The organism is Actinoplanes siamensis, assembly GCF_016862395.1.
Taxonomy (GTDB): Bacteria; Actinomycetota; Actinomycetes; order Mycobacteriales; family Micromonosporaceae; genus Actinoplanes; species Actinoplanes siamensis.
Genome location: NZ_BOMW01000045.1, coordinates 1 through 109210 on the forward strand (window position 1 = coordinate 1; position 109210 = coordinate 109210).

The window sequence follows — 109210 nt, forward strand, 5'->3', positions numbered from 1 at the left end:
GCCCTTTAGACCCCCAGCTCCAACAGGTACACCGCGTTACCTCCGCAGCAAGATCCAGAACCCTTCCCCTCCCTCATCGGGGCCCCGGGTTCAGCGCCGCAAACACCCAGGTCAGAGGCGGTGTCACAGAAGTTGAACCCGGTGACACCAGTGGCCCGCACGCTTTCGAGGGCGGTTGCAGACCTGCACCGTCGTAACAACGGTGCAGGTCTGCATGGTGTTGTGACTATGCGCCTTCGGGGGCCCCGAGCGAGCTCGCAGAAACTACTCAACCGCGGGCGGCCGGGCGTACTTCGTCAACGTGGCCTTGCTGGTGCTGGGGTCCTGGAACGTCAGCGTCCACGGCCCGGTGTTCACATCCATGTCCTTGCCGAATCCGAGCCACTTGCCGGCCAGCCGGCGCCCGGTCGGCTCGGCAAGGAGTTGGATGGCGCCGTGATAGCGGGCACCCTTGTAATGCCCGTGCGGGTCGGTCTGCTCGGTCCACGTGCCGGTCAGCACGTTGCCCTCCACAGTCAGATCCATGGTCAGCGTCGACGCCGCCGACCCCTGCAGCGACCGCACGGTCAGCCGGTCGCCATGCTGAATCAGGACGACGTTGTGCAGCCCGGCATACGTTTCCCCGCGGCTGCTGCTGAAGTACTCGTACCGGCTGAGCCAGACACCCGAGTAGCCGCCCTGCGGCCGCGCAGGGCCGGTCGCAGGAACCGGGGAACGCCGCACCTCCAGGTCGTGACCGCCTCGACCATCATCCACCACCACCGCATCGACGCCAGCCGGGAAGCCGAGCGACGAGACCGGGAGCCGGGTGACGACTTCTAGTGCGCGGGCGCTGGCGGGCCGCGGGTTGACGATCTCGCCGGACTCGTATCGCTGGATCGTTCGTTTCGTCGTGCTGGCCGCACCCGCTTCCCGCATCCGCTCGGCAAGTTCGTCCTGAGAAAGCCGCAGGGCAAGCCGAGCGGCGCGAAAGGCGGTGTTCGGCCGGGGCTGCGTATTCATGGTCAACACGGTACGCCGCACGTCGCCGGAATGTCGCCTCATATGTCGCCGGAATGTCGCCCTGGGCGACGTCGCGGCCAGCATCGTTGCGAAGACATGGTGTTCATGGCGGCGGGCGGAAGTCCCTAGCTCGGTCTTTGCCCGCCGCTGCCCAGCGAGGCAGGCCGGTCGTCGAGGTAGCCCGTGGAAAATGCCCGGACCTGTCGCGCTGAGCTCTTCCCGGAGCGGCTCTGGCGGAGGCGATCAGCCATGGAGAAACAGCACCCGGCGTATGGGGTCCATCAGCCAACCTGGCCTGACGCGACCTGTGGCACGTGCGGTGAGGAGTGGCCCTGCGAACCGGCCGTCGGCGCGCTGGTCGCCGAGCACGGGACCGGGCTGCTACTCAGCGCCGCGCTCTGGCGGACGTTCGACGAGCTCGCCCGGATGCTCCCCGGCCGGAGCTTCAGTGAGCTCCGCTGGCGCTGCTTCGGCCAGCCGCTCGCCCACGTGGCCGACCGCCTGGAGGAGCCGCTGAGCTGCAACCACTGGAGCGAGGTGACGGCATGAGGACCCCCCGGTCAGGCGACGTGCTGGCGATCACCCGCCAGGCATCCGTGCAGTTCCAGATACCGTTCCAGTTCCGGGTCATCCGGATGCTCGATCTGATCACCTACGAGGGCTGGATCTGGCTCGACGGCTACCAGCTCAACTCGGCGGGCGACGCCATCGATCGGCGCTCCATCTTCGTGCAGATCCACGGCCTCCGGTGGGTCGGAGACACGACTCCCCGGCCTCGCAACGACCGGACCGGCCCGTACCGGCGGCCCGAGTCGCCTTCTCGGCGGGCCTCGTGATGTCGCCGGAGGCCATCCGAGCCGGCCTGAAGGTCAAGTGCCCGGGATGCGGCTCCTCCGCCGGCCGTCCGTGCGTCAACATCATCAGCGGTCGGCGGATTGAGGACCGGGTGCACCAGCTACGACGCCGCGCAGCCGAGCAGTTGGACAAGCCGAAGAAGCTGTGAGCGAACCGAATTGGGACGTTACCCCGGATGGCGATCGCTTGGGAGATGCCGCCCTATGGCCTGCGCCGCGGTGAGGTGTTTGGCCTGCGCTGGTGCGATGTCGACCTGATCAAGCCGACCATCACGATCCAGAAGACCCGCTCGGTGCTCGACGGCCGGAGCGGCGCTGACCGGGATGCTCCGTCCGGCACCGGATCGGACCCCCGAGAAGCCCGCGGCGTGAGATCTCACAGGGCCACCAAGCAGTTGTGAGATCTGGTGAGATTGTGGATCTCTGCGGGCACGAAAAAGGGCCCGACCGGAGATCCGATCAGGCCCTCTACCAGGGGTGGAGCTGAGGGGACTCGAACCCCTGACCCCCACACTGCCAGTGTGGTGCGCTACCAGCTGCGCCACAGCCCCTTGCTGTACTGCTTCTTACTCCGTCCCCGGGCGTTCCCCCCGGGCACGCTGGAAATACTACACACCCCGCAGAGGCCCTCTGCAGCACCCCCTCAGTTCAGCGAGACGTCCGGGGGGAAGTGTGCGACAGCAGCCAGGATGTCGCCCTGGCGGCGCAGCACCATGGCCCACAGGTCGTCCGGGCGGCTCACGAACGGGTCGCCGGGGAGGGCGTCGAAGACGAACCACGAGCCGGAGGCGATCTCCTCCTCCAGCTGGCCGGCCGACCAGCCGGAGTAGCCGGCGAAAACGCGGATGCCCGCCACGTTCTCCCGGAGGCGTTCCGGGTCGGCGGAGAGGTCGAGGGTGCCGAGCGAGCCGGAGACGGTATGAAAACCGGTCACCCGCTTCTTCACCTCGGGGCGGGTGCGGGCCAGGCAGATGGCCGACTCGGGCTGCACCGGGCCGCCCTCGAAGAGCACCGCCGGGTCGCCGGCCAGGTCGCCCCAGTTGCCGAGGACCTCGGCGACCGGCACCTCGGTCGCCCTGTTCAGCACCACCCCGAGGGCGCCGCCCGGCTCGTGGGCGACGAGCAGCACGACCGTACGGTCGAAGTTCGGATCTTTGAGGGTGGGGGTGGCAACCAGCAACTGACCGGTCATCGACTCCACCGACCGGCCTCCGATCCGCTGTCCCTCACCGTACACGGGATACCTGCCGCCCTTTCGACGTCAACGCCATGCTCAGCACATTAGCCGGAGTTTCCAGTCATGGATAAGGTCTGCACATGAACCCGTCACCCCCGGCAGCAGAGATCGGCGTCATCGGCGGATCCGGTCTGTACGCACTTCTGGACGGCGCCATTGAACACGAGATCGAGACGCCGTACGGTCCGCCATCCGACAAGATCACGGTGGCCGAGGTCGGGGGGCGGCGAGTAGCCTTCCTGCCCCGACACGGGCGCGATCACCGCTTTCCGCCCCACCGGATTCCATATCGGGCGAATCTGTGGGCGCTGCGGGCGATGGGCGTACGCCAGATCATCGCTCCGTGCGCGGTCGGCGGCCTGCGGCCGGAGCTGGGGCCGGGCACCTTCGTGGTCCCCGACCAGCTGATCGACCGCACCAGCGGCCGGGTCCAGACGTTCTACGACGAGGGCGCGGTCCACGTCTCGTTCGCCGACCCCTACTGTCCCGCCGGCCGCGCCGCGGTCCTCGATTCCGCCGCCCGGGTGAACGCGGTGGACGGCGGCACCATGGTCGTCGTCGAGGGTCCCCGCTTCTCCACCCGCGCGGAGTCCCGCTGGTTCACCTCGATCGGCGGCACGATCGTGAACATGACCGGTCACCCGGAAGCGGTCCTGGCGCGCGAGCTGGCCGTCTGTTACACCGCTATCGCCTTGGTCACCGACCTGGACGCGGGCGTGGAGGGCGACCACGGCGTCACTCAGGAGGAGGTCTTCGAGGTCTTCGCGGAGAACACGGCCCGCCTGCGGGAGGTGCTCCTGGACGCGGTGACCGGGCTGCCGGCCGAGCGCACCTGTGGGTGCGGGGACGCCCTCCAGGGCCTGAAGATCCCCTTCGACCTGCCCTGAGGCACTGATCGCGTGCGTTTTCCGGCTGTCGCCGCCGGTCTTCGGCGTGTGGCCGGCAGGGGGTCGTGACCGCATCGACGCGTGTCGAACAAGCGCGTCAACGAGGAACACCGGGTCGTGGACGCGCGGGATAATTGGAGATCCTGTCCTGCTGCTACCACTACTCGTCGTAGGCGGTGAGCAGGCGTTCGACCGCCTGCGCGGGCGTCAGTGAGCCGTCCCGGATCTCCTGTTCCGCGGCGGCGGCCGTGGAGCGGACCCCGGGATGGTTCAGGAAGCGGCTGACCACCGCGTCCTGCGCCATCGCCCACATCCAGCCCACCTGCTGCCGCCGCCGGCGCTGGTCCAGGTCCAGCGACTCGCGGTGGGCGGTGAGCTGCGCCCAGACCTCGGTCACCCCGGTGCCCTCGGCGCCGCTGCAGGTCAGCACCGGCGTGGTCCAGGAGCTGTCGTCGCGGAGCAGCCGCAGCGCCCCGGACAGCTCGCGGGCCGCGCGTTTCGCCTCCGGCTCGTGCGTGCCGTCGGCCTTGTTCACGGCGATCACGTCGGCGATCTCCAGGATGCCCTTCTTGATGCCCTGCAGCTGGTCGCCGGTGCGGGCCAGCGCCAGCAGCAGGAACGAGTCGACCATGTCGGCGACCGCGGTCTCGGACTGGCCGACGCCGACGGTCTCGACCACGACGACGTCGTAACCGGCCGCCTCGACGACCACTATCGCCTCGCGGGTGGCCTTGGCCACGCCGCCCAGCGTGCCGGCGGTGGGCGACGGGCGGATGAACGCGGACGGGTCGGCGGCCAGGCGCGCCATCCGCGTCTTGTCGCCCAGGATGCTGCCGCGGCTGCGGGTCGAAGAGGGGTCGACCGCGAGGACCGCGACCCGGTGGCCGGCCGCGGTCAGGTCACTGCCCAGGGCGTCGATGAATGTGGACTTCCCGGCGCCGGGCACGCCGCTGATGCCGACCCGGTGCGATTTTCCGGCGTACGGCGTGAGCATCCCGAGCAGTTCCTGCGCCTGGGCCTGATGATCGGGACGGGTGGACTCGACCAGGGTGATCGCCCGGGCGACCCAGGCCGGGGTGCGTTGCCGAACCCCGGCCGCCATCGCCGGCAGGTCGAGCGGCGGCCGGGCCGTCACGCCGCGACGGGGTGGCCGAGCCGGCCGGACAGGTCGGCGAGCAGGTCGAGCGCCGCGTCGGCGAGGACCGTTCCGGGCGGGAAGATCGCGGCGGCCCCGGCGGCGCGCAGCGCGTCGTAGTCCTGCGGCGGGATCACGCCACCCGCGATGATCATGATGTCCGGGCGGCCCTGGGCGGCCAGCTCGTCGCGCAGCGCGGGGACCAGCGTGAGGTGGCCGGCGGCGAGCGAGTTCACCCCGACGATGTGCACGTCGGCCTCGATGGCCTGCCGCGCGACCTCGGCCGGGGTGGCGAACAGCGGGCCGACGTCGACGTCGAAGCCGAGATCGGCGAAGGCGGTGGCGACCACCTTCTGTCCGCGGTCGTGCCCGTCCTGGCCCATCTTGGCCACCAGGATCCGCGGCTGCCGGCCCTCCGCCTCGGCGAACGCGGCGGCGGCGGCCCGGGCCCGCTCGATGTTCGTCACCTCGCCGGCCTCCCCGCGATAGACCCCGGAGATGGTACGGATCCGGGCGGTGTGCCGCCCGTACACCTTCTCCAGCGCGTCGGAGATCTCCCCCACGGTCGCCTTGGCCCGGGCGGCGTCGACGGCCAGGGCGAGCAGGTTCTGCTCCAGTCCGGGACCGCGGGTGCCGGCACGCTCGTCGGCGGCGGCCCGGGTCAGCGCGTCCAGCGCCGACCGGCACGCGACGTCGTCACGTTCCGCGCGCAGCCGGCGCAGTTTCTCCACCTGGTTGGCGCGGACCGCGGCGTTGTCCACCTTGAGCACGTCGATCGGCTCGTCGGCGTCCGGCCGGTACTTGTTGACGCCGATCACCGGCTGGCGGCCGGAGTCGATGCGCGCCTGGGTACGGGCGGCGGCCTCCTCCACCCGCATCTTCGGGATGCCCTCGTCGATCGCGCGGGCCATCCCGCCGGCCGCCTCGACCTCGGTGATGTGCTCCCAGGCCCGGGCCGCGAGATCGCGGGTGAGGCGCTCGACGTACGCGCTGCCGCCCCACGGGTCGACCACCCGGGTCGTGCCGGACTCCTGCTGGAGCACCAGCTGGGTGTTGCGGGCGATCCGGGCGGAGAAGTCGGTGGGCAGGGCGAGGGCCTCGTCGAGCGCGTTGGTGTGCAGCGACTGGGTGTGCCCCTGGGTGGCGGCCATCGCCTCGACGCAGGTGCGCATGACGTTGTTGTAGACGTCCTGCGCGGTCAGCGACCAGCCGGAGGTCTGGCTGTGCGCGCGCAGGTTCAGCGAGCGCGGATCCTTCGGTCCGAACTCGCGCACCAGCTTGGCCCAGAGCAGGCGGCCGGCGCGCAGCTTGGCCACCTCCATGAAGAAGTTCATCCCGATCGCCCAGAAGAACGACAGCCGCGGCGCGAACTTGTCGATCTCGAGTCCGGCGTCGCGGCCGGCGCGCAGGTACTCCACGCCGTCCGCCAGGGTGTACGCCAGCTCCAGGTCGGCGGTCGCGCCGGCCTCCTGGATGTGGTAGCCGGAGATGGAGATCGAGTTGAAGCGCGGCATCCGCTGCGACGTGTACGCGAAGATGTCGGAGATGATCCGCATCGACGGCGCCGGCGGGTAGATGTAGGTGTTGCGGACCATGAACTCCTTGAGGATGTCGTTCTGGATCGTTCCGGACAGCTGCTCCGGCGCGACCCCCTGCTCCTCGCCCGCGACGATGTAGAGCGCCAGCACCGGCAGCACGGCGCCGTTCATGGTCATCGAGACGCTCATCCGGTCCAGCGGGATGCCGTCGAAGAGCTGCCGCATGTCGTAGATCGAGTCGATCGCCACGCCGGCCATGCCGACGTCGCCGGTGACCCGCGGGTGGTCGGAGTCGTAGCCGCGGTGCGTGGGCAGGTCGAACGCGACGGACAGGCCCTTCTGCCCGGCGGCCAGGTTACGGCGGTAGAACGCGTTGGACTCCTCGGCCGTGGAGAAGCCCGCGTACTGCCGGATGGTCCACGGCTGGTTGACGTACATCGTCGGATAGGGCCCGCGCAGGTACGGCGCGACGCCCGGGTACGTCCGCAGGAAGTCCAGCCCGGCCAGGTCGGCGCCGGTGTACAGCGGGGGCACCGCGATGCCCTCGGGGGTCTGCCAGGTCAGCTCGTCCACCGGCCGGCCGGTCTCGGCCAGCACGGCGGCGCGCCACGTCGCGAGAGCGTCCGGGCCGGGAGCGGCGCCGGTCAGCTCGGCGGCGGAGAAGTCGGGGATCATTCCTGCACTCCGAGGTCGGCCAGCACGGTGGTGAGCACGTCGACGGCGTCGCATCCGATGTGGACGTACCCGTCGACGCCCGGGTAGTCGCCGCGGCCGGCCAGCAGGATCCGGCGGACGCCTGCCGCACGCAGCTGTTCGACGGCGGTGGCGGCCTCCGCCGCGTACGCCTTGTCGGGTCCGCAGAGGCAGACCACGGGCGACCCGGGCTCGGTGGTGACCGCGATGCCCCCGGCCGCGAAGAGGTTGGCGGCGAACGTGACGCGGGGCCCGTGCGCGGCCGGCGAACCGAGGGTGACCAGCGACACCGTGGGCCGGCTGCCGGTGGCCCGCAGATGGGCGTCGCCGCGGTCACGCAACTGTTCGAAGGCCTCCGCGTAGCGGCGCCGGGGCAGGCCGCCGGAGGCGGGCGTGGGAGCGGGTGGGCGCTCGGGCGGCTGCTCCTGGAGATTCGGGAACTCGCTCACGCCGGTGATCGGGGCCCGCCGGTGCGCGATGTCGGCCGCCCGCCGCTGCCAGGTGGCGTCCAGCCGGTCGGCGACCAGTCCGCTGTCCAGCGCCGCGGCCAGCCCGCCGGCCCGCTCGATCTCGGTGAACCAGCCCCAGCCGGCCCGGGCCAGTTCGTCGGTGAACCGCTCCACGTACCACGAGCCGCCGGCCGGGTCGACGACCCGGGCCACGTGGGCCTCCTCGACGAGCAGGATCTGCGTGTTGCGGGCCAGGCGCCGGGCGAACGCGTCGGGCCGCCCGAGCCGGTGGTCGAAGGGCAGCACGGTCACCGCGGCGGCGCCGCCCACTCCGGCGGCGAAGGTGGCGAGGGTGGTGCGCAGCAGGTTCACCCACGGGTCGCGGGCGGTCATCATCGCGGCCGAGGTGACCGCGTGCTGACGCTGCCCGCCGGCCTCGGCGGCCCCGCACATCTCGGCGATCCGCGCCCAGATCCGGCGGGCGGCGCGCAGCTTGGCGATGGTGGCGAACTGGTCGGCGGTCGCCGCGTACCGGAATTCCAGCTGGGCCAGCGCCACGCCGACCGGCAGTCCGGCCTCGGTGAGCGCGCGCAGGTAGGCCACGCCGGCGGCGGCGGCGAGGCCCAGTTCCTCCGCGTCCGATCCGCCGGCCTCGTGGTAGACGGTCGCGTCGACGGTGATCGCCCGCATGCCCGGCGTCTCGGCCGTGGACCGGCCGGCCAGGGTCGCGGCGTCGCGCAGCGCGCCGGCGAGCCCGGCCGTGTCGCCGGTGCGGGCCCGCCAGCCCAGCGGGTCGGCGCCGAACCCGCCGCTGACTCGCGCCGGGTCGGCCCCGCGGGCGGCGAGCAGCCGGAACCAGGCATCCGCCGCGGCGGTGAACTCGGGGCCGGGGTCGAGGACCACACCGGCCAGATCGAGGTAGACGCCGTCGAGCGCCTCGGGCAGGGCGTCCACCGGCAGGCCGGTGCCGCCGACGGCCAGCCACAGCGAGGTCACCCCGTGCTCGAGGTCGCCGAGAACTGCCTCGCGCACCTCCTTGGGGTCCGGCCCGGCGTGGTGCTGACGCACGTCCCACCCGGTCGCGAGGCCGCCGGAGGCGCGGGCGCCGCGCACGAACGGCCACTGGCCGGGCAGCCCGGCCGGCGCGGCGGGCGCGTCGTCGGCGGTGTGCAGCGCGGCGAGCCGCACCCCGTCGTACGTGACGGTGGCCAGCAGGTCGTCCACCTGCTCCGGATCGGTGTCCTCGGTCGCGGCGCCGGACTTGCGCAGCGCGGCCAGGGCGAGACTCCGCCACTGCTCGGCCGTCGCCGCGGGAAAGTCCGCACCGAGCGTGAACTCATCAGCCGACGTGGTCACGACGCCCCTTCCGTTCCCCTCGGGCGCCATCGTGTCGAACGGGACGCCTCGTTGCCAACCCCTGACCAGAAGCTTAGGGTCCCCCTTTCGGGGACGATCGCAGGGCCGCCGGGGACCGGCCCGGGTTGGCAAGAGAACGTGGCGGGCGGGCACGGCGGGAAGCGGACAACCAGCAGGCCGCCACCATCGGGGCCTCGGCCCGCGGTTCCGGTGGCAACGGCTCGGCGGACGTCAGCGCCTGCCCCGTGCGCTAGAACGAGCGCAGAATGTCGTCGACGCGCTCCTTCGCGTCGCCGAAGAGCATCGCGCTGTTCTCCCGGTAGAACAGCGGATTCGGCACACCCGCGTATCCGGACGCCATCGACCGTTTGAAGATGATCACTTCGCCGGCCTCCCACACCTTCAGCACCGGCATCCCGGCGATCGGGCTGGACGGGTCGTCGGTGGCCGCCGGGTTCACCGTGTCGTTCGCGCCGATGACGAGCACCACCGACGTCCGCGCGAAGTCCTCGTTGATCTCGTCCATCTCCAGGACCACGTCGTACGGCACCTTGGCCTCGGCCAGCAGCACGTTCATGTGCCCCGGCAGCCGGCCCGCCACCGGATGGATGCCGAAGCGCACGTCCACCCCCTTGGCGCGCAGCTTGCGGGTCAGTTCCGCGACGCCGTACTGCGCCTGGGCGACCGCCATCCCGTAGCCCGGCGTGATGATCACCGATTTCGCCTCGGACAGCAGCTTGGCCACCGCGTCCGCCTGGATCTCGCGGTGCTGGCCGTAGTCGGTGTCGCCGGACGGCGCGGCCGCGATGCCGAAGCCACCGGCGATCACCGAGAGGAAGGACCTGTTCATCGCTTTGCACATGATGTACGACAGGTAGGCGCCGGACGACCCGACCAGTGCCCCGGTCACGATCAGCAGGTCGTTGGAGAGCAGGAAGCCGGACGCCGCCGCGGCCCACCCGGAGTAACTGTTCAACATGGACACCACGACCGGCATGTCGCCGCCGCCGATCGAGGCGACCAGGTGCCAGCCGAGCAGCAGCGCCACAGCTGTCACCACGGCCAGCAGCCAGATCCCCGGGTCCCTCACGAACCAGACGGTGAGCAGCACGAACGCCACCAACGCACCCACGTTCAGAACGTTCTTGCCGGGCAACGTGAGCGGCCGCGAGTTGATCCGCGCGGACAGTTTCAGGAACGCCACGATCGAGCCGGTGAACGTCACGGCGCCGATGAACACCCCGATGACGACCTCGGCGCCGTGGATGCCGAGCAGGTCCTGGCCGGCGAGCGCGGCCGCCCCGGCGCCGCCCGGGTCGGCCTCGACGTGCAGGTACCCGTTCCAGCCGACGAGCACCGCGGCCAGGCCGACGAAGCTGTGCAGCAGCGCGATCAGCTCCGGCATTCCGGTCATCTCGACCCGGCCGGCGCGATACAGGCCGATCGTGGCGCCGACGCCGGTGGCGACCAGGAGCAGGACCAGCCCCGTACCACTCAAATCGCCCACCAGGGCCAGAGCGACGGTGGCGATCAGCGCCAGAGCCATGCCGGCGATGCCGAAGGCGTTGCCGAGCTTGGCGCTCTCGTGCCGGGAGAGCCCGGCCAACGCCAGGACGAAGAGCAGGGCGGCGACGAGATACGCGGCCTGGGCAGCCGTTTCGACAGTCATCGGGTCCGCTCCCGGGTTTCACTGATCATCGGGTCAGCTCCTGGTGAACATGGCGAGCATGCGGCGGGTCACCGCGAAGCCGCCGAAGACGTTGATGCTGGCCAGCAGGATCGCGGCCAGCGACAGCGCGGTGATCACCGGACCGCCGTGCCCGAGTTGCAGGAGAGCGCCCACCACGATGATCCCGGAGATCGCGTTGGTGACCGACATCAACGGCGTGTGCAGGGCGTGGTGCACCTGCCCGATCACGTAGTAACCGATCACGATGGCCAGCGCGAAGACCGTCAGATGTCCGCGAAGGGCCACCGGCGACAGCGCCGTCAGCAGGAACAGCACGGCCGCGCCCGCGGCGACCAGGGGCAGGCCGCGGCTCCGGCTCGCGGCCTGCGGCCCGGCCTTCGCCTCGACCGGGGCGGGCGGCGGCGTGGCCGGGGTCGCCGAGACCGGCACGGGAGGCGGTGGCCAGGTCAATTGCCCCTGGTGTACGACGGTTATCGACCGTTGTACGACGTCGTCGAGGTCGAGGACGAGTTCCCCGTCCCGCCCCGGGGTCATCAGTTTGACCAGGTTCACCAGGTTCGTGCCGTACAACTGGGAGGCCTGCGCCGGCAGCCGCCCGGCCAGGTCGGTGTAGCCGATGATGGTCACCCCGTGCTCCGTGGTCACCACCTCGCCGGGGACCGTGCCCTCGACGTTCCCGCCGTTCGCGGCCGCCAGGTCGACGATCACGCTGCCCGGCCTCATGCTGGCCACCATGGGCGCGGTGATCAGCCGGGGCGCCGGCTTGCCGGGGATCAGCGCGGTGGTGATGACGATGTCCACGTCGGCGCACTGCTCGGCGTAGAGTTGCGCGGCCCGCTCGTTGTAGTCCTCGGACATCTGCTTGGCGTACCCGGTCGCGGAGACCTCGACGTCCGCGGCCCGCACCGCGAGATACTCGCCGCCCAGCGACTTGACCTGGTCGGCCACCTCCGGCCGGGGGTCGGTGGCGCGGACCACCGCGCCCAGGCTGCCGGCCGCCCCGATCGCCGCGAGACCCGCCACCCCGACGCCGGCGACCAGCACCTTCGCCGGCGGCACCTTGCCGGCCGCGGTGACCTGGCCGGTGAAGAACCGGCCGAAGGCGTGTGCCGCCTCGACCACCGCGCGGTAGCCGGCGATGTTGGCCATCGACGACAGCACGTCCAGTGACTGGGCCCGGGAGATCCGCGGCACCGCGTCCATCGAGAGCACGGTGATCGGCCGCCGGGCGAGATCCCGGACCAGTTCCTCGTCCAGCCGTGGGTTGAAGACGCCGACCAGCGTCGCGCCGGCCTTGAGCCGATCCAGCCGGGCGGCGTCGGGCGCGTTGATCGTGAAGAGGACGTCTGCCGCGTACGGGTCGCCGACCGTCGCGCCGGCGTCCACGTAGGCCGCGTCCGAGAACGACGCGCGGCGGCCGGCGCCGGGCTCCACCACCACGTCGTACCCGAGCGCGAGCAGCTGCCCCACGGTCGCCGGAGTGGCCGCGACCCGTCTCTCTCCCGGGTCACCCTCCCCCAGAACCCCGATGATCATCGATCGCCCCCTCTTGTTACCAGCGGGTAGCTTAGCGTCTCGCCATGACCGCTGTCACACCCAATCTTCACTCCGCCTACCGGCGGCCACCGAGACAACTCACCGAGTAACCGGCTCAGCGGTGCTGAACTCAGGAGAAATACGTCAGGAGTGGAGGTGCTCGCTGTTCATGTGAACTCCAGGGACACAGGCTCGTCAGTTACGGACTTTCTCGGGAAGCCGGGCATCGTCGACCATCACCTAGGATGGGAGGACCGAGCGTGATCAGCGGGAGACACCAATGACGCGAACACTGACCGCCGCAGTTCACCAGGAAGATGACTGGTTCGTTGCGAGGTGCCTGGAACTCGACGTGGCGAGCCAAGGGGAGTCACTGGAACAGGCTCTGACGAACCTCCGAGAAGCGGTAGAGCTGTATCTGGAGCAGGTGTCCCAGCCGCAGATCGAGGCGACGCCGTTCGTAACTGCCTTCCAGATCGCCTCGGCGGCATGAGCCCCGCTCTGGCTGATCTCCCTCTCCGCAAGGTAGTAGCCGCCCTCACCAAGGCGGGATTCATCCACGTTCGCACCAAAGGCGGCCACGCCGTCTATCAGCACCCGAACGGCCGCGTCGTGGTGATCCCACAACACCCGACGGTCAAGCGCGGAACGCTCGCCTCGATCATCCGACAAGCCGGCCTGACCACCGCCGAATTTCAGCAGCTACTGCGATAGCGGCCTGCAAGCTCACTTCGCGAGCCGGACCAGCGGCGAAGCGGGACGGTCCGAGCATCCGCATTGCCTGCGTCCCGAGCTGCTACTTGACGACGCCGATGATGCCGGTCACCGTGCCGATGACTCCGCTGACGGTCGCCTACTTCGCAGAGGCGCCCACCGCCATGCGCGATTCTGCGGGCTCGGCAGTCGGTTAGGTAAACCGAACGGCCCCATGGCCCTCGCGTAACGCGTGGGCCATGGGGCCGCCTGCCAGTGGAGGTGCCGGGAATCGAACCCGGGTCCTTCGTTGTTTTGTCAGGGCTTCTCCGAGCGCAGCTCACTAAGTCCCTACTCGGCCCTCCGGCTCACGTGAGCGAGTCCGGACGACGGGCCCAGTCGCTGATTGATCTCGCCGCACGGTCCCCGCGACCGGGACCGATTGGCCAGCCTCCTAGCTGATGCCGGCAACTGGGACGGAGGCGCTCCCAGACCGACAGACCACGCTACTTGCCTCAGGCGGCAAGAGCGAACTGGTCAGCGTCAAACTTAGAGTTGGCGCTTATAAGTTTCCGACGACCGATTCTCGAGACGACGTCGGCTTCCTCGGCTCGCTTCCCCTGTCTCCACGTACGAAGTCGAAACCAGTCACCCCCTGGACAGTTTTAACTCTGCCCGGCAATCTTAGCTCACCTTGCAGGAGCCACCAGTCACCGTGCACCCCGTGGGCCTGAGCTGCCGGTTCGTCCGTTTGTCGGACTGGAACCCGACGGTGATGCTGCTGTTGCCGGCGAGCGGCGAGCGGCCGCGGACGACGATCTGGTTGCCGTTGACCGACGCCGAGGCGTTCCAGGCGCCGCGGATGGCGAGGCCGGAGCCGGACGGGTAGCTCAAGGTGATCGAGAAGTCGTGGGGCTGGGAGCCGCTGTTGGTCACCTTCAGCGCGGCGATGAAGCCGTTGTTCCAGTTGGCGCTGGTGGAGTAGGTGACGTCCAGGTCCTTGGCGGCCGGCGCCGTGGTCGTCTTCGTGACGCTCGGCTTCGGGCTCGCCGAGGTCTTCGACGGCTTCGGGGAGGCCGAGGTCTTCGACGGCGTGGCGGACGCGGACGCCGAGGCCGACGGGGACGCCGAGGGCGACCCGGGGACCGACGCCGGGACGGAGGCCGTCGTGGACTCGGGCACCAGCGGGAGCGCCGAGGACTCGGCGGCCGCGCGCAGGTCCGCGGAGGGCTGCACGAGAACAGCGTCGCGGGACGGTTCCGCGCCGCCGCCGGCGTGAACCGCGATGAAGACCACGAGGGCGACAAGGATGGCGCCGGCGAGGCCGAAGACCCCGCGGGCGATGAAGAACTGGCGGTCCCGGTGCTTGGACTTGGTGGTGGACAACGGCCGGTCTCCTCGAGGAAGAGTCGAGTCGAAGAAGAAGAGCGGGAGCGCGCCCGCGGATCACCGCGGGCGGGGTGCGATCAAAGAGTCTGGCCGCGCAGAATACCCCGTCAGCCCATGCCTTTGGCACGGCGGCCCAGGGCGCGGTTGATCTCTTTTTTCGCGTCCCGCTCGGCCATGTCCTGACGCTTGTCGTAGCTCTTCTTGCCCTTGGCGACGCCGAGCTCGACCTTCGCGTACCCGTTCTGGAAGTAGATCGAGAGCGGGACCAGGGTGATGCCGTCGTCGCGCAGCTTCCCCATCATCCGGTGGATCTCGTCGCGCTTGAGCAGCAGCTTGCGGACCCGCCGGGGCTCGTGGTTGGTCCAGGTGCCCTGCGAGTACTCCGGGATGTGCAGGCCGTGCAGGAAGATCTCGCCGCCGCTCTCGTGGCCGAACGCGTCGACCAGCGAGGCCCGGCCGGCGCGCAGCGACTTCACCTCGGTGCCGGTGAGCACCATGCCGGCCTCGTAGGTGTCGGTGATGGTGTAGTCGTGGTGCGCCTTGCGGTTGGAGGCGACGAGCTTACGCCCCTGTTCGCGTGGCATACCGAGGACTCCTTCGACACCGGGGATCCAACTGGTCGATCTTAGCTCGCGGTTCAACAGAGGCAGGGAGGCAGGTAATTCAGCGGATTCCGGGGCACACCACCGAAACGGGTCTCGAAATGCAGGTGTGCGCCGGTGGACGCGCCGGTACTCCCGACCAGACCGATGATCTCACCCTGCCGGACGTACTCGCCGACGTGGACGTAGATCCGGGACTGATGGCCGTAACAGGTGGAGAAGCCGGCACCCATGACCCGCCCGTGGCTGACGCACGTGTAGTTGCCGTATCCACCGTTCCACCCGGCCTGGATCACCCGGCCGGCCGCCGCGGCACGGATCGGGGTGCCGGATCCGGCCGCGAAGTCGGTGCCCGCGTGCAACTGCCAGACCCGGTAGTACGGGTCGTACCGGTTGCCGAAGTCGCTGCTCTTCCAGCCCTGCACGGGCATCAGCAGCCGGCCGCGGTACTGCCTGGAGTAGCCGGAGCGGGCCTCCCAGCCGCGCATGCTGGAGCGGATCTTGCGTTCCGCGGCGAGCGCCGCACGGTACTGGGCGAGCACGGTCTCCCGTTGCGCGTTGGCCGCGGCCAGCGCCGCCCGCCGGGCCAGCACCAGCTGGTACACGTCGCGCCGGGCCTGGACCGCCTCGGCCTGGGCGGCCTGCGCGGCGCGCAGCCTGCCGGCCGCCTCGGCCTCGGCCGCCTCCGCGGACCGTTGGGCCGCGCCGGCCCGGTCCTGGGCGGCACGGGCCTCGCGGCGGGCGTCGACCAACCGACGTACGTCCTCGTTCTCCTGCCGCACCATCTCGTCCACCAGGCTCATCCGGTCCATCAGGTCCACCGGGCCACGGGCCGAGACGAGCAGGTTGAAGCGGGTGACCGGGCTGCCCATGTAGCTGTTGCGGGCGATCTGGGCGACCCGTTCCCGGGCGCCGGCCACCCGTTCCTGGGCTGCCGCCCAGTCCGCGGCGACCTGCCGGTAGTTCTGCCGGGCCACCCCGGCGCGGGCCTGGGCGGTGGCGGCCTGCACCCGGGTGGCGACGACGACGCCGCGCGCGACTGCCACCCGGTTCTGCGCGGCCGGCAGCGCGGCCGAGGCGACGGCGAGCCGGCGGGCGGCGACGCGCGCGGTGGCCCCGGCGTTCTCCAGGAGCGCCTCGGCCTCGCGCACCGCCCGCGCGGCCCGGGTGGCGTCGTCCTGGTCGGCCAGCGCCCGGGCGGGCACGGCGAGGGTGAGCGCGACGGCGCTGAGCAGGCAGAGACAGAGGGTCAACAGCGGGTTCGGGCGGCGGTACCTCACGGGGAGTCACCGTACTCTGACTAAACGCTCGCTTTGCCGTAAACCGCCCGAAGGGCGCGAAGGCCGCGACCCGGCAGGGTCGCGGCCTTCGGCACAAAGGTCTCGGAGAGGGTCAGACCTTGAGGTAGAACCGCAGCGTGACCCAGGCGGTCACGGCGCTGACCAACGCTCCCACACCGGCCAGAAGTGGCAGCATCAGCCAGACGTTGCCGTTCGGCACGGGTGTCAGGATCGCGGTCAGGGCCTGCAGCTTGTTGTCCAGCAGGACGATCTTGCCGATGAACAGCGCGACGAAACCGAGGATGGCGCCGATCAGGCCGGCGACCACCGCCTCCAGGACGAACGGCGCCTGGATGAACCAGTTGGACGCGCCGACCAGTTTCATCACCGCGACTTCTCGGCGCTTGCTGTACGCGGCCACCTGGATCGTGTTGCCGACCAGCAGCAACGCGGCGAAGGCCATCACCGCCGCGACCACGAGGGACATCAGCTGGACCGAGTTGAAGATGTTGAACACCTTCTGCAGGAGCTCCCGCTGGTCGATGATCCGCTGGACGCCCGGCTCGCCGTCGAGACTCTTGGCGAACGAGTCGTAGTCCTCCGGGTTCTTCAGCTTCACCCGGAACGACTCGGGCAGACTGTCCGCGTTCACGGCGGCCACGAAGTCGGGCGAGTCCTGGTAGAGCACCTTGAAGCGCTCGAGCGCCTGCTCCTTGGTCTCGTGGTTGGACTCCTTGACCAGCGGGTCGCTCTTGATCTTGCCTTCGATGGCTGCGATCTGACCCTCGGTCACATTGTCAGCCAGGAAGATCGAGACCTCGATCTCGCCGTAGTAGAAGTCCTTCATCCGGTCGACCTGCAGGTACATCAGCACGCTGGCGCCCAGCATGGTCAACGAGACCGACATGGTGATGATCATGGCGACAGTCATCGTGACGTTCCGCCACAGGCCCACCAGGACCTCGTTGAGGACGTACTTCACGCGCATCGGGGGGATCCTTCCAGGACTCCGCGTGGTGCTGCTTCAGCGTTGAACATGTGGGCGGAGCGGGTCTCAGCCGTAGACACCGCGGGCCTGGTCACGGACGATCCGTCCGCTCTCGATCTCGATGACGCGACGGCGCATCTGGTTGACGATGTTGGAGTCGTGCGTGACCATCACGACCGTCGTGCCGGTCCGGTTGATCCGGTCCAGCAGCCGCATGATCTCGATGGACGTGTCCGGGTCGAGGTTACCGGTGGGCTCGTCGGCGAGCAGGATCAGCGGCCGGTTCACGAAGGCCCGGGCCACCGCGACACGCTGCTGCTCACCACCCGAGAGCTCGTGCGGGTACCGGTGTTCCTTGCCACCGAGGCCGACCAGCTCGAGGACCTCGGGAACGACGCGCCGGGCGACCGCCTTCGTCTTGCCGATCACCTCGAGGGCGAACGCGACGTTCTCGTACGCGGTGCGGTTGGGCAGCAGCCGGAAGTCCTGGAACACACAGCCGATGGAGCGGCGGAAATGCGGGATCTTCCAGGACCGCAGCGAAGTGACGTCCTTGGCGTTCACGACAACTTTGCCGTTGGTCGCCTGGACCTCCTTCAGCAGCAGCTTGATGATCGTCGACTTACCGGAACCGGAGGGGCCGATGAAGAAGACGAACTCACCCTTCTCGATCCCGACGCTGACATTGTCCAACGACGGCCGAGACGCCTTCGGATACGTCTTCGTCACGTTCTCGAGCTGAATCACGGGACTGGAGTCTACGCGGTGTAACGAAATCGCCAAGCCCACCGGGGTCGGGAATCTTCGCCACCTGCGGCAACAACAAAACGGTGCGACTCTGGCCTGACCGAGCGTTCAGACAGAGTCGCTCACCGTGATGAATCCCGTCAGACGGCTACCTGATTCTGCTTGCGCCACCGGATCCCGGCCTCGATGAAACCGTCCAGGTCGCCGTCGAAGACCGACGACGGGTTGCCGGTCTCGTGCTCAGTGCGCAAATCCTTCACCATCTGGTACGGGTGCAACACGTACGAACGCATCTGGTCGCCCCACGAGCCGGTGGTGTCCTGCTTCAGGCCGGCCAGCTTGGCCTCCTCCTCCTGACGCTTGCGCTCCAGGAGCCGGGCCTGCAGGACGCGCATCGCGGACGCCTTGTTCTGCAGCTGCGACTTCTCGTTCTGGCAGGTGACGACGATGCCCGTGGGAATGTGCGTCAGGCGGACGGCCGAGTCGGTGGTGTTGACGCTCTGACCACCCGGGCCGGACGACCGGTACACGTCGACGCGGATCTCGTTCTCCGGGATGTCGATGTGGTCGGTCTGCTCCACCACCGGCATCACCTCGACACCGGCGAAGCTGGTCTGCCGGCGGCCCTGGTTGTCGAACGGACTGATCCGGACCAGCCGGTGGGTGCCGGACTCGACGCTCAGGGTGCCGAACGCGTACGGCACCTTGACCGTGAAGGTGGCCGACTTGAGGCCCGCCTCCTCCGCGTACGACGTGTCGTAGACCTCGGTCGGGTACCCGTGGCGCTCCGCCCACCGCAGATACATCCGCATCAGCATCTCGGCGAAGTCGGCCGCGTCCACCCCGCCGGCCCCGGCGCGGATCGCCACCAGCGCCTCGCGGGAGTCGTACTCCCCGGAGAGGAGGGTGCGGACCTCCATCTCCTCGATCGCCTTGGTGAGCGTGGCGATCTCCTCGCCGACCTCGGCGATCGAGCCGGCGTCCCCCTCGTCCTCGGCCATCTCCAGCAGCAACCCCGCGTCGTCGAGACGGGTGCGCAGCCGCTCCAGCTTGGAGATCTCGCCGGCGACGTACGACAGACGGCTGTTGACCTCCTGCGCCCGCGCCTGGTCGTCCCAGAGGTCGGGCGCGGATGCCTGCTCCTCGAGCTCCGCCTTGTCGCGGCGCAGCTTGTCGACGTCCAGGACGGTCTCGATGTTGCGGAGGGTGGCGTCGAGCGCTTTGAGTTGCTCGGGGAAGTCGGCAGCGGTCACGACACCCAAGTTTACGCCGCCCGGCCAGATGGCTGGCCGGGGCGTCCGCAACTCATTCGGACGGCACGGTCTTCAGCCAGCTGAGCGCCGCCTTGTGGTAGGCGACGGCGAACTCCAGCGCCGCCGCACCGTACGGGTCGTCGTTCTTCTTCGCCTCCTTGGCCTGCTCCTTCGCCATCGCCAGCGCCTCCGAGTGGTACTGGTTGGCGTTGGTGTAGAGAGTCTGCAACTGCTCGGTGCTGTGCTGCTGGCCGAAGGCGACTCGCAGCGCGACCGGGTTCCGCAGCGCGTCCCGGCCGGGCGTCTCGGTGAGCCAGCGTCCGAAGGCGCGCTTCCCGGAGGCGGTGATCGCATAGGGCTGACTGGAACGCGGACCCGGCTTGCCGAGGCGTACATACCCCATTTCGGCCAGTACGGGCAATTCACGGTAGACCTGGCTCCGCGTCATCGACCAGTAGGGCCCGAGGCGGCGTTCGGCAGCCGCCATGAGCTGTCCGCCGGTCATCGGCCCCTCGTGAAGCAGGCCGAGCAAGGCGGCAGCCGTGGGATTGATCTGGAAGTCGGGCATGCCTTCTAAGCTGCCACTTTGTCGCTCCGGCGTCCAGGATTTCGCACGATCCGTCCAGTTTGCGCCTCCACAAACGACTGTCCCGCACAGACAGTCCGACAACGAGCGCCCAGACCGGGCGTTTCGCGCCCCATCGCGCGGTTGACCAGCTAAAATGGAGCACCTATTCGGTCAGACGGGCAGGCCGAGGCAGGAATCGCCCATACATACGCGAGTCGCCGTGCACATTCGGACAATTGCCCACAAGCGCCTCAGGGGCCGCTTCCCGGACCGGGCCGCCGGGCACGAGGACGGAGTCCGTGGTCCGGGTCCTCCCGAACCGATTGATTCGGTACGCCCGGAAGCGCTGGACGATGTCCGTTCCGTCCACCGTCGCGGTCCCGTACGGCCGGTCCGGTCCTCGCAGGTTCGCCTATTACCCTGGCCCTCATGACCGACCCCGAGCCCCAGTCCGCACCGGAGACCCGCGAGGTCTCGCGGCTCACCGCGATCCTGCTGGCGGTGGCCGCACTCGCGTGGACGGCTGGGATGCTCGCCTCGGCCCGCGCCAAAATCACCAGTTGGGCGGACGCCGCGATGGAGGTCACCTCCACGGCGTACGCGCTGCCCGGCGCGGTCTCCGCGGCCGTGGTGGCCGGCGCGGCCCTCCCCCTGTTGGCGCTCACCCTGCTCAGCGTCCGCCGCCCGCTCGGCGCGACCACCCGGTTCGCGCTGGGCACCGGCACCGGGCTGCTGGTCGGCGTGCTCTGCGCCATCCCGGTGGTCACCATCAACACCGACGGCACGATCTACGCCGCGGTCGGCGGGACGGTGGCCGCCGCGGCCACCATCGGCGGCGCGCTGGCCGGCCTGCGCATCCCGCCGGTGATCGCCGCGGCCGGGTGGGCCACGCTCGGCGTCTTCGTGGTCGGCCTGGTGCTCAACGAGCAGTTCGTCCAGGACCCGGTGCTCGACCTGCTCGGCAACGACACCACCGAGGCCGCGGCGCACGCCAACCAGTACTTCGCGTACGGGCAGGCCACGCTCAGCGGGGTGGCCGCCGGCCTGATCGTGTTCGCGGTGCTGCGCCGCGCCGGCCGGCGGGCCGGCGCGGACCTGCGCTGGCCGCTCTACCTGACGGCGGGCGCCGGGCCGGGCGTGCTGGCGGTGATCGCCGAGATCCTCACCCGGACCGCCGGGGCGCAGGTGCTCGACCTGGCCGGCAAGGTGAGCGAGCTGGAGAAGTCGGTCCAGCAGATCCTCAGCACCAACCGGCTCAACAGCGCGCTGATCGTCCTCTTCGTCGGAGCGTTCACGGCGATGGTCTCGGTCGGCCGCACCATCTCCCCCACGGACGACGAGGAGGAGGACGAGCCGGCCCCGGCGGCCCGGTCGGACACCCCGGACACCGCGCCCGCCGTCGCGGCCGTGCCCGCCAGGGGCCCCGAGGACACCCCGGCGGCGTCCACGAAGGCGGAGCCGGATTCAGTCGACGGGGAGAGGCCCGCCGGGGCCGCGGCCGGCGGCGAGCGGTCCTGAGGGTCCGGTCGTCAGAGCAGTTCGTCGAGTTCGGAGACGGCGTACCACTCCAGCTCGTGGTCCTCGGCACCGTCGACGGTGAACTGGGCGTCCGGGTCGCCGGCGAGGGCCTCCTCGACCACCTCGGCGGCGGACGCGACCGCCTCCAGCGCCTCGGCGCCGTCCACGTGGATGCTCGCGACCTGGGCCAGCTGGACCGGCTCGGGCAGCCGGACGGTGCTGGAGCCGAGCTCCACGTCCTCGCGGACCAACGTGGCGGCCGGCACGTCCGCCGAGACGACCACCCGGCGGCGCGGAGCCTCGCCGTCGTGCCGGAGCAGTCGCAGGGCGCCCTGGGCGGCGCGGGTGAAGGCCACGTACTCCAGCTCCTCCTCGTCACCCTCGGCATACCACTCCCGCAGCGCGGGGGTCACCGCGTGCGCCTGCGTCGCGCCGTCGCCGAGCCGGCCGTCCGCCCGCAGGGCCGCCAGCATCGGCAGGGTGGCCGGCATGTAGACCCGGACCAGCTCGGTGATCGGCACGTTCTCCTCCTGCTTCGCCATCCCGGTCAGTACACCGCCGCCGCGGGCCGGGAGAGGCCCATTCCACCAGGCCTCTCCGGATCGTGGTCACCCGGGATGTTGGTGGCGGCAAACGGTGGCAAACTCAAGCTGCCGTAGCGAAGAGAGTGGGAGGCCACGTGGAGGCCCGGTTCCTGTTGCTGTCCGACGTGGCCGCCGAGCTGAACGTCTCGGACTCGCAGGTCTATCACATGGTCCGCAGCGGCGAGCTGCCCGCGATCAAGATCGGCGGCCGCGGCCAGTGGCGGGTCGAGCGGGCCAAGCTGGAGGAATACATCCAGTCGAAGTACGCGGAGACCGCTGCCTGGGTGCGCGACAACCCGATGGGCGAGCGGGAGACGCCGCCTGCGGAATGAGGTTTTTGTGCCTCTTTCCGGATGCGCTCGGTGGCGTTGACGGGCAGTGGCGATCGGGAGCAGACTTCCTTCATCGCAAGCAAACGGAGGCAAACGCAAGATCTGCCGATGGAGGGATTGCCGATGCGGGGATTGGCGGTGGAGATGCGGTCGGCGGTCGCCAGCGCATCCGCCGGGGCGCGGCCGACGATTCGCCTGCGCCCGGTTCCTCGGTATGAACCACCCTTCGACGATGAGTCGATGCCGGACTTGTGGCCGGTGAGGCACCAGTTGGCGTTGGACTGGGCACAGCCGGCGGCGTCCGGGTGGGCGGGATCGACCGGGGCCGGGCCGCCCGGGTCCGCGGCGGCCGGAGCGTCTGGATCGGCAGGGGCCGGCTCAGCCGTGGCTGGAATGTCTGGATCGGCGGGGACTGGCGCAGCACCCGTCCTGGCTGGGGCCGGGCCGCCCGGGTCGGAGTTGGCCGGGTCGGCGGGCTTCGGCCACGGCGTCGGGTCCGGTGCTGTCGGTGGGCGCGCTCAGGGCCGGAAGCGTGAGCGAGCCGGGGGCGGTGCCGCGGACTGCGGGGTGGCGGTCCACGGGATCTCTCCGGTGCCGCGCGGCACGACGGCGGCGAGCGGCACGACGGCGGCGAGCGGCACGACGGCGCCGATGGGGGCTTCCGGGGACGCGAAGCTGGCCGTCAAGCGGTTCGTTCGCATGTGCGTCGAGGTGCTCAACGGGTACCGGCCGGCGGCTCACCTGCGGCGGCTGACGCTGCCGGCCGAAGCGGCCGAGGTGGTCGCGGAAGGGCTGGCCGGGGCGCGCCGGGTGGCCGAGATGCGGCGGTCCCGGCGGGGCGGCGATCGGCGGCTCCAACGCGCGGCGCCGGTGGCGGTGCTCAAGGTGCACCTCTGCGAGCCACGGACCGGTGCCGTGGAAGTGGCGGTCGCCCTGGTCACCGGCGAGCGCACGTGGGCCATGGCGCTGCGGCTGGAGCTGCACAAGGACGCCTGGTGCGCGACGACGCTGCGGCTCATCTAGGGCCGGTCGCGGGCAGGGCCGGTCGCGGGTAGGGCCGGTCGCGGGCAGGCGGCTGCCGCGGGTCAGCAGGGCAGGCCCCGGGGCGCCTGGCGAGCGACACAGGCGGTGGGCGCCCCGGGTTCCAAACTCCGCGTTCGCGGACGGTGCGCGGGCCCGCCGGGAACGCGGACGGCCCGCGGGCCGGCAGAAGCCGGGCGCGGGCCGTTCGGCAGATGTCGCGGGCGAGCCCTGGGTCAGGCGGCCCCGCCCGGGGCGCCGTGGCAGCGCTTGTACTTCTTGCCCGAGCCGCAGTAGCACGGCGCGTTGCGGGACGGGCCGTTCGACTCGGACTGGCCGGGCGCCGTGTGGCGGCCGGCCGTGGTGTGGGCCGGGTTGGCCGGGATCGGCGAGCCGCCCGGGGTGAACGCCGACGGCACCTCGGGCTGCTGCGGCTGCTGGATCACCGGGCGGCCGCCGCCCGCCTCGCCATCGATCGCCGGGGCCGTGTACTGCAGGTTCTGCGGGCGGGTGCCGCCGCCGAGACCCTTGGCGCGGACCTCGACGTGGTCGTGCGGCTCCTCGACCGGGGTGTCGTCCGGAACCTCGCCGACCTTGGGCAGCTCGAACGCCTGCGACGGGTCGAGCGTGACCGAGGGCTGCTCCTCGACCTGGACCTCCAGGTTGAAGACGAAGCCGACAGCCTCCTCCTTGATGCCCTCCATCATCTGGTTGAACATGTCGAAGCCCTCGCGCTGGTACTCGACCACCGGGTCGCGCTGCGCGTAGGCCCGCAGGCTGATGCCCTCCTGCAGGTAGTCCATCTCGTAGAGGTGCTCGCGCCACTTGCGGTCGATCACCGCGAGCAGCACCTGCCGCTCCAGCTCCCGCACCGCCTCGGAGCCCAGCTCCTCCTCGCGGGCCGCGTACGCCGCCTGCGCGTCCTGCTTGAGCTGCGCGACCAGGAACTCCTGGTCGATCGCGTTGCGCTCGCCACCGGACTGCTCGATCAGGTCCTCGATGGTGAGGGTGACCGGGAAGAGCCGCTTCAGGTTGGTCCAGAGCTGCTCCAGGTCCCAGTCCTCGGCGTACCCGTCGGAGGTGGCCGCGGTGACGACGTCCGTGATCACGTCGTCGATCATGTTGGTGACCTGGTCGTGCATGTCCTCACCGTCGAGCACGCGCTTGCGCTCGGCGTAGATGACCTGCCGCTGCTTGTTCATCACCTCGTCGTACTTCAGCACGTTCTTCCGGATTTCGGCGTTCTGCGCCTCGATCTGGGTCTGCGCGCTGCGGATCTGCCGGGTCACCATCTTGGACTCGATCGGCACGTCCTCGGGGATGTTGAACCGCTCCATGACGGCCTCGACCGCGCCCGCCCGGAACCGCTTCATCAGGTCGTCCTGCAGCGACAGGTAGAACCGGGACTCGCCCGGGTCGCCCTGCCGGCCGGAGCGGCCGCGCAGCTGGTTGTCGATGCGCCGGGAGTCGTGCCGCTCGGTGCCCAGGACGTAGAGCCCACCGGCGGCCTGCACCTCGGCCTGCTCCGCCTCGCAGGCCTCCTTGACGACCGGGAGGACCTCCTCCAGTGCCTTCGCGTACTCCTCCGGGTTCTCCACCGGGTCGAGCCCGCGCTGGGCCAGCTCCTGCGCGGCGAGGAAGTCGGGGTTGCCGCCGAGCAGGATGTCGGTGCCGCGGCCGGCCATGTTGGTGGCCACCGTGACGGCGCCCTTGCGGCCGGCCTGCGCGATGATCGTGGCTTCCTGCGCGTGGAACTTCGCGTTCAGCACGCTGTGCGGGATGCCGCGGCGGCGCAGCAGGTGGGAGAGGATCTCCGAGTTCTCCACGGAGACCGTGCCGACCAGGACCGGCTGGCCGGTGGAGTGCCGCTCGGCGATGTCCTCGATGACCGCGTTGAACTTGGCCTTCTCGGTCTTGTAGATGACGTCCGGGTGGTCGATCCGGATCATCGGGCGGTGCGTCGGGATGGACACCACGCCGACCTTGTAGACGCTGTTGAACTCGCCGGCCTCGGTCTGCGCGGTACCGGTCATGCCGCCGAGCTTGGAGTAGAGGCGGAAGTAGTTCTGCAGGGTGACGGTCGCCAGGGTCTGGTTCTCCTGCTTGACCTCCACCCCCTCCTTCGCCTCGATGGCCTGGTGCATGCCCTCGTTGTAGCGGCGGCCGTGCAGGATGCGGCCGGTGAACTCGTCGACGATCAGGACCTCGCCCTCCGGGCTGACGATGTAGTCCTTGTCGCGCTTGTACAGCTCCTTGGCCTTGATGGCGTTGTTCAGGTACCCGACCAGCGGGGTGTTCACCGACTCGTACAGGTTGTCGATGCCGATCCGGTCCTCGACCCGGGAGACGCCGCGCTCGGTGATCGCCACGGTGCGCTTGGCCTCGTCGACCTCGTAGTCGCCGGAGCCGTCCTTGCCGCGCTCCAGCCGTTTCACGATGGCGGCGAACTCCGCGTACCACCGCTGGGAGTGCTCGGCCGGACCGGAGATGATCAGCGGGGTGCGTGCCTCGTCGATGAGGATGGAGTCCACCTCGTCGACGATCGCGAAGTTGTGCCCGCGCTGCACCAGTTCGTCCTTCGACCAGGCCATGTTGTCGCGCAGGTAGTCGAAGCCGAACTCGTTGTTCGTCCCGTACGTGATGTCGCACTGGTAGGCGGCGCGGTGCTCGGCGGCCGGCCGGTTCGGCAGGATCACGCCGACGGTCAGGCCGAGGAACACGTGCACCCGCCCGACCCACTCGGCGTCACGCTGGGCGAGGTAGTCGTTGACCGTGATGATGTGCACGCCGTCGCCGCTCAACGCGTTGAGGTAGGCCGGGAACACGCCGGTCAGGGTCTTGCCCTCACCGGTCTTCATCTCCGGGATGTTGCCGAAGTGCAGCGCGGCGCCGCCCATCAACTGGACGTCGTAGGCCCGCTGGCCGAGCACCCGCTTGGCGCCCTCCCGGGCCACCGCGAACGCCTCCGGGAGCAGCGAGTCGAGTGACTCGCCGTCCCGATAGCGCTGTTTGAACTGCTCGGTGCACTCGCGCAACTCGTCGTCGGTGAGGTCGACGTAGTCATCCTCGATCGAGTTGACCGCGTCCGCGATCGCCTTGAGCCGGCGTACCATGCGGCCTTCGCCGGCACGGAGGATCTTTTCCAATATCGACACGGGTCAGCGCTCCCCTAGACAGTCTGCCGAACCATCGTAGGCACCTTCTCCGGGAGGCTGTGACCCGAGCCTCCCGCTAATCTCACAAAAGGGACTTAAGGTGTCAGGAAGTTCGCTGACAGCGGAGCTGACGACCGTTTGGAACCCGTTTGGCGCCCGGGCGAGTCTGAGAAAGGATGGCGCGGTGGATCAGCACGACGAGGTGAGCCTGCGCGCTCTCGGCCCGCTCGACGAGGTGAGCCTGCGCGCTCTCGGCCCGCTCGACGAGGCGGCGTTCGCCGCGACCCGCGACGACGCGCCGGGCCGCCGGTTCCTTCCGCGGATCACCGGGGAGACCAGCGACTTCTCGTACGCGATAATCGCCGGAGGCGGCCAGCCGGTCGGCGGCATCGATCTGGACCAGCTCCGCCCCGGTCGAGGCTCCGCCGAGGCCCGGTTCTGGGTGGGGCCGCACGCGCGACGCCGCGGGATCGCGACCGCCGCCCTGCGCGCCCTGAGCGAGCAGGTCCTCACCGGCGCGCCCGGAATGCCCCGTCTGGCGCGCCTGGAGCTGTTGATCCACCAGGACAACCCGGTGGCGCAGCGCGTGGCGCTGGCCGCCGGCTACACCCGTGAGGGCGAGCGGCGCGGCGCGCTGCCCAACCCGGCCGGCGGGCGCGACGACGTGCTGGTCTACTCCCGGCTGGCCGGCGACTCCGGCGAGCCGGCCGAGCGGCTGCTGCCCGACCTGCCCGGCGGCGAGCTGACCGACGGCGTGGTGACGCTGCGCCCGCTCGGCGAGGATGACGTGGCGTTCTACGCCGACCTGCACGGCCGGCCGGACGTGGTGGCCACCAGCGTGCCGCCGGTGGCGCCGGAGCCGGACGAGGTGCGCCTGCGCTGTTTCCGGGCGGCCGCGCACTGGCTGGCCGGCCACCGGGCGGACATGGTCGTGGTGGACGCCGCGAGCGGCGCGCCGGCCGGCGAGATCTCGCTCTACTACCAGGAGCCGCGCACCGCGCAGGCGATGATCGGCTACAGCATGCTGCCCGAGTTCCGTGGCCGCGGCCTCACCACCCGGGCGGCGAAACTGGTAGCGCTCTGGACCTTCGCAGAGACCGGGATCGCCCGGCTGATCGCCGGCACGCTGCCGGAGAACCTGGGATCGCAACGGGTGCTGGAGAAAGCCGGTTTCCGGCGCGAGGCATACCTGCGCTCGCGGCTGCCCGGCGTGGCCGGCACCCGTCACGACGACGTCCAGTTCGTGCTGTTCGCCGAAGACCTGCTCGCGCAGGCCTCCGGCGGAGAACTCACACAGCCAGGCTGAGGATCCCGTAGTCGTAGCCTCGACGGCGGTAGACGACGCTGGGGCGGCCGCTCTCCTTGTCCTGGAACAGGTAGAAGTCGTGTCCCACCAGTTCCATCTGGAAGAGCGCGTCGTCGACGGTCATCGGCTCGCCGGAGTGCTCCTTCTCGCGAACGATGCGCCACGGCTGGTTCTCGTCGTGCTCGGCCAACTCCTCAGCCTCTGGCTGGGCCGTCAGCGTGGTGGTGCCACCCCTGGTCAGGTCGGTGGGAAGGTTCGCGGTGGCGGCGGCGACCGAGACTGGCGCGTGCCGTCCGCGGTGGACGCGGCGCCGGTCGGCGGAACGGCGCAGCCGGGCGTCCAGCTTGTTGATGGCGCAGTCCAGAGCTGCGTAGAAATCCTGTGCCTGAGCCTCGGCGCGAACCACCGGGCCCTTGGTCATGACCGTGATCTCGACCCGCTGGCAGGTGTCGGACTGGCGCGGGTTCCGTTCGTGGAACAGCTCCACGTCGACCCGCATCAGCTTCTGGTCGTACCGCTCGATCTTGCTCAGCTTGTCGGCGACGTGCTCTCGATAGTGGTCGGGAACCTCTACGTTGCGGCCCTTGACGACAATGTCCACTCGTGACCTCCCCCAACGTGTTGTGCATGGGGCGCCGGCTGCCGGCGCATCGTGTTGCCTCCAGAAGGACGCCGCGCACTGAAGATGAGAGAGAGCAAGAGCGGCGCGCGGCAAAGTGGGTGAGACGACTCCTTTCCGGTGCGGCGAGAAACGCTCTCCCGGTGGGTGGGTGAGTTGATGAACCCTACCCTCGTCACCTAGACGCTAACCTGCCGATCCCTGCGAGTCACCCCTGGTTGGGGATACCGGAAGGCTGACCTTCGCCTCTATCGGCGCACCGAGGGTTGACCGCAGACAATGGGGGCGGACAGTTGCGGCGAAGTCGTGTCGCTGCCAATACCGCGGCGCCCGTGACCTGCATGTCCGCCTCCTCAAGACGACGTACCGCCGCGGCCAGCGTGGCCCCGGTGGTGACGATGTCGTCCACTACCATCAGGGTGCCTCGCATCGCGCCGCCGCGCCGCGGATTGCCGATTCGGGCCGGGTTGATTCGCAGCGAATTGACAGCGGCCGCGGACCTACCGGCGGCGTCCAGTGACGTGGAGTCGGGCCTGGGCAGCGCCCGCAGCGGCTGCTCGACCCGCGCCGGCCAGCCGGCGGCACGCAGCCGGCGCACGGCATGCCGGGTCAGACGGATCATGTGGTCGCCGTAGCGCTCGCGCCGGGCCGCCCGGGTGGACGGGACCGGGATGATCACTATCGGCTGTCCGGGTGGCGCGATCTCCGCGGCGGCGCCGGCCAGCAACGCGCCGAGCGGCCCGGCGAGGCGATGACGACCCTTCTCCTTGTACGCCAGAAGGGCTCCCCGCAGCGCGCCACCGTAGGGACCGACCGCCACGCAGGGCGGGAACCCGGGCGGCGGCGGGCTCGGCGCCGTCCGGTACGGCCGCAGGGCTTCCAGCTCGGCCACGCACACCGAGCAGGCGCCGTGGAGCAGCCGGGTGCGGTCGGCGCCGCAACCCGCGCACGTGCCCGGCAGGATCAGGTCCGCCAGGTCGCCGAGCAGGGTGCGCACGCCGGGGACCGTCAGTCGAGGTAGAAGGGCGCGGTGGGCACGGTGTTGCCGGCCGGACTGCCGGACGGGTTCGGCCCGGCGAGCCGGTCCACGCCGATCAGGGTGGGCCGGGACAGTGCCTCCCAGGCCTTGCCGTCGAACGAGTAGGAGACGAACCGGGTGTACGCCCGGCCGCTGCTCGGGTTCGACTCCATCGGGTTCGCCGGGTAGACGCTCAGCGAGTCGACAGGCTTGTCACCGAGGTCGGACAGCCGGCCGGACTGCAGCGCGCCGTCGATGGACACGTCGACGATCGTCACCCGCTTGTCCGCCGACCGGACGCCGGCCACGGTCAGCCAGCCCTCGCTGTTGAAGCCGACCGCGCTGACCGAGCGCAGGTCGGCCGGGCGGATCTGCTGCGGGGTGCCCAGCGACGGCGTGTCGCCGCTGGTGTTGAGCGCCGCCCGGTACAGCTTGCCGTCCACCACCAGGGCCACCCGGCGGCCGTCCGGCGCCACCGCGACAGCCGTGATGTTCGTCCCCTGGCCGGTCCACGGGATCTGGTGGGCGGCGCCCTTTCCCGGAGCGAACGAGTACAGCTTGCCGCCGCCGGTGATCAGGCCGATCGCGCCACCGGCCGAGCCGTTGCGGGTGATCGCCCAGGCCGGCTCGCCGAGCGTGCCGGGCAGGTCGCCGACCGGCTGCAGGGCCGCCCGCGAGCCGGTCGGGGCGGCCGCCACCCGCAGCGAGTCGGCCTTGCCGTGGCTCACCACGGCCGCGAAGTTGTGCGTGACCGAGGCGCTCATCGCGGCGGACCGGATGCCCTTGTTCTCCTCCGGCTCCAGCACCGGCGGCTGGGAGACCGCGCTGGGCGTCTCGGAGAGCCGGCGGATCCTGCCGCCGTACACCACGAACTGCTCCGGCTCGGCAGGCATCCGGGCCACCCGGTTGCTGTTCAGGTAGTCCTCGTCGGAATACGACCCGGCATCCTGGTGGCCGACCGTGAGCACCAGCTCGGCGTCGGGCAGCAGCGGCCGCAGCGACCACTGCAGCTGCCGGCGCAGCCGGTCCAGCGCCTCGGCGGTCTCGGTGGCCGGCAACGCCTGGGTGCTCAGGGTGATCCGGTACTTGTTGTCGCTGACCTCGACGACCTTGCCGATCAGCGTGGTCCCGTCCGCCAGGTCGGAGACCGACAGCCACGGGGCCGGGCCGTTGACCAACCAGTTCAGCACCGTGGTGGGCCGCTGCTCGGTGGGCACCGCGAGCGGCATGTACCGCACGTCGGGCACGAGCCAGGTGTAGTCGGTGTTCCAGAAGTAGATCGTCTGCTCTTCGTAGAAGTCGTTCAGCGCGCGGTCGTCGATCAGCAGGGCCGGCGGGGCCTCGGTGACGAACAGGCCGTTCTCCCCCGCGACATGACCGACCTTGATCTTGTACGTGTCCTGGCGGGTCTCCGTCGCCGGCTCCAGCAGCCCGAACTTGTCGAGCGTGCCGACCCGCTCGTAGGTCAGCTCGACCACGTCGCTGCCCGGCGTGTTGAGCGGCTTGTCGACCAGGCGGATCACCGACAGCTCGTTGCCGCTGGGCTTGAACTGGCGGGCCGCCTCCTTGGTCATGAACTTGCGCAGCCGGGCGGCCGCCGAGTCGAGGTCGCCGGCCGCTGCCTTCAGGTAGTAGTTCTGCACGAACAGCACCGGATCGATGGACGCGCTCTCCCGGGTCACCTCGGTGCCGCCGTGCGCGTCGTTGGAGCTGGTGCCGGTGGACGGCCCGGGACCGGCCACGGTGACCCCGGTGTCGTCAGGTATCCCGCAGGCGCCGGTCAGCATCGCCACCAGCGCCACCACTGCCGGCAACGCGATCGCCGAGGAACGCCGTCGCATCAGCTCACCTCCGCCGTGCGGTCCAGCGGGATCAGCGGCAGCGGGGCGGCGACCAGCCGGTCACCGGCCCGGACCGGCAGGGTGAGCCGGAACTGGGCGCCCTCGCCGGGCGCGCCCCACGCCTCCAGCCAGCCGCCGTGCAGCCGGGCGTCCTCCGCGCTGATCGACAGGCCCAGGCCGGTGCCGCCGGTCTGCCGGGCCCGGGACGGGTCGGCCCGCCAGAACCGGTTGAAAACGAGGCGCTCCTCGCCGGCCTTGAGCCCGATGCCGTGGTCGCGGACGGTGATCGCGACCGCGGCGTCGTCGGTGGCCATGGTGATCTGCACCGGCCGGGCCTCGCCGTGCTCGACCGCGTTGCCGACCAGGTTGCGCAGCACCCGCTCGACCCGGCGCGGGTCCACCTCGGCGATCACCGGGGAGTCCGGCAGGTGCAGCTCGAGCTCCACGCCGACCCGCTCGGCCAGCCCGGTGAGCCGGTCGGCGACCCGGCGCACGATCGGGACCAGATCGGTGTGCTCGGCGTCCAGCGCGGCGAACCCGGCGTCGAACCGGCTGATCTCCAGCAGGTCGGTGAGCAGGTCCTCGAACCGGTCCAGTTCGGCCTGCAGCAGCTCGGCGCTGCGCGCCACGGCCGGGTCGAACTCCTCGCGCTCCGAGAAGATCAGATCGGCCGCCATCCGCACCGTGGTGAGCGGGGTGCGTAGTTCGTGCGACACGTCCGAGGTGAAGCGCCGCTGCAGCCGGGACATCTCCTCCAGCCGGACGATCTGCCGCTGCAGGTTGGCCGCCATCTGGTTGAACGCGGCGGCGAGCAGGGCCAGGTCGTCCTCGCCCTCCACCTTCATCCGCTGGTCCAGCAGGCCGGCCGAGAGACGCTGCGCGGTGCGCGCGGCCACCCGCACCGGGGTCACCACCAGCCGGGTCACCAGGCCGGCCACCACGCCCAGCAGGATCACCAGGGCCAAGCCGGTGACCAGCACGGTGGTGCGGATCTGGTTGGCGGCGCGGTCCTCGGTGGTCAGCGGGACCGCGTAGTAGAGCTCGACGTGCCCGAACTTGGCCGGCACGGGCGACCCGTACACCAGGAACTTGGTCTGCCTGCCATTTATCCCGACCGTGCGGATCTGCTGCGCGACCTGCGCGTCGTCGGCGACCGAACGGATCATCGCCGGGGTGATCAGCTGGCCGGTGTCGACCGCCGGCACGGTCTGCGGCTCCAGCTCGGGGTAGTGCTGGGCGCGGATCGACACCACGGTGCCGCTGTCGCCGGCCTGGTCGCCGTCGTAGAGCTCGTTGACGGTCTCGCTGATCGTGGCGGGCAGCTCCGGGTCATACGCCTGGGGGTGCACGGTGAGCTGCTGGGAGGCCCACACCACCTTGCGCTCCAGGGACGCCGAGACCTCGTCCTGGGCGCGGTTGAGCAGGATCTTGGCGCTCTGCGCCGCGACGAACCAGCCGAACGTGCCGACCAGCAGGCTGGACGCGAGCAGCGTCAGGGTCACCACGCGGACCTGCAGCGAGCGGCGCCAGGAGCGGCGCACCGGCGCGGTGTACCTCTCCAGGCGGACGGCGACCACGCGCCAGGAGCGCCGCGCCACACGCAGGACGCGGCGCACGGGCAGGGGAAGCCAGGCCGGAGCGCGCATAACGCGGCAAGGTTAGCCCCCCGCGGCGACTAGCCGGTGCCCGCCTTGTAGCCGACACCCCGGACCGTCAGGATGATCTCCGGCCGCTCGGGGTCCGGCTCGATCTTCGCCCGCAGCCGCTGCACGTGCACGTTGACCAGGCGGGTGTCGGCCGCGTGCCGGTAGCCCCAGACCTGCTCCAGCAGGACCTCGCGGGTGAAGACCTGACGGGGTTTGCGCGCCAGCGCGACCAGCAGGTCGAATTCCAGCGGGGTGAGCTTCACCTCTTCGCCGTCCCGGGACACGGTGTGCGCCGGCACGTCGATGTTGATCTGGTTGCCGGGCGGGCCGATGGTGAGCATCTCCGGCGCGGCGTCCTCGCCCCGGCGCAGCCGGGCCCGCATCCGGGCGACCAACTCCTTGGGCTTGAACGGCTTCACCACGTAGTCGTCGGCGCCGGACTCCAGGCCGAGCACCACGTCCACGGTGTCGCTCTTCGCGGTGAGCATGACGATCGGGATGCCCGACTCGGCGCGGATCGCGCGGGCGACGTCGATGCCGCTCATCCCGGGGAGCATCAGATCCAGCAGGACGATGTCCGGGCGGTTCTCCCGGAAAGCGGCGAGCGCGCGTTCGCCGTCCGCCACGAACGAGGGCAGGAAACCCTCACTGCGCAGGACGATGCCGAGCATCTCGGCCAACGCGGGATCGTCGTCGACGACCAGTACCCGGGCTCTCATGCGGTCCAATATTGCACTGTCCTCCCGGCCCCCGCGCCACCCGGGGGCGATCTTGCCCGGCAGCCTACGCGAAAAACCACCCTGCCCAGAAGGCACGAGGGGCCGGAAAACCTGGGAAAACAGAAGAACGGGCGGTCCCGGTCCGGGACCGCCCGTGGCGCGCGAAACCGTCGTTACGCGCCGGGCCGGTCGAACTCTCCCGCGCGGACCCCGGCGACGAAACCGGTCCAGTCCTGCGTGTCGAAGCTGAGCACCGGGCCGGTGACGTCCTTGGAGTCGCGCACCATCACCGCTGCCGGAGTATTGGCGACCTCGACACAATGCCCAGCAGCGCCACTCCGGCTGCTCTTACGCCAAGTGATCGTGGCGTCCTGCATGGTTTCTCCCCTTCCATGGAAAATGCAGGTCCATTGGACCGCACCGCGGGGGTTCAACGAGCGAGACGATCCCTCGTCTCAGCGATGACCGTTCGGCTCTCTTCTTTCGACAAAGCGCGTTCTCGCAGGTCATCAAAGGCATCCTGGTAAACGTCAATTTCCTCGGGCTTCACCCGGAAGTGACCGCCGGTCAACCCTTCGGAGTGCACGACCGGGTTACGCGTCCCGTCCGGGAACTCCAGCACCAGGAACGATTCGGTGAGTCCGGCGTGCGCGCCGGCCACGAACGGCAGGATCAGCACCTCGACGCCGGGCCGGTCGGTGGCCTCGTGCAGCCGGGTCAGCTGGCGGACCAGCACGTCCCGGCCGCCCACCTCGCGGCGCAGGACCCCCTCGTCCAGCACCACCCGCAGCGTCGCCGGGGGCTCGCGGGTGAACACCCGCTGGCGGTCCATCCGCACGTTGACCCGGCGCTGGATCACCTCGCTGTCCTCGACGTCGGCGCCGGTCTCGATCACCGCGCGGGCGTACTCGCTGGTCTGCAGCAGGCCCGGCATGACCTGGGCCTCCCACTGGGAGATCGAGATCGCCTCGCCCTCCAGGGCCAGGTACTCGTCGTACGGGTCGGTGACGAACGAGCGGTAGGACGTCCACCAGGCCCGGGCCCGGCCACGTTTGGCCAGGTCGCGCAGGCGGCCGCGGTCCTGGGCGGGAACGCCGTACAGGGTGAGCAGGCGGTCCAGGTCCGCCTCGGTGATCCCGGTGTGCGCCGTCTCGATCCGGCTCAGCTTCGACTCCGACCAGCCCAGCGCGGTAGCCACATCCACCGCCCGGCGCTCGCCACGGAGCCGGCGCAATTCGCCGCCGAGTTCCCGGCGCGCTGTCGATGTCGGCCTCGCCACGGAGCCACCATATCGGCGCATCAATAGCCCATTGCAAGTTGCAGTGCCGATCGGTAAGGAAAGCGCGCTACTTCTCGGTTCGAACTCGGTGGCCGTGTGGAGTGTTTCCGCGACGATGACGGCCGTCGTTCCGCGGTGGCGGATGCCGGCTTTTCGCGATCAATGCCCAGGTAGAGGGCTTGCGGGGCCGCTCGGCGACGGGACGGTGACCGAATCCCGCCGCGCTCGGGCGGGGCTGGGGGGCCGCGTGGCCACGTGACGTAATCGTCATCCATACAGGTGACTAGTCGCGCCGGGCGCGCTGGCGGGACGGCGGCGTGATTCGTCACCGGCTGGCCGTCTTCGGCGGGTTTGTTGAGCGTGCGCCGTACGGCGGCCCCGCCGATCGAGGACAGCTCCGGGCCGCCGCAGCGGACCGGGCGCCGGAGCCCGCCATCGGGACGGCGGCCGGAGACGGGTTCGCGACGGTTCCCACTGCGTGGGCACAGGGCCGGGCGGCCGGCGCCGCCCACGCTCCGGCGAGTGGTGACACGGCTATGACGTCCAACATTTCCGTGGTTCGCCGGCGCGCGCTCCGGACGGTCCGGAAAACGCGTGCCGGAGGGCCCTGGAAACAGACGGGTTCCGGGGGTTGCAACGGATCGGCGGAGCGTTGGCGAATGGCCGGCGGTTCGGTTCCCGGGTCGCCGGGGCGGGCCCGGCGACGAAAAAGCGTGAGGGTCGCCGGAAATGGCGTGTCATCGGCGGGTCACGTGGCCGCCACCGATTCCGGAATCGGAGCGGAAAGGGCCGTGAAACAGACATCGGCCACCCCGGCGCCCGACCGTCCCGGAACCGGGCATCCGGAGATAGCGAACGGGGCGACAGGTCGAAACCCGCCGCCCCGTTCATCCCCCCGGTTTGGTACCGCGCGCGTCCGTGGGACCCCCCGATCACCAATGACGCTGCGTACTTATAGATTCACACTCCGCACATGCGATGTCAAGGCATTTCCTGAAATTTCCGGCGCAAAGTGTGGCCGACGATCACGGAAAGCAGTCACCGCACCTATTCGGGCGACAATCGGACACCCGATCGCTCAGTCCGGGACGGCGGCCACGAACAGCGTGCCGGCGCCCGCGGCGGTCAGCCGGCCGGCGCCGGCCGGCGCGAAGGCGGCGGTGCCCGGCGGCAACGTCACAGGAGTCCCGTGGTCCTCACCGACGTGGACGTCCCCGGACACGCCGAGCAGGATCCGCGGCCCGCCACCGGGCAGCCTCACCGGCGGGCGGCTGCCGCTGAGCTCCACCCGGTACATCTCGAAGTCCGGCACCGGCACCCGCCAGGCGGTCACCCCGGGCTCGACCTGCGTACCGTGCAGCAGCGGATCGTCAAGCGTCTCGAAGCGCAGCACCTTGAGCAGCTCGCCCACGTCCACCCGCTTCGGCGTCAGCCCGCCACGCAGCACGTTGTCGCTGGCCGCCATCAGCTCCACCCCGAGCCCGTGCAGGTAGGCGTGCAGGTTCCCGGCCGGCATCCAGAGCGCCTCGCCGGGAGCCAGGTGCACCAGGTTGAGCAGCAGCGCGACCAGCACGCCGGGGTCACCGGGATAGTGGCCGGCCAGATCGATCGCGAGCCGGAAGGACTCGGCGTCCGGATGCGAATCGGGGAAGCCCGCGGCCGCGGCCACCACCGCGTCGATCAGTGCCGGCCGCTCCTCGGCCGGCCAGGTGAGCAGCAGGCGGACCGCCTCGGACAGGTCGCCGGCCCGCAGGACGGACACCACCGGCTCCAGCTGGGGCAGCGACAGCTCGGCGAGGACCCGCGCCGACACACCGGCCGGGCGGAAGCCGCAGAGCGCGTCGAACGGCGTCAGCGCGACAAGCATCTCCGGCTTGTGGTTGGCGTCCGTGTAGTTCTTCGGCAGCGCGGGGTCGGCCTCCTGCCGGGCGAAAGCCTCGGCGGCGTACTTCAGATCGGGATGCGCCTGCAGGGACAGCGGCGCGCCGGCGGCCAAAACCTTCATCAGGTACGGCAGGCGGGGGCCGAAACGCTCGGCGACGGCCGGCCCGAGCTGGGCCCTCGGATCGCTGTCGATCAGGGTGGTCAGGGTGACCGGCCCGTCCGGGCCCGGCACAGTGGACGGGTCACCCGGGTGCGCGCCGAGCCACAGCTCCGCCTCCGGCCCCTCGGTGGGGGCAGGGCGGCCCTGGAGTTCGGCGATCGCGGTCCGGGATCCCCAGGCGTACGGCCGGATTACTCCGGTCAGCGGATACACGGTCATACCCGGCAAATTAGCAGCCCGGAGACGCCGCCGGCGCCGCGGTGGCCCACGACGCCGGCGCTACGAACAGCAGGAGTCAGGCGATGACCGGCGGCGCGGACGCCACCGTCTCGTCGCCGGCCGCACGGGCCCGGAAAATGTCCGGCTCGATGTAGATCACCCGCGCGATCGGAACCGCCTCCCGGATCCGCACCTCGGTCTCGTCGATGTGCCGGGCCACCTCGGCCGCGGTCTCCGACCTCGGCACCGCGATCTTCAGGGCGACGAGCAACTCCTCCGGCCCCAGGTGCAGCGTCTTCATGTGGATGATCCGCTCGATGCCCGCGCCGGTCAGCACGGCCTGCTTGATCTTCTCGACCGTCTCCGGGTTGGCCCCCTCGCCGATCAGCAGGCTCTTGGTCTCGACAGCCAGGATCGCCGCGATCGCCACCAGCAGGACGCCGATCGCCGCGGTGCCGATGCCGTCCCAGATGCCGTTGCCGGTGATCAGCGTCATCCCCACGCCGAAGAGCGCGAGCACCAGGCCGACCAGGGCGCCGGCATCCTCCAGGAGCACCACCGGCAGCTCCGGCGCCTTCGCCCGGCGGACGTAGTCGACCCAGGAGGTCTTGCCGCGGGTCCGGTTCGACTCGGTGATCGCGGTGTAGAACGAGTAGCCCTCCAGCGCGATCGCGACCACCAGGACCGCGACCGGCACCCACTTCCATTCCTCGATCGGCTCCGGGTGCTGGATCTTGTGCCAGGCCTCGTAGAGCGCGAACAGGCCACCCACGCTGAACAGCACGATGGAGACGATGAACGCGTAGACGTAGCGCTCCCGCCCGTACCCGAACGGATGCTCCGGGGTGGCCTGCTTCTTCGACTGCTTGCCACCGATCAGCAGCAGCAGCTGGTTGCCGGAGTCGGCGACCGAGTGGATCGACTCGGCGAGCATGGACGACGAGCCGGTGAGCAACCAGGCACCGAACTTGGTGACAGCGATACCCAGGTTCGCGCTCAACGCCGCGATGATCGCCTTGGTGCCGCCCTCGGCGCTCACGAAAGTCCCTCTGGCATCGGGTTGGACAGCTCCTTCATCTCGCTGATGGCGGGCACGGCCATCGGGTCCAGGCCATGCGCCAGGGCCAGGTACAACGACGCGAAGTCGGGCACCGCGACAAGCGAGGCCAGCCGCTCCAGCGTCGAACCGCCTTCGGCGGTCAGCACGTCGCAGCGTACGCCACGTCGATCGGCGAGAGTCTGGATGGCGTCCGCCCGGCGCTCCTCGACGGCGACCGGCTCGTCGGCGTCGTCCTCCGGGTTGAGCCCGCCGTCGCGGAGCACCACGAGACGCAGCCGGGTCAATGCCTCGTCCTCGTCGTCCGGGTCGGCGAAGATGTCCCGCGACCCCTCGGCCAGGCCGCCGAAGACGCCGTCGAGCAGGCCCACCCGGCCGCGGCCGGCCTCGCCCAGCGCGCCGGCCATCACCGGGTACCGCGCGTTCGCGGCGAGGGTGTCGGCGAAGCGCCGGGCCGCGACGGTGGCCAGCGGGGACGAGCCCCAGACGATCGGCACCGAGCCGGCCAGGCCGAGGGCGAGCGCCTTGGCCGGGTTGACGAACGAGTCGGCGCCGGGGCGGCAGCGCTCGGCGTCCGCGTCCAGCCGGGTGGCGGTCTCGGCGATGTCCGCCTCGGTGACCTTGACCAGGCCCAGCGCACGGCCGGCGAGCAGCACCGGGACGGCCAGGCCCCAGAGCGTGGCCCGAGCCGGGGCGCGGCGCGGCACGCCGATGAACGGCGCCCGGGCCCGCTCGGCCACCGCCTCGAGCTCGGAGTCCGGATTGCCGATGGCGACCAGCCGGGCGCCGCGGCGGGCCGCCGCCTCGGCCGCGGCCAGCGCCTCGGGGCTGCGGCCGGAGGCGGACACCGCGATCACCACGTCGGCAGCGCCGACCCAGCCGGGGATGCCGGCGCTGCGGTGCCCGATGATCGGCACCGGGCAGCGCGGGCCGGCGACGGTGGACAGGATGTTGCCGGTGAGGCCGGCGGTGCCGATGCCGGCGACCACGACGGCACGCGGCCGGCCCTCGTCGGCGAGCATGGTCAGGTCGACCTCGGCGGCCAGCGCCGCGGTCTCCCGGACCTGGGCGCCGGCCGACGCGGTGGCCCGCAGCATCCCGCCCGGGTCGTTGTCGAGCATCGACTTCTCGTCGTTGAGCAGCGACTCGTCGGCGACCCGGTGCCCGTTGACCCCCGAGGAGCCCTCCAACGGATTGACCATCAGTGGTCCTCCCCCTTCTCCCCGGCACCGGTACGGGCCTCGTCGAGAAGGAGGATCGGGATGTCGTCCTTGATGTCGAAGATTCGGCCGCACTCCGTGCACGTCAGCGTCTGCCCGCCGGCGTCGTAGTCGAGAGGCGCGTGATGAGTGTCCGGGCAGGCCAGGATTTCCAGCAACTGCGGATCGAGCGCCACCGATCTACTCCTTTTGCAACGGCCGAAGCGTGTCCCCGCGATCCTAACCGCGAACGATGGCGAGCACCTCGTCCCTCAGGGAGGCCATCCGGCCGGCGTCCGGCGCCTCCACGTTCAGCCGCAGCAACGGCTCGGTGTTGGACGCGCGCAGGTTGAACCAGGAGCCGTCCTCGAACGAGAAGGTCAGACCGTCCAAGTCGTCCACCCGGGCGTCCGGGAACGCGGCCCGCACCTCGAGGCTCTTGGCGGCGGCGTCGGCCACCGTGGAGTTGATCTCACCGGACGCCTGGTACCGCTCGTACTCCGCGGCGAACTCGGAGAGCGGCCGGTCCTGCCCGCCGAGCGCGGCCAGCACGTGCATCGCGGCAAGCATGCCGGTGTCGGCGAACCAGAAGTCCCGGAAGTAGTAGTGCGCCGAGTGTTCGCCGCCGAAGACCGCGTTGGTCTGGGCCATCTCGGCCTTGATGAACGAGTGGCCGACCCGGCTGCGCACCGGCTTGCCGCCGTTCTCCACGATGATCTCCGGCACCGCGGACGAGGTGATCAGGTTGTGGATGATCGTGCTGCCCGGGAACTTGGCCAGCTCACGGGCCGCGACCAGCGCGGTGACCGCGGACGGCGAGACCGGGTCGCCGTTCTCGTCGACCACGAAGCAGCGGTCCGCGTCGCCGTCGAAGGCCAGGCCGATGTCGGCGCCCTGCTCGCGCACCGCGCGCTGCAGGTCCACCAGGTTCTTCGGGTCCAGCGGGTTGGCCTCGTGGTTCGGGAACGAGCCGTCCAGCTCGAAGTAGAGCGGCACGATGGTCAGCGGCAGCGCGGTGAGGACCTGGTCGCCGAGCACGGCCGGGACGGTGTAGCCGCCCATCCCGTTGCCGGCGTCCACGATGACCTTGAGCGGGCGGATCCGGCTCAGGTCGACAAGCGAGCGCAGGTGCGCCGCGTAGTCGCCGAGCAGGTCGCGCTGCTCCACCCGGGACGGGCCGTCGGCCTCCGCGTTCAGGTCGCCGAGCAGCTCCTGGGCCCGCTGCCGGACCACGACCAGGCCGCTGTCCTGGCCGACCGGGCGGGCGCCGGCGCGGCACAGCTTGATCCCGTTGTACTTCGCCGGGTTGTGACTGGCGGTGAACATCGCGCCGGGCAGGCCCAGCGAGCCGGAGGCGTAGTACAGCTGGTCGGTCGAGGCCAGTCCGATGTTGATCACACCGGCGCCGGCCGCGTTGACCCCCCGGGCGAACGCGGCGGCCAGAGCCGGGCCGGACTCGCGCATGTCGTGCCCGATGACGATCTGGTCCGGCTGGTCACCGGACTCACGGAGCATCTCGATGAACGCCGTGCCGATCGCCCGGGCCACCGGCTCGTCGAGCTGGTCCGGGACGGTCCCCCGGACGTCGTACGCCTTGATGATCTGGGACAGATCGAGCACGAACCCACTCCTAACCGAAAGCCCTGTTGGGGCTGAGGCTAGCGGAGCGCCGGCCACGGCACGCTTTTATCCACACGACCGCGCCGGTCGGCTGAGCAGATCACGGCACGCCCGGTCCGCCGCCCGGGTGGTCTCCGGCAGCCGGTGGCGCGGAGCCAGCCGCAGGGTCAGCGCACACGCGTTGTCCAGGGCGATCCGGTGTCCGACCGAGACGAAGACCGGTTTCACGCCGGTCCGGGTACGCAGCACCGCGCCGACCGTCTCGCCCTCGTCGATCAACGCGGAACGGCTCCCGCGCTCCTCGCCGACCGGCTCCCATTCACCTACCAGCCTGGTCTTCCCGACCCCGAACGAGGGAAGATCGGTGAGCACGCCGAGGTGCGCGGCGAGGCCGAACCGCCGCGGATGGGCCAGCCCGTGCCCGTCGCAGACCAGCACGTCCGGTCGCACGGTCAGCTTCGCCAACGCCGCCATCAGGGCCGGCACCTCGCGGAAGGCGAACAGGCCCGGGACGTACCGGAAAGCGGGTCTGCCGTTGATCGTCACCAGGTCCCGGACCGTGAGGTCCGCGGCGTCCAGGACCACCACGGCCGCGCTCAGGCGGTCGCCGGAGTCGTCGTAGGCGACATCGAGGCCGGCCACGGTGGCCGGATCCGCCGGGCCGGGGGCGGAGACCACCCGGGCGCGCAGGGCGTCCTGCGTGGCCAGCGCCTCTTCTTCGGTACGGGGCCAGAACTCCACGACGGCAGCATAGACAGTGTTGTCTCCGGCGGTGACACACGTCACGATGAGTGGGTTTGGAGGTGCCCGCCCGTGAATCCGTGGCTTGCCCTGGCCCCCGGTGACGATCCCGCCGAGCGGATCCGCGAGGTGGGGCGCGCGCACGAGAGGTTCCTGGCCGGCAGCGCCCGTCCCGTGCCGGTCCGCGCCGTCGTCGCCGAGTCCTGGGCGCGGTCGGCCGGCTGGATCGGGGCGGACGGCACCGCGCCGATCGTGCTGCGCGACGACGAGCTGGAGGCCTACCGCTCGGCGCACCCGCTGGCCCGGGTCATGCCGATCTTCCGCGACCTGCTCGGCGGACTGGCCGACGACGGCGACCACATCCTGGCGGTCTGCGACGCGCACGGCCGGCTGCTCTGGGTCGAGGGGCACGCCGCCACGCTGCGCGGAGCCGCCTCGATGAACTTCGTGCCGGGTGCCCGCTGGGACGAGGCGCACGCCGGCACCAACGCCCCGGGCACCGCGCTCGCCGTCGACCACGCGCTGCAGATCTTCGCGACCGAGCACTTCAGCCGCTCGGTGCAGCGCTGGACGTGCACCGCCGCGCCGATCCACGACCCGGGCGGGCGGCTGCTCGGCGCGATCGACGTGACCGGCGGGAACCACCTGGCCAACCCGCACAGCCTGGCGCTGGTCCGGGCCACGGCGCTGGCGGCTGAGACGTACCTCCGCGGGCTCGCGCCGCCGCGGGCGGAGCCGGCGGTCGCGGCACTCGGCCGGGACGAGGCGGTGCTCGCGTCCGGGCGGACCCGGGCGAGCCTCAAACGTCGCCACTCCGAGCTGCTGGTTCTGCTCACCACGCATCCCGAGGGCCGGACCGGCGACCAGCTCGGCCTCGACCTGTACGGCGACGACGCGAACCCGGTGACCGTCCGCGCCGAGCTGTCCCGGCTGAGACGGATCCTCGGACCGGAACTGCTCGATTCGCGCCCCTACCGGTTGCGACGCCGCCTCACCACCGACTTCGACGCCGTGCTGGAGCACCTCGGCAACGGGCGGACGCCCCTGGCGCTGGACGCCTACCCCGGACCGCTGCTGCCCGGCTCGGACGCGCCGGGCATCGTCCGGCTCCGGCGGATGATCGAGGGCCGGTTGCGCACCGCGGTCCTCGCCACCGGCGACCGGCGCCTGCTGCGCGCCTGGATCGACAGCCAGTGGGGCGCCGACGACCTGGAGATCTGGGAGGCGTACACCCGGCTGGCCCCGAACGACCTGGCCGCCGCCCGCCGCGCCGCCGCACTGGCCGCCGACTACGCGTGCAACGTCCGTGCAACGTCGCCGTGACTAACGTCCGCCCCAAACGAGGAGGCGAGACCGTGACCACGTACACCCCGCCCGGTTCCGACGGCGCGATCGTCAACTACCAGTCCCGTTACGACCACTACATCGGCGGCGAGTTCGTCGCCCCGGCCAAGGGCCAGTACTTCGAGAACCCTTCCCCGGTCACCGGCCGGGCCTTCACCGAGATCGCCCGGGGCACCGCGGACGACGTCGAGAAGGCCCTGGACGCGGCGCACGGCGCCGCCGACGGGTGGGGCCGCACCTCGCCGGCCGAGCGCGCCAACATCCTCAACCGGATCGCCGACCGGATGGAACAGCACCTGGAGAAGCTGGCCGTCGCCGAGGCCTGGGAGAACGGCAAGCCGGTCCGCGAGACGCTGGCCGCCGACATCCCGCTCGCCATCGACCACTTCCGCTACTTCGCGGGCGCGATCCGGGCCCAGGAGGGCACCGCGGGCGAGTTGGACGAGGACACCGTGGCGTACCACTTCCACGAGCCGCTCGGCGTCGTCGCCCAGATCATCCCGTGGAACTTCCCGATCCTGATGGCCACCTGGAAGCTGGCGCCCGCGCTGGCCGCCGGCAACGCCGTGGTGCTCAAGCCGGCCGAGCAGACCCCGGCCTCCATCCACTACCTGTTCTCGCTGATCGGCGATCTGCTGCCGGCCGGCGTGGTGAACATCGTGAACGGCTTCGGCGTGGAGGCCGGCAAGCCGCTGGCCAGCTCGAACCGGGTGGCCAAGGTGGCGTTCACCGGCGAGACCACGACCGGGCGCCTGATCATGCAGTACGCCTCGGAGAACCTGATCCCGGTCACCCTGGAGCTCGGCGGCAAGAGCCCGAACATCTTCTTCGACGACGTCAGCCGTGCCGACGACGACTTCTACGACAAGGCGTTGGAGGGCTTCTCGATGTTCGCGCTGAACCAGGGGGAGGTCTGCACCTGCCCGTCCCGGGCGCTCATCCAGCAGAGCCACTACCAGGACTTCCTGGCCGCCGGCGTGAAGCGGGTGGAGAACCTCAGGCAGGGCAACCCGCTGGACACCGACACCCAGGTGGGCGCGCAGGCCTCCAACGACCAGTTGGAGAAGATCCTGTCGTACCTGGACATCGGCCGGCAGGAGGGCGCGCGGGCGCTGACCGGCGGCGCGCGCGCCGAGCTCGGCGGCGACCTGTCCGGCGGGTACTACGTCCAGCCGACGATCTTCGAGGGCCGCAACGGGATGCGGATCTTCCAGGAGGAGATCTTCGGACCGGTGGTGTCGGTGACCCCGTTCGCCGACTTCGACGACGCCATCAAGATCGCCAACCACACGCTGTACGGCCTCGGCGCCGGGGTGTGGACACGGGACATCAACACGGCGTACCGGGCCGGGCGCGCGATCAAGGCCGGCCGGGTCTGGACCAACTGCTACCACCTGTACCCGGCGCACGCCGCGTTCGGCGGTTACAAGCAGTCCGGCATCGGCCGGGAGAACCACCGGATGATGCTGGACCACTACCAGCAGACGAAGAATCTGCTGGTCAGCTACTCGCCCAAGGCCATGGGGCTGTTCTAGCGATGGCCACCCGCGTCGACGTGACTCCCGCAGCCGCCGAGATGATGCGGCGGCTGCGGGAGCAGCACGGCCCCTTGATGTTCCACCAGTCCGGCGGCTGCTGCGACGGCAGCTCGCCGATGTGCTACCCGGAGGGCGAGTTCCGCACCGGCGGTTCCGACGTGCTCCTGGAGTCCCTGGCGATCGACGGGGTGCCGGAGCCGATCACGTTCTGGATGTCGGCGGCGCAGTTCGAGCTCTGGCGGCACACGCACCTGACGGTGGACGTGGTCCCCGGGCGCGGCGCCGGCTTCTCGCTGGAGGCGCCCGAGGGGGTCCGTTTCCTGATCAGGTCCCGGCTGCTCACCGAGGAGGAGCTGGCCGAGCTGGCGAATTGAGAGCCTGATCCGGGGTACGGACCGGTCAGGTCAGGGGCGCCGGGTCGGTCCGCAGCCGGCTGTAGAGCACGCCGTCCTGCCACCCGCCGGCGCGAAACTCCGCGGCGCGGATCACTCCTTCCCGCTGGAACCCCGCCTTCACCAGCGACTTCTGCTCGGCGATGTTCTCCGGGTGGGTGCCGGCCTGGATCCGCTGGACCGGCCAGTGCCGGAAGAGGTAGTCGCAGAGCATCGCCTGCGCCCGCCAGCCGATGCCACGCCCCCGGAAGTCCGGCAGCAGCACGATGCCGATCTCCTGGTAGGACGCGCGCCCCGAGTAGAGGCCCTGGCGGTGCTGGACCAGGCCGGCGGTGACGCCGTCCACCTCCACGATCAGGTCGCTCCGCTCGTCGGACAGGTGACCGTTCTCGGCGAACCGGCGAGCGATCGCGCCGACGTCCCGGAAGCCGTTCCAGTCGAGCCCGAGCAGATCCGGCTCGGTTGCGAAACGTCGCAAAAGGTGCAGATCATCTTCGCGGAGGGGGCGCAAGCGGACGACCCCGGGCGGGTGAGGGACGGGACGGGCGGTCGCTTCCGGATCGATACTCATATCACCAGTGTGTCGCGGCACACTACATCCTTTTCCGGACATCCGGCGGCGTGCTGAGGGGGTGGACGAGGTGCGCCAGGATGCGGAGAACCACTGCGAAGGATGCGTACCGACTTGGCGACCCGCCGGTTCGCAAGGCATCCTCGTCAGTCGCCGATGATCTGGGGAGGTAATCGATGCGGCTGTCCCACACCCGGAAGGCCCTCCTGATCAGCTTGTCGCTGATCATGGCCGGTCTTCTCGGCCAGGCGGCTGCGGCCGAATCGTCCCACAGCGCGGCCACCCCACCAGTGGCGATCGCGCCGAGCACGATTCCCGCCGAGCCCCCGGTCACCCGGAAACCAACCCCCGAACCCAGCCGGACCAGCCCGCGTACGGAGAAGACCACCGTCCCCAAGAGCAGGAAGAAGCCGAAGGCGCGCACCGGCCCGGGCGGCGCCTGGCTCACCACCGGCTCCAAGGGCGTCGCGCTCACCTTCGACGACGGTCCCGACCCGGCGAACACCCCGGCCCTGCTGAAGCTGCTGGCCAAGCAGCGTGTGAAGGCGACGTTCTGCCTGGTCGGCTCGAACGTGAAACGCCACCCCGACCTGGTCCGCAAGATCGTGGCCGGCGGGCACACGCTGTGCAACCACACCTGGGACCACGACCTCAAGCTGGGCAGGAAGACGCCGGCCCAGATCCGCGCCGACATGTCCCGCACCAACGCCGCGATCCTGGCCGCCGCCCCCGGGGCGAAGGTCAAGTATTTCCGCTCCCCCGGCGGCAACTTCACCCCGCAGGTCGTGAAGATCGCCAAGGAGCTGGGGATGACGTCGATCTACTGGAAGGTCGACCCGCGGGACTGGGACCACCAGCGCGAGGAGTCGGACGGCGCGCACACCAACCGGGTGATCAATTCGGTGAAGCGGAACACCCGGCCGGGGGCGATCGTGCTCTCCCACGACTACGCCCAGCCGGACACCATCCGGGCCTACGCCACGTTGCTGCCCTGGCTCCGCAAGCGCTACCGCCTCATCGCCCTCCCCTGAGCGGGGCCACCGCCTCGGCACCACGGCCCGGCCCGCCGGCCCCGCTCAGGCCGGCCACACGCCACCGGACCCGGCAGGCCCGCCAGGAGTGTGCCGAGGACCCGGGACACCTCCCAGCAGCAGACCACAGCCGGCGGCTGGCCGCCAAGGGTTCCTCGATGGCGCGGAGACACCTCCCAGCACCGGCTGGGGGCTTGTGGCTGGGATTCGGGGGCGGCTCCGGGGGTGGAGGGTTTTCCGGGCCTGAGCGACACGACGGCTTGGCCCCGCGCCCGCCGGGCGGGCGGCGTGCGGGGCCGGTGGGGCGCCGGGGGCTCGGGTCAGTGGGGGGCTCTGACACAGTGGCCGAGGGCTCCGGGTCAATGCCGGGGGCTTCGGGTCAGTGGGCGAGGGCTCCGGGTCAGTGGGAGGGCGGGATGACCCGGAGGTGGCCTCGGCGACCGGTCTGGTGGCCCGGCTGAGGGTCCTGCGTCTCCGGCCGCGGGGGCGGGGCCGGGCGGGCCGCTTCCCGGACGGCCTCGGCCAGCGCGACCAGATCGTCCGTGGTGGGCGGCGGCGGGGCGAAATCGCCGTCGTGCCGGACGAGCTCCCAGCCTCGGGGGGCGGTGAGGCTGCGGGCATGCGGCTCGCAGAGGTCGTAGGTGTGCGGTTCGGCGAACGCCGCGAGCGGTCCGACGACAGCTGTCGAATCGCTGTAGACGTAGGTCAGGGTGGCGACCGCCTGTCGGGGACAGCCGTTCCGGGAGCAGCGCCGTGGTGACCTCACGGCGGCACGTTATCTCTCCGCCGGGCTTTCTGGGGAGCGTTACCCCGCGACACGCCGGCCCGCGATGCATCACGATTCGGCCATGGTCGGGCGACACGCCGTCTCGATGGGACGAATTAACGGGTCAGACACACGGTCAGGAACGGGCTGACCACTGATGTCGCCCGGGTGGGGATACGCTCAGCGTGTGACCACCAGTCCCGAACGCCGCCGCACCGACGCGAAGGCGGCGCGTACCTCCGGCCCGGGTCATCCGGCACGGCGTGATCGCCACGGGCGCGGCCTGCGTGGCCGGCTGGTGCCGGCGACCGTGCCGCTGGCCCGCACCAAGGCGGAGATTTTCGACGACCTGGTGCTGGACACCGTCGAGAGCCTCGAGCGGCGTTATGCGAAAGAGCTGGCCGGCGTCGAGTTCGCGGTCGAGGACGTGCCGCCGGAGCTGAACGTCTACGACTCGGACGTGCTCGAGGACGGCGAGGTGCCCCTGGCCCGGCTGCTGCCCGGCCGCCCGGGGCGACACGAGCTGCCGCCGCGGATCGTGCTGTACCGCCGCCCGCTGGAGTTCCGGGCGATGGACCGCGAGGACCTCGCCGACCTCGTCCACGATGTGATCATCGAGCAGGTTGCCAACCTGCTCGGCGTCGACCCCGACGAACTGGCCTGACGCCTGCCGGCGTTTCCCGCGGCCGCCGATCCCGTGCCGGTCGATGGCCGGGGTTTCTGACCGGTTACCGGCCGGTTCCTGTCTTCTACCCGGTTGTCGCTCAGCGTGCCCCGCCCACAGCCGGCACATCCGGTCCTGCGCATCCGCGGCGCCGGCCCCTACCCGATCACTTGCCGCGCCCCCTCGCACGGGTGATGATCAGGCGACGCGGCGCTTCAACTTGCGACGCTCACGTTCGGACAGTCCACCCCAGATCCCGAAACGCTCGTCGTGGCCGAGTGCGTACTCCAGACATTCGGCCTTGACCTCGCAACGGCCGCAGATGCGCTTGGCCTCGCGCGTCGACCCGCCCTTCTCCGGGAAGAAGGCCTCCGGGTCGGTCTGCGAACACAGCGCCCGCTCTTGCCACTCGGGCGCGTCCCCGAGCAGGTCTACCCCTTCAACCTGCGCTTCCATCGGCGTGCCTCCAAATTTCTGCGCCGGCAGCAGTGCCGGCGCTGACCCCCCACGCACGCGGCGTGTTTTTGCGGGTTCGACGTAAAAGTCGCACATCGCCCCCACAACCCCACCAAAATTACACGCGTGTAAGACGTGCGTCGTCAAGCCGAACCTGATAAATAGGCCCGTTTCCCCTCGGCGCCAGGGCGCGTCGAGGTCCCGTTCCTGCCCTATCTCCCGGAGCCACCGGAAGGTGACGCGAACGTCGGTCTCCACGTCCAATTTAACCCGTTTTGTTACGTCAGTAGAAGGGGGGTCCCGCAACCGGGCCGGCTCCGGCGCCGTGCCCCCCTCCTACCAGGCAGGACACGCCCCGGCGGATCGTCTCGCATCGATCGGCGACAAGCATTTCCGGCGCCCGTCCGCCAGGTGGGACAGTCCGGCCCGGACCGCCCCGATGAGACGGTCCACAGCGTCCCAGATTCGAGGTTGCGGCGGCAGATGCCCAGTCATCGGTAAATCGAAACCCACGACATCCGTGTCGTATCCCACCCCCGTGCCGCGGGCGGAATCTCACCCGCTCGTGGAACACCCGTTCCCGCGCATTGGGAGCCGACCCACCAGCGGTGGGATGGGACGGCGGAAAGGCGATGAGCCCGGCACGGCCGAGACGACAAGCGACAGCGCGACGGACCGCCCAGGAGCCGGAGCGACCAGGAGCCGGAGCGGGGGGATGGCCGGCGGCCGCGGCCAGCAGGGGCCGGCTGCGTGGGGGTCAACGGTGAGCAGCCCCAGCCGGGAAGACCGGCCGCGCTGAGGTCAGCGGTGACCAGCCGCAGCCGGGAAGGCCGGCTGCGGCTGGGAGTGGACGGGGCGCCTCAGCGGCGGCCGTAGACCGTCGTCCGCTCGACCGCCGGACGGCCGGCCGCCGCCGCGAGCTCCTTCAGCTCCGCGACCGTACGTGCCGAACCGTGCTCCGAGCCCGCCATCCGCGAGATGGTCTCCTCCATCAGCGTGCCGCCCAGGTCGTTGCAGCCGCCGTCGAGCATCGCCCGGGTGCCCTCGTCGCCCAGCTTGACCCAGGAGCACTGGATGTTGTCGATCCGGCCGTGCAGGAGGACCCGGGCCATCGCGTGGACCACCCGGTTCTCCCGCCACGTCGGGCCCGGGCGGGAGATGCCGGCCAGGTAGATCGGGGCGTTCGTATGGATGAACGGGAGCGCGACGAACTCGGTGAAGCCGCCGGTGACGTCCTGGATGCCGGCCAGCACCCGGAAGTGGCCGAGCCACTGCCGGGGGTGGTCGACGTGCCCGTACATCATCGTGGAGCTGGAGCGGATGCCGACCTGGTGCGCCGTGGTGACCACGTCGACCCAGGTGGCGGTGGGCAGCTTGCCCTTGGTCAGCACCCAGCGGACGTCGTCGTCGAGGATCTCGGCGGCGGTGCCCGGGATGGTGCCCAGGCCGGCCTCGCGCAGCTCGGTGAGCCACTCCTTGAGCGAGACGCCGGCCTTGGACGCGGCGGTGACGATCTCCATCGGCGAGTAGGCGTGCACGTGCATGCCGGGGACCCGCTCCTTGACCGCGCGCACCAGATCCGCATATGCCGTGACCGGCATCTTCGGGTCGATGCCGCCCTGCATGCACACCTCCGACGCGCCGTCGCGCCAGGCCTGCTCGGCGCGGTCGGCGACCTGCTCGACGGAGAGCCGGTAGGCGTCGGCGTCCTTCTCCCGCTGGGCGAACGCGCAGAACCGGCAGCCCACGTAGCAGACGTTGGAGAAGTTGATGTTGCGGTTCACCACGTACGTGATGTCGTCGCCGTTGACCTCGCGGCGCAGGTCGTCGGCGATCCGGGCGAGCTCGTCGAGTGCGCTGCCGTCCGCGTTGAACAGGGCCATCGCCTCGTCCTCGTGCTCCGGCAACAGCAGCGCGGCCGGATTCGTGGAGGCGAGTCGGAGACCGGCGAGCACATCGGTCGGCACGGTCCGGGGCGCGCTCTTCACGTGCGCGGCGACCTCGTCCCAGTCGCCGTAGACGAAGTCGAAGTCGGAGCGGCGGTCGCCGGTGCGCCCCTCGGTGTCGATCGCGGCGTGCAGGTCGGTGCGCCCGGTCCCGAACGCGTCGTCCGGCTCCTGCCAGGGCAGCCCCTGCGGCAGGGCGTCCTCGCGGGCCAGCCCGTCCGTGTCGGCCAGCGCCGCCACGTGGGCGGCCAGGCGCGGGTCGAGCCAGCCCTCGCCGCCCCGGCGCACGAACTCCGGGTAGATGGTGAGGCGCTCGCGCAGGGTGAACCCGGCGGCCGCGGACTTCTCGGCCAGCAGGGCGATCTGCGGCCAGGGGCGTTCCGGGTTCACGTGGTCGGGAGTCACCGGGGACACCCCGCCCCAGTCGTCGATGCCGGCCCGCAGCAGCAGCGAGAACTCGTCGTCGATCAGGTTGGGCGGGGCCTGGATGCGGGCCCGCGGACCCATGATGATCCGGCCGACGGCCACCGTGGCGGCCAGCTCACGCAGCTCGGCGTCGGGCATGCCGCGCATCGCGGTGTCCGGTTTGGCGCGGAAATTCTGGATGATGATCTCTTGGATGTGCCCGAACTCGCGGGCCGCCCGGCGCATCGCGAACAGCGAGTCCACCCGCTCGGCCGGCGTCTCGCCGATGCCGATCAGGATGCCTGTGGTGAACGGCACCCCGACCCGGCCGGAGTCGTCGAGCACCCGGAGCCGGACGGCCGGCTCCTTGTCCGGCGAGCCGAAGTGCGGGCCGCCGGGCTCGGACCAGAGCCGGGTCGCGGTGGTCTCCAGCATCATCCCCATGCTCGGCGCGACCGGCTTGAGCCGCTGCAGCTCCGCCCAGCTCAGCACGCCCGGGTTCAGATGCGGCAGCAGGCCGGTCTCCTCCAGCACCGCGATGGCGCAGGCCCGCACGTAGTCGAGGGTGGAGTCGTAACCCCGCTCGTCCAGCCACTGCCGGGCGGCCGGCCAGCGCTCCTCGGGGCGGTCACCGAGGGTGAACAGCGCCTCCTTGCAGCCCTGCGCGGCACCCTGCCGGGCGATCTCCAGGACCTCGTCGCGCTCCAGGAACGCGGCCGGCAGGCGGTGCGGCACGGTGGCGAACGTGCAGTAGTGACATCGGTCCCGGCAGAGCCGGGTGAGCGGGATGAAGACCTTCTTCGAGAACGTCACCACGCCGGGCCGCCCGGCCTCGCGCAGCCCGGCGTCCCGGATGCCGCCGGCGATCGCCAGCAGCTCGCCGAACTGGTCGCCGGTCGCCGCGAGCAGCGCGGTCGCCTCGTCGACGTCTATCGCTTTACCGTCGGCGGCGCGCCGGAGCGCACGTCGGATGCTCGCCTCGGTCGGTGCCTCGTTGACCTCTACCACGAAAACAACCTAGACCGGAATTGTTCCGGCTGCCGCCGCCGTCCACAGGCCCGCCCAGTGTCGTGTGACACGGAGCGGACCTGTGGACCGGAAATCAGATCAGTGGCGCGGCGGGTCGGCGTCGGCCGGCCCGAAGCCGGGCCGCTCGTCCGGCAGCTTGCTGGTCCGGTCGATCGGGGGCGGCGTGTCGCGCGGCACCACCTGGGTGGGCTCGGAGAACGGCGCGCCGGGTGGCGAGGAGACCGGCGGCGCCGGGTAGGCCGCGGGCGGCGCCGAGGCCGGCGGCGGCGTGGCGACCGGCGGCTGGTTCCAGACCGGCTGCGCCGTCGGCTGGCCGTAGGTGGCCGGCTGGCCGGGCGCCGGAGTGGCGGCGGGCGCCACCGGCTGGCCGTAGGTGCCCGGCTGGGCGGGGAACGGCGGCTGCGGCGCCCCGTACGGCTGCCCGTACGGCGCCTGGCCGTACGGCTGTTGCCCGTACGGAGGCTGCGGCGCCCCGTACACCCCGGGCGGCATCTTCGGCTTCACCGGCGCGTAGTTTCCCCGCCAGATCTGGTACATCGCGTACGCGGCCAGCCCGTAGACGGCGAGCCAGGCGACCCGCACCAGCAACGCCTTGAAGGCGCCCCCGGCGTCGTACGACGCGATGTTGATCACGCCGAACAGCAGCCCGAAGATCACGGCGAAGAAGCCCATCACCGCGTACTCCACGACGGCGGCCAGCGTGATCAGCCGGGCCTTCGGGTGGACCGGCCGGAGCCCGAGCGCCAGCAGCACCGCGGCCAGCGGCATCCCGATGGTCTCCAGGCTGATGAAGTTGCCGAAGCCGGCCGCCGACCGGTTGCCGAAGTTCTCCCCGAACAGGTTGAGCACGGCGACGAGCAGGAACACGGCCGGCGCGCCGACCAGAACGTACGCGGCAAGGTCGCGCAGCGGCGTCAGGTACTGGCCGATCGGCTTGCCGTCAGCCGGCGTGGGCGGCGGTGGACTGGTCACGGTATCTCCCGGACGTACGGTGATCGAGGTTCGCCCAGAGTAAACCGCGACCCGGCAACTGGCCCGGCGACGCGGGTGGGAGAGGATGAGCTGATGCGGATCGTGGTCCTTACCGGGGGTATCGGCGGCGCCCGGTTCCTCGTCGGCGTGCGCGCGCACGCCCGTGCCATCGGCGCCGAGGTGACAGCTGTGGTCAACGTGGGCGACGACGTCCGGATGCACGGGCTGCAGATCTGCCCGGATCTGGACAGCGTGATGTACACGCTGGGCGGCGCCGCCGACCCGGAGCGCGGCTGGGGCCGGGTCGGGGAGACCTGGGTCGTCAAGGAAGAGCTGGCGAAGTACGCGGTGGAGCCGTCCTGGTTCGGCCTCGGCGACAAGGACACCGCCACCCACCTGGTGCGCACCACCATGCTGAGCGCGGGCTACCCGCTCTCCGCGGTCACCGCCGCGCTGTGCGAGCGCTGGCAGCCGGGCATCGGGATGCTGCCGGCCACCGACGACCGGCTGGAGACGCACGTCGTGGCCGACGTCGACGGCGAGCGCAAGGCGATCCACTTCCAGGAGTGGTGGGTGCGCCACCGCGGCGACGTCCCGACGCACCGGTTCGTCTTCGTCGGCGCGGAGAACGCCAAGCCCGCGGCCGGGGTGCTGGACGCGCTCGGCCAGGCCGACGTGATCCTGCTGGCGCCGAGCAACCCGGTGGTCAGCATCGCGCCGATTCTGGCCGTCCAGCAGATCCGGGAGGCCGTGGCCGGCGGCCCGGCGCCGGTCGTCGGTGTCTCCCCGATCATCGGAGGTTCACCCGTGCGGGGCATGGCCGACAAGTGCCTGGCCACGCTCGGGGTGGAGGTCAGCGCGGCGGGCGTCGGCCGGATGTACGGCCCGCGGCGCGACGGCGGCCTGCTCGACGGCTGGCTGGTCGACACGGCGGACGCCGGCACCGAGATCCCCGGGGTGGCCACCCGCGTGGTGCCGCTGTGGATGCGGGACGAGACCGCGACCGCCCGGATGGTCGCCGACGCGCTGGAGCTGGCCCGATGAAGCTGGAGATCCTCCCGGTGCCGGGTATCGGCGACGTGACGGCCGGCGACGACCTCGCCGGGCTGATCACCAGCGCCGCGCCGTGGCTGCGCGACGACGACGTGCTCGTGGTGACCAGCAAGATCGTGTCGAAGGCGGAGGGCCGGCTGGTCGAGGTGCCGGCCGACGGCCCGGAGCGCGACGAGGCCCGCCACCGTGTGCTGGAGTCGGAGACCGCCCGGGTGGTGGCCCGCCGCGGGCCGACCACGATCGTGCAGACCCGTCACGGGTTCGTGATGGCGGCGGCCGGCATCGACGCGTCGAACGTGGACAAGACCCATCTGGTGCTGCTGCCGGCCGACCCGGACGCTTCCGCGCGGCGGCTACGCGCCGACCTCGCCGCCCGCGGGCTGGACGTGGCCGTGATCGTCTCCGACACGATGGGCCGGGCCTGGCGCAACGGCCTGACCGACGTGGCGCTGGGCGCCTCCGGGATCGACGCCCTGCTCGATCACCGGGGCGAGATCGACCCGTACGGGAACGAGTTGAATCTGACCCAGATGGCGATCGTCGACGAGCTCGCGGCCGCTGCGGAACTCGTCAAGGGCAAGTGCGACCAGGTGCCGGTGGCGGTGGTGCGCGGCTACCCGCGCCGGCGCGGCGACACCGATCGGGGAGTCTCTGTGCTGATCCGGGACGGCGAGAGCGACATGTTCAGCCTGGGCACCGCCGAGGCCCGGGTCGAGGGGCTGCGCGACGCCGCCCGGCTGGCCGGGGCCGGCGGCCCCTTCGAGCGCGATGCGGCCGACCGGGCCCTCGGCCTGGTCACCGGCCTGATCACGCCGGGCACCACGGTCACCGCCGGCGCCGGCGTGCTGCGGATGACGCCGGCCGGGTCCGGGCCCGCCGACCTGATCCGGCTCGGCGCCGATGCCCACCGACTCCGCGCGGCCCTCGCCGCCGAAGGTCTGGCCAGCGGCATCGAGTTCGGCGACGACGCGGTGACGATCACGTTCGAGGGAGCATGAGCCTGTACGAGGACGCCGTGCGTGTCCTGACCAGTTGGACAGCCACCTCCGACGCGGCGGAGGTGAACCGCAAGCGCACCCTCGGCCTGCTCGCCGACGGGCCGGTCGCGATGACCCGCGCGCACCGGGCCGGGCACGTCACGGCCAGCGCCCTGATCGTCGACGACGCCGGCCGGGTGCTGCTCTGCCTGCACGGCCGGCTCGGGCTGTGGATGCAGCTCGGCGGGCACTGCGAGGCCGGCGACGAGACCCTGGCGGCCGCGGCGCTGCGCGAGGCGACCGAGGAGTCCGGCATCGACGGGCTGCTCCTCGACCCGGAGCCGATCGACATCGACGTCCACGAGGTGCGCTGCGGCGCCGCGGACGGAGCGCCGGCCGGGCCGTCGGTGCACTACGACGTCCGGTTCCTGCTGCGCGCCCCGGCCGGTGCGGTGGAGCGCGTCAGCGCGGAGTCGGCGGAGCTGGGCTGGTTCACCACCGAGGCGCTGCCCAGCCCGCTGGCCGCGGGCGTGGTGCAGCAGATCGGGCCGGCGAGGGCCCGCCTCGATCAGATGTAACCGTGCTGGCCCAGCTCCTTGAGCTGATCGACCAGGTGCTTGACCTCCTGCGCGCGCTCGCGCGGGCAGATCAGCACGGCGTCCGCGGTGTCGACGATGACCAGGTCGCGGACGCCCATGGCGGCCACCAGACGGCCCGAGCCGGGCACCACGACCAGGTTCTCCGTGTCGCGCAGCAACACGGTGGGCCGGTCCGCGGTGATGTCGTGGCCGACCACCACGTTGCCGGCCGGGTCGGCGGTGAGCACCTCGCCCAGGGTGTGGAAGTCGCCGACGTCGTTCCACCCGAAGTCGCCCGGGACCGTGGCGACCCGGCCGGCCGAGGCCGCGCCCTCCATCACCGCGTAATCCACCGAGATGCGCGGCAGGGTCGGCCAGACCTCGCCGAGCACCTCCTCCTGCTCGGTGGTGCCCCACGCCTGGGCGATCCGGCTCACCCCGGCGGCCAGTTGGGGCTGCTGCCTGGCCAACTCGGCCAGGAACACGTCGACCCGCCAGACGAACATGCCGGCGTTCCACAGGTAGTTGCCGGACTTCACGTACGCCTCGGCCACGTCGTACGACGGCTTCTCCTTGAATTCCTCGACCCGAAGGATCGGGCCCTCGCGCAGCTCGGGGCCGCAGTGGAGGTAGCCGTACCCGGTCTCCGGCCGGGTCGGGGTGATGCCGAGCGTCATCAGCAGGCCGTCCCGCGCGCCCACCGCGGCCCTGCGGATCACGGAGGCGAACTCCTCCTTGTCGGTGATCAGGTGGTCCGACGCGAAAGAGCCCATCACCGCCTCCGGGTCGCGGCGCGCGATCACCGCGGCGGCCAGCGCGATCGCCGCGCAGGAGTCCCGCGGCGACGGTTCGACCAGGACGTTCTCCTCCGGCATCGCGGACAGCTGGCGGGAGACCGCGGCGGCGTGCGCCACCCCGGTCACCACGAACACCCGCTCGGGCGTGGTCAGCGTGTCCAACCGGTCCACCGTGGCCTGCAGCAGGGAGGCCTCGGTCCCGGTGAGCGGGTGCAGGAACTTGGGATGACCGGCGCGGGACAGCGGCCATAGGCGGGTTCCGGTGCCACCCGCCAGAACCACTCCGTACAGCACATTCTGTTCGTCGCTCATGCGCGCAGAGTTTAGTGGAGGCTCAGACCGCAACCCGATTCCACGTTGTCACATGTACTTCCGCGCTCGACGCCCAGGTGAATTCTTTCGCCCGATCGAAGCCGGCCTTGGCGAGGGTCTGCCGGCGCTGCTCGTCGTGCAGTAGGTCGGCCAGGTCCTCGGCGATCCGCTCCGGGGCCTCGGTCGTGTAGGCCACCGCGTCGCCGCCGACCTCGGGCAGCGAGAGGCGCGGCGTGGTGAGCACCGGGGTGCCGCAGGCCATCGCCTCCAGGATGGGCAGGCCGAAACCCTCACCGAACGAGGGATAACACGCGACCAGGGCGCCGCCCAGGAAACCGGGCAGATCGGTGTAGCGCAGATAACCGGGGCGCAGCAGCCGCAGGCGCGACGGCACCTCGGCGACCGCCCGGTCGATGTCGTCGTCGTGCCCCTGACCACCGGCGATCACCAGGGCCGGCGGGTGCGGCCAGTCGGCGACCGCGCGGGCCCAGCCGCGGATCAGGTTCGGCACGTTCTTCCGGGGCTCCTTGGCGCCGACGAACGCGACGTAACCGGAGTCGCCGAGGCCCAGCCGGGCGCGGACCCGGGCCTTCTCCTCCTCGCTGGGCAGGTGGAAGGCGGTCTGGTCGACCCCGTGGTACGCCACGTCGATCCTGGTGGGGTCGGCGTCGAGCAGCCGGATCAGCTCGTCGCGGGTGGCCTTGCTGGGCACGATCACCCGGGCGGCCCGGCGCAGCGACGTCTTGATCGCGCTGCGGAAGAACGTCCGCTTGGTGTTGTCGTAGTGCTCCGGCTCGGTGAAGAACGTCGCGTCGTGGACGGTCACCGTGACCGGACAGCTCGCCCGCAGCGGGCAGGTGTAGAACGGCGAGTGCAGCACCTGGGCGCCGACCTGCTGGGCGAGCAGCGGCAGACCGGTCTGCTCCCAGGCGAGCCGGGCGGGCCGGTGCGCGATGGCCGCCGGGCCCGGGATCACCTCGGCGTCCGGGAGCATCCGGCGGTAACGCTCCGCATCCGAACGCTGGGCGACAACGGCCAGGTTCGAACGCTCGGGGCCCAGCAGCGCAAGGGCGCCGAGCAATCCGTCGACATATCTGCCGACACCACCTCTGTCGGCGGGCACACTAGTGGCGTCGACCAGCACTCGCGGGGGGCGACCGGGGGTCACGAGGCATCTCCTTGGCGTCTCTGACGTACCGATGCTGCGGTGTAACTCGGGCGCCGTGGGTCGGCGGCGTCCACCACGAGCGTACGCCCGGAAGGCTTCCGGCAAGTGTCCGCGACGCCGGTGGTTGCCTTACGTTGCCGTAATCGAGGCCGGATGGATGCACCGGCACGATCACACAGAGTGACCCACCTAGGCTGAAGCACGATGAACACCACTATTCCCCAGGCGTTCGCGGGCTGGGTCCGGCACGATCCGGCCGCGCCCCTGCTGACCTGGTACGACGACGCCACCGGCGACCGCACCGAGCTCTCCGGCGCGACCCTGGACAACTGGGTGTCCAAGACCGCCAACCTGCTGGTCGACGGCGTGGGCCTGGGGCACGGCGACAGCGTCGCCCTGCTGCTGCCGCCGCACTGGCAGACCGCGGCGATCCTGCTCGGCGTGTCGGCCGCCGGCCTCGCCGCCGACCTGGCCGATCTGGGCGGTGACCCGCAGCCGGTGGAGGCGCTGTTCACCACCCCGGAGCGGGTCGACCAGGCGGCCGCCTGGGCCACCGCTGACCGGTTCGCGACCGGCCTGCTCCCGCTGGCCATGCCGCTGCGCGAGCTGCCGGCCGGATATGCGGACTTCGTCACCGAGGTGCGCAACCACGGCGATCACTTCCGCGGCGAGCCGGTCGCGCCGGCCGACCGGGCGTTCGCCGGCCCGATCGAACTCAGCCACGCGGACGCGCTGGCCGCCGCGGAGGACCGGGCCGCGCAGCTCGGCTTCGGCGCCGGCGACCGGGTGCTGATCGACGTCGCGATCCACCCGGACCCGGTGGACTGGCTGCTGGCGCCGCTCGTGGTGGGCGCCTCCGCGGTGCTCTGCGCGAACCTGGACGAGAGCCGGCTGGACGCCCGCGCCACCGCGGAGAAGGTCAGTCTGGTCCTGGCCGTGTGACCGCCCGCTCCCGGGCCAGCTCGGCGAACGCGGTCAGCGACTCCGGGTTGGCCAGGGCGCCCCGGGCCGCGGCCGACTCCACGGGCGTCCCGGTGAGGATGCGCTTCACCGGGACCTCCAGCTTCTTGGCGGACAGGGTGCGGGGCACCGCCCGTACCGCGTAGATCTGGTCCGGAACGTGCCGCGGCGACAGCGAGCCGCGCAGCTCCCGCGCGATCTTCGCGCGCAACGCGTCGTCGACCTCGCCACCGTCCGCCGGGACCACGAAGAGCAGCAGCTCGCCGTTCGGATCGCCGGCCTTGTCCAGGTGCACCACCAGCGCTTCGGCGATCTCCGGCAGGCCCTCCACCACGGAGTAAAACTCCGAGGTGCCGAGCCGGACGCCGCCCCGGTTCAGGGTGGCGTCCGAGCGGCCGGTGATCACGCAGGCGCCGTCCGCGCCGATGGTGATCCAGTCGCCGTGCCGCCAGACGCCGGGGAAGACGCCGAAGTACGCCTCGCGGTAGCGCGAGCCGTCCGGATCGTTCCAGAAGCCGACAGGCATGCTCGGCATCGGCGCGGTGATCACCAGCTCGCCCAGCTCGCCGACGACCGGCTCGCCCGCCGGGTCGTAGGCCTCGACGCGGGCGCCCAGGCTGCGGCCGGAGATCACGCCGGCGCGCACCGGGAGCAGCGGTGCGCCGCCGACGAAGCCGGTGCAGACGTCGGTGCCGCCGGACAGCGACAGCAGTTGCAGGTCGCGGCCGACCGCCTCGTACACCCAGGCGAAGCCCTCCGGCGGTAGCGGCGCGCCAGTCGAACCGACGCCCTTGAGGGTCTTGTCCGGCCGCAGACCGGCCTTGCGGCAGGCCATCAGGAAGGGCGCCGACGTGCCGAAATACGTGATCCCGGCGGTGTCCACCAGATCCCAGAGGGTGTGCAGGCCCGGCCAGCCCGGGTTGCCGTCGAACAGCACGATGGCGGCGCCCACCGCGGGGCCGCTGACCAGGTAGTTCCACATCATCCAGCCGGTGGTGGTGAACCAGAAGAACCGGTCGGACGGACCCAGGTCGTGGTGCAGCGCGAGGATCTTGAGGTGCTCCAGGAGGATGCCGCCGTGTCCGTGCACGATCGGCTTGGGCAGGCCGGTGGTGCCGGAGCTGTAGAGGACGTAGAGCGGGTGGTCGAAGGGGACCGGCTCGAAGGCGAGCTCGTCCGGGCCGGTCAGCTCGGAGAAATCCTCCTCCTCCGCCAGATGGCCGATGGTGATGACGTGCTCGACCGACGGCAACGACGCACGGATCTTCTCGACCTCGGCACGCCTGTCGACGGACTTGTCCCCGTATCGGTAGCCGTCGACCGCGACCAGCACCTTCGGCTCGATCTGGCTCCAGCGGTCGATCACGCTGCGCGACCCGAACTCCGGCGCACAGGACGAGAAGATCGCGCCGAGGCTCGCGGTGGCCAGCATCAGCGCGTACGTCTCCGGGATGTTCGGCGCGTAGGCCGCGACCCGGTCGCCCCTGCCGACTCCGCGGGCTTTCAGCCCGGCACGCACGCGCCGCACCTGCTCCCGCAACTGCCGCGCGGTCCAGGTGATCGCCTCGCGGGATTGGGAGTACGCCAGCACGGCCGGCTCGTCGTCCCCGATCCCGGGCATGCGCAGCACGTTCTCCGCGTAGTTGAGCGTGGCGCCGGGGAACCACCGCACCCCGGGCATCTCCGCGCCGTCGAGCACCGCGGCCGGCGGGTCGTGCGCGACGACGTCGAAGTACTCCCAGATCGAACCCCAGAACCCGGAGAGATCGGTGACCGACCACTCCCACAGGGCGGCGTAGTCCGCGAACGTCAGCCCGCGCTCCCGCTCCAGCCAAGCCAGATAGTCGCCGATCCGCGAGGTCTGCCGGGCATCCGCCGGCGGCTCCCAGAGGACTGTGCCCGTCGTCACCGTCATGCGCACACCCTAACGTTCATTCAGCCCGAGCCTTCTGGATGGCCGCGCGGCGGGCCAGCCGATGGTCACGGCGGATCAAAGCCTCCTTGAACCGGCGCCTGTCGTCCATGTCGTCCGGCAACACAGGAGGGACCGGACGGGGGTTGCCGGCCACATCGACAGCGACGAAGACCAGGTAGGCGGTGGCCACCCGGATCGGGTCGCCGACCGCGTCCCAGCGCTCCCCGGTCACCTTGACGCCGACCTCCATGGAGCTCGTGCCGGTCCAGTTCACCTGCGCGTACGCGTGCACCAGGTCGCCCACCCGGACCGGCTCCAGGAACACGATCTCGTCGATCGCCGCGGTGACCGCGGTCCCCCCGCTGTGCCGTGCCGCCGCCGCGCCGGCCACGTCGTCGACGAACTTCATCAGCACGCCGCCGTGCACCGTCCCGTACAGGTTCACGTCCACCGCAGTCATGATCTTGCTGAGCGTGACGCGGCTGTGCGCGGTCGGTCGCCCCGGGAGTTGTTCATCCATATCGGCACCCTACGACGCGTTTGGCGGGAGATTGCCGTCGCGAGGTACCGTGCCGGATCATGCGCCACCTCCGGTCGATCTTGTACGCCTTGGTCCTCGCTCCCGCCGTCTGGGTCCTCGCCGGCGTCGGCTTCACCCACGACCTGACCAGCCGCGGGCGGGACTTCTTCGCGGCCGAGTCGCTGAGCGGCCTGCTGCTGCTCCTCTTCGCCGGGATCCTCTACGCGATCATGACGTTCTCCCCGATCTCGCCGCTCGGCCCGGCCATCGCCGGCGCGGCGTTCCTCGGGGTGACGTACTGGGCGTGGAGCGCTCCGGAGTCGTACGCCGGGGTCTGGCCGGCGGACGTGGTGAAGGACGGCTTCGACCTGAGCCGGCCCGGCTACGGCCTGGCCGCGCTGCTCGCGGTGCCGCTGCTGGGCACGATGCTGAGCGCCCGCCGGTGGGCGCGCTACGAGCCGCCGGTGCTGCCGATCATCGGCGAGATCGGGCGCTTCCGCGGGTCGGCGAAGGTGGCCGGGGTCTCGGTGGCCGCCGCGGAGACCACGGTGCTGCGGACCGCGCAGACGCCGAGGCGGCCCGCGGACGCGACGGTCGCCATGCCGCCGGCCGCGCCCGCCGCTCCGGCGGCGCCTGCCACCTCCACCGTGCCCAGCACCTCCGCGGCGCCTGCCTCCTCCGCGGCGTCCACCGCTCCTGCGGCTTCGGAAGACGCGACCGTGGCGCTGCCCGCTACACCGAAGGCGAGCGCCGCGCCGGCTGCCGGCGAGAAGAAGCCGGCCTCCGCGCTCGGCGCCGTCTCGCAGGACACCACCACGCTGCTGCCGGTGACCCGAACCGACACCACGGCGCCGGCCGAATCGAATAAATCCGGTATTACCGCTAATTCGACTATTGCCGCGACGGACGAGAAGACCGTCTCCCAGCCGGCCGGCTCGGCCGGGGACGGCGACGGGCCGGTCGCCGTGACGCTCCCGGCGAAGAACCCGGACGACGAAGCGACAGAGGTGCTGCACGGCCTGGTCACCCCGCCCGGCGAGCAGGCCGAGGTGGCCAAGCTGCCCTGAGCCGGGCGGGGATCACCGACGGACCCCGCACGCCCAGCCGGCTCAGCGCGGCCGGCTGCCGGGGGTGTGCCTGGTGGAAGCGACGCTGCCGGAGACGCGCTTGTGGCGCGGCTCCGGCAGCGTTGCGGACGACCGCCCCTACTCGGTCAGCCGCAGGTAGTCCAGATTGAACCCACCCGTCTCACAGTAAACCGTGAGTGCCTGATCACCATCGGCCAGCGGGACCGGGACGTCCACCGATTGGTACGCCGCCCATCCCCCGGTGTCCGGAACCGACACCGTGCCGAGCACGGTGCCGGCGGCGTCCCGGACCGAGATCGCGCCGGTCGCGGGCGCTCCGCTGCCGTTGGCCACCCGCAGCTCCAGCCGGTGCGCGCCGGCCGGGACGTCGAAGCGGTAGGTCAGCCAGTTCCCGGCCGCGGTCCAGCCGATGTTGCGCCCGCCGCTGGCCGACGCGTTGCTCTCGACGAAGTTCGCGCCGCCCTCGGTCCAGCCGTGCTGGGCGGTGTACCCCTCGGCCTCCACGATCGCGCCGACCGGCGCCCCGTGCGGCAGGACAGTCACGTGCACCGTCGTCTCCGCGTGCGCCTTGCCGTCGGTGACCGAGACCGTCAGGTCCTGCGACCCGGGCACGACCGGGGACAGCGTGATCTCGCCGGTGTCCGCGTCGAGGCGGGCGCCGGCCGGCAGGTCGACGGCGTAGTAGGACAGCCTGTCGCGGTCCGGGTCGGTGGCCCGCAGCCGGACCCGGGTGGTGCCGTACTGGTCGGCGACCACATCGGGCACGCGGGCCAGGCGCGGGGCGTGGTTGTGGCGCGCGTCGGGCTTCCTGGCGGTCCACCGATAGGTGGCGTACGCCCGGGCCGGCACCGCGGACACGAACGAGCCGTCCCCGGCCACCACCCGCACGCTGGTCGCCGTCGCGTTGCTGTTGCCGAGCACCGCCACGTAGTCGTCCCCGTCGCGGAACACCACGCTGCTCACCCCGTGGTCGGCGGCGCCGGATCCGACGCGCACGTGCTCCGGCGTCAGGTACCTGGCGAACTGTCCGAGCGGGCCCAGCTCGTCCCGTACCGTGAAGGTCCGGGTGTCGGTGTCGACCTTGACGAGCCGATCGGGCCACTTGCTTGTCCGGGCCACCTCGTCCCAGTCCACGTCATTGTCGCGCTCGCCGGTCCAGTGCAGCGTGCCACCGTCCTGGTCGGTGGTCTGCGCCCAGAGCACGTAGCTGCTGGCGTCCAGCCGGAAGTAGGAGAGCACCGTCGACGGCGAGAGATCGCTGGTCTCGGTCATGTGCACCGGCTTGCCGGTCTGCCGGTAGGCGTCGCGCATCACCGCCGGGTCGCCCCAGTACGGGTGGAACGCGATCGCGTCGGCGGCCGCCGCGGCCTTCGGGTCGTTCAGGATCCGGTGGTAGTTCTTGGTGGCGGTGCTGTTCGGGTCGCGCCAGTCCCAGAAGTTGAAGTCGTGCACGTAGAGGTCGGTGCGCAGCCCGGCCGAGCGGAACTCCCGCTTGATCGCGACGGACAGCTTCTGCTGCTGCTCGACGCTGATGTCCATGGCCGGGTAGACGACGTCCATGCCGGGCTCGTTGAGCAGCGTGATCGCGTCGACCCGGATGCCGTGCCGGGCGTACGCCTGCAGGTACTTGACGTAGTACCGGGCGAACACGTCGATGCAGTCGTCGCGCAGCTTGCCGGCCTGGTAGTAGTCGGTCGTGCTGCCCGGCTTGAGGGCCACCTCGCCGAGGAACCTGTTGTTCGTCTTCATCCAGGCCGGCGCGCTCCACGCGGACGCGAAGAACGTGGCCTGCGGGTTGTACCGCTGGATCAGCTTGATCGTGTCGACGATGTGCAGGTCGATGTCGCGCTGGATGGAGAAGTGCCGGAGGTTCCAGTCCTCGGTCACGCCGGCGGGCAGCTCGTCGTAGGACCAGAACGGCAGGTGCTCGATCAGGTCGGGGCTGCCGATGGTGAGCCGGAACCGGTCCAGCCCGGCGCCGGTCCGCGGGTCCACCAGCAGGCGGATCGCGCGCTCACGCTCGGCCGGGGTCAGCTTCCACAGGTTGGAGACGCTGGTCTCGTCGATGGAAAAACCGACGCCCGCGTACTTCTGTTCGGTGCGGCTCGGATCGATCACGACCGTGGCGTCCGCGGTCTTGGCGGATCCGGTCAGGTGGGTCGGCGGCAGCGACTGCCACCGCGCGGCGCCCGATGAGTAGGTCCCGGTGACGGTCGGCGCGCTGTGCGACGGCGCGCCGATGATCGCGGCGGCCGCGGTGGCCACCGCGATCAACGGTTTCAGCAGCATCAGTTGAGCACCCATTTCTGGTTGGCGCCGGTGGTGCAGGTCCACACCTGCAGCCGGGCGCCATCCGCCGAGCTGTTGTCCTTCACATCCAGGCATTTGTTGGCGAAGGTGTTGACCAAGTGCTGGGTCGCGCTGTCGTACGTCCACTTCTGGGACGTGCCGGTGTGACAGTCCCAGAGGTGGGCGAGCGTGCCGTCGGCCGTGCTCGGCCCGGTGATGTCCAGGCACTTGCCGAGCGAGCGCAGCGTGCCGTCGGAGCCCCGGGCCCACTGCTGCGCGGTCGAGCCGTTGCAGGTGTAGAGCTGCGCCGCGGTGCCGTTGGCGGTGTTCGCGCCGGCCACGTCCACGCACTTGCCGCCGAGGCCGGTGATCGTGCCGCCGGAGGCCGGGGGCGGGGTGGTCGTGGTGCCGGACCAGGTGAAGGTGGCAGTGGTGCGGGCCGGCAGGGTGTAGGTGAACGACTGCCCGCCCCAGTTGACCCGGACCGACTGGCTGGACGTGCCGCCGTTGTGCGCGATCAGCGCCTTCGAGCCGTCCGGGTTCCTCCAGGCCACGTTGCGCACCGCGCTGCCGTCGTTGGAGTCGATGCGGACCGCGCCCGGCTTCACGAACTTGGTGAGGTGACCCATCGTGTAGTACTCGACGGTGTAGTCGACCTGGCCGGCCCGGGAGCCGCCCTCCTGCACCGTGATGAAGCCGGTGCAGGTGCCGCAGCCGCCGTTGTGCGGGCCCATGCTCTGGTTCACGCCGAGGCTCCACTTGACCACCGAGCTGCCCCAGTTCCGGGTGTAGTCGATGATGTTGTTCATGTCCTCGTTCTGCTGGTTGCCGATCCAGGTGCCGCCGGAGTGCTCGGTCTCGAACTGCTTCACCGAGGGGTACGTGTTGTGCACGTCGGTGCCGGTCGAGGGGCTGCCGGCGTAGCCGTGCCAGGCGATGCCGCCGAACGCCGGATCGTTGCGGATGCCGGCGTCGTTGAGGATGCCCGAGCCGAAGTTCGCGTAGTCGCCGTAGTTCCAGTCGTGCACCAGCACCTTGGTGTTCAGGTTGGCCGCGTGCAGCGCCGGGTAGACGAAGTTCTTGGTGAACTCGACCAGGCCGGACGGGTTCCAACTCATGCCCGGGTAGTCCATCGCGGCCGGATTGCCGGCCTGGCAGCAGTTCGGCTCGTTCTGCACCGACAGGTAGTCGACCGGCACGCCGGCCGCCTGGTAGCTCTGGATGTACTTGACCAGGTACTGGGCGTACGTGGGGTAGTTCTCCCACTTGAGCCAGCCCATCTGGTCCATCCGGCCGTTGTCCTTCATCCAGCCCGGCGCGCTCCACGGCACGCCCATCACGCGCAGGCCCGGGTTGAGCTGCTTGGCCTGCTGGGTGAGCAGGCGCACATTCGTGTCGTAGCCGTTGGCGCCGAAGTCCGACAGGTCGCAGCAGGTGTCGTCGAGCGAGACGTTGCCGGGCCGGGAGAGATCGGAGGCGCCGATCGGATTCCGTACGAACGACAGCCCGACGCCGTTCGTCGGGCTGAACAGCTTGGTCATCACCGCGTCCCGGGTGGCCGCGCTGACCGGGCCGCCGCGCAGCAGGTAGGCGGTGGTGTCGGTGATCGACGCGCCACCGCCCTCGAAGGTCTGGTAGGTGGCGCCCTCGTTGACGTTGATGGTCGTCGACGCGCTGCCGCCGGCCGGGCCGAACGCGATCGCGGCCTGCTGTTGCAGCCCGCGGGTGACGGTCCGGCCGCCGCCGTCCGAAGTGGTGGTCAGATAGACGTTCACCGTCTCGCCGGCGGCCAGCGCGGCAGTCGGCGCGTAGAGCGCGCCGGCGGCCAGCACCGCCGCGGCCATCAGAGATTTACGCATGGGGGACATGGACTGGCTCCCTTACCGCCGAAGGGGGATGGCGTAACAGGAAGGAAACCTTTGTCAAAAACGCCAGTCAATGAGTTACGGGTTCCGGATGCGTCGTTTCGGTTCCGGAACCGTGAAACACGTCAGCCGAGCGCCGGCGCGGGGCCCGTGGAGTCCCGGACCACCAGCTCGGTGCCGAGCTCCACGTGCAGCGCGTCGATCCGGTGCCCGCCCAGCATCCGCAGCAGCAGGTGCACCGCCATCCGCCCCATCTCGCCCAGCGGCTGCCGGACCGTGGTCAGCATCGGATCGCACGCCGACCCCAGGTCGATGTCGTCGAAGCCGGCCACCGACAGGTCGTGCGGCACCTTCAGGCCCCGCTCGGCGGCGGCCCGCAGCACGCCGACCGCCATCTTGTCGTTGAACGCCAGCAGCGCGGTCGGCCGGTCCGGCAGGTCGAGCAGGTCGGCGGCGGCGCGGTGGCCCAGCTCGGTGGTCGGCTCGGCGACGAACCGGGTCAGCTCGGGCGGCGGCAGCACCCCCGCGTCGGCCAGCGGCGCCAGGTAGCCATGGAAGCGGTTGTCGCTGGCCAGCCAGTCGCGCGGGCCGCCGATGATGCCGATCCGGCGGTGCCCCAGCTCGATCAGGTGCGCGGTCAGCGCGCGGGCGCCGGCGAAGTGCGCGGCGGAGACCGCGGCCACGTCGCGCGGCGGTGAGATGCGCGGGTCCACCAGCACGAACGGGAACCCGCGGTCGCGCAGCCGGATCAGGTCGGCGCCCGGCTCGGGCGGGAGGATCAGCACCGCGCCGGCCACGTCCCGGCGCTCCGGCAGGGTGGGCAGCACCCGGGCCTGCTGAGCGGCGGTGCCGGCGTTGAGGATCACGTGCAGGCCGTGCGGCTCCAGGGCCTCGGCGACCGCGGACACGATCAGCCCGAAGTAGTCGGTGAGCACGTACGGGCAGCGGACGAAGACGCCGGCGCCCTGGCCCCGGCTGCCGCGCCGGCGCGGGGCCCGGTCGCCCAGGTTGCCCATCGCGCGCAGCACCCGGTCCCGGGTGGCGGGGGCGACGTTGGCCCGGTCGTTGAGCACCCGGGACACGGTGGCGATGGACAGGCCGGTGTGGGCCGCGAGGTCACGAACGGTCACCCTTGTTTCATCGCCTTGTTTCACGTGTAAAGCATAGATCAGGATCGCTGCTTGCCCTACCGCGGGGCTACCGCCGTAGCCCCGCGGTACTACGGGCCGGATCCCGCCCCGGACCGACGCCCGCCACCAGGCCGCCCGCCTACCTTCGCCGCACCCGGAGGTGCCGGGTGCGGGGAGGCGTCGTGAGTCGGCTGTGGATCGTGTTGCTGTTGCTGGTGGTGGTGTGGCTTTTCGGGCCGACCCGGGCGAGCGTGGGCCAGCTGCCGGGCGTGGCGTCGTGGCGGGTCGATCCGCGGCATCTGCCGGATCCGGCCACCACCTCCCCGGCCGGGATCGCCTCGTACTTCGCGGGCCTCACCGCCGATCAGGCCCTCGCTCTGGCACGCGAGTACCCCGGGGTGGTCGGCAACCTGGACGGCGCGCCCCTGGCGCTGCGCTATGCCGTCAACGGTTTCGGCGGGCGCCAGATCATGGCGCTCGACCGGCGTGGCGACGGCCGGATCGTCGAGGTGCTCGGCGACCTGGCGGCCGCCGAGCGGGTGGTCGTGCTGATCCCCGGGGTGGACAACACGCTCGCCGATTTCGACACCGGGCTGGGCGGGGTCCGGCGGCGCGCGCCGGCCTGGCAGGCCCGCCAGCTCTTCCAGCGGGTGGGCGAGAAGGTAGCGGTGATCGCGTGGCTGGGCTACGACCCGCCCGAGGGGATACGCCGTGCCGCGCTGCGCGAGGATCGAGCCGCCGCCGGCGCCCTGGCCCTGCGCCGGTTCGTCGACGGCCTGGTGGTGGACCGGCCGGACCGGCGGATCGTGGTGGTCGGGCACAGCTACGGCTCGGTCGTCGCCGGGCGGGCCGCGGCGCGCCTGCCCGCGCAGGTCACCGACATCGTGGCGCTCGGCAGCCCGGGGCTGGGCGTCGCGACCCGCGCCCAGCTCGGCGGCGCCGCGCGGGTGTGGGCCGGCAGCGCGCCGGACGACTGGACCCGCAAGCTCCCGGCGATCCGGGTGTTCGGCCTCGGGCACGGCCGGTCGCCGGTCGACCCGCGGTTCGGCGCGCTGCCGCTGCCGGCCGGCGACGTCACCGGTCACGACGGCTACTTCCTGAGCGACACCTCCACGCTTGCCGCCATCGCCCAGCTCGCGACCAGCCGCGACGGGGAGATCCCGCGCGGCGCCTCGGCGATGACCTCGACCGCCGGCAGCTGGATCAGCAGCCGCAGCCCCTCGTCCCCGGGCAACGCCATCGTCTCGTAGGCGGGGCGCAACGAACCCGCCCGCGAGACACCCCTGGCGGCTGGGCGGGAGAGGTCCCTCCGGGTGCCTGGGACATCCCCCGGGCCGGCGGCTAGCGCGACTTTCGCTGGCGGGCGGCCTCGTAGAGGACGATGGAACCGGCCGCGGCGGCGTTCAGCGAGCTCGCCGCGCCGGTCATCGGGATGCGCAGGATCCGGTCGCAGGCGGCCCGCCAGGCGCCGCTCAAGCCCCGGGTCTCGTTCCCGACGACGATCACCTTGGGACCTGTCAGGTCGTGGTCGGCCAGGTCCACCTCGCCTGCCTCGTCGCTGCCGAGGATCTCCACCGGCAGGCCGCCGCGGCGCAGCGTGATCACCTCGTCGACCACCTCGCGGTGGCTGGCCACCTGGACGACCGGCAGGGCGAACAGCGAGCCGGTGCTGGCCCGCACCGCCTTCGGGTCGTACGGATCGGCGGCGTGACCGGTGACCACCAGTCCGGAGGCGCCGAACGCGTCGGCCGAGCGGATCAGGGCGCCGACGTTGGCCGGCGTGGTGGGACGGTCGAAGACCAGCGTGAGCATCCGCGGCCCGGCCGGGATGCGGGACAGGTCGTCGGCGGGCATGCCGACCACGGCCAGCAACTCCGGGGACTCCTCGTCCTTGCCGCCCAGTTCGCGCATCAGCTCGGCGTCGACCGCGAACCGGGCCGCGCCGGGCGCGCGGTCCAGCATCTCCCGGCTCCACCCGGAGAGCCGGCGGTGGTCGTCGACCAGCAGGGCGTGCACCGGCCAGCCGTGCTCCAGCGCCAGCGTGATCGGGCGTACGCCCTGGACCAGGAACTCCCCCGCGCGGTGGCGCTTGGTGCGGTTGGTGAGCAGCGCCTGCCACTGCTGGAAGGTCGCGTTCCGGGTGCTGATCCGCAGTGTCCTGGACATTCCCACTATCCAAGCAGCCACGGGACACGGGCGCCGCTTCGGGTATCGTCCCGGCCGTCGTGGCGCTGCTCCTGAGCCGCCACGGCGGGGCCTGATCCGACGACCGGCTCCCCGCCCGGCCGATCTCCGGCCGCTCCCACCAGGCGGTGATCAGGGTGAACAGCCAGTCCGGCAAGGGTGGCGTGGCGCCGCCGTACCTCCCGGTCGGTGTCTAGCATTCAACGGGCCGTCGGACGGGGAAGGATCGCAATTGCGGACGATCTGGCCGGATCAGGGACTCGACGTCGCCGCGCTGCTGCGTGGCGGATGGCGGCCGACCGCGTTCCGGGACGTGGTGCTGAAGGTGCACCAGAGGTGCAACCTCGCCTGCGACTACTGCTACGTCTACACGATGGCCGACCAGTCCTGGCGGCGGCGGCCGAGGGTGATGGACCGGCGGACCTGGCGCAGCGCAGCCGCCCGGACGGCCCGGCACGCCGACGCCCACGACCTGGCCGAGATGCGGCTGGTGCTGCACGGCGGCGAGCCGCTGCTGGCCGGCCCCGGGCGGCTGGACGAGCTGATCGGCGACTTCCGGGCGGCGTTCCCGGCGGGGCGGCGGCTCGACGTGCGGATGCAGACCAACGGCACGCTGATCGACGAGGCCGCCGTGGAGCTCTTCCGCGCGCACGACGTCCGGGTGGGCGTGAGCCTGGACGGCGCGGCCGAGGCCAACGACCGGCGGCGGCGGCGCGCCGACGGGCGGGGAAGCTCCGCGGACGTGGACCGCGGGCTGCGGCTGCTGCCCGCGGCGAACTTCGCCGGGCTGCTCTGCACGATCGACCCGGACACCGATCCGGTCGCCTGCTACGAGGCGCTGCTGAGCCACCGGCCGCCGGCGATCGACCTGCTGCTACCGCACGCGAACTGGGACACCCCACCGGACCGGCCGTTCGCGGACTGGCTGATCGCGGTCTTCGACAGGTGGTACGACGCGCCCCGCCAGGAGACCTCGATCCGGCTCTTCGAGGACGTGATGGCGCTGCTGCTGGGCGGCGCGGGGCGGTCGGAGCAGGTCGGGCTGAGCCCGGTGGCGGTGGTCGTGGTGGAGACCGACGGGGCGATCGAGCTGGCCGACTCGTTGAAGTCGGCGTTTCCGGGCGCGTGCGCGACCGGCCGGACCGTCCTCGCGGACGAGTTCGACGCGGTGCTGCGGCATCCCGGGGTGGTGGCCCGGCAGATCGGCGCGGGCGCGCTGGGCGACTCCTGCCTCGCCTGCCCGCTGCACCGGGTCTGCGGCGGCGGGCACTACGCGCACCGATACCGCTCCGGTGACGGTTTCCGCAACCCCTCGGTCTACTGCGCGGACCTGGCTCGGCTGATCCGGCACGTGCACCGGCGGATGTCCGCCGATCTCAAGGGGCGCTGAGGGCACGTTCGTTGCCCGCGCGTACCGCTTCGGTGCCCGCCGCACCGCCCGGATCCGGGTTACCGTCGGGCGGACGGACGCGGCGTGAGCCTCCCGCAGACGGTCGCACCGCGCCCGCGCCCGCGACGGCCGCCGGACGGGACCCGGCGTGAGGGATTGGGGGCACGGTGAGAAGCAGCCGGCAACCGGCCGAGAGACGCGCGGAGACGGCACCGGCGGCCGCGCCGCCGAAGCACGCCGCGGCGGGCGCCCTGGACCTCCCCACCCTGCAGCGGATGGTCGGCAACCGCGCGGTCGGCGAACTGCTGGCCGCCCGCAGCCACGACGCCGGCTGCGGGGACGGCTGCGGGCACGGCGGTTCCCCGGGCGCCGGGGACCTGGTGGCCACCGCGCTGCGGGGCGCCGGGCGGCCGCTGGAGGCGCCGTTCCAGCGGGAAATGGAGTCGGCGTTCGGGTCGGACCTCTCCGGTGTCCGGGAGTTCCGCGGGGCCGCCGCCGAACGGGCCGCCGCGGCGGTCGAGGCGAAGGCGTTCACGATCGGCGACTCCATCGTGTACGGAGCCGGCAGCCCGTCCACCGAGACCCGGATCCACGAGCTCACCCACGTGGTGAAACCGATCACCACGGCCGGCGGCGCGGTCGGCGGAGTGAACGTCACCGACCCGGACGGCGCCGGCGAGCGCGAGGCCGAGGCGAACGCCAAGCGGATCGCCGCTGGCGGGTCGAGCATGGTGACCGGAGCCTGACTGCAATCATCCTATGGTGACGATTGTCGATGGACTGGCCACGGTTCTGCGACGCCACCGGGTCGCGGCCGGCCTCACCCAGGAAGAACTCGCCGACCTCGCCGGGGTCGCGGTCCGCACGGTCCGCAACCTCGAACTCGGCAAGGTCGCCCGGCCACGGCGGCCGACGCTGGACCTGATCGCCGACCGTCTCTCGCTGAGCGCCGCGGAGCGCGCCCGGCTGCTCGACGCGGGCCGCCCGTCCAGCGCGCCACCGGTCTCGTTGCCGGCCGCCCTGCCCGACTTCGTCGGCCGCCGCGCGCACTTGCGCCGGATCACCGAGCTCGCCGACGCGGCCGGGCCGCGCACGGTCGTGGTGGCCGGCCCGCCCGGCGTCGGCAAGACCAGCCTGGTCGTGCAGGCCGGGCACGAGCTGGCGCCGCGGTTCCCGGCCGGGGTGCTCTACGTGGCGCTGCGCGGGATGGACGACGAGCCGGTCACCATCGCCGACGCACTCGGCCAGTTGCTCACCGCGCTCGGATACGGGCGGCTGCCGGAGACCGCGGAGGGCCGGCTGACCGCGTACCGGACGGTCACCAACCGGGGCCGCGGGCTACTGGTGCTCGACAACGCGCGGGACGAGGCGCAGGTCCGGCCGCTGCTGCCGGCCGGTGGGCGCTGGCTCACGCTGGTGTCCAGCCGCAGCCGGCTGGGCGGGCTCTCCGCGGCCGAGCGAATCACGCTGGACGTACTCACCGACACGGAGTCGCAGCGGCTGCTCACCGGCGCGGTCGGCGCGGCCCGGATCGGCATGGAGCCGTGGGCCGCCGCCGAGCTGGGCCGGCTCTGCGGCGGGCTGCCGCTGGCGCTGCGGGTGGCGGCGAACCGGCTGGTCATCCGGCCGGAGTGGACGGTGCGGTCGCTGGCCGACCGGCTCCGCGACGAACGGCACCGGCTCGATCGGCTGCACGTGGGCGACCTCGGGGTGCGCAGCGCGTTCGAGGTGTCGTACCGGCAGCTGGACGAGCCGGCCCGGCGGGTGCTGCGGCGGCTGTCGGTGGCGCCGCTGCCGGCGTACTCCCCGGAGCTGGTCGCGGCGCTCGCCGAGACCGACGAGGCGACCGCCGAGGAGATCCTGGAGACCCTGGCCGACGCGGGGCTCGCCGAGCCGGCCCGGGCCGGCGACGGGTACCGGCTGCACGACCTGCTGGCGCTCTTCGCCCGCGACCGGGCGGACGCCGAGGACCACCCGGCGGAACAGCTCGCGGCCCGCGACCGGCTCGCCACGCACCTGCTGCGACGCTGCTCGGCGGCCGGTTCCTGGCTGGAGCCGGAGCAGCCGTGTTCCGCGGACACCGGCTTCAGCGGGCCGCACGACGCGCTGGCCTGGCTGGACCGCAAGCAGATCGCGCTCTGGTGGGCGGTCCGGCACACCGCGGCGCAGGGCCGGCACACCGAGGTGCTGACCGCGGCGCGCGACCTCTACTGGTACTCCGAGCGGCGGCACGCGGCCCTGCCCTGGCCGGAGTTCTTCGGACTGGCGGTGGACGCGGCACGGGCGCTGCGGGACCGGCGGGCGCGGGCCACGCAGGAGAACAACCTGGGCTGGGCGTTGCGCGTGACCCGGGGCCGGCCGGCCGACGCCGAGCCGCACCACCGCGAGGCGCTGCGTCTCGGGCGGGCGGCCGGCGATCCGTCCAGCGTCGGCTGGGCGCTGCGATACCTGGCCGCGGTGCTGGCCGCGCGCGGCGACACCGGCGGCGCCCTGGCGCACCTGGCCGAGGCCGAGCGGATCTTCGCCACGACCGGCGAGCGGCTGGCCGGCGTGGTGGTGGCCCGGGCACAGGCCGAGGTGCTGCGCTCGCGCGGCGAGCTGCAGGCAGCGCAGGACGTGCTGGAGACGGCCCTGGAGCGCTGGCACACCGGGGTCGCCGAACGGCTGCCGGGCGTCGCGATCCGCGGTTACCTGCGGACCCAGCTGGGGATGGTGCAGGCCGACCGGGGCCAGCCGGACGAGGCGATGACGACCCTGGCGGCGGCGGTCGCCGACTTCGCGGCCGGGGACGACGTGGGGCACACCGGGGAGGCGTACCTCTCGATGGCGGCGATCGCGCTGGAGCGCCACGCGCGCAAGGACGCCGAGGCCTGCCTGGATCGCGCCGCCGAGATCTTCCTCGCCTCGGACGTGCAGCACGACCGGCTGGCCGAGGTCGGGCGGCTGCGCCGGTCGTTACGCCGGCAGGACGCCCGCGCCGGCTAGGAAGTGCCGGGTCAGATCGGCCTTGTTGCCGGCGTCCAGCTTGGCGCGGATCCGGTTGACGTACGAATTGACTGTCGCCTCGGAGACGCCCAGCCGCCGGGCCGCCTGGGCGTGGGTGAACCCGTGCGCGATCAGCGCCAGCGTCTCGCTCTCCCGCCGGCCCAGGGACGCGCCGGCCGCCGACTCCGCCCGCAGCCGCGCCGACAGCTCCCGGCTCAGATAACCGCCGCCGGCCCGGGCCACGCCAACCGCGATCCGCATCTCGTCGGCGTCCGCCGAGTAGCTCACCACCGAGCGCACACCGGCCCGCAGCGCCACCCGCGCGGACACCGTCGCGGTCCCCGGCACCACCGCCACCGCCGGATGCCGGCTGCCCAGCGCCCGCATCACCGCGGCCGGCTGCCCGGCCGTCAGCACCACGTCCGGCGTGCCGGCCACCGCGCCGGCCGACTCGACGAGCACACACCGGCGCACGTCGTCCTCGATCTCCCGGACCAGCCGGCGCACCCCACGTCGCGCCTGCGGGTCGGACACCACCGCGTAGACCTCCACCGCGCCTCCCCATCCCCAGGTGAAAGCCAACCGCACGGTTGTTGCCGGGACGAGGCAAGACGACAGGCATTTTGCATGTCACATCGGCACGTACCCGAGCTCGGCGGCGCGCCTGGTCAGTTCCGCCTTGTTGGTGGCGCCCAGTTTGCGGCGCAGCCGTTTCGCGTACGTGTTGAAGCTCTGTTCGGTGACGCCGAGCTCGCGCGCCGCCTCCCGGTGGGTGAGTCCCGCGACGATGCAGTGCAGCGCGGCCACCTCGCGCGGCGCCAGCCGGACGGTCTCGACGGGCTCGGACGGGGCCAGCCGGGCCAGCACCGCTGGCGACAGGTACGACCCCCCGGCCAGCACCGCCGCACGGGCCGCGCCGAGCTCCGCCTCGTCGGCGATCACCGCGCGGGCACCTGCCGCGATCAGTCCCAGCGGGTCGGCGTCCGCACCGTCCGGCAGCACCACGACCGCGTACGAAAGCCGTGTCCGGTCGGAAATCGGCCAGTGTTCGACTCTGAGATCTGTGGCACGGTTCGAATCCTGTGATTCGAACGACAGGGAACTGCCGTGCGGCACCTGTGAACCGTGGGGCGGCCGTTTGTCGGCGGTCATCAATCCTCCCAGGCAGCGGGACCGAAGCGGTCAGAACGGGCAACCGTCACAAGATCCTCAACACCGCAATGTCCCCGAACTGACGCCTGCCGTTGTCACCCGCAGGTCCCCGATACTCAGCCCGATCGTCCACACTGCACGTTCACCAGGTTTATCGGCTTTGCCCGGACGGTCAACACCCGCCGAGGTTCATGGGAGTGATCATGACGCTGCGCTGGTACTGCTTCGGCGGATTCCGGGTCGAGGACGACGGGCGCGAGCTCGACCTCGGAGCCATCCGGCCCCGCAGCCGGACCCTGTTGCGCTACCTGGCCGCCGCCGCGGGGCCGGTGCACCGCGAGCAGATCATCGACGCGCTGTGGCCGGAGACGGCCGGCACCACAGCGGTCAACAGCCTGCACGTGGCGGTGTCGACGCTGCGCACGTTCCTGGAGCCCGGGGTGGCGCGCGGGGCGTCACGCTACATCGTGCGCAACGGACCGACATATCGGCTGGTCACCTCGTCCGCGTCGGACGTCGAGGAGTTCGGCGCGGCGTACCGGGCCGGCCGGCACGCCATGCCCGCCGACCGGGCCACCGCGATCCGGTCGTTCCAGGCCGCGCTGCGGTGCTACACGGGAGATCTGCTGCCCGAGGACGGGCCGGCCGACTGGGTGGTCGCGGAGCGCGAGCGGTACCGCGCGCAGGCCGCGGACGCCGCCGCGATGCTGGCCGAGCTGGAGCTGGAGGGCGAGCGGCCGATGGCGGCGGTGCGGGCCGCGCGGCAGGCGCTGGACCTCGACGACCACCACGACGCCGGGTGGCGGCTGCTGATCGCCGCGCAGGTGCGGGTCGGCGACCCGGCGGCCGCCGAACGGACCCGCCGCCAGTACCAGCGGGTCCTGCACACCCTCGGCGTGCCTCTGCAGGCCGTCCTCGGGAGCGCTCCCGGCAGCATCCTCAGGGTCGCCTGAAGACCTCGATCTCCGCGATCGCCGAAGTGTTTCCGCCGGTCAGGCCGTAACCGGACAGGATCGTGAAACGCATCCGGGACACGTCCCCGACCGCCATCCCGAAGGTCTGCGGCCCGGCGCGGTCGGCCAGGTGCAGGGCCTTCTCGGTGCGTGTGCCGCCGGGCGTCCACAGCTCCAGCAGCACGTCCGCGGGGCGGCCCTGGCGGGCGTAGTCCTGCTGCTGCGGGGAGACGCCGCCGCTGACGATGACGTTGAGGACGCGGATCGGCTTGTCGAACGTCAGCTCGACCCACGGCTTCTTCTCGTGGCCGGCGACCGGCGCCCAGAACCGGTTGTTCAGGCCGTCGCTGACCAGCTCCGGCCCGTGCTTGGTCGCCGAGCTCGACGCCCGCGCCGAGTTCGGGGTGATCAGTTCCGGCTTGGCCAGCCGGTCCCGGACGGCGTCGACCGCGCGCGGGCCGTACCGCATCCCGGCCCAGACCAGCGCGGCCAGCAGGGCCACCAGCGTCAGCACCGCGAGCAGGCGGCGCAGCCGGCCGCGGCCGGTCGGCCAGCTCAGGCGCCACCGGCGGCGGGTGCTCTCGACGGCCTTCTCGGCGCGCAGGGGCCGGCCGCAGCGGCGGCAGAACGCGCGGTCCGCCGGGTTGGCGGTGCCGCAGTTCGCGCAGGCGATCTCACCTACGGTGTCCGGGACGTCGGAGAACTCCCGCAGGACCGGGCGCGGAGCGATGGGCCGGCCGGGCTGGACGGCGCCGGGTTGGTCGGTGGCCGGGGAGATCCGCGGGGGTACGGCGGTGGGCGCGGCCGCGGGTGGTGGGGTGGCCTCGGCCACGGGCACGACGAGCGCCGCGGCCCGGCTGCGGACGGGCGGCTCCTCCGGCCGTTTCGGTTCTTCCGGCTCCTCCGGCTCCTCCGGCTCCTCCGGGGCCGCCTGTTCCGCCGCTGGTTTCTCCGGCTCGGCCGGTTTCTCCGCCTCCGCGGGCTTCGGTTGCTCTACGGGCTTGGCTTGTTCCACGGGCGTGGGTTGCTCGGCGGGCTTGGGTTGCTCGGCGGGCTTCGGGTCCGCCTTCTCCGCCGCGCTCCAGTCCAGGAACGCTCCGCAGACCCCGCAGAAGGCGTCCCCCGGCGTGACCGGGGAACCACAGTTGTCGCACAGTGTCATTCCGCCACGACCTCAACCCGGCACGGCACATGCGCCGGCCGATTCGCCTCGACGAACTCCCGCAGCCGGTCCACGAAGACCTCCGACGGATCCGCCACCCGCACCCGTACCAGCAGATCCGGTTCCGCCCTCCCGGGCAGCGCCGACCCGGGCGTCGCCGACCACGACGTCCCGCCGCTCTCCACGACCTCGGCCGCCACCCCGAACACGTCCTGGATCTCCGTCCGCAGACCCGCCGCGGTCCCCCGCAGCCGGTGCGTGGCGACCGCGTTGATCACCGCAGCCCGGCGCCGCTCGACCGGCCGGTCCGGGCCGGCCACCGCGCCGACCCAGCCGCCCAGCCAGTCGACGAAGTCGTCCGGGGCGAGCGCCGGCGTCAGGTACGCCCACAGACTGTCCAACGTGGCCTGCACCGGCGCCAGCACCTCGTCGCACCCGTCGGTCAGGCGCTGCGCCAGGTCGTCCGCCGCGTACACGGCCGGCAACCGCCGCCCCAGCGGATCCGGCGTGCGCAGCCCGGGGACGGCCGCCCGCCGGCTCGCAACGGTGTCGCTCATCGCTCCTCCACCCGGATCTGGTGCTGGTGCGAGAAGACCAGCGCGTGCCGGTCCAGCTCGATCCGGTTGACCTCGTCGCCGCGGCGGCCGGTGAGCGGGTCGGCCGGGAACATCCGGACCTCCTCCACCACCTCCACGCCGGGCAGGCGCTGCAGCACCCCGAACACCTCGCCGGAGTGCACCGGACGGCCGAACGGCCACCCGTGCCCGTCCGGGCCGCCGTGGATCGGGTCGAGGTACCCGTACAAGGCCTGCTCGGCCTGGGCACGCAGCCGCACCGCGGAGACGTCCGGCCGGGGCCGCAACCGGGCCACCACGGTGACGCCCTGGTAGAACGGCGGCTCCACGACCAGCCGCGCCCCGATCGGCCGGCGGGCGTCCAGGTCGGCGGCGATGGTGGCCAGCATGGTGTCGTCCGGCACCAGGTCCTCGAACGGGAGCCGCCCGGTCTCGTCCGGCACCGCGGCCGGCACCACCAGCAGCCGTACCCCGCCCGCGTCGCTGCCGTCCCCGGCGGGCAGGCAGCGGACCCGGGCCGCGGCCGGCACCGCCTGGCGGGCCAGCAGCTCGTAGTCGGCGGTGGTCACCGCCCGGTCCTGCGCGCGCAGCTGCACCGGCCCGCGCATCCGGGCCTCGTCCACGGTCTCGCCGTCCACCCCGCCGAGCGCCGGGCCGCGGTTCTCCACCACGCTGACGTACGGGATCGAGGTCCGCAGCACCGACAAGGCGCGCCGCGCCACGTTGCCCTGCCGCCCGCCGCCCGTGCGGTAACGGCGGATCCGTACCCGGGCCCCGACCGTCGGCACCGCGCCGTACTGCCGCAACGTCCCGTCCGCCTGCCGGACCGCCGGACCGAAGCCGATCTCCCCGCTGGTCCGGTCCACCGTCACGTGTCTGTCGAACGGGTCCGACGCGGCGAAGCTGTCCACCTCGGTCCACGAGGTCCAGGCGTCGCCGTCCGAGGTCTCCACCACGATCGGCTCGCCGTCCGCCACGATCGGCGGCCGGGCCACCAGGAAACGCTGGCCGGGCACGCCCTCGGAGTCGCCCAGCATCTCGTCGTCGACCGTCTCGGCGTGCACGGCCGGCACGGTCCCGCCGATGGTCGACACCGCGACCGCCCGCACGGTCGGCGACTGCACGTAGAACGGCTGCCCCGGCTCCGGCTCCACGAGCCGGCAGCGCAACCACCCGGCCGACTGCCCGGCCTGCACCGACACCGCGTGCCCGGCCGGCACGTGCAGGATCACGTCGCCCGGCCGGTTCAGCCCGCCGGTGCCGTCCCGGTCGACCTCGCACGCGGTCCAGCTCTCCCCGGTCCACGCCTCCCAGACCAGTGGCGGCTGCCGCGGGTCGACGCCGACGCCCTCCACCCGGCTGTCCAGCTCGAGCAGCACCGCGCAGGACGGCACCGGCGCGGAGAGCCCGACGAGCAGGCTGTCGCCGGCGGCCGGCGTCTGCTGGAACACCGGCATGTCCCGGCCCTCGGCGACCCCGTCGAGCAGGTCGACCGGCGGCCCGGCGGCCGGGTGGCGCCGCAGCCGGGTCAGCCGGCACGGCACGATCGCCAGGTCGGCCGAGGTGGTGAAGACGATCGCCTCCTCGGTGGCGCTCCGCTCGGTCGCCACCTCGGTGCCGGCCGGCACCAGCACCGGCTGCTCCTGCGGGCCGGAGAGCCAGAACGTGACCCCGCCCCGGGCCGCTGCCGGCGCGAACAGCCGTACCCCGATCAGGTCCAGGAAGGCCAGGTAGTTCTTGTCCGGCACCCGGTTGAGCCGGTAGATCAGCTGGTCCACCATGTGCGCGAACGCCTCGACAAGCGTCACGCCGGGGTCGGAGACGTTGTGGTCGGTCCACTCCGGGGCGCGCTGCTGGATGAATCTCTTGGCCTCGTCGACGAGCTGCTGGAAGCGCCGGTCGTCCAGGTTCGGTGCGGGCAGCGGCATCAGGCGGCGCTCTCTTCGGCGGTGTCGTGCGACGGGATGACGTAGAACGGGAAGACCAGATTGCGCGGGTCGTTGGTGCCCCGGATGGTGTAACGCACGTCGATGTAGAGCACGCCGGCGTCCTCGTCGTCGAAGCCCACCACCACGTCGGCGACGTCGATCCGGGGCTCCCAGCGGTCCAGCGCGCGGCGCACCTCGAAGGCGATCCGCCCGGCGGTGTTCTCGTCGGCCGGCGCGAAGACGTAGTCGTGCACGCCGCAGCCGAACTCGGGCCGCATCGGCCGCTCGCCGGGCGCCGTGGCCAGGATCAGCCGGATCGCCTCGGCGATCTCCCGCTCGCGGCTGACCAGGGCTATCCCGCCGGTCGAGTCGACCCGCAGCGGGAACGCCCAGCCGTTGCCGATGAACTGCTCGGCCACCTCACCCTCCGATCAGGACGTTCGGGGCGCCGGCCACGATCCGCGCGTTGCACACCACCTGGTCGAACTGGCGGGCCGCCGGAAACCCGCCGATCAGCACCTGGCCACCGATCCGGGGCGGTGTGGGCGGACGGACGACATTGGTCACCAGCAGCTCGTAGTGCGGCGTGCAGACACCGACGGTGCCGACCACGGCGGCCGGCTTGCCACCGATCAGCACGGTCGGCACACCCATCAGCGGTGGCGTGCCGGGCATGCCCAGCACGCCGGTGGGCGGGCCGGGCACCATCGGGGCGGCCAGGTCGCTGATCGGATCGCCGATCCGGGCGGCGGGCAGATGCGGCATGGATGCTCCTCAGTTCAGTCTCACGATGGGCGCGCGGACGTCGGCCTCGACGGCGCCCGTCACCGATATCCGCCGGCCCTTGAGCGTCAGGTCGCCGCGGCCGGCGTCGAGCGTGATGCCGTTGCCGCGCACCTCGACCGAGCCGGTCGCATCGATCTCGATCTTGCCGTCGGCGTGCACCACGATCTTCTTGCTGCCACGGTCCAGGAAGACGACGAGCTTGTCCTTGGCCGTGGCCAGGCGGATGCCCTTCGGGTTGAGGCGGGAATCGAGCAGCTCGATCCGGTCGTCGGCGCGGTTGGCGAACGAGCGCCGGTTCACCTTCCCGGTGGTGCCGTCGATCAGGTCGGTCTGGTGCGGCGAGGGGTTGTCCTTGCCGTTGTAGAGACCGCCGATCACGTACGGCCGGTCCAGCAGCCCCTGCTCGAAGCCGACCAGCACCTCGTCGTTGATCTCCGGGGTGAAGACGCCGCCGCCGCCGACCCCGCCGAGCTGCACCGTCCGTACCCAATCGGTCTGGTATTCCGCGTCGTCGGTCAGCCACGGGAAGCGCAGCCGGACCCACCCCTGGTTCTTGCGGCCCGCGGCCCGGCCGGACTGACGCGGGTCGGCGTCCACCTTGGTGTCCGTCACGATGCCGATCGCCATGCCGGGAACCCGGACCGGACGGGCCGGCGCCCCGGTGCCGCCGGCCAGCCCGTACATCGACCGGTCCTGCCGGCCGCTGACGGTCACCCACGTCTCGTAGACCGAGCCGGGCGCGAAGACGTGCCGGCTGGACGTGATCGTGTACTTGCCGTCGAACTCGGCGCCGATCTTCTTCAGCGTCATCGGCACGCCGGCGCGCAGCTCGGGCCGCCCGCGCACCCCCACCTCGAGCTCGGCCAGCGCGGCTGTCACGTCGGCCGCCACGGCCCGCGCGACCACCCGGGTCTCGGCCTCGGTCTCGTAGGGCACGTCCGTCACGTTCAGTCCGGCGCCGCCCGCGCCGAACGGCTGGATCGCCTTGCGTGGGGTGGTCTTGATGTCCAGCTCGGCGCTGTCGGTCACCTGCAGCCGGGTCTTCACCGACTTCTTCTGCACCGGGTCCCAGCCGCGCACGGTCACCGCCGGCACCTGGCCCACCGACGTGACTGTCGAGCGCACCGCGAGCACGTTGTTCCCGGCTTCGATCACTTTCGGACTCTGCTCGGCGGTCAGCCCGGTGCCCGGCGCGGTCGAGGCGCGCTCGCTGGCGCGGAAGTAGAACTTGCCGTCGACCACTGCCACCTCGGCCTCGTTGTCGACCGCGAGCATCTTGAGGAACTCCCAGTCGCTCACGTTCGGCTGGGTGATCATGTCGTACGACCTGGTGAACGAATCGATCTTGCCGATCGGCAGCCCCGCCGCGCCGGCCAGCCGCTGTGCGATGACTGTCGGCGTCTGCTTCACGAAACTGCGCACCCGCTGCCCGCGCATCAGCCGGTGGGACAGGTCCAGGGCCCGGATCACCGAGAACGTGCCGTACCCGTCGTGCTGCGACTCCAGGGTGACCACCTCACCCTTGAAGAGCAGGACCGAGGTGGTACGGCCGCGGCGCACCCGGACCGTCACCTTGCTGCCGATCGCCACGCCGTTCTCCGCGTAGAACACCCCGTGCTCGTCCCGGAACCGCAGCTCGGCGACGGCGGCCAGGTTGCTGCTGTCCTCGACGGTGGCCGACACCAGCCGCCGCTCCCACTTGCGCGGCAACTGGCCCGGCAGACCCAGCTGGAGGTTGTTGACGTGGTCGGTGCCGGCGCCCACGCCTCAACCCTCCACGGCCGGCAGCAGCAACTGCCGGCCCGGGCGCAGCCGCACCGGGTCGTCGATGTCGTTGGCCTCGGCGATCACCCGCCAGATCGTCGGATCGCCGTACTCACGGTAGGCGAGCATCTCCAGCGTGTCCCCGGCGACCAGGCGGTGCACCCGCTGCGCGGTGAGCGAGCCGGATGTCGGGTTCTGCCCCGGCGTCGACCCGCTGATCTCGGTCAGCGTCAGCGAGCAGGTGGCCCGCAGCGGCGTGCCGTCGGGGTCGAACAGCCGGTAGGTGGCGTCGATCTGGCTGACGTAGGAGTAGAACGAGACGGTCTGGAACTGCCCCCAGGTGAACTTGACCCACGGCGGCGACGGCGCTTTCGCCGCGATGCTCGCCTTCGTCGGCACGCAGCAGGTCAGCAGCTTCTCCACGCGCTGCTGCACGGACCGGTCGTGGGTGCCCGTGGCGTCCAGGAAGATCGTCAGGCTGAGCGTGCGCGGACCGGATCCGCTGAACTCGGCCACCCCGACGTCCTCCGCGGCGCGCACCACGTGCGGGATCCAGTTCGCCGACTTGGACAGCGACAGCTCGTTCGGGTTGAACATGAACGTGATCGGCCCGCCGAGCGGCCCGCCCGGCTGGTCGCCACCGGCCGGCGGCGGTTGGTAGAGCTGCAGCCCGGCAGCCACCTTCCCGGTGCGCGCCATCAGCCGCTCACCTCCGTGAAGCCGTGGTAGGCCAGCTCGATGCTCTCCGACGCCACCTCCGAGCGGCTCGGGTCGAAACTCGGCCCCGACCAGCGCACCAGCACGACGTCGGCGAGCCCCCACTGCACCAGCAGCGACCGATCCGGCTTGAGCGCCGCGATCTCGGCCGATCCGCGCCGCACACGCTGCGGAAGCTTCGAGAGGTACTTGAAGACCTTGGCGGTGTCATCGGTGAGCGGCCGGGTCAAAGTCACGTTCGGGTAGACCAGCCGGGACGGCAACTGCCAGACGAAGTCGTTGTTCCCACCTTCCTGGTGCTCCTCCAGCTCAACCTGAATGCCCAGCCCCGCACAGGTGTTCCACTCACCCAGATCGATGCTGTCGATGCGCAGCCGGAAGTGGACGCTGGTACCCGGATCACTCATCTCGTCCTCCTCCTACCGCCATCCCCACCAGTCCCCGCCCGGGACGCACACCGCACGCCCGGCCCACCACCGCCGGCTGGCGCCCAGGGGCTCCTCCCGGCCCGGGGAGACACCCCCCGGACCAGCCCACAGGCATGGGAGGCACATCCCACCACCGGCGCGGTGTGCCCGATTCGGGCTTTGCCGGGTTCGGACGGCTCGGTACCGCTGTCGTCCGCGTGGTCATCGCCAGCCGTCCCGCAGCCGCGCGGAGCGTTCCCTGCTGGTACGCATCTCGGCCCGCAGCAACCGCTGAACAGGATCGGTCAAGCGATGCGCGAGTTCGTCGAGGTGCTCGCGCCGCAGCAACCGCACCAGCTTGTGCAGTTGCTTGTCGTCGAACCGGCTCAGGATCGCGTCGACGTGCCTCGGTTCCAGGCGTTTGAGCAGCGTGTCCAGGTCCGGCGCCGGAGCCGCGACCGGCGTCGCGGGCCGCGCCTTGGCAGACGCCTGCGGTGGCGCCGAACGCTGCGCCGGGTCCGCCGCACGGGCCGCCTCGGCTGCCGGCCGCGGCGCAGGCGCCCGCTGAACCACCGGAGGCGGCCCGCTCACCCCTCGGCCTCCGGCCTTCGGATCACCCAGCGAAAGCGGACGATTCGGTACGCCCGGAGCACCGTCGCCCACGCCCGGCGTTTCCGCGGCCCCCAGCCGGCCGGGCACCCTCGCGACACCCGTGGCGGCCCGCTGCACCAATGCGCCGAGCGGCCGAGCTCCACCACCGTCCGCGCCGGCGCCGGATGCCCGCGGTGCGGCCGGGCGAACCACCGCGGCCCGCGGCGCCCCCGTCCCGGAGCGCGCAACCACGTCTCCCGGCGAAGTCAGCCCACCGCGCGTCCCCGCCCCATCCGGCGACGCCTGTTCGTCCCGCGTTTCCGCACCGCCCGGCAACGGCAGAGCACCCCGCGGCCCCGCGCCACCCGGCGACGCCAGCCGGCCCCGGGTCCCGGGGTCTCCTGATGACGTCAGCGCTTCGCGCATCGCCGGGCCGCTTCGCGACGTCATCTCGCCACGCATCGTCATGGGCCCGCGGGACGTTCCCTCGCCCCGGGCCGTCACGCTGCCGCCCGGCGGCAGGACACGCCGCGATGTCACCTCACCCGCGGATGGTGCCAGGCCGCGCGCCGTCACTTCGCCGCGCAACGGTGTCACGCCGGGCGACGTCGCACCGCCGGGCGATGACGTCTCACCCCCGCTGCCGCCCGTTGACGTCCCGCCCTGCGACGTCGCGTCGCCGACCGGCCGTGGCCGTCCGAGGACCGCGAGCCCGTCCCGGCCGGCGGATGGCCCGCCAGGTGACATCGCACTGTCGATTGAGGACCGATCCCCGCGTTCCTCCGGACTCTCGCTCGGGGACGCCCCGGCAGGTGACGTCGCGCTGCCGGCCGGCGACGAGTCGCGATACGACGTCGCGCTGCCGTGCGACGACTGCCCGCCGTGTGACGACGGGCTGGCGTCCGGCGACGCCACGCCGCGCCCTTCCGACGGCGACGGGCCGCGCCACGACGACCGCGGCTCAGCCGGGACTTCCACACGCGGCGGCGACATCCGGACCACGGGACGTCGCGCTGACCGCTGAACGGGAACGCTCCGGCCGGGGGTGTCCGACCGGGGCGTCCTGGCGGCTGGCTGGCCGGCCGGATCTGTCGACGTACCCGAGACCGCTGCGCCGGCTGAGGCGGCGAGCCGTGCTGGGCCGGCTGAAGCGCTCGGGTCCGCAGCGGCGGTGGTGGCTGGGTTCGCCCGATCGACCGGGACGACGGGCATTGCCGCGGCCGGCGGTGTCGCAGGAACCGGGGCAGCCGAGGTGCCCGGGAACGGCGATGACCCCGGGGATGCCGGAGTGGCCGGGGATGCCGGCCTGGCCGGTTGAGTGCGGTCACGGTTCGGCTGGGCGGGCGGGGACGTGGTAGGGCGCATCACCGCTCGCTGCGCCGGCTTCCCGGTCGACTCAGTGTTGCCCGAGGCGACCCGGGCGGCCGGCGGCGACGGTGACATCGACGACGGTGGCGACGGTGGCGACGACATCGACGACGACGACATCGACGGTGGCGGCGCGGAAAGCGGGGCGCCGAGGCCGGCGGGGCGGGAGGTGCCGGGCTTCGGCGACGTCCCGGGACGCACCACCGGCGGTGAGGTGCCGGCGTCCGATGCCGTTCCCGCGCTGCTCCCGCCGGGGTCAGCCGCGGCTTCCGCGCTTCCGGCAGTGCCACGACCTGCCCGGCCGGGCGCCGACGCCAGACGATTGACCGCCTGAGCGGTCGCATCGGCGCCGGCGGGAGGACTGGGGCGCCGGCCCGCTGGAGGCAACGAGCCGGCCGACGGGGATGGGCGCTGGCCGGCCGGCGGGGTCGCGTCACCGGCGCCCGGCAGGGGGTCGCGCTGTACCGGGCGGGCGGCGACCACCGGCGGAGAGGCCGGGGAGGTGACCGCGCCACCGGGCGACCGCGCCGACGCGGGACCGCCGGCTTCAGCCGCGTTCGCGGGCGTCCGACCGTCAGGCACGGCCGAACTGCCTGGCCTGACCGCGTTCGCGGAAGTTGGGCTGACCGGTACGGCCGGAGCCGGGCCGCTCGGTTCGGCCGACTCCGCGGGGACCGGGCTGCTGGGCCGCAGCGGGGGCGTGACCGGGCCACGGGAGCGGGCCGCCGGTGCTGCCGGGTCAGCGCCCCGGGCAGTCGGGCCGGAGGTGGGGGCCGGGGCCGGCGAGTGCGGGATGTTACGTGACTCCGGTGCTCGTGGCGCCACTACGACCTGGGGGCGGACCGGCGCTCGGGCCGGGCGGTCCGGGTCCGGCGGGCCGAAGCGGGCCGAGGCGGGGGCGCCGTCCATCGGTTCGCCGAGGCCGAGAGGGCGCGGCCGCCGCACCACAGCGGGTTCCGCGGATCGCTGGGCCGGCGGCCGAGAGGCTTCGGCAGCGGGCCGGACCGGCGACGGGTCGGCGTGGGGCTCGGACGTCCCTGTCGGAGCGTCGAGAGGCTGTCGCTGCGCGGGACCACTCGACCGCCCGGCCGCGGCGCCGGAGCCCGCAGGACCGGAACGTCCGGGGCCCGCGTCCGGTGTGGCCGGGATGCTGGGATCGGTCCCGCCGGGGGCATCGCCGCTGGACGCGGCTTGCCGGGCCACCGGCAGGGCCGGCGACGTGGACCTCGGCGGGCGCGGCCGGACCGGCAGCCGGCGAGCGGGTTCGACCGGGTGTCCGGAGACCAGCGATCGGCTCGACGCCGGGGTGCGCGCCGGCACCACGGGCCGGGACGAGCCGGTGGACGCCGACCCGGTAGAAGAATCCGAGCCGGCCGGCGGCGAGTCCGGGCTCGCGGGTCGCCGGACCGGCGGCGGGGCGGCGGCATGGCCAGGGCGGGGCGCGCCGGCCGGGCGGAGCAGGTCACGGACCACACCGGCGGGGGCGGTCACCGCCCGGCGCGGGGCCAGGGCCGTACCGAAGGAGGGGTTTTGTCTTGTCGCCAATCCCGCGGCGAAGCGGTCACCGTCGCTGAGCAGCTCGACGCGGCTCCCGGCCAGAGCGGGCCGCAACGGGGGCAGCGAAGCCCAGCCCGCGTCGGCCGGCGCCGAGGGCGGAGGCGCCGACCCGGCGGGCACCGGAGCCCGGACTTCCGGGTCAACGGCCGAGGGCACGGTCCGCGGCCCGCGCCGCCGCAGCCTGTCCCACACAGCCATGGTGCTATCGAACCTCGTTCATCCTGGTGTTGATGCGCGCTATTTCCTCGACGTAGCGGACCCGCTCGGCATGGGTGAGCCCGAGGATCTCGGTCCGCGGCCAGTGGAAGTGGTAGGCGACGTACGCGACCTCCTCGTGGAGCCGGTCGGCCCCGTACGTCACGATTCCCCCAGGCGGCTGCCGGCCAGGTCGACGTCGAACGAGGTCTCGCACGCCGGGCAGGTCACCTCGGCCAGCGTGTGCCCCTCCGCGTTGATCCGGCGGTAGAGATCCTGCAGAAACGCCAGGTCGGAGGCGAACAGCCGCTCGATCGTCTCGGTGCGGACCGTGGTGATCGTGCCGATCCGGGTCACCACCAGGCTGAGCAGGACCACCGACAGGTACGCCGGGTTCTGCTTGACCCGCACGTCGATCAGCGGCGCCAGCTCGTCCCGCGCGGTGGCCAGACGCATCGAGCCGTCCCGATGCACCTGGCCGTCCTCGTCGACGTACCCCCGCGGAAGCTGGAAGGTGAACTCGGTCTGCAGCCGCGCCGGGGGTTCCGCCGCCGGAGGCGTGTCCGGATCACCGACCAGGAGATCTCCGCTGGAGACGTTGCGCCGCCTCATGACGTGCTGATGTCCTCGTAGACCACGGTGACCTTCTCGGTCGCGGCGGTGGAGTCGCCGGCCTTCAGGCTCGGGCCCTCCCACTTGTTGACCCACGCGTTGGTCAGCTCGAAGCGCCGGCCCTCCTGGCGCTGCGAGTCGTTGATGATGATGCTGATGTGCTTGCGGGCGTCGTCGACGGCCCCGTTCAGGAACGTCTTCTTGATCCAGTCGGTGAACGCGCTGCTCTTGTCGAGGCCGCGGGTGATGGTGCACTCGCCGCCCTTGCGCGCCCCCGGGATCTTGCGGATCACCAGCTCGCCGGTCGGGGTCACCTGCTGGACCTCGATGGCGTCGAGCTCGAAGGTCAGGCCGCTGACCTCCTGCACGTACTCGACCTGGATGCCGCCCAGCTCCACCGAGAAGCTGTGGACGATGAGGGTGTCGCCACCGGCCATTTTCGCCGCCTTCCTCTACTACTCGTTGACCAGGCTGGTGCTGTCGGAGAACTGCGAGAGCCGGAAGACCACGAACTCGGCCGGCTTGACCGGGCAGATGCCGATCTCGCAGACGACCTGCCCCCGGTCGATGACCTCCGGCGGGTTCGTCTCGCTGTCGCACTTGACGTAGAACGACTCGGCCGCGGTGGCCCCGAACAGCGCGCCGCGACGCCACTCCTCGGTCAGGAACGCGGTGATGTTGCGGCGGATGGTGCCCCAGAGCCGCTGGTCGTTCGGTTCGAAGACGATCCACTGGGTGCCGAGGAGGATCGACTCCTCGATGTAGTTGAAGAGGCGGCGCACGTTGATGTAACGCCAGGCCGGGTCGGACGAGAGCGTGCGGGCGCCCCAGACGCGCACGCCGCGGCCCGGGAACGCCCGGATGCAGTTGACCCCGACCGGGTTGAGCAGGTCCTGCTCGCCCTTGGTGATGTTGTTCTGCAGCTCGACGACACCGCGCAGCACCTCGTTGGCGGGCGCCTTGTGCACGCCGCGCTCGTTGTCGCTGCGCGACCAGAGGCCGGCGATGTGACCGCTCGGCGGCATCATCACGTTGCGGCCGCCGGCCGGGTCGAAGACCTTGACCCAGGGGTAGTAGAGGGCGGCGAACTTCGAGTCGTACCCCGCGGTCTCCTGCCGCCACACCCGCACCTGCTGGGCGCTCAGGTCCGGCGGGGTGTCCAGGATGGCCAGCCGGTCGCCCATCTGCTCGCAGTGCGAGATCAGTGCGAGCTGCGCGGCCTTGACCTCCTCCAGGCTGAGCGACCCCTGCTGGTACGCGGCCATCAGGTCGGGCGCGACCACCATGGTGACCTCGTCGATCGCCTCCAGCCCGCCCAGGCCGGAGCGGGTGTCCACGTCGCCGGCGAACTCGTCGACCGACACGCCGGACGGGACGATGTCGGCGCCGGCGGCCGGGGCCGGCAGCGTGACCGTCTGGTTCGCCGGGCGGGCCAGCGCGTTCGCCGTGGCCGCCTCCTCCAGCAGGATCAGCTTGGAGTGCTCGCGGACCTGGCTGACCACGTTGTTGTCGCCGCGGCGGCGGAACGAGCCCTGGAAGACCTCGGCCTGCTGGCCGTTCTGGCGCACGATCAGCCGGAACTGGTCGTCGCCGACGCCGTCGCCCTCGGGGTCGGCGACCTCGACGGTGACCTCACCGCCGGTGGCCGAGCCGGCCAGCGCCACCGCGCGGAACGTGCCGATCTGGGCCGGCGCGCCGTTCGGCAGTGCCTTCTGCCCGTTGGTGGACACGTTGCCGGTGGCCGGCGTGCCGACCCGGACGATGTACGCGACGCCCCCACCGTTCGCGAAGTAGCCGTACACCGAGTTGGCCAGGTAGGTGCCCTCGACCATGCCACCGAACACCTGGACGTACTGACTCCAGTTGGTGACCAGCGTCGGCGTGTGGAAGGGTCCTTTCTCGGCGAATCCCACGAACGCCGTCACGGCGGTTCCGACGCCCTCGATGGGGCGCGAACCGCTCGGCGCCTCCTCCACGTAGACGCCGGGAGACAGGTACGTCGGCATGCGGAACCCCTTCAAACCCGTGATGGTGGACCTTGCCAGCCTGGCCCGGTGATCCGGGCGCGCCAAGGTCCGTCGGGGCGTCACGGAGGGCAGAAACCGTGCCCGAGCGATGCGCCGTCCGGGGCCGGGCGACGGTGTTTGCTGGCGGGATGCACTCCGGACGAACCGTTTCCAGACAGGAGTTCCGGCGGGACACGGCGCCGGCGACGGCCCGGGGCGACCATGGTCCGAACCGGACACATCTTGCCCCGAACGCGGCCCGGATTCATCTTCTGCGGCGCACGTCGGCAACGCCGCGGCCGGGCGGCACCGTGACGCTGACGAGCCGGTGGATCGAGGTCACCGAAAGGTGGGCAGGAGGCGGCCGAGCTTGCGGTACTCCCGCTCGGCGGCCGCCACCAGCTGGGCCATCGTGACCGGGCCGCCGGCCGCCGCGGCGAGGTAGCCCGCGGTGACCACGCAGGACCGGATGGCGCCACCGGAGAGTTCGTACGTCCGGGCGCAGCGCTCCAGATCGATGTCGTCCGCCCGGGGCAGGTCGGCGCCCAGGCAGTGATCCCACAACGCGTGCCGCTGGGCCTGATCGGGCACCGGGAAGTCGACGATCACGTCGAGCCGCCTGATGAACGCCTCGTCCAGGTTCGCCCGCAGGTTCGTGGTCAGGATCGCCACGCCGTCGAACGACTCCATCCGCTGCAGCAGGTACGCGCTCTCCATGTTCGCGTACCGGTCGTGCGCGTCGCTCACCTCGGAACGCTTGCCGAAGATCGCGTCCGCCTCGTCGAAGAGCAGCACGCCGTTCACCCCGGCCGCCTCGACGAAGATGCGTTCCAGGTTCTTCTCGGTCTGGCCGACGTACTTGTCGACGACCGTGGACAGGTCCACCACGTACAGGTCGAGACCCAGGTCCGCGGCGACCACCTCGGCCGACATGGTCTTGCCGGTGCCCGAGTCGCCGGCGAAGAGCGCGGTCACGCCGCGTCCCCGGCCGCCGCCCGGCCTCAGCCGCCAGCCGCCCAGCACCTGCTCCCGGTGCCGCACTCGACCGGCCAGGTCGCGCAGCTGCCGCCCGACCTCCTCGGGCACCACCAGATCGGCCCAGGTGACGCCGGGCTCCACCCGGCGGGCGAGCTGTTCCAGCCCGGCCGCGTTCTGGCTGCGTACCCCGGCCCGGATGTGCCCGGCGCCGACGCGCCGCGCGCCGGCGAGCAGCGCGAGGTGGGTGGCGACGGTCGCGGCCCGGCGTGCCTGCGTGGCATTGAGGGTGTACGGCGACAGCTCGCGCGCCACATCCACCCCCTCCTCGACAGGCGTGCCGAGCGACGCCTGCCACAGCGCCAGCCGTTCGGCGCCCACCGCCGGTGCGGTCACCAGCACCGGAGCCTGCTCGGCCCAGAGCGGGTCCCACCGCGACCGCCCGGTCAGCACCACCGGCGCCGCGGCGTCCAGCAGCCCGTGCAGCACGCCCGTCCGTTCCGGGTCGACCGGCCCGGCGATCAGCCCGGCGCCGGACAGCCGGGCCTCGCGGACCGCTGTCGCGATCACCTCGGCCGGCGCCGGGTCGGCGGCCAGGACGTCCAGGTCGAGCCGCAGCGCCACGCGGCCGGCCGCGGCCAGCGCCGAGGCGGCCAGGTCCTCGGCCGCGCCGGCACCCGGATCGCGCACGTAGGACAGCCGGTGCCCGGCGCGGATCGCGGCGGCCAACCCGGCGGCGCCGGCCGGCTCCCAGCCCGGCGCGGCGACCGGCCGCAGCAGCCGGGCCAGGCGCGGGTCGGGGCGGTCGCCGCCGAGCAGATGCCCGATCAGCCGGTCCGGGACGCGCAGCGTGCGGGTCAGGAACGGCCGGTCGGTCTCCTCGACGAGGAGCAGGCCGCCGTCGACGAGCGGGCAGCCGGCGGTCAGCCGGGCCCGGACCGTGCCCAGCACGGGCGGGACGCCGCACAGCTCGATGGCCAGCCCGGCGGTGGCCCGGGGGCGGGTGACGTCGTCGTTGAGGTAGCCGTAGAGCTTCTCGTACCGCCGGTCCAGGTCCGGCAGCAGCGCGATCAGCAACAGCTCGGAGTCCAGCGGGAGCAGGCCGAACTCGCGGATCAGCGCGCGCAGCGGCACGGTCAGCCCGGCGGCCTCGGCCCGGTCGGCGACCTCCTCGGCGGCGGCCAGGGCGTCCCTGTCGACCAGGTCGGGCAGCGGGCCGGCGCTGGGGTCCTCGATCAGCCGGCGGGCCGCGTCCGCGGACAGGTGCAGCCCGCGCAGCGGGTCACCGGGCTCCGGGTCGGTCTTCTGGCGGATCGCGAAGGCGTACCGGACCCGCTGTTCGATCAGGGCCAGCCGGGTGCCGAAGTACTCGGCGTCGCTCACCGGTTCGGGCCGATCGGCCGGCCGCCACGGCGCCGGCGTTCGCCGGGCAGCTCACGTTCCCGGGGTACGCCGATCCGGGGCACGGCCTCCCCCTCCGTCAGCTCGGGCTGGTTCAGCCGCCGGGACTCGTGCACGCCGGTGTCCGCGTCGCGGGTGCGCAGCCGCAGCCCGTCGGTGACCGTCGCCGCGGCGCGGACGCTGCCACCGGCCAGCGGGGCGACCACCACCAGGTCGAGCGACGGCTTGAGGTTGCCGCCCACAGCGGTCCAGATGTCCGCCAGACCGCGGTCGCGCGTCGGCGGCACCGCGATGGTCAGCGAGACCGGCAGGCCGAGGTCGGCCAGCGTCCCGGTCAGCAGCTCGGGCGGGACCGCGTCGTGCCGGACCAGCCCGGCCAGCAGCACCGAGAGGATCCGGTGCTCGTCCTGCGGGCGGCTGGTCCACGCGGTGACCAGATAGGACAGCGAGAACCACCGGGGCGCGTCGTGCTCGGCCACGACGGCGCCCTGGTCGTCGTACTCTGCCGCGGAACCCTGCTGGCGCAGCGACATGTCCTCCTGGATGTCGTAGAGGAACAGGTTCACCGTCGGGGCGGTCCGCCGCGCCGTCCACTCCTTGGTCGGCGCGTCGAACGCCACCTGGATGTCCAGGCCGGGCAGGGTGTCCTCGTTGAGCAGCGACAGCAGCGCCGCGTCCACCTCGTCGATCACTTGCGCAGCACCAGCCCCGGTGGCTGCTGGGCCGGCTGGACCACCTGGAAGTCGGTGGTCACCCGGGTGAGACCGGATCCGGTGGCGATCACCTGGCGCGGGCCGAGCTCGTCCTTCCAGAGCACCAGCAGCTGCGCGTCGAAGCGACCCCCGGCGTCCGGCACCGCCGGGTTGGCCGCCACCGTCACGCCGGTGTCCCAGGCCAGCCGCACCCGGACGCCCGGCGGGAAGTCGAAGCCCCGGATGATCGTGACGAAGCCGGGCGGACCCAGCTCCGGGTTGGCCAGGATCCTCGGCTGCAGGACCACCAGGGGCGTCGAGACCCGGCGGGCGGTCAGCGTGTCGGCGTTGATGGTCCCCTGCACCGTCGTGGTGATCTTCTTGGGCGGCACCAGGATGAAGGTCAGCTCGGTGGAGGCGCCCGGGGTCAGATCACCGATCCGGCAGACCGTCAGGTCACAGTTGCCGGGCCGGGTGACGACCGGGATGCCGCGCGGCAGCCGGGGATTGATGGTCACCCCGGTGGCCGTGCTGCCGCCGATGTTGCGCACCGTGTAGCGGACCGTGGTCCGGTGACCGACCCAGGTGGGCGTCGGCGTGATCACCACGCTGACCTGCAGCAGCGGCGGCAGGGGCGGGGTGGGCGGGCGGACCACCGGCGGGGAGAGGCTGGGCGAGGCGCTCGGCGGGGCGCTGGGCGACGCCGCCGGGGGCGCCTCGGCGGTGAACTCGGCGGCGGCCTGGTTGTCCCGCGGAGCGGCGTCGGCCAGCCAGCCGCCGGCCGTCCAGCGCACCACCACGGTGCCGGCCGAGGTGGCGGTCAGCGTGACCCGCACGCCGACGGTCTTGCCGATGCCCGGCGTGCCCAGGTCGCAGAAGAGCCCGGCCACATCGCAGGTGCCGAGGTCGGCCTCCAGCGCGGTGACCTGGAAGCCGACAGGCGTCGCGATCCGCACCCGGACGCCGTGCGCGGTCACCGGCCCCCTGTCGGTCACCGAGAGGGCCACCGTCGCGGTCTTCCCGGTGGTGACCTTCCCGGGCGAGCTGACCAGGGCGGTGGTGACGTCGCTGGCACGCTGCCAGGCCGGCCACATCTGCCGTCCGGGGATCTCCCAGGTCAGGCCGTCCCGGACGCCGTTGTCCAGCTCGTACGTCTTGACGTAGTCGGGCTGGGTGGCGGCGGCGAACCGGCGCGACGAGTGAGCCAGCGTCCGGCTGTCCGGCGACCAGTCCACCCCGCGCGGGTGGTGCGGGCCGGTGTCCGGGGCGGTCAGCGCGTCGCCGCAGGTGCTGTTCGCCGGCACCAGCACCTGGCAGTTGTCGCCGGCCGAGTCGGTGACGAGCATCCCGTCCGGCGCCCGGCCGAACGCGATCTGGTTGCCGTCCGGCGAGAAGCCGGCGCCGTAGTCGGCCCGGCCGGTCCCGCCCGAGACCCGGGTCAGGTCGAGCTGCGTGCCGGTGCCGCCGGCGGCGGCAAGCCAGAGGTGGCTGTTCGCGGCCGCCCCGTCGGTCTGCCCGCGGGCGAAGACCAGCGAGGCGCTGTCCGGGGACCAGGCCGGCTGGGTCTCACCGACCAGGTCGCCGTTCGTCGGGATCGTCACGGGCGACACGCCGGTCTCCGCGTCCACCACCACGATCCGCGCCGGCTGGCCCGGCGTCCGCAGCGAGTAGGCGATCCGCTTGCCGTCCGGCGACCAGACCCCCTGGGTCTCCGAGCCGGTAGCGGTGCGCCCCGGCAGCTCCAGCCGCTTGCCGTTGCTGCCGTCCGCCCAGACCACCCAGAGCCGGGCCACCCGGTTGCCGCCCTCGGTCACGAACCGGCTGACCAGGATGCGCTGCCCGTCCGGCGAGTACGACGGCCGGGACGTCCACGGATCCCCGTTCACCGGGTTCCACAGCAGGTTCGGGTCGGCGTCGGCGCCCGGGTCCTCGCGCAGTACGGACACCCCGAGGTCGCGCGGGTCGACGGCGTCCGGCCGGACGTCGGACAGGTCGGCGGTGAACCGGTCCGGCGCCGAGGTGCGGGTGATCAGCAGCCGCTCGGTGGCGCCGCCCGGGTTGTACCAGCTCGGAGTGCCGACCGAGCGGTCCTCGCCGTACCGCAGCTCCGCGATGCAGGGGCAGCCGTCGTCGCGGGGCTCGCCGCTGTAGACCAAGTCGACGCCGCCGAGCGCGCCGGCGGGCTGGGTGTTGCGGCTGACGAACGCGACAGTGCGGCCGTCCGGATGCCAGGCCGGTGAATGGCTCTCCCAGCTGGAGGTGAGCATCAGCCGGTCGTTCCCGCCGTCCAGCGTGCTGATGTGCACCTTGCGGTCGGTCGCGCTGGCCGGCGCGGCGGTCCAGGCGATCAGGCCGCGCTCGGCGACCGGGTTCCAGGACGGCTGCCCCGCGCCGCCGGCGACGGAGGTGACGAAGCGGGCCGGGCCGTCGGCCAGCGGGATGCACCAGACCTGCGGCACGTCCGAGCCGCGCCTGCCCTCGAAGGCGAGCTCGGTGCCGTCCGGCGACCAGGACGGCCAGTAGTTGTCGCCGGTCCCGTCGGTGACCCGCCGCGGGGTGCCGCCGGAGATGCCTACCACCCAGAGGTCGCGGGCGCTGTTCTGGCCGTCGCGGGTCAACGCGTACGCCACCCGGGTGCCGTCCGGTGAGATCACCGGGTGGCTCGCCACCTGGGCGGTGTCCCTGGTCAGCTGCACCGGGTCGCCGGTCCCGGTCCAGGCCCACACCTGCGCCAGGCGCGAGGTGCGGCGGCTCACGAACGTCACCGCGGCGCCGCGGGCCGAGGCCTCGTCGTCGAAGTGCTGCACGCCGCCGGCGTAGAGCGGGTCGGAGCCGGTCGTGCCGGTGACCACGCCGACCGACCGGTGCGCGGTGCCGACGTAGGCGACCCGCAGGTCGGCGGCACGCAGCGGGGGATCGCCGGGCGCGGCGCCCGCCTCGCCGGCGACCATCGTCCACACACCGGGCACCGCGACGAGCGCGGCCAGGGCAAGGGCCGTGAACGCCCGAGACTTACGCACGATGTCATCCTCAGCAATGGGCCCCGGCGCCCGCACCGGGCGCCGGGGCAGTCACGAGGGCAGGATGTGTGCCCTCAGATCAGGTCGTGCCGCAGGGCGTACGCCACGGCGTGCGCCCGGTTCCGCAACTGGAGCCGCGTCGTCAGCTCGTGCAGGACATTCTTGACGGTCCGCTCCGAATAGGACAGCTTCGAGGCGATCTCCCGGGTCTCCAGGCCCTCGGCGACCAGGCGCAGCACGTCCACCTCGCGGGTGGTGAGCCCGCGCAGGGTCAGGCCGCGCGGCTGCAGCACCTCGCGCTGCAGCCGGCCCATCTGCTCCAGCAGCCGGCCGAGCAGGTCGCCCGGCACGCTGCCCTCGCCCTTGGCCGCGCCGAGCAGCACCTGGACCAGCCGCCCGGTGGACACCTCGGACCGGCGGACCACGCCGACGACGCCGCACTCGACAGCGCGGGCCAGCTGCGCGTCGTCCAGCCCGGAGGGCACCAGCACCAGCCGGCTCGAACCCCGGCGGAGCTCACGCAGCGTGGCGAAGGTCTCCTCGGTCACGGCGTCGGTGACCACCACGGTGACCGCGGCGGACGCCCGTTCCGCCTCGCCGACCACCCGGATCTCCGGGCGCCCCGCGAGGTGGCTGTTCATGCCCAGCAACGTGATCGGATCGGTGGCCTGGACAAAGACCGGCACCCGCTGCATGATCGTTCCTCCCTCGACGTACCGCCCGCATTCTGGTCGTCGCCGCTTAGCAAGCACTTACCAGGCACTTAACGGGCGGTGAGACCCGAACCACAGCAGACCGGACGGGCAGCAGATCTGCCCACGCCGGTTCCCGCACGGACCTTCCTCGGCCGCGATCGATCCCTACGCTCAGCGGCATGCGTGCATCGGCGAATCTGGGGAGCGAGTCCGTCTCCGTGGCCCCCGGCTCCACCGCGACGGTCCCGGTGACCGTGCGTAACTCGGGTGACACAGTGGAGGCGTACCGGCTCGAACTCCTCGGGGAGCCCGCCGAGTGGGCGGTGGTCGAGCCCGCGGAGATCACCCTGTACCCGGCGGGCAGCGAGACCGTGACCGTCACCTTCGCCCCGCCCCGGTCCGCGCGGGTCGCCGCCGGCGAACGGGACTTCGGCGTGCGTGTGGTGCCCTCCGAGCACCCGGACGCCACAGTGGTGCAGGAGGGCGTGCTCACCGTCGAGCCGTTCCGCGAGGTCACCGCCCAGCTGCAGCCCGGCTCGCAGTCCGGCCGGCGGCAGGCCCGCTACCGGATCGACACCGACAACCACGGCAACGTCGCGGAGGACCTGGTCTTCGCCGCCGCGGACGGGACCGACCAGGTGACGTTCGCGCCCCGGCCGCCGATCGCGATGATCGCCAACGGCACCCGGGCGGAGACCCGGCTCACCGTGCGGGCCCGACGCTGGCACTGGTGGGGCCCGCCGCGGGAGTACCCGTTCACCGCGGAGGCCCGGCCGGAGAACGGCCAGGTGCTGGCGATGGAGGGCGTCTTCGTCCAGCAGCCGGTGATCTCGGCCGGCCTGCTCAAGCTGCTGGCCGCGCTGCTCGCGCTGCTGCTGGCGCTGCTCGCCCTGTGGTTCGGGCTGGTCCGGCCGGCGGTGAAGTCGGCGGCCAAGGAGGCGGTCGACCAGAACACCGCGCAGCAGCGGGCCGCCGAGGAGGCGGAGTTCGCGACCACCCCGCCCGACCCGACGCCCACGCCGGCGGCCACGCCCGGCTCCGGCTCCGGCAACCAGGGCACGCAGGGCACCGGTGAGCAGGGCGGCTCGGGCAACGGCGCCGCGGGCAACGGGCAGGGCGAGCAGTTCTCCGCGGCCATCAGTTTCCGTACCAACAAGGGCGGTTCCGCCCAGCGCAGCTACACCGTTCCGGCCAAGCAGACCTTCCTGCTCACCGACTTCCTGGTGGACAACGTCCAAGGCGACGAGGGCACCCTGCGGGTCACCGCGAACGGGGTCCCGGTGGTCACCTACGCGCTGGAGAACTTCCGCAACCAGGACTACCACTCGGTCACCCCGATCCGGGTCCCGGCCGGCGCCCGGGTGAGCATGCTGGTGACCTGCCGGACGCCGGGCACCCCGGCCAACGCCAGCCCGGCCAGCCAGTGCCGCGAGTCGCTCTACCTCAACGGCCTGATGCAGAAGACCAAGCGGTAAGCACCCCCGGAGGCGCCCCCGAGTGCCAGCTCCCTGTTGGGGGCCGGCACTCGGGGGCGCCTCACCGGGATTCTCAGCCGACGAACAGGACGATCCTGCCGCCGGTGCGCCCCTCCTCGGCCTGGCGGTGCGCTGCCGCCTCGGCGGGCCGCCGGGTCAACCTCTGTTCGTCATGCCTGAAGTTCTACGGACCCCGCACCTGACACGGCCCTGACGATGCCCGTCACCTCGGTGTCAGAAGCCGCATACGCGACTCAACCCCGGGCGAGGACCGGGTAGTCGGTGTAGCCACGGGCGTCGGGGGCGTAGAAGGTGCTGGGGTCGGGCACGTTCTCCTCCGCTCCGGCGGCCCAGCGGGCGACCAGGTCGGGGTTGGCGAGGGCGGCACGGCCGACCGCCACCGCGTCCGCGAAACCGTCCTCGACCAGCGCGCTCGCGGCCTCGCGGGTGGTCGGCGTACCGAAGCCGTTGTTGAGGATCACCGGCGCGGCGGCCGCGTGGCGCAGCTTCTGCACCAGCTCACCGGCGGGGTCGGCGTGCAGGATGTCGACGAACGCCAGGCCCAGCGGCGCCAGCGCCTCGGCGAGCACGGTGTAGGTGGCGACGACGTCGGCCGGGTCGGTCTCCAGGGCGCCCTGGATGTTGTGCTCCGGCGAGATCCGCACGCTGGTCCGGTCGGCGCCGATGGCCGCGGCGACCGCGGTCACCACCTCGATCGCGAAGCGGGCACGGTTGGCGGGCGAGCCGCCGTACTCATCGGTGCGGGTGTTGGCGGCCGGGGAGAGGAACTGGTGGATGAGGTAGCCGTTGGCGCTGTGCACCTCGACGCCGTCGAGGCCCGCCTCGACCGCGTTGCGGGCGGCGGCCGCGAACGCGGCGACGATGCCGTGGATCTCGTCGGTGGTCAGCGCGTGCGGCACCGGGTAGGCGACCTTGCCGTCGGCGACTCGGGTCTCACCGGGGGCGGCGACGGCGCTGGGCGCGACGATGCGGCCGGTGCCGCTGATCTCCGGGTGCGAGATCCGGCCGCCGTGCATGACCTGCATGACGATGGCGCCCCCGGCCTCGTGGACGGCGTCGGCGACCCGCCGCCAGCCGGCGATCTGCTCGGCGGTCTCGATGCCGGGCTGACCGATCCAGGTGCGGCCCTCCCGCACCGGCCAGGTGCCCTCGGTGATGATCAGTCCCATCGAGGCGCGCTGCCGGTAGTACTCGACCAGCAGGTCCCCGGGGACACCGTGGTCTCCGGCGCGCAGCCGGGTGAGCGGAGCCATCACCAGGCGGTTGCGCAGGTCGAGGGCGCCGAGACGCAGCGGGCTGAACAGGGACATGGTTGAACCTCGTTCTCGTGGTGTCGGATCACGTGGAACGGTAGTTCGAAGTGGTACCAGGTACCAGGTTGGCACCGGATACGCTCGTGTCGTGAAGGACACAGCCAAGGCCTCGTTGCGTGAGCGGACCCGGCAGGCGATGCGCGCGGAGGTCAGCGCCGTGGCGACACGGCTCTTCGCCGAGCAGGGATGCGACAACACGACAGTCGAGCAGATCGCCGCCGAGGCCGGCCTGTCCCGTACCACCTTCTTCCGGTATTTCGGCACCAAGGAGGACGTGGTGCTGACCTGGCTGGAGGACCTCGGGCCGGCGCTCGCCGGGGCCTTCGCCGAACGCCCCGCGGACGAGCACCCGTGGCGGTCGCTGCGCCGGGCGTTCGACGTGCTCACCCGGATCAACGCCGACGCGCCCGAGCACTCCCTGGCGTTCCTGCGGATGATCGAGGCCAACCCGACCATGGCGGCCCGCCACCGGGGAAAGCAGCAGGCCTGGGAGGAGCTGCTCGTCCCGCTGGTCGCCGCCCGCCTGCCGGGTGACCTGCCCGCCGATCGGGACCCCGCGCCCCGGGCCCTCGTCGCCTCCGCCGTGGCCTGCCTGAACGCCGCCATGCGGGCATGGGCGGCAGGCGACGGCGCCGGCTCCCGGGACGCGTTGCTCGACCGTGCGATGAACGCCCCGCTCGGCTGACCGGCGTCACCGAACGAAACGGATCTCGGGATAGCGCGGGTCCGCGCCGCACATCAGCCGGCTGCGCCGGCCCCGCAGGTGCTGGTCGAAGAAGGCCCGGAGGTGGTCGCGCTGGATGGTGACGGAACGCTGCGGGCGGAGCGTGCCGACCAGTCCGGCGAGCTGCTCGGGGGTGAGGCCGATCTCCGGGGCGGCCTGCGGGTACAGCACCTGGCCGTCGTTGAACGAGCCGTGGACCGAGCCGGTCAGGCTCAGCTCACGTTTCCAGCCCCGTTGGCCCGTCCAGAACGCGTCCCAGGTCGGGTCCTCCGGGTCGGTGCCGTGGTCGCTGCTCAGCAGAAGGAACGGCCGGTCGGAGCCCGCGACGGCGCCCGCGCCGACGAGTGTGCCGTCCAGGTTGACCCCGGCCTTGATCCGCCGGTCGTGGTGCATCGTGGCGGCGGCGGTGCTGCCACCGAGTGAGTGGCCGAACATGCCGATCCGGTTCAGGTCGAATGCGCCCCGCAGTCCGATGGGAAGCCGGCGGTTCCCCGCGTCCGGGTTGCCACCGGCGTTGACGACGGCCAGCTGGTCCAGGACGAACCGGGTGTCGGCCTCACGAACCGCGACGGCCCGGGCGATGATCTGCTCGTCGATGTCGGGCGGGATGGCCGCCACCTCGACCCGCCCGTCCGGGAACTCGACCTCGCCGGCGTCGTGGGTGTGGTCGATGGTGACGACGATGTAGCCGTGGCTCACCAGCTCCTCGGCGAGGACGGTGCTGGTGCCGCGGTCGCCGCCCAGACCGGGCGAGTAGAGCACGACCGGACGGCCGCCGTGCACCGGTGCGCCGGCCCGGCCGTGCGTGGCCGTCGCACGGACTCTCTCGGCGGGCAGGCCGAACACCTCGGAGAAGTGGGGCACCGCGCCCGGCGACAGCCACGGCGCCGCCGGGTGGCCGTGGATGTGCCGGGCCGGGTACCAGATCTGGATCATGATTTCGCGAACCGGCCGGCCGGGCGCCCAGGGATCGGTACGGGTGCGGTCGACGAGGTGGAGCGCGACGGTGCCGAGCCGCTCGGGGCCGGTCGGCATGGGCAGCGTGTACCCGTCGGCGGTCGATCGTGGCCGGGCGGCGGCCGGCGCGCGGGTGATGACGCCGAGGCCGGCGGTCAGGACAGCGGCCGACAGCAGCGACCGGCGGGTAAGGGCCGGGGCGGGTCCGGGCATGGTGCGACTCCTCGGGAGACGGGGTGAACGGTGATCACCCTGCCGGGATCCGGGCGCGCTGTCGGTGGGGCGGGCAGCCGGTCCGGGGTGGGGTTACCCGTACCCCGCGGGTGGGGTGGCACCATGGCCCGCGCCGGCGGGCCTGTCTAGGTTGATCCGGTGACCTCGGTGGAAACGGCTGCACCCCGGCGCGGTGGTGCGCTCCGCACGGTGCTGAGTGCCCTCTGGCCGGCACGCACCTGGCGTGCCACCCTCCACGCGCTGGCCGGGCTGCCGCTCGGCGTTGCCGCCTTCGCGCTGACGTGCGGGTTGCCGGTCGGCGCCGGCTACAGCGCGATCTGGAGCCTGCTGTACGCCTCCGGCGACGACCTCGCGCTGACCACCCTGTTCGTCGTGCTCACCGTGACCGCCACGCTGTCGCTGCCACGGGTGGTGCGGGGCCTGTCCGCGGTGCAGCGCCGACGGTTCCGGGCGCTGCTCGACGTCGAGATCCCACCGTCGCACAGGTGGTGGCGGCAGTTCGGCTACCACGTGCTCAGCCTGTTCATCGGGGTGTCCGGCGCCGCCGCGGTGGCGGTCTGCTGGTCGGCGACTCTCCTGGCCTGGGCCGAACCCGCCTACCTGGTCCTCGCGGCCCCGGCGCTCGTCGCCGCGCCGTGGATGGCCCGCGTCGTGGCGCGCGCCGACACGGCGGCGGCCCGGGCGCTGCTCGGGCCGAGCCGCAACGAGGAGCTGTCCGTGCGGGTGCAGACGCTGTCGCGCAGCCGCGCCGAGGTCGTCGCCGCCACCGACGCCGAGCGCCGCCGGATCGAACGCGACCTGCACGACGGCGCCCAGCAGCGGCTGGTCTCCCTGGCGATGAATCTCGGCATGGCCCGGGCCAACCTCACCGACCTGCCCGCACCGGCCCGGCAGGCCATCGTGGACGCCCACGACGAGGCCACACAGGCCCTCGCCGAGTTGCGGGAGTTCGTCCGCGGCCTGCACCCGGCGGTGCTCGACGACCGTGGCCTCGACGCGGCGCTGTCCGGCATCGCCGCCCGCGCACCTGTCCCGGTGCGGGTGGCCGTCAGCGTGCCGGACCGCTGCCCGCCGGTCGTCGAGGCGGTCGCCTACTTCGTCGTCTCGGAGGCTCTCACCAACATCGCCAGGCACGCCCACGCGAGCCGTGCCCAGGTCACCGTGGACCGCGTCGCCGACCGGCTCCGCGTCGTCGTCACCGACGACGGCCGAGGCGGCGCCACACCAGGCGGCGGCACGGGGCTGCGCGGGCTCGCTCAGCGCGCCGCGTCGGTCGACGGGACGTTCGCGTTGCACAGCCCGGCCGGCGGGCCGACGACGGTCACCGTGGAGCTGCCGTGCGGATCGTGATCGCCGAGGACTCGGTGCTGCTCCGCGCCGGTCTGACCAAACTGCTCGCCGACGGCGGGTTCGACGTCGTCGACGCGGTGGCGGATGCCGAGCAGTTGCTGCGCGCGGTCGCCGAGCACCGTCCCGACCTGGCTCTGATCGACGTGCGGATGCCCCCCACCCACACCGACGAGGGCATCCGCGCCGCCCTCGTCATCCGCAACCAGTTTCCCGCGGTCGCCGTCCTCGTGCTGTCGCAGTACGTCGAGGAGCGTTACGCCACCGACCTGCTGTCCGTGCGCACCAGCGGCGTCGGATATCTGCTCAAGGACCGGGTCGCCCACGTGTCCGACTTCCTGGCGGCCCTGCGCCGGGTGGCCGCCGGAGGCACCGCCCTGGACCCCGAGGTGGTCGCGCAACTGCTGGTCCGCCACCGCCAGGACCCGATGGACCGGCTCACCCCCCGCGAGCTGGAGGTGCTGCGGCTGATGGCGGAGGGTCGCTCCAACCACGGCATCGTCGACACCCTCAAGGTCAGTCACAGCGCCGTCGAGAAATACATCACCAGCATCCTCAGCAAGCTCGATCTGCCCCCGACCGACACCGACCACCGCCGCGTCCTCGCCGTGTTGCGGTTCCTGCGCATCTGACCGCCGGGCCGGTTGCCCAACGCCCGCGCGCTGGCCGCGGCGGCCCGCTCCGGCAGCCTGGCCAAGCGGATCCGGCAACTCCGGGCACGCCGATACGTGAACCGTGTTCACCGGTCACCGAGCTAGGTGCGAGACGCTGACGACCAACACGGTGCTGAGCGTGAGCGTGATCAGGACGATGACGGCTCTCAGGCGACGCCTGCCGGTGGTGCCGTACCCGACGAAGGTCGCCGGGCCGCACGCCGCGAAGGCGAGGCACAGCAGCACGCCGGCCACCTCACCGCCGCCGGATGTGGGTTGCAGGGTGGAGGTGAGACCTGCGACGACCCCGACGACCGCGGCATGCGCCAGCAGGGTCAGCAGCACCGGCGCCGCACGTCGCCCCGGCGCGAACAATCGCCGCGCCAAGACGATCAACGCCGCCACGTACCCGACGACGGCGACCGCGGCCCCGGCGAACAGGCCCAGGAGAAAGGCGCCGAGCTCCGCCCAGTCGTTGCTGGTCCCCGCAAACCGCATGCGGGCTACCAGGAACCCCACCAGGGTGCCGACCCCCGCGGCAGCGGCGAGTGCCAGCACCGGAGCGCCAGCCAACACCCACAGCGGAGGACCCTGGACAGAGCCGGTCACCGCAGTGGTCGGACGCCGCCCGCCCGCCGGATCCGCAGCCACTCCGACTCCTCCTCGGACATGCTCACCATCGGCTTTCCCGGCGGCATCACGGCCGGTGTGACATCGCGGGAGGTGGCCGGGTGCCGCTCCACCGGTTGATCGAAGCAGTGTCTGCCTGTCGGTATAGCCCGTGCCGGATCGTTTGGTCACCATCGTGAGCCACGCGCCGCGACGTCCTAGCCACGCCCGGCTGCCGGTCGGCCATTTGTGATTCTGCCCTTCAGGACCACCCCGAGGTGGCGATTCCGCCCCGCTGCCTGCTGTCCGCGATTGCGGACGACGGCGATAGAAGCGATTCGGTACGGCGGGAGATGACCGTTACGCGACGACCTCTACCGCCGCAGGTCCCGCACGTCGACGCTCCGCGCTCTGTCACGCTGCGTGTAGCGCGCCCGGCGCCGCCTGACGCACGCTCTTCCGATGACCGGACAGCCGATCAAGCCGGCCGGTCATCAGTCGGTGGATGGTTCGACCATCAGCGAAAAGCGTCGATGTTGCGCCTGGCCCACTCGGCGAAGGTTCGGGGCGGTCGGCCCAGCACCTCGGTCACGTCGGGGCTAGTCAGCTGCTCGCGTCCGGTCGGCGCGCCGAGGATCGCCAGTGTTCCTTCGACCACCGGCGGCGGCATGAACGCCAGCATCTGTCGGCGGGCCTCGGCTGGCGATTGCTCGACGAAATGGATGGGCTCGCCGAGTGCGGCGGCGAGATCCGCAGCCCGTTGGCGTGGCGTGCTCAGCGCCGGGCCGGTCAGCTCATACGTGCGACCGTCGTGGCCGCCTCGGAGGGCCATCGCGGCCACCTCGGCGATGTCGTCGGGGTCGACCACCGGTAGGCCGACGTCGCCGAAGGGTGCGGCCACCGTCCGGTCGGACCGAACCGAGTCGGCCCAGGCGAAGGCATTGGAAGCGAAACCGCCGGGGCGCAGGATCGTCCAGCCGAGGCTCGACCGGCGTACCTGGTCCTCGATGGCGTGCAGCGGGGCGTGCGACGCCGCCCCCGGTCGGGTGCCGACGGCTTGTGAGGATTGCAGCACGATCCGCTTCACCCCGGCCGCGGCGGCCGCGTTGAGGATCTCGGGACCGTCAAGGTTCGCGCCCGCGCCTTCTACCAAGAGGAACATGGCGTCGGCACCGGCGAGGGCTCGACGCAGGCTCTCCGGCTCCTCGAGGTCTGCGCGGTGGTAGCGAACTCCGTCCGGTACTGCGACCGGGCGTCGTCCACGCGACACCGCCGTAACCGCGGCACCCGACCTGGCAAGGATCGACACCAGCGTCCGGCCGACGTTCCCGGTGGCTCCTGTCACGACAAACATGTCTCGTCTCCCGTTCAACCGCGTCGCTCGCGCGGTCGAAGGAGACGCTAGTAGCACTCGTATAGTAGGTACCTAGTGGATAGTAATGGCTTTGTGGCGGAGGGCACATGAAACGATCAGCGGATCCCGAGATCGCGTGCCCGGTCGCGCCGGTCGTCGATATCGTGTTCAGCCGGTGGACGACCCCGGTCCTGTGGGCTTTGCACGAGTACGGTCGGCAGCGATTCGTTGAGTTGGAGCGCCGACTGACCAGCATCACCCCGAAGGTCCTCACGCAGCGGCTGCGCCAGCTGGAACGCGACGGGCTCGTTGCGCGTACCTACTACGCCGAAGTGCCGCCCCGGGTCGAGTACGAGATCACCGAGCTGGGCGCCAGCCTCGGTCCGCTCTTCGCTCACCTGGCCACCTGGGCCGACGCCCACCTGGCGGCGGTGGAGCAGGCACGGAGCGCCTACGACACCAGATGACGAGCCTTGGCCAGGTGATCACGCGGATGCGGCGCGACGCTTCACCGCCGCTATCCGCAGCCGATGGCTTGGTCGCATAGCCGGGCAGTCAGGATGGCGAGGTGGGTTCCCGCGTCCACCCACGCCACGGTCACCGTCGGTGTATGCCGCGCGACCTTGTCGAGCAGCTTGATCCCGATGGCGTTGTCGGTGACGCTCGCGGCGGTGACCACGACCGCGACGATCAGGCCGAGGGCGTCCACGGCCAGGCCCCGCTTGCGGCCCGGCACCTTCTTACCAGCGTCTTTGCCGGTGGTGGCGGCCGGGACGTGGTTCGCGGCCCCGATCCCGACATGGTCGGGCCCCTGATGTGACGGTCTCGGTAGGCGTTGGCGATGTCCGGGGATTAGCGGTGTCCGTACGCTGCAGAGGTGGAAAGCAGCCAAGGGCGGATACTGGCGAATATTTTGGATGCGGCGGAGAACGCCCCGCCGGTAGACGCCGTGGAAGCGGTCACCCGGGAACTCGCCGCGGACCTGGGCGCGGTCAAGGTCTCCTTCATGATCGCCGATCTCAGCGGTCGGGCGCTGGTCCGGCTGGCCCACGTGCGAGCCGACGCCGCTGGTGAGGGTCGGCGGTCCGGTGACGAGGTAGCCACCGTGATGCCGTTCGACGGCGGTCCGGCCGAACGGGCGCTGCGTTCCCAGGCGGTGCAGGTCTTCGCGCAAGACGGCGATTGGACGGTGCTTGCGCCGGTGACTGATCGCGGTGAGGTGATCGGTCTGCTGGAGATGACCTTGCCGGACGAGCCGGTGCCTCGGGTGCTGCGGGAGATCACCCGGACCGCGCATGCGCTGGCGTTCGTAGTGATCGCCAACCGGCGGTACACCGACTTGTTCGAGTGGGGGCAGCGCACGACCTCGTTCACCCTGTCGGCGGAAATTCAGCGTCGCCTGCTGCCCGGCTCGTTCACGTGTGAGGCCAGCGCGTTCACCTTATCGGGCTGGCTGGAGCCGGCCGCCAGTATCGGCGGGGACACCTTCGACTACAGCCTGGGCCGCGACGTGCTGCATTTCAGCGTCACCGACGCGATGGGGCACGGGGTGGCCAGCGCGCTGACCGCCACCCTCGGGGTGGGCAGTCTGCGCAACAGCCGCCGCAGCGGTGCCGGCCTGGTCGAACAGGCCGAGCTCGCGAATACCGCCCTGGCCGAGAACGCCGTCGTGGTCGGCGGCTACGTCACCGCGATCCTCGGGTCCCTCGACCTGCGCACGGGGGTGTGCTCGCTGGTCAACGCCGGGCACGTGCCGCCGCTGCTGGTCCGGGAAGGCAACCCGCAGGAACTGCTGCTACCGGGCAATTTCCCACTGGGCATGTTTGCCGAAGGCCGCTATCGCGCCAGCGAGATCACGCTGCGGGCGGGGGACCGTCTGGTCGTGGTCACCGACGGCACACGCGAGCGTAAGGCAGCCAACCTGGACTTGTCAGCCCGGTTGCGGCAGATGACCGATCTGCATCCCCGCGAGGCCGTCCGGTCGCTGGCCGACGCCGTCCTCGAGATCGCTGGACCGGTCCTGGACGATGATGCCACCCTGCTGATCCTGGACTGGCACGCCAGGCACAGCGAGGACAGGAATACCAGTTCTGGCGCCGATCAGGCCCGAACCAGCCCCGCACTGCCCTGGTGATCAGCCGCCGGTCACACCGTCGGCCGACGCACCTCAGCCTCCGCAGCCTCGACAGTGTCGTAGACGCCGATGGCGCGATCGACGGACGTGATGCGCAGCACATCCCGCACAACGGGCTGCGGCGTGGCGAGACGCAATTGCCCGCCGTGGTCACGCAAGATCTTGAAAACCGTCACGAGCACGCCCAGCGCGGTGGAATCCATGAAGCCCACCCCGGCTAGGTCCAGCACCACCTGACGGCCCCCGTCAGCGATCACCCGTTGCAGGCTCTCGTGCAACTGCGGAGACACCGCCATGTCCAGATCACCGCACACCTCCACCACGGTGCAGCCCCGGCCCGGCCGGACCGCCACCAGCAGATCCACACTGACCTCCTCGCTCGATGATCCGTGGTCCACCCTATGCGGTCGGCCACCGGACCGCCGTCGGCGCCGGGCGGCATAATCGTTTGACGACACCTAGCGTGGGTACCGCATTCACGCTGGCGAAGCGCATTCACGCGCAGGTGCGACGGCAGCCGAACGCGGCCATCGACAGGCCGAGAGGAGCAGCGGAGTGCACCTCACGATGAATTTGTCGCTGCCGCGGCAGCCATCCACCGTGACCCGCGCCCGCCAGATCCTCACCACCCTGCTGAGCCTCACCGACGCCGACGAGGAAGTGCGTGGCCATCTCGCGCTACTCATCTCAGAGGCGTGCGCCAACGCCGTGACGCACTCCGAAACGGGCAGCACCATCGATGTCACCATCATCGTCGCCGACGACACCTGCCTGCTCGAGGTCGGTAACCGCGGCACGGCGCCCGACGGTGCCGGACTCAGCGCCCGCCTTCCCGATCCACTGACCGTCGGTGGACGCGGGCTGCCCTTCATCGCAGCCCTCGCCGACAGCGCCACCTTCGTCACCGGACAATCCGGCCAGGTGGTGTTGCACATACGAAAAAGCCTGGCAGCGACGCCGGGTCCGCGAACCTGACACGACATCGTTCCAGCCACCGACCACCACCAAGCCTCACCGGCCATCCAACCGACTCGAATTGACGTCCCGCGAAGATATCCGGCCCTGACCCTTGCCAACCTCGAGACGTCGCGTGCGGCATACAAACCTGGGCAGCAAGATGCACTCGCCTCGGCAGAAGCGGATACGCGATCAAGGTGGTGGCGCTTGCCGACCAGCTACACAGCGTCACGGTAAGTTTGAACTCGATCATGACGGTGAGGCGACGTCAGACCGTCACAACCCTCGTCGCCTCAGCCGAGGGTGAGGCCAGGTCCAACCGGGCGGATTCAAGCGGTGGTCGCAACACCGCTGGTGAACGACTACAACCGCGAGCCTAGCGAGTACGGTCACAGCGCCATCAACGACGGGTCGATCGCGTCCCGCCGGGCGCGCGGATCGCGGCATGAGCGCGTGTCGAGGACTCAGCGGTGTTCCAGAATGTGACCATGACCTACGACGTCCCTCCCCTTGGGGACCTTCTGATCCGCCGCTATGAGGCCACTGACGCCGGCGATACGTGGCAGGTCTTCCGCGCAGCTGTCCACGGCACGGCCAGCCGCGACTACACCCCTGAGCAGATTCAGGCATGGGCACCTGCCACCGTCGATGAGTCCCGCTGGCAAGAACGTCGCTCGGCGGCGCGCACCTACGTCGCCTGCTTGAACGGAGCGGTCGTGGGCTTCAGCGATTTCCCC

General features: G+C 71.8%; 101 protein-coding genes, 1 tRNA gene, 1 other RNA gene and 1 pseudogene. 35 read left to right on the forward strand and 69 right to left on the reverse strand.

Annotation, left to right across the window (positions count from 1 at the left end):
• Window positions 1–264: 264 nt before the first annotated feature.
• Complete coding sequence (locus Asi03nite_RS23100; RefSeq protein ID WP_203682621.1) at window positions 265–1002, reverse strand: helix-turn-helix domain-containing protein; 738 nt, start codon at window positions 1000–1002, stop codon at window positions 265–267.
• Between the two features lie 249 nt (window positions 1003–1251).
• On the opposite strand from Asi03nite_RS23100, the gene Asi03nite_RS23105 reads away from it, so the two are divergent.
• The 3 genes from Asi03nite_RS23105 to Asi03nite_RS23115 all read left to right on the forward strand — a co-directional run bounded on the left by Asi03nite_RS23105 (window position 1252) and on the right by Asi03nite_RS23115 (window position 2257).
• Window positions 1252–1551 (forward strand): hypothetical protein, encoded by a 300-nt coding sequence (locus Asi03nite_RS23105; RefSeq protein ID WP_203682533.1) that lies wholly within the window; start codon window positions 1252–1254, stop codon window positions 1549–1551.
• The gene (locus Asi03nite_RS23110; RefSeq protein WP_239102868.1) at window positions 1548–1838 is read left to right on the forward strand and encodes a hypothetical protein; all 291 of its coding nucleotides are present in this window, start codon (window positions 1548–1550) and stop codon (window positions 1836–1838) included. Before Asi03nite_RS23105 ends, Asi03nite_RS23110 begins: the two co-directional genes overlap by 4 nt.
• A 194-nt stretch (window positions 1839–2032) precedes the next feature.
• A complete protein-coding gene (locus Asi03nite_RS23115) occupies window positions 2033–2257 on the forward strand; it encodes a site-specific integrase (protein ID WP_203682534.1) in 225 nt (74 codons plus the stop codon).
• A gap of 77 nt (window positions 2258–2334) precedes the next feature.
• On the opposite strand, the gene Asi03nite_RS23120 is transcribed toward Asi03nite_RS23115, so the two are convergent.
• Window positions 2335–2407 (reverse strand) — tRNA-Ala (locus tag Asi03nite_RS23120).
• Between the two features lie 92 nt (window positions 2408–2499).
• Window positions 2500–3048 (reverse strand): YqgE/AlgH family protein, encoded by a 549-nt coding sequence (locus Asi03nite_RS23125; RefSeq protein ID WP_203682535.1) that lies wholly within the window; start codon window positions 3046–3048, stop codon window positions 2500–2502.
• Between the two features lie 125 nt (window positions 3049–3173).
• On the opposite strand from Asi03nite_RS23125, the gene Asi03nite_RS23130 reads away from it, so the two are divergent.
• A complete protein-coding gene (locus tag Asi03nite_RS23130) occupies window positions 3174–3980 on the forward strand; it encodes an S-methyl-5'-thioadenosine phosphorylase (protein ID WP_203682536.1) in 807 nt (268 codons plus the stop codon).
• 160 nt (window positions 3981–4140) lie between these two features.
• Here Asi03nite_RS23130 and meaB read toward each other — a convergent pair whose 3' ends face one another.
• The 5 genes from meaB to Asi03nite_RS23155 all read right to left on the reverse strand — a co-directional run bounded on the left by meaB (window position 4141) and on the right by Asi03nite_RS23155 (window position 12377).
• Window positions 4141–5115 (reverse strand): methylmalonyl Co-A mutase-associated GTPase MeaB, encoded by a 975-nt coding sequence (gene meaB, locus Asi03nite_RS23135; RefSeq protein WP_239102869.1) that lies wholly within the window; start codon window positions 5113–5115, stop codon window positions 4141–4143.
• The gene (scpA, locus tag Asi03nite_RS23140; RefSeq protein ID WP_444978647.1) at window positions 5112–7382 is read right to left on the reverse strand and encodes a methylmalonyl-CoA mutase; all 2271 of its coding nucleotides are present in this window, start codon (window positions 7380–7382) and stop codon (window positions 5112–5114) included. Before scpA ends, meaB begins: the two co-directional genes overlap by 4 nt.
• The gene (locus Asi03nite_RS23145; protein ID WP_239102870.1) at window positions 7325–9151 is read right to left on the reverse strand and encodes a methylmalonyl-CoA mutase subunit beta; all 1827 of its coding nucleotides are present in this window, start codon (window positions 9149–9151) and stop codon (window positions 7325–7327) included. Before Asi03nite_RS23145 ends, scpA begins: the two co-directional genes overlap by 58 nt.
• A gap of 250 nt (window positions 9152–9401) precedes the next feature.
• Window positions 9402–10820, reverse strand: coding sequence for a Re/Si-specific NAD(P)(+) transhydrogenase subunit beta (gene pntB / locus Asi03nite_RS23150; RefSeq protein WP_203682539.1), 1419 nt, complete (start codon window positions 10818–10820; stop codon window positions 9402–9404).
• Window positions 10821–10853: 33 nt separating this feature from the next.
• A complete protein-coding gene (locus Asi03nite_RS23155) occupies window positions 10854–12377 on the reverse strand; it encodes a Re/Si-specific NAD(P)(+) transhydrogenase subunit alpha (RefSeq protein ID WP_203682540.1) in 1524 nt (507 codons plus the stop codon).
• Between the two features lie 280 nt (window positions 12378–12657).
• Between Asi03nite_RS23155 and Asi03nite_RS23160 the strand changes: the two genes are divergently transcribed.
• Both Asi03nite_RS23160 and Asi03nite_RS23165 read left to right on the forward strand, forming a co-directional pair.
• Complete coding sequence (locus Asi03nite_RS23160; RefSeq protein ID WP_203682541.1) at window positions 12658–12870, forward strand: type II toxin-antitoxin system HicB family antitoxin; 213 nt, start codon at window positions 12658–12660, stop codon at window positions 12868–12870.
• Window positions 12867–13091, forward strand: coding sequence for a type II toxin-antitoxin system HicA family toxin (locus tag Asi03nite_RS23165; protein ID WP_203682542.1), 225 nt, complete (start codon window positions 12867–12869; stop codon window positions 13089–13091). Before Asi03nite_RS23160 ends, Asi03nite_RS23165 begins: the two co-directional genes overlap by 4 nt.
• Before the next feature lie 253 nt (window positions 13092–13344).
• Here Asi03nite_RS23165 and ssrA read toward each other — a convergent pair.
• The 8 genes from ssrA to Asi03nite_RS23205 form a co-directional block, all read right to left on the reverse strand.
• Window positions 13345–13726, reverse strand: a transfer-messenger RNA (tmRNA) gene (gene ssrA, locus Asi03nite_RS23170).
• 28 nt (window positions 13727–13754) lie between these two features.
• Entirely contained in the window at window positions 13755–14456 is a 702-nt protein-coding gene (locus Asi03nite_RS23175) for a cellulose binding domain-containing protein (RefSeq protein WP_203682543.1), read from the reverse strand.
• A gap of 110 nt (window positions 14457–14566) precedes the next feature.
• Window positions 14567–15043, reverse strand: coding sequence for an SsrA-binding protein SmpB (gene smpB, locus Asi03nite_RS23180; RefSeq protein WP_203682544.1), 477 nt, complete (start codon window positions 15041–15043; stop codon window positions 14567–14569).
• A gap of 53 nt (window positions 15044–15096) precedes the next feature.
• On the reverse strand, window positions 15097–16341 hold the full coding sequence (locus Asi03nite_RS23185; protein ID WP_203682545.1) for a M23 family metallopeptidase: 1245 nt from the start codon (window positions 16339–16341) through the stop codon (window positions 15097–15099).
• Between the two features lie 112 nt (window positions 16342–16453).
• Window positions 16454–17329, reverse strand: a complete 876-nt coding sequence (gene ftsX, locus Asi03nite_RS23190) for a permease-like cell division protein FtsX (RefSeq protein ID WP_203682546.1) — start codon at window positions 17327–17329, stop codon at window positions 16454–16456.
• A gap of 66 nt (window positions 17330–17395) precedes the next feature.
• A complete protein-coding gene (gene ftsE, locus Asi03nite_RS23195) occupies window positions 17396–18076 on the reverse strand; it encodes a cell division ATP-binding protein FtsE (RefSeq protein ID WP_203682547.1) in 681 nt (226 codons plus the stop codon).
• A 140-nt stretch (window positions 18077–18216) separates the two neighbouring features.
• Window positions 18217–19329, reverse strand: a complete 1113-nt coding sequence (gene prfB, locus Asi03nite_RS23200) for a peptide chain release factor 2 (protein ID WP_203682548.1) — start codon at window positions 19327–19329, stop codon at window positions 18217–18219.
• 52 nt (window positions 19330–19381) lie between these two features.
• Complete coding sequence (locus Asi03nite_RS23205) at window positions 19382–19897, reverse strand: PadR family transcriptional regulator (RefSeq protein ID WP_203682549.1); 516 nt, start codon at window positions 19895–19897, stop codon at window positions 19382–19384.
• Window positions 19898–20326: 429 nt separating this feature from the next.
• Between Asi03nite_RS23205 and Asi03nite_RS23210 the strand changes: the two genes are divergently transcribed.
• The gene (locus Asi03nite_RS23210; RefSeq protein ID WP_203682550.1) at window positions 20327–21415 is read left to right on the forward strand and encodes a hypothetical protein; all 1089 of its coding nucleotides are present in this window, start codon (window positions 20327–20329) and stop codon (window positions 21413–21415) included.
• Window positions 21416–21426: 11 nt separating this feature from the next.
• Here the strand turns inward: Asi03nite_RS23210 and Asi03nite_RS23215 are convergent, their stop codons facing one another.
• Window positions 21427–21957, reverse strand: a complete 531-nt coding sequence (locus tag Asi03nite_RS23215) for a DUF6912 family protein (protein ID WP_203682551.1) — start codon at window positions 21955–21957, stop codon at window positions 21427–21429.
• A 137-nt stretch (window positions 21958–22094) separates the two neighbouring features.
• Here Asi03nite_RS23215 and Asi03nite_RS23220 point away from each other — a divergent pair, with 137 nt between their 5' ends.
• Window positions 22095–22331, forward strand: coding sequence for a helix-turn-helix domain-containing protein (locus Asi03nite_RS23220; protein ID WP_203682552.1), 237 nt, complete (start codon window positions 22095–22097; stop codon window positions 22329–22331).
• 591 nt (window positions 22332–22922) lie between these two features.
• Complete coding sequence (locus Asi03nite_RS23225) at window positions 22923–23354, forward strand: Rv3235 family protein (RefSeq protein ID WP_203682553.1); 432 nt, start codon at window positions 22923–22925, stop codon at window positions 23352–23354.
• A 233-nt stretch (window positions 23355–23587) separates the two neighbouring features.
• On the opposite strand, the gene secA is transcribed toward Asi03nite_RS23225, so the two are convergent.
• Window positions 23588–26506, reverse strand: coding sequence for a preprotein translocase subunit SecA (gene secA, locus Asi03nite_RS23230; protein ID WP_203682554.1), 2919 nt, complete (start codon window positions 26504–26506; stop codon window positions 23588–23590).
• A 184-nt stretch (window positions 26507–26690) separates the two neighbouring features.
• Between secA and Asi03nite_RS23235 the strand changes: the two genes are divergently transcribed.
• Entirely contained in the window at window positions 26691–27812 is a 1122-nt protein-coding gene (locus Asi03nite_RS23235) for a GNAT family N-acetyltransferase (protein ID WP_239102871.1), read from the forward strand.
• Here Asi03nite_RS23235 and hpf read toward each other — a convergent pair.
• The 13 genes from hpf to nfi all read right to left on the reverse strand — a co-directional run bounded on the left by hpf (window position 27796) and on the right by nfi (window position 41814).
• Complete coding sequence (hpf, locus tag Asi03nite_RS23240) at window positions 27796–28413, reverse strand: ribosome hibernation-promoting factor, HPF/YfiA family (RefSeq protein WP_203682555.1); 618 nt, start codon at window positions 28411–28413, stop codon at window positions 27796–27798. The genes Asi03nite_RS23235 and hpf overlap by 17 nt on opposite strands.
• A 226-nt stretch (window positions 28414–28639) precedes the next feature.
• Window positions 28640–29428, reverse strand: a complete 789-nt coding sequence (locus Asi03nite_RS23245) for a ComF family protein (protein WP_203682556.1) — start codon at window positions 29426–29428, stop codon at window positions 28640–28642.
• Window positions 29429–29439: 11 nt separating this feature from the next.
• Window positions 29440–31290 (reverse strand): LpqB family beta-propeller domain-containing protein, encoded by a 1851-nt coding sequence (locus Asi03nite_RS23250; protein WP_203682557.1) that lies wholly within the window; start codon window positions 31288–31290, stop codon window positions 29440–29442.
• The gene (mtrB, locus tag Asi03nite_RS23255) at window positions 31290–32936 is read right to left on the reverse strand and encodes an MtrAB system histidine kinase MtrB (RefSeq protein ID WP_239102872.1); all 1647 of its coding nucleotides are present in this window, start codon (window positions 32934–32936) and stop codon (window positions 31290–31292) included. The genes Asi03nite_RS23250 and mtrB overlap by 1 nt, the downstream gene beginning before the upstream one ends.
• 29 nt (window positions 32937–32965) lie before the next feature.
• Window positions 32966–33655 carry an MtrAB system response regulator MtrA gene (gene mtrA / locus Asi03nite_RS23260; protein ID WP_122976451.1) on the reverse strand — a complete coding sequence of 230 codons (690 nt, stop codon included), beginning with the start codon at window positions 33653–33655 and terminating at the stop codon, window positions 32966–32968.
• 173 nt (window positions 33656–33828) lie between these two features.
• Window positions 33829–34032 carry a DUF397 domain-containing protein gene (locus Asi03nite_RS23265; protein WP_203682558.1) on the reverse strand — a complete coding sequence of 68 codons (204 nt, stop codon included), beginning with the start codon at window positions 34030–34032 and terminating at the stop codon, window positions 33829–33831.
• Window positions 34033–34085: 53 nt separating this feature from the next.
• Window positions 34086–34934 (reverse strand): helix-turn-helix domain-containing protein, encoded by an 849-nt coding sequence (locus tag Asi03nite_RS23270; protein ID WP_203682559.1) that lies wholly within the window; start codon window positions 34932–34934, stop codon window positions 34086–34088.
• A 1078-nt stretch (window positions 34935–36012) separates the two neighbouring features.
• Window positions 36013–37197, reverse strand: coding sequence for a mannose-6-phosphate isomerase, class I (gene manA, locus Asi03nite_RS23275; RefSeq protein WP_373872150.1), 1185 nt, complete (start codon window positions 37195–37197; stop codon window positions 36013–36015).
• Window positions 37198–37273: 76 nt separating this feature from the next.
• The gene (locus Asi03nite_RS23280) at window positions 37274–38236 is read right to left on the reverse strand and encodes a cation diffusion facilitator family transporter (protein ID WP_203682560.1); all 963 of its coding nucleotides are present in this window, start codon (window positions 38234–38236) and stop codon (window positions 37274–37276) included.
• Window positions 38233–39456: an SIS domain-containing protein gene (locus Asi03nite_RS23285; RefSeq protein ID WP_203682561.1), complete on the reverse strand. Its 1224-nt coding sequence runs from the start codon at window positions 39454–39456 to the stop codon at window positions 38233–38235. The genes Asi03nite_RS23280 and Asi03nite_RS23285 overlap by 4 nt, the downstream gene beginning before the upstream one ends.
• On the reverse strand, window positions 39456–39650 hold the full coding sequence (locus Asi03nite_RS23290; protein ID WP_203682562.1) for a Trm112 family protein: 195 nt from the start codon (window positions 39648–39650) through the stop codon (window positions 39456–39458). Before Asi03nite_RS23290 ends, Asi03nite_RS23285 begins: the two co-directional genes overlap by 1 nt.
• A gap of 43 nt (window positions 39651–39693) precedes the next feature.
• Window positions 39694–41073, reverse strand: a complete 1380-nt coding sequence (locus Asi03nite_RS23295) for a phosphomannomutase/phosphoglucomutase (protein ID WP_203682563.1) — start codon at window positions 41071–41073, stop codon at window positions 39694–39696.
• A gap of 66 nt (window positions 41074–41139) precedes the next feature.
• A complete protein-coding gene (nfi, locus tag Asi03nite_RS23300) occupies window positions 41140–41814 on the reverse strand; it encodes a deoxyribonuclease V (protein WP_203682564.1) in 675 nt (224 codons plus the stop codon).
• Window positions 41815–41886: 72 nt separating this feature from the next.
• On the opposite strand from nfi, the gene Asi03nite_RS23305 reads away from it, so the two are divergent.
• Genes Asi03nite_RS23305 through Asi03nite_RS23315 form a run of 3 tightly spaced genes read left to right on the forward strand, consistent with a single transcriptional unit; the run spans window position 41887 to window position 45070 of the window.
• Window positions 41887–43137: a GAF domain-containing protein gene (locus Asi03nite_RS23305; protein WP_203682565.1), complete on the forward strand. Its 1251-nt coding sequence runs from the start codon at window positions 41887–41889 to the stop codon at window positions 43135–43137.
• Window positions 43138–43169: 32 nt separating this feature from the next.
• The gene (gene exaC / locus Asi03nite_RS23310; protein WP_203682566.1) at window positions 43170–44693 is read left to right on the forward strand and encodes an acetaldehyde dehydrogenase ExaC; all 1524 of its coding nucleotides are present in this window, start codon (window positions 43170–43172) and stop codon (window positions 44691–44693) included.
• A 2-nt stretch (window positions 44694–44695) separates the two neighbouring features.
• Window positions 44696–45070: a DUF779 domain-containing protein gene (locus Asi03nite_RS23315; RefSeq protein WP_203682567.1), complete on the forward strand. Its 375-nt coding sequence runs from the start codon at window positions 44696–44698 to the stop codon at window positions 45068–45070.
• Between the two features lie 25 nt (window positions 45071–45095).
• Here Asi03nite_RS23315 and Asi03nite_RS23320 read toward each other — a convergent pair whose 3' ends face one another.
• Window positions 45096–45659 carry a GNAT family N-acetyltransferase gene (locus Asi03nite_RS23320; RefSeq protein WP_203682568.1) on the reverse strand — a complete coding sequence of 188 codons (564 nt, stop codon included), beginning with the start codon at window positions 45657–45659 and terminating at the stop codon, window positions 45096–45098.
• A 176-nt stretch (window positions 45660–45835) separates the two neighbouring features.
• Between Asi03nite_RS23320 and Asi03nite_RS23325 the strand changes: the two genes are divergently transcribed.
• Window positions 45836–46690 carry a polysaccharide deacetylase family protein gene (locus tag Asi03nite_RS23325; RefSeq protein ID WP_203682569.1) on the forward strand — a complete coding sequence of 285 codons (855 nt, stop codon included), beginning with the start codon at window positions 45836–45838 and terminating at the stop codon, window positions 46688–46690.
• A 400-nt stretch (window positions 46691–47090) separates the two neighbouring features.
• Here the strand turns inward: Asi03nite_RS23325 and Asi03nite_RS23330 are convergent, their stop codons facing one another.
• A complete protein-coding gene (locus Asi03nite_RS23330; RefSeq protein ID WP_203682570.1) occupies window positions 47091–47456 on the reverse strand; it encodes a DUF3499 domain-containing protein in 366 nt (121 codons plus the stop codon).
• A gap of 157 nt (window positions 47457–47613) precedes the next feature.
• Between Asi03nite_RS23330 and Asi03nite_RS23335 the strand changes: the two genes are divergently transcribed.
• Complete coding sequence (locus Asi03nite_RS23335; protein WP_373872151.1) at window positions 47614–48120, forward strand: metallopeptidase family protein; 507 nt, start codon at window positions 47614–47616, stop codon at window positions 48118–48120.
• A 198-nt stretch (window positions 48121–48318) separates the two neighbouring features.
• Here Asi03nite_RS23335 and Asi03nite_RS23340 read toward each other — a convergent pair whose 3' ends face one another.
• The 3 genes from Asi03nite_RS23340 to Asi03nite_RS23350 all read right to left on the reverse strand — a co-directional run bounded on the left by Asi03nite_RS23340 (window position 48319) and on the right by Asi03nite_RS23350 (window position 52928).
• Entirely contained in the window at window positions 48319–48576 is a 258-nt protein-coding gene (locus Asi03nite_RS23340; RefSeq protein WP_014688021.1) for a WhiB family transcriptional regulator, read from the reverse strand.
• A gap of 860 nt (window positions 48577–49436) precedes the next feature.
• The gene (locus tag Asi03nite_RS23345; RefSeq protein ID WP_203682571.1) at window positions 49437–51935 is read right to left on the reverse strand and encodes a bifunctional FO biosynthesis protein CofGH; all 2499 of its coding nucleotides are present in this window, start codon (window positions 51933–51935) and stop codon (window positions 49437–49439) included.
• 99 nt (window positions 51936–52034) lie between these two features.
• Window positions 52035–52928: a hypothetical protein gene (locus Asi03nite_RS23350; protein ID WP_203682572.1), complete on the reverse strand. Its 894-nt coding sequence runs from the start codon at window positions 52926–52928 to the stop codon at window positions 52035–52037.
• A gap of 93 nt (window positions 52929–53021) precedes the next feature.
• On the opposite strand from Asi03nite_RS23350, the gene cofD reads away from it, so the two are divergent.
• Genes cofD through Asi03nite_RS23365 form a run of 3 tightly spaced genes read left to right on the forward strand, consistent with a single transcriptional unit; the run spans window position 53022 to window position 55536 of the window.
• Window positions 53022–53972 carry a 2-phospho-L-lactate transferase gene (gene cofD / locus Asi03nite_RS23355; protein WP_203682573.1) on the forward strand — a complete coding sequence of 317 codons (951 nt, stop codon included), beginning with the start codon at window positions 53022–53024 and terminating at the stop codon, window positions 53970–53972.
• Window positions 53969–54979, forward strand: a complete 1011-nt coding sequence (locus Asi03nite_RS23360) for a coenzyme F420-0:L-glutamate ligase (protein WP_203682574.1) — start codon at window positions 53969–53971, stop codon at window positions 54977–54979. The genes cofD and Asi03nite_RS23360 overlap by 4 nt, the downstream gene beginning before the upstream one ends.
• The gene (locus Asi03nite_RS23365) at window positions 54976–55536 is read left to right on the forward strand and encodes an NUDIX hydrolase (protein WP_203682575.1); all 561 of its coding nucleotides are present in this window, start codon (window positions 54976–54978) and stop codon (window positions 55534–55536) included. Before Asi03nite_RS23360 ends, Asi03nite_RS23365 begins: the two co-directional genes overlap by 4 nt.
• Here Asi03nite_RS23365 and Asi03nite_RS23370 read toward each other — a convergent pair.
• Both Asi03nite_RS23370 and Asi03nite_RS23375 read right to left on the reverse strand, forming a co-directional pair.
• On the reverse strand, window positions 55527–56645 hold the full coding sequence (locus tag Asi03nite_RS23370) for a mannose-1-phosphate guanylyltransferase (protein WP_373872152.1): 1119 nt from the start codon (window positions 56643–56645) through the stop codon (window positions 55527–55529). The two genes, Asi03nite_RS23365 and Asi03nite_RS23370, sit on opposite strands and share 10 nt — an antisense overlap.
• 22 nt (window positions 56646–56667) lie before the next feature.
• Window positions 56668–57813 (reverse strand): glycosyltransferase family 4 protein, encoded by a 1146-nt coding sequence (locus Asi03nite_RS23375; protein ID WP_203682576.1) that lies wholly within the window; start codon window positions 57811–57813, stop codon window positions 56668–56670.
• Between the two features lie 204 nt (window positions 57814–58017).
• On the opposite strand from Asi03nite_RS23375, the gene Asi03nite_RS23380 reads away from it, so the two are divergent.
• Window positions 58018–58755: a TIGR03089 family protein gene (locus tag Asi03nite_RS23380; protein ID WP_203682577.1), complete on the forward strand. Its 738-nt coding sequence runs from the start codon at window positions 58018–58020 to the stop codon at window positions 58753–58755.
• On the opposite strand, the gene Asi03nite_RS23385 is transcribed toward Asi03nite_RS23380, so the two are convergent.
• Together Asi03nite_RS23385 and Asi03nite_RS23390 are read right to left on the reverse strand one after the other, a co-directional pair.
• A complete protein-coding gene (locus Asi03nite_RS23385; RefSeq protein ID WP_203682578.1) occupies window positions 58733–60688 on the reverse strand; it encodes an acetoacetate--CoA ligase in 1956 nt (651 codons plus the stop codon). The genes Asi03nite_RS23380 and Asi03nite_RS23385 overlap by 23 nt on opposite strands.
• Before the next feature lie 16 nt (window positions 60689–60704).
• Window positions 60705–61208 (reverse strand): acyl-CoA thioesterase, encoded by a 504-nt coding sequence (locus Asi03nite_RS23390; protein ID WP_203682579.1) that lies wholly within the window; start codon window positions 61206–61208, stop codon window positions 60705–60707.
• A gap of 59 nt (window positions 61209–61267) precedes the next feature.
• Between Asi03nite_RS23390 and Asi03nite_RS23395 the strand changes: the two genes are divergently transcribed.
• Window positions 61268–62275 carry a hypothetical protein gene (locus Asi03nite_RS23395; protein WP_203682580.1) on the forward strand — a complete coding sequence of 336 codons (1008 nt, stop codon included), beginning with the start codon at window positions 61268–61270 and terminating at the stop codon, window positions 62273–62275.
• Window positions 62276–62413: 138 nt separating this feature from the next.
• On the opposite strand, the gene Asi03nite_RS23400 is transcribed toward Asi03nite_RS23395, so the two are convergent.
• From Asi03nite_RS23400 to Asi03nite_RS23410, 3 genes are all read right to left on the reverse strand, one after another.
• On the reverse strand, window positions 62414–64585 hold the full coding sequence (locus Asi03nite_RS23400) for a carbohydrate-binding protein (RefSeq protein ID WP_203682581.1): 2172 nt from the start codon (window positions 64583–64585) through the stop codon (window positions 62414–62416).
• Window positions 64585–66444, reverse strand: coding sequence for a ricin-type beta-trefoil lectin domain protein (locus tag Asi03nite_RS23405; protein ID WP_203682582.1), 1860 nt, complete (start codon window positions 66442–66444; stop codon window positions 64585–64587). The genes Asi03nite_RS23400 and Asi03nite_RS23405 overlap by 1 nt, the downstream gene beginning before the upstream one ends.
• A 131-nt stretch (window positions 66445–66575) precedes the next feature.
• A complete protein-coding gene (locus tag Asi03nite_RS23410; RefSeq protein ID WP_239102874.1) occupies window positions 66576–67580 on the reverse strand; it encodes a LacI family DNA-binding transcriptional regulator in 1005 nt (334 codons plus the stop codon).
• A gap of 182 nt (window positions 67581–67762) precedes the next feature.
• On the opposite strand from Asi03nite_RS23410, the gene Asi03nite_RS23415 reads away from it, so the two are divergent.
• On the forward strand, window positions 67763–68830 hold the full coding sequence (locus Asi03nite_RS23415) for an alpha/beta hydrolase (RefSeq protein ID WP_203682584.1): 1068 nt from the start codon (window positions 67763–67765) through the stop codon (window positions 68828–68830).
• 91 nt (window positions 68831–68921) lie between these two features.
• Here Asi03nite_RS23415 and Asi03nite_RS23420 read toward each other — a convergent pair whose 3' ends face one another.
• Window positions 68922–69746 (reverse strand): TrmH family RNA methyltransferase, encoded by an 825-nt coding sequence (locus Asi03nite_RS23420; RefSeq protein WP_203682585.1) that lies wholly within the window; start codon window positions 69744–69746, stop codon window positions 68922–68924.
• Between the two features lie 122 nt (window positions 69747–69868).
• Here Asi03nite_RS23420 and Asi03nite_RS38955 point away from each other — a divergent pair, with 122 nt between their 5' ends.
• From Asi03nite_RS38955 to Asi03nite_RS23435, 4 genes are all read left to right on the forward strand, one after another.
• Window positions 69869–69961, forward strand: a complete 93-nt coding sequence (locus tag Asi03nite_RS38955; protein WP_373872153.1) for a hypothetical protein — start codon at window positions 69869–69871, stop codon at window positions 69959–69961.
• A gap of 35 nt (window positions 69962–69996) precedes the next feature.
• Window positions 69997–71154, forward strand: coding sequence for an FxsB family cyclophane-forming radical SAM/SPASM peptide maturase (locus tag Asi03nite_RS23425; protein WP_239102875.1), 1158 nt, complete (start codon window positions 69997–69999; stop codon window positions 71152–71154).
• Between the two features lie 167 nt (window positions 71155–71321).
• On the forward strand, window positions 71322–71900 hold the full coding sequence (locus Asi03nite_RS23430; RefSeq protein ID WP_203682586.1) for an eCIS core domain-containing protein: 579 nt from the start codon (window positions 71322–71324) through the stop codon (window positions 71898–71900).
• Window positions 71901–71916: 16 nt separating this feature from the next.
• Window positions 71917–74139: an ATP-binding protein gene (locus Asi03nite_RS23435; protein ID WP_203682587.1), complete on the forward strand. Its 2223-nt coding sequence runs from the start codon at window positions 71917–71919 to the stop codon at window positions 74137–74139.
• Here the strand turns inward: Asi03nite_RS23435 and Asi03nite_RS23440 are convergent.
• Window positions 74110–74691 (reverse strand): LuxR family transcriptional regulator, encoded by a 582-nt coding sequence (locus tag Asi03nite_RS23440; protein WP_203682588.1) that lies wholly within the window; start codon window positions 74689–74691, stop codon window positions 74110–74112. The genes Asi03nite_RS23435 and Asi03nite_RS23440 overlap by 30 nt on opposite strands.
• Window positions 74692–74769: 78 nt before the next feature.
• Window positions 74770–75144, reverse strand: a complete 375-nt coding sequence (locus tag Asi03nite_RS23445; RefSeq protein WP_203682589.1) for a response regulator transcription factor — start codon at window positions 75142–75144, stop codon at window positions 74770–74772.
• A gap of 350 nt (window positions 75145–75494) precedes the next feature.
• Between Asi03nite_RS23445 and Asi03nite_RS23450 the strand changes: the two genes are divergently transcribed.
• On the forward strand, window positions 75495–76244 hold the full coding sequence (locus tag Asi03nite_RS23450) for an AfsR/SARP family transcriptional regulator (protein WP_203682590.1): 750 nt from the start codon (window positions 75495–75497) through the stop codon (window positions 76242–76244).
• Here Asi03nite_RS23450 and Asi03nite_RS23455 read toward each other — a convergent pair.
• The 9 genes from Asi03nite_RS23455 to Asi03nite_RS23495 all read right to left on the reverse strand — a co-directional run bounded on the left by Asi03nite_RS23455 (window position 76231) and on the right by Asi03nite_RS23495 (window position 84174).
• Window positions 76231–77406: a zinc ribbon domain-containing protein gene (locus Asi03nite_RS23455; RefSeq protein ID WP_203682591.1), complete on the reverse strand. Its 1176-nt coding sequence runs from the start codon at window positions 77404–77406 to the stop codon at window positions 76231–76233. The genes Asi03nite_RS23450 and Asi03nite_RS23455 overlap by 14 nt on opposite strands.
• Complete coding sequence (locus tag Asi03nite_RS23460; RefSeq protein WP_203682592.1) at window positions 77403–77963, reverse strand: phage tail protein; 561 nt, start codon at window positions 77961–77963, stop codon at window positions 77403–77405. The genes Asi03nite_RS23455 and Asi03nite_RS23460 overlap by 4 nt, the downstream gene beginning before the upstream one ends.
• Window positions 77960–79909, reverse strand: coding sequence for a putative baseplate assembly protein (locus Asi03nite_RS23465; protein ID WP_203682593.1), 1950 nt, complete (start codon window positions 79907–79909; stop codon window positions 77960–77962). The genes Asi03nite_RS23460 and Asi03nite_RS23465 overlap by 4 nt, the downstream gene beginning before the upstream one ends.
• The gene (locus Asi03nite_RS23470) at window positions 79909–80328 is read right to left on the reverse strand and encodes a GPW/gp25 family protein (protein WP_203682594.1); all 420 of its coding nucleotides are present in this window, start codon (window positions 80326–80328) and stop codon (window positions 79909–79911) included. Before Asi03nite_RS23470 ends, Asi03nite_RS23465 begins: the two co-directional genes overlap by 1 nt.
• A gap of 1 nt (window position 80329) precedes the next feature.
• Entirely contained in the window at window positions 80330–80674 is a 345-nt protein-coding gene (locus Asi03nite_RS23475) for a PAAR domain-containing protein (protein ID WP_203682595.1), read from the reverse strand.
• A gap of 9 nt (window positions 80675–80683) precedes the next feature.
• Window positions 80684–82459 (reverse strand): VgrG-related protein, encoded by a 1776-nt coding sequence (locus Asi03nite_RS23480; RefSeq protein WP_203682596.1) that lies wholly within the window; start codon window positions 82457–82459, stop codon window positions 80684–80686.
• 3 nt (window positions 82460–82462) lie between these two features.
• Window positions 82463–83158, reverse strand: a complete 696-nt coding sequence (locus tag Asi03nite_RS23485) for a CIS tube protein (RefSeq protein WP_203682597.1) — start codon at window positions 83156–83158, stop codon at window positions 82463–82465.
• Window positions 83158–83583: a phage tail protein gene (locus Asi03nite_RS23490; protein WP_203682598.1), complete on the reverse strand. Its 426-nt coding sequence runs from the start codon at window positions 83581–83583 to the stop codon at window positions 83158–83160. The genes Asi03nite_RS23485 and Asi03nite_RS23490 overlap by 1 nt, the downstream gene beginning before the upstream one ends.
• 222 nt (window positions 83584–83805) lie before the next feature.
• On the reverse strand, window positions 83806–84174 hold the full coding sequence (locus tag Asi03nite_RS23495; protein ID WP_203682599.1) for a hypothetical protein: 369 nt from the start codon (window positions 84172–84174) through the stop codon (window positions 83806–83808).
• Window positions 84175–85573: 1399 nt separating this feature from the next.
• Between Asi03nite_RS23495 and Asi03nite_RS23500 the strand changes: the two genes are divergently transcribed.
• The gene (locus tag Asi03nite_RS23500; RefSeq protein ID WP_203682600.1) at window positions 85574–85876 is read left to right on the forward strand and encodes a hypothetical protein; all 303 of its coding nucleotides are present in this window, start codon (window positions 85574–85576) and stop codon (window positions 85874–85876) included.
• A gap of 1425 nt (window positions 85877–87301) precedes the next feature.
• Here the strand turns inward: Asi03nite_RS23500 and Asi03nite_RS23505 are convergent.
• The 8 genes from Asi03nite_RS23505 to Asi03nite_RS23540 form a co-directional block, all read right to left on the reverse strand.
• A complete protein-coding gene (locus Asi03nite_RS23505) occupies window positions 87302–87460 on the reverse strand; it encodes a DUF6760 family protein (RefSeq protein WP_203682601.1) in 159 nt (52 codons plus the stop codon).
• Window positions 87457–87906: a hypothetical protein gene (locus Asi03nite_RS23510; RefSeq protein ID WP_239102876.1), complete on the reverse strand. Its 450-nt coding sequence runs from the start codon at window positions 87904–87906 to the stop codon at window positions 87457–87459. Before Asi03nite_RS23510 ends, Asi03nite_RS23505 begins: the two co-directional genes overlap by 4 nt.
• Window positions 87903–88343, reverse strand: coding sequence for a phage tail protein (locus tag Asi03nite_RS23515; protein ID WP_203682602.1), 441 nt, complete (start codon window positions 88341–88343; stop codon window positions 87903–87905). Before Asi03nite_RS23515 ends, Asi03nite_RS23510 begins: the two co-directional genes overlap by 4 nt.
• An 18-nt stretch (window positions 88344–88361) precedes the next feature.
• Window positions 88362–89912 (reverse strand): phage tail sheath family protein, encoded by a 1551-nt coding sequence (locus Asi03nite_RS23520; RefSeq protein WP_203682603.1) that lies wholly within the window; start codon window positions 89910–89912, stop codon window positions 88362–88364.
• Window positions 89913–90251: 339 nt separating this feature from the next.
• Window positions 90252–92270: an ATP-binding protein gene (locus Asi03nite_RS23525; protein ID WP_203682604.1), complete on the reverse strand. Its 2019-nt coding sequence runs from the start codon at window positions 92268–92270 to the stop codon at window positions 90252–90254.
• Window positions 92267–92980 (reverse strand): Pvc16 family protein, encoded by a 714-nt coding sequence (locus Asi03nite_RS23530; protein ID WP_203682605.1) that lies wholly within the window; start codon window positions 92978–92980, stop codon window positions 92267–92269. The genes Asi03nite_RS23525 and Asi03nite_RS23530 overlap by 4 nt, the downstream gene beginning before the upstream one ends.
• Complete coding sequence (locus Asi03nite_RS23535; RefSeq protein WP_203682606.1) at window positions 92977–96000, reverse strand: DUF11 domain-containing protein; 3024 nt, start codon at window positions 95998–96000, stop codon at window positions 92977–92979. Before Asi03nite_RS23535 ends, Asi03nite_RS23530 begins: the two co-directional genes overlap by 4 nt.
• A 74-nt stretch (window positions 96001–96074) precedes the next feature.
• Complete coding sequence (locus Asi03nite_RS23540; protein WP_203682607.1) at window positions 96075–96695, reverse strand: helix-turn-helix transcriptional regulator; 621 nt, start codon at window positions 96693–96695, stop codon at window positions 96075–96077.
• Window positions 96696–96874: 179 nt separating this feature from the next.
• Between Asi03nite_RS23540 and Asi03nite_RS23545 the strand changes: the two genes are divergently transcribed.
• Complete coding sequence (locus tag Asi03nite_RS23545; protein ID WP_203682608.1) at window positions 96875–98170, forward strand: COG1470 family protein; 1296 nt, start codon at window positions 96875–96877, stop codon at window positions 98168–98170.
• Window positions 98171–98424: 254 nt separating this feature from the next.
• Here the strand turns inward: Asi03nite_RS23545 and Asi03nite_RS23550 are convergent, their stop codons facing one another.
• On the reverse strand, window positions 98425–99501 hold the full coding sequence (locus tag Asi03nite_RS23550; RefSeq protein ID WP_203682609.1) for an alkene reductase: 1077 nt from the start codon (window positions 99499–99501) through the stop codon (window positions 98425–98427).
• 91 nt (window positions 99502–99592) lie between these two features.
• On the opposite strand from Asi03nite_RS23550, the gene Asi03nite_RS23555 reads away from it, so the two are divergent.
• On the forward strand, window positions 99593–100189 hold the full coding sequence (locus Asi03nite_RS23555) for a TetR family transcriptional regulator (protein WP_203682610.1): 597 nt from the start codon (window positions 99593–99595) through the stop codon (window positions 100187–100189).
• 6 nt (window positions 100190–100195) lie between these two features.
• Here the strand turns inward: Asi03nite_RS23555 and Asi03nite_RS23560 are convergent, their stop codons facing one another.
• Entirely contained in the window at window positions 100196–101398 is a 1203-nt protein-coding gene (locus tag Asi03nite_RS23560; RefSeq protein ID WP_203682611.1) for an alpha/beta hydrolase family protein, read from the reverse strand.
• Window positions 101399–101557: 159 nt separating this feature from the next.
• Here Asi03nite_RS23560 and Asi03nite_RS23565 point away from each other — a divergent pair, with 159 nt between their 5' ends.
• Together Asi03nite_RS23565 and Asi03nite_RS23570 are read left to right on the forward strand one after the other, a co-directional pair.
• Window positions 101558–102769: a sensor histidine kinase gene (locus Asi03nite_RS23565; protein ID WP_203682612.1), complete on the forward strand. Its 1212-nt coding sequence runs from the start codon at window positions 101558–101560 to the stop codon at window positions 102767–102769.
• Entirely contained in the window at window positions 102757–103398 is a 642-nt protein-coding gene (locus Asi03nite_RS23570; RefSeq protein WP_203682613.1) for a response regulator, read from the forward strand. Before Asi03nite_RS23565 ends, Asi03nite_RS23570 begins: the two co-directional genes overlap by 13 nt.
• A gap of 114 nt (window positions 103399–103512) precedes the next feature.
• On the opposite strand, the gene Asi03nite_RS23575 is transcribed toward Asi03nite_RS23570, so the two are convergent.
• Both Asi03nite_RS23575 and Asi03nite_RS23580 read right to left on the reverse strand, forming a co-directional pair.
• The gene (locus Asi03nite_RS23575) at window positions 103513–103992 is read right to left on the reverse strand and encodes a hypothetical protein (RefSeq protein ID WP_203682614.1); all 480 of its coding nucleotides are present in this window, start codon (window positions 103990–103992) and stop codon (window positions 103513–103515) included.
• A gap of 553 nt (window positions 103993–104545) precedes the next feature.
• On the reverse strand, window positions 104546–105382 hold the full coding sequence (locus Asi03nite_RS23580; RefSeq protein ID WP_203682615.1) for an NAD(P)H-binding protein: 837 nt from the start codon (window positions 105380–105382) through the stop codon (window positions 104546–104548).
• Between the two features lie 107 nt (window positions 105383–105489).
• Here Asi03nite_RS23580 and Asi03nite_RS23585 point away from each other — a divergent pair, with 107 nt between their 5' ends.
• Window positions 105490–105849: a winged helix-turn-helix transcriptional regulator gene (locus Asi03nite_RS23585; protein WP_203682616.1), complete on the forward strand. Its 360-nt coding sequence runs from the start codon at window positions 105490–105492 to the stop codon at window positions 105847–105849.
• A 107-nt stretch (window positions 105850–105956) separates the two neighbouring features.
• Here Asi03nite_RS23585 and Asi03nite_RS38015 read toward each other — a convergent pair.
• Window positions 105957–106178: pseudogene (locus tag Asi03nite_RS38015) on the reverse strand (transposase); the annotation flags it as partial.
• 81 nt (window positions 106179–106259) lie between these two features.
• On the opposite strand from Asi03nite_RS38015, the gene Asi03nite_RS23595 reads away from it, so the two are divergent.
• The gene (locus Asi03nite_RS23595) at window positions 106260–107516 is read left to right on the forward strand and encodes a PP2C family protein-serine/threonine phosphatase (RefSeq protein WP_203682617.1); all 1257 of its coding nucleotides are present in this window, start codon (window positions 106260–106262) and stop codon (window positions 107514–107516) included.
• 11 nt (window positions 107517–107527) lie between these two features.
• Here the strand turns inward: Asi03nite_RS23595 and Asi03nite_RS23600 are convergent, their stop codons facing one another.
• Entirely contained in the window at window positions 107528–107881 is a 354-nt protein-coding gene (locus tag Asi03nite_RS23600; RefSeq protein ID WP_203682618.1) for an STAS domain-containing protein, read from the reverse strand.
• A 190-nt stretch (window positions 107882–108071) separates the two neighbouring features.
• On the opposite strand from Asi03nite_RS23600, the gene Asi03nite_RS23605 reads away from it, so the two are divergent.
• Together Asi03nite_RS23605 and Asi03nite_RS23610 are read left to right on the forward strand one after the other, a co-directional pair.
• The gene (locus tag Asi03nite_RS23605; RefSeq protein ID WP_203682619.1) at window positions 108072–108491 is read left to right on the forward strand and encodes an ATP-binding protein; all 420 of its coding nucleotides are present in this window, start codon (window positions 108072–108074) and stop codon (window positions 108489–108491) included.
• A gap of 470 nt (window positions 108492–108961) precedes the next feature.
• On the forward strand, window positions 108962–109210 hold a 249-nt coding region (locus tag Asi03nite_RS23610), incomplete at its 3' end, for a GNAT family protein (RefSeq protein WP_203682620.1).

What these genes read in the sequence shown, in the direction of transcription:
- Asi03nite_RS23155 (WP_203682540.1), bottom strand. Translation starts at nt 12,377, where the DNA reads ATGATCATCGGGGTTCTGGGGGAGGGTGACCCGGGAGAGAGACGGGTC.
- Asi03nite_RS23115 (WP_203682534.1), top strand. Translation starts at nt 2,033, where the DNA reads ATGGCGATCGCTTGGGAGATGCCGCCCTATGGCCTGCGCCGCGGTGAG.
- mtrA (WP_122976451.1), bottom strand. Translation starts at nt 33,655, where the DNA reads ATGAGAGCCCGGGTACTGGTCGTCGACGACGATCCCGCGTTGGCCGAG.
- Asi03nite_RS23510 (WP_239102876.1), bottom strand. Translation starts at nt 87,906, where the DNA reads ATGAGGCGGCGCAACGTCTCCAGCGGAGATCTCCTGGTCGGTGATCCG.
- Asi03nite_RS23490 (WP_203682598.1), bottom strand. Translation starts at nt 83,583, where the DNA reads ATGAGTGATCCGGGTACCAGCGTCCACTTCCGGCTGCGCATCGACAGC.
- mtrB (WP_239102872.1), bottom strand. Translation starts at nt 32,936, where the DNA reads ATGCGCGCTCCGGCCTGGCTTCCCCTGCCCGTGCGCCGCGTCCTGCGT.
- Asi03nite_RS23455 (WP_203682591.1), bottom strand. Translation starts at nt 77,406, where the DNA reads ATGACACTGTGCGACAACTGTGGTTCCCCGGTCACGCCGGGGGACGCC.
- Asi03nite_RS23370 (WP_373872152.1), bottom strand. Translation starts at nt 56,645, where the DNA reads ATGAGCGACGAACAGAATGTGCTGTACGGAGTGGTTCTGGCGGGTGGC.
- Asi03nite_RS23105 (WP_203682533.1), top strand. Translation starts at nt 1,252, where the DNA reads ATGGAGAAACAGCACCCGGCGTATGGGGTCCATCAGCCAACCTGGCCT.
- Asi03nite_RS23335 (WP_373872151.1), top strand. Translation starts at nt 47,614, where the DNA reads ATGTCGCCCGGGTGGGGATACGCTCAGCGTGTGACCACCAGTCCCGAA.
- Asi03nite_RS23400 (WP_203682581.1), bottom strand. Translation starts at nt 64,585, where the DNA reads ATGCTGCTGAAACCGTTGATCGCGGTGGCCACCGCGGCCGCCGCGATC.
- Asi03nite_RS23405 (WP_203682582.1), bottom strand. Translation starts at nt 66,444, where the DNA reads ATGCGTAAATCTCTGATGGCCGCGGCGGTGCTGGCCGCCGGCGCGCTC.
- Asi03nite_RS23325 (WP_203682569.1), top strand. Translation starts at nt 45,836, where the DNA reads ATGCGGCTGTCCCACACCCGGAAGGCCCTCCTGATCAGCTTGTCGCTG.
- Asi03nite_RS23265 (WP_203682558.1), bottom strand. Translation starts at nt 34,032, where the DNA reads ATGCAGGACGCCACGATCACTTGGCGTAAGAGCAGCCGGAGTGGCGCT.
- Asi03nite_RS23125 (WP_203682535.1), bottom strand. Translation starts at nt 3,048, where the DNA reads ATGACCGGTCAGTTGCTGGTTGCCACCCCCACCCTCAAAGATCCGAAC.
- Asi03nite_RS23390 (WP_203682579.1), bottom strand. Translation starts at nt 61,208, where the DNA reads ATGGATGAACAACTCCCGGGGCGACCGACCGCGCACAGCCGCGTCACG.
- Asi03nite_RS23110 (WP_239102868.1), top strand. Translation starts at nt 1,548, where the DNA reads ATGAGGACCCCCCGGTCAGGCGACGTGCTGGCGATCACCCGCCAGGCA.
- Asi03nite_RS23450 (WP_203682590.1), top strand. Translation starts at nt 75,495, where the DNA reads ATGACGCTGCGCTGGTACTGCTTCGGCGGATTCCGGGTCGAGGACGAC.
- Asi03nite_RS23560 (WP_203682611.1), bottom strand. Translation starts at nt 101,398, where the DNA reads ATGCCCGGACCCGCCCCGGCCCTTACCCGCCGGTCGCTGCTGTCGGCC.
- Asi03nite_RS23340 (WP_014688021.1), bottom strand. Translation starts at nt 48,576, where the DNA reads ATGGAAGCGCAGGTTGAAGGGGTAGACCTGCTCGGGGACGCGCCCGAG.
- Asi03nite_RS23460 (WP_203682592.1), bottom strand. Translation starts at nt 77,963, where the DNA reads ATGAGCGACACCGTTGCGAGCCGGCGGGCGGCCGTCCCCGGGCTGCGC.
- Asi03nite_RS23210 (WP_203682550.1), top strand. Translation starts at nt 20,327, where the DNA reads ATGACCGACCCCGAGCCCCAGTCCGCACCGGAGACCCGCGAGGTCTCG.
- Asi03nite_RS23540 (WP_203682607.1), bottom strand. Translation starts at nt 96,695, where the DNA reads ATGCAGCGGGTGCCGGTCTTTGTCCAGGCCACCGATCCGATCACGTTG.
- Asi03nite_RS23320 (WP_203682568.1), bottom strand. Translation starts at nt 45,659, where the DNA reads ATGAGTATCGATCCGGAAGCGACCGCCCGTCCCGTCCCTCACCCGCCC.
- cofD (WP_203682573.1), top strand. Translation starts at nt 53,022, where the DNA reads ATGCGGATCGTGGTCCTTACCGGGGGTATCGGCGGCGCCCGGTTCCTC.
- smpB (WP_203682544.1), bottom strand. Translation starts at nt 15,043, where the DNA reads ATGCCACGCGAACAGGGGCGTAAGCTCGTCGCCTCCAACCGCAAGGCG.
- Asi03nite_RS23160 (WP_203682541.1), top strand. Translation starts at nt 12,658, where the DNA reads ATGACGCGAACACTGACCGCCGCAGTTCACCAGGAAGATGACTGGTTC.
- Asi03nite_RS23250 (WP_203682557.1), bottom strand. Translation starts at nt 31,290, where the DNA reads ATGCGACGGCGTTCCTCGGCGATCGCGTTGCCGGCAGTGGTGGCGCTG.
- Asi03nite_RS23165 (WP_203682542.1), top strand. Translation starts at nt 12,867, where the DNA reads ATGAGCCCCGCTCTGGCTGATCTCCCTCTCCGCAAGGTAGTAGCCGCC.
- Asi03nite_RS23360 (WP_203682574.1), top strand. Translation starts at nt 53,969, where the DNA reads ATGAAGCTGGAGATCCTCCCGGTGCCGGGTATCGGCGACGTGACGGCC.
- Asi03nite_RS23130 (WP_203682536.1), top strand. Translation starts at nt 3,174, where the DNA reads ATGAACCCGTCACCCCCGGCAGCAGAGATCGGCGTCATCGGCGGATCC.
- ftsX (WP_203682546.1), bottom strand. Translation starts at nt 17,329, where the DNA reads ATGCGCGTGAAGTACGTCCTCAACGAGGTCCTGGTGGGCCTGTGGCGG.
- Asi03nite_RS23285 (WP_203682561.1), bottom strand. Translation starts at nt 39,456, where the DNA reads ATGGTCAATCCGTTGGAGGGCTCCTCGGGGGTCAACGGGCACCGGGTC.
- Asi03nite_RS23580 (WP_203682615.1), bottom strand. Translation starts at nt 105,382, where the DNA reads ATGTTTGTCGTGACAGGAGCCACCGGGAACGTCGGCCGGACGCTGGTG.
- Asi03nite_RS23585 (WP_203682616.1), top strand. Translation starts at nt 105,490, where the DNA reads ATGAAACGATCAGCGGATCCCGAGATCGCGTGCCCGGTCGCGCCGGTC.
- Asi03nite_RS23315 (WP_203682567.1), top strand. Translation starts at nt 44,696, where the DNA reads ATGGCCACCCGCGTCGACGTGACTCCCGCAGCCGCCGAGATGATGCGG.
- manA (WP_373872150.1), bottom strand. Translation starts at nt 37,197, where the DNA reads ATGACCGTGTATCCGCTGACCGGAGTAATCCGGCCGTACGCCTGGGGA.
- Asi03nite_RS23550 (WP_203682609.1), bottom strand. Translation starts at nt 99,501, where the DNA reads ATGTCCCTGTTCAGCCCGCTGCGTCTCGGCGCCCTCGACCTGCGCAAC.
- Asi03nite_RS23365 (WP_203682575.1), top strand. Translation starts at nt 54,976, where the DNA reads ATGAGCCTGTACGAGGACGCCGTGCGTGTCCTGACCAGTTGGACAGCC.
- Asi03nite_RS23215 (WP_203682551.1), bottom strand. Translation starts at nt 21,957, where the DNA reads ATGGCGAAGCAGGAGGAGAACGTGCCGATCACCGAGCTGGTCCGGGTC.
- Asi03nite_RS23100 (WP_203682621.1), bottom strand. Translation starts at nt 1,002, where the DNA reads ATGAATACGCAGCCCCGGCCGAACACCGCCTTTCGCGCCGCTCGGCTT.
- Asi03nite_RS23205 (WP_203682549.1), bottom strand. Translation starts at nt 19,897, where the DNA reads ATGCCCGACTTCCAGATCAATCCCACGGCTGCCGCCTTGCTCGGCCTG.
- Asi03nite_RS23520 (WP_203682603.1), bottom strand. Translation starts at nt 89,912, where the DNA reads ATGCCGACGTACCTGTCTCCCGGCGTCTACGTGGAGGAGGCGCCGAGC.
- Asi03nite_RS23485 (WP_203682597.1), bottom strand. Translation starts at nt 83,158, where the DNA reads ATGGCGCGCACCGGGAAGGTGGCTGCCGGGCTGCAGCTCTACCAACCG.
- pntB (WP_203682539.1), bottom strand. Translation starts at nt 10,820, where the DNA reads ATGACTGTCGAAACGGCTGCCCAGGCCGCGTATCTCGTCGCCGCCCTG.
- Asi03nite_RS23515 (WP_203682602.1), bottom strand. Translation starts at nt 88,343, where the DNA reads ATGGCCGGTGGCGACACCCTCATCGTCCACAGCTTCTCGGTGGAGCTG.
- Asi03nite_RS23420 (WP_203682585.1), bottom strand. Translation starts at nt 69,746, where the DNA reads ATGTCCAGGACACTGCGGATCAGCACCCGGAACGCGACCTTCCAGCAG.
- scpA (WP_444978647.1), bottom strand. Translation starts at nt 7,382, where the DNA reads ATGCGACGCCGTCGACGTGCTCACCACCGTGCTGGCCGACCTCGGAGT.
- Asi03nite_RS23465 (WP_203682593.1), bottom strand. Translation starts at nt 79,909, where the DNA reads ATGCCGCTGCCCGCACCGAACCTGGACGACCGGCGCTTCCAGCAGCTC.
- Asi03nite_RS23475 (WP_203682595.1), bottom strand. Translation starts at nt 80,674, where the DNA reads ATGCCGCATCTGCCCGCCGCCCGGATCGGCGATCCGATCAGCGACCTG.
- Asi03nite_RS23545 (WP_203682608.1), top strand. Translation starts at nt 96,875, where the DNA reads ATGCGTGCATCGGCGAATCTGGGGAGCGAGTCCGTCTCCGTGGCCCCC.
- Asi03nite_RS23395 (WP_203682580.1), top strand. Translation starts at nt 61,268, where the DNA reads ATGCGCCACCTCCGGTCGATCTTGTACGCCTTGGTCCTCGCTCCCGCC.
- Asi03nite_RS23385 (WP_203682578.1), bottom strand. Translation starts at nt 60,688, where the DNA reads ATGACGGTGACGACGGGCACAGTCCTCTGGGAGCCGCCGGCGGATGCC.
- Asi03nite_RS23380 (WP_203682577.1), top strand. Translation starts at nt 58,018, where the DNA reads ATGAACACCACTATTCCCCAGGCGTTCGCGGGCTGGGTCCGGCACGAT.